This is a genomic window from Pseudomonas lactis (assembly GCF_001439845.1).
Taxonomy (GTDB): domain Bacteria; phylum Pseudomonadota; class Gammaproteobacteria; order Pseudomonadales; family Pseudomonadaceae; genus Aquipseudomonas; species Aquipseudomonas lactis.
In genome coordinates this window covers 112427-225502 of the sequence record NZ_JYLO01000005.1, presented here as the reverse complement: position 1 = coordinate 225502, position 113076 = coordinate 112427, and the positions used below count along the sequence as shown (strand labels likewise).

General features: G+C 60.9%; 112 protein-coding genes (2 of these 112 only partly in view). 47 read left to right on the top strand and 65 right to left on the bottom strand.

Annotation, left to right across the window (positions count from 1 at the left end; genetic code table 11):
- On the top strand, positions 1-81 hold the final stretch of the coding sequence (locus tag TX24_RS09985) for a 16S rRNA (uracil(1498)-N(3))-methyltransferase (RefSeq protein ID WP_044271891.1). It extends 639 nt beyond the left edge of the window; 81 of the gene's 720 nt are visible here — the last part of the coding sequence; its start codon lies beyond the left edge, outside the window; the stop codon is at positions 79-81.
- Between the two features lie 75 nt (positions 82-156).
- Here TX24_RS09985 and TX24_RS09980 read toward each other — a convergent pair whose 3' ends face one another.
- Genes TX24_RS09980 through TX24_RS09970 form a run of 3 tightly spaced genes read right to left on the bottom strand, consistent with a single transcriptional unit; the run spans position 157 to position 2687 of the window.
- Entirely contained in the window at positions 157-1059 is a 903-nt protein-coding gene (locus tag TX24_RS09980; protein WP_057710255.1) for a transporter substrate-binding domain-containing protein, read from the bottom strand.
- Between the two features lie 25 nt (positions 1060-1084).
- Positions 1085-1435 (bottom strand): RidA family protein, encoded by a 351-nt coding sequence (locus TX24_RS09975; RefSeq protein WP_044271895.1) that lies wholly within the window; start codon positions 1433-1435, stop codon positions 1085-1087.
- 10 nt (positions 1436-1445) lie between these two features.
- Positions 1446-2687, bottom strand: coding sequence for a D-amino acid dehydrogenase (locus TX24_RS09970; RefSeq protein WP_047711977.1), 1242 nt, complete (start codon positions 2685-2687; stop codon positions 1446-1448).
- Positions 2688-2794: 107 nt separating this feature from the next.
- Between TX24_RS09970 and TX24_RS09965 the strand changes: the two genes are divergently transcribed.
- Positions 2795-3697, top strand: a complete 903-nt coding sequence (locus TX24_RS09965) for a LysR family transcriptional regulator (protein ID WP_044272113.1) — start codon at positions 2795-2797, stop codon at positions 3695-3697.
- A gap of 31 nt (positions 3698-3728) precedes the next feature.
- Here the strand turns inward: TX24_RS09965 and trhA are convergent, their stop codons facing one another.
- Positions 3729-4346 (bottom strand): PAQR family membrane homeostasis protein TrhA, encoded by a 618-nt coding sequence (trhA, locus tag TX24_RS09960; RefSeq protein ID WP_003195019.1) that lies wholly within the window; start codon positions 4344-4346, stop codon positions 3729-3731.
- A gap of 145 nt (positions 4347-4491) precedes the next feature.
- Between trhA and TX24_RS09955 the strand changes: the two genes are divergently transcribed.
- Complete coding sequence (locus TX24_RS09955; RefSeq protein ID WP_032894764.1) at positions 4492-5406, top strand: LysR family transcriptional regulator; 915 nt, start codon at positions 4492-4494, stop codon at positions 5404-5406.
- Between the two features lie 430 nt (positions 5407-5836).
- On the opposite strand, the gene madM is transcribed toward TX24_RS09955, so the two are convergent.
- The 19 genes from madM to pilG form a co-directional block, all read right to left on the bottom strand.
- Entirely contained in the window at positions 5837-6601 is a 765-nt protein-coding gene (gene madM / locus TX24_RS09950; RefSeq protein WP_032897715.1) for a malonate transporter subunit MadM, read from the bottom strand.
- Positions 6602-6606: 5 nt separating this feature from the next.
- Positions 6607-6999, bottom strand: a complete 393-nt coding sequence (gene madL, locus TX24_RS09945; protein ID WP_057710254.1) for a malonate transporter subunit MadL — start codon at positions 6997-6999, stop codon at positions 6607-6609.
- 67 nt (positions 7000-7066) lie between these two features.
- Positions 7067-7966, bottom strand: a complete 900-nt coding sequence (mdcH, locus tag TX24_RS09940; RefSeq protein ID WP_047711978.1) for a malonate decarboxylase subunit epsilon — start codon at positions 7964-7966, stop codon at positions 7067-7069.
- Positions 7963-8559, bottom strand: a complete 597-nt coding sequence (locus TX24_RS09935; RefSeq protein WP_057710253.1) for a malonate decarboxylase holo-ACP synthase — start codon at positions 8557-8559, stop codon at positions 7963-7965. Before TX24_RS09935 ends, mdcH begins: the two co-directional genes overlap by 4 nt.
- Positions 8553-9323: a biotin-independent malonate decarboxylase subunit gamma gene (mdcE, locus tag TX24_RS09930; protein ID WP_047711980.1), complete on the bottom strand. Its 771-nt coding sequence runs from the start codon at positions 9321-9323 to the stop codon at positions 8553-8555. Before mdcE ends, TX24_RS09935 begins: the two co-directional genes overlap by 7 nt.
- Positions 9320-10162, bottom strand: coding sequence for a biotin-independent malonate decarboxylase subunit beta (locus TX24_RS09925; protein ID WP_047711981.1), 843 nt, complete (start codon positions 10160-10162; stop codon positions 9320-9322). The genes mdcE and TX24_RS09925 overlap by 4 nt, the downstream gene beginning before the upstream one ends.
- Positions 10155-10454: a malonate decarboxylase subunit delta gene (locus tag TX24_RS09920; protein WP_014720312.1), complete on the bottom strand. Its 300-nt coding sequence runs from the start codon at positions 10452-10454 to the stop codon at positions 10155-10157. Before TX24_RS09920 ends, TX24_RS09925 begins: the two co-directional genes overlap by 8 nt.
- On the bottom strand, positions 10454-11287 hold the full coding sequence (locus TX24_RS09915; RefSeq protein WP_047711982.1) for a triphosphoribosyl-dephospho-CoA synthase: 834 nt from the start codon (positions 11285-11287) through the stop codon (positions 10454-10456). The genes TX24_RS09920 and TX24_RS09915 overlap by 1 nt, the downstream gene beginning before the upstream one ends.
- Positions 11288-12958: a malonate decarboxylase subunit alpha gene (gene mdcA / locus TX24_RS09910; RefSeq protein WP_057710252.1), complete on the bottom strand. Its 1671-nt coding sequence runs from the start codon at positions 12956-12958 to the stop codon at positions 11288-11290. It abuts the gene before it with no gap.
- Between the two features lie 83 nt (positions 12959-13041).
- Positions 13042-13770 carry a hypothetical protein gene (locus TX24_RS09905; RefSeq protein WP_125970807.1) on the bottom strand — a complete coding sequence of 243 codons (729 nt, stop codon included), beginning with the start codon at positions 13768-13770 and terminating at the stop codon, positions 13042-13044.
- Between the two features lie 738 nt (positions 13771-14508).
- Positions 14509-14748 carry a DUF6124 family protein gene (locus TX24_RS09900; RefSeq protein WP_003195043.1) on the bottom strand — a complete coding sequence of 80 codons (240 nt, stop codon included), beginning with the start codon at positions 14746-14748 and terminating at the stop codon, positions 14509-14511.
- A gap of 331 nt (positions 14749-15079) precedes the next feature.
- Entirely contained in the window at positions 15080-15499 is a 420-nt protein-coding gene (locus TX24_RS09895; RefSeq protein ID WP_047711985.1) for a hypothetical protein, read from the bottom strand.
- On the bottom strand, positions 15477-15860 hold the full coding sequence (locus TX24_RS30635; protein ID WP_082628796.1) for a polymorphic toxin type 44 domain-containing protein: 384 nt from the start codon (positions 15858-15860) through the stop codon (positions 15477-15479). Before TX24_RS30635 ends, TX24_RS09895 begins: the two co-directional genes overlap by 23 nt.
- A gap of 290 nt (positions 15861-16150) precedes the next feature.
- A complete protein-coding gene (locus tag TX24_RS09890; protein ID WP_003195048.1) occupies positions 16151-16606 on the bottom strand; it encodes a chemotaxis protein CheW in 456 nt (151 codons plus the stop codon).
- A complete protein-coding gene (locus TX24_RS09885; protein ID WP_057710250.1) occupies positions 16599-22415 on the bottom strand; it encodes an Hpt domain-containing protein in 5817 nt (1938 codons plus the stop codon). The genes TX24_RS09890 and TX24_RS09885 overlap by 8 nt, the downstream gene beginning before the upstream one ends.
- A 175-nt stretch (positions 22416-22590) precedes the next feature.
- Positions 22591-24642 (bottom strand): methyl-accepting chemotaxis protein, encoded by a 2052-nt coding sequence (locus TX24_RS09880; RefSeq protein WP_003195053.1) that lies wholly within the window; start codon positions 24640-24642, stop codon positions 22591-22593.
- Positions 24639-25163, bottom strand: a complete 525-nt coding sequence (locus TX24_RS09875; protein ID WP_034133982.1) for a chemotaxis protein CheW — start codon at positions 25161-25163, stop codon at positions 24639-24641. Before TX24_RS09875 ends, TX24_RS09880 begins: the two co-directional genes overlap by 4 nt.
- An 11-nt stretch (positions 25164-25174) precedes the next feature.
- Positions 25175-25540 carry a twitching motility response regulator PilH gene (gene pilH / locus TX24_RS09870; protein ID WP_003195057.1) on the bottom strand — a complete coding sequence of 122 codons (366 nt, stop codon included), beginning with the start codon at positions 25538-25540 and terminating at the stop codon, positions 25175-25177.
- A gap of 46 nt (positions 25541-25586) precedes the next feature.
- Positions 25587-25994, bottom strand: a complete 408-nt coding sequence (gene pilG / locus TX24_RS09865) for a twitching motility response regulator PilG (protein ID WP_014720321.1) — start codon at positions 25992-25994, stop codon at positions 25587-25589.
- A gap of 239 nt (positions 25995-26233) precedes the next feature.
- Here pilG and gshB point away from each other — a divergent pair, with 239 nt between their 5' ends.
- The 7 genes from gshB to TX24_RS09830 all read left to right on the top strand — a co-directional run bounded on the left by gshB (position 26234) and on the right by TX24_RS09830 (position 32311).
- On the top strand, positions 26234-27187 hold the full coding sequence (gshB, locus tag TX24_RS09860; RefSeq protein WP_003195061.1) for a glutathione synthase: 954 nt from the start codon (positions 26234-26236) through the stop codon (positions 27185-27187).
- Positions 27188-27264: 77 nt separating this feature from the next.
- Positions 27265-28170, top strand: a complete 906-nt coding sequence (locus TX24_RS09855) for an energy transducer TonB (RefSeq protein WP_047711988.1) — start codon at positions 27265-27267, stop codon at positions 28168-28170.
- Positions 28171-28352: 182 nt separating this feature from the next.
- Positions 28353-28922, top strand: coding sequence for a YqgE/AlgH family protein (locus tag TX24_RS09850; RefSeq protein WP_003195065.1), 570 nt, complete (start codon positions 28353-28355; stop codon positions 28920-28922).
- The gene (gene ruvX / locus TX24_RS09845; protein WP_003195067.1) at positions 28922-29359 is read left to right on the top strand and encodes a Holliday junction resolvase RuvX; all 438 of its coding nucleotides are present in this window, start codon (positions 28922-28924) and stop codon (positions 29357-29359) included. The genes TX24_RS09850 and ruvX overlap by 1 nt, the downstream gene beginning before the upstream one ends.
- Positions 29360-29507: 148 nt before the next feature.
- Positions 29508-30014 carry a bifunctional pyr operon transcriptional regulator/uracil phosphoribosyltransferase PyrR gene (gene pyrR / locus TX24_RS09840; protein ID WP_003195069.1) on the top strand — a complete coding sequence of 169 codons (507 nt, stop codon included), beginning with the start codon at positions 29508-29510 and terminating at the stop codon, positions 30012-30014.
- 24 nt (positions 30015-30038) lie between these two features.
- On the top strand, positions 30039-31043 hold the full coding sequence (locus TX24_RS09835) for an aspartate carbamoyltransferase catalytic subunit (protein ID WP_014720325.1): 1005 nt from the start codon (positions 30039-30041) through the stop codon (positions 31041-31043).
- Positions 31040-32311, top strand: a complete 1272-nt coding sequence (locus TX24_RS09830) for a dihydroorotase (RefSeq protein WP_034128939.1) — start codon at positions 31040-31042, stop codon at positions 32309-32311. Before TX24_RS09835 ends, TX24_RS09830 begins: the two co-directional genes overlap by 4 nt.
- Before the next feature lie 125 nt (positions 32312-32436).
- On the opposite strand, the gene TX24_RS09825 is transcribed toward TX24_RS09830, so the two are convergent.
- Entirely contained in the window at positions 32437-32865 is a 429-nt protein-coding gene (locus TX24_RS09825) for an NINE protein (RefSeq protein WP_003195076.1), read from the bottom strand.
- Between the two features lie 249 nt (positions 32866-33114).
- Between TX24_RS09825 and TX24_RS09820 the strand changes: the two genes are divergently transcribed.
- Positions 33115-33753, top strand: a complete 639-nt coding sequence (locus tag TX24_RS09820; RefSeq protein WP_057710249.1) for a C40 family peptidase — start codon at positions 33115-33117, stop codon at positions 33751-33753.
- A 148-nt stretch (positions 33754-33901) separates the two neighbouring features.
- Here TX24_RS09820 and TX24_RS09815 read toward each other — a convergent pair whose 3' ends face one another.
- On the bottom strand, positions 33902-34936 hold the full coding sequence (locus TX24_RS09815; RefSeq protein ID WP_057710248.1) for a type IV pilus twitching motility protein PilT: 1035 nt from the start codon (positions 34934-34936) through the stop codon (positions 33902-33904).
- Between the two features lie 57 nt (positions 34937-34993).
- Between TX24_RS09815 and TX24_RS09810 the strand changes: the two genes are divergently transcribed.
- The 10 genes from TX24_RS09810 (at position 34994) to TX24_RS09765 (ending at position 42321) form a co-directional block, all read left to right on the top strand.
- Positions 34994-35680, top strand: coding sequence for a YggS family pyridoxal phosphate-dependent enzyme (locus TX24_RS09810; protein ID WP_003195083.1), 687 nt, complete (start codon positions 34994-34996; stop codon positions 35678-35680).
- A 33-nt stretch (positions 35681-35713) separates the two neighbouring features.
- Entirely contained in the window at positions 35714-36532 is an 819-nt protein-coding gene (gene proC, locus TX24_RS09805) for a pyrroline-5-carboxylate reductase (RefSeq protein ID WP_003195085.1), read from the top strand.
- A gap of 25 nt (positions 36533-36557) precedes the next feature.
- Positions 36558-37145, top strand: coding sequence for a YggT family protein (locus TX24_RS09800; protein WP_057710247.1), 588 nt, complete (start codon positions 36558-36560; stop codon positions 37143-37145).
- Between the two features lie 239 nt (positions 37146-37384).
- Positions 37385-38524 carry a homoserine O-succinyltransferase MetX gene (gene metX / locus TX24_RS09795; RefSeq protein ID WP_057710246.1) on the top strand — a complete coding sequence of 380 codons (1140 nt, stop codon included), beginning with the start codon at positions 37385-37387 and terminating at the stop codon, positions 38522-38524.
- A 7-nt stretch (positions 38525-38531) separates the two neighbouring features.
- Positions 38532-39152, top strand: coding sequence for a methionine biosynthesis protein MetW (gene metW, locus TX24_RS09790; RefSeq protein ID WP_003195091.1), 621 nt, complete (start codon positions 38532-38534; stop codon positions 39150-39152).
- Between the two features lie 21 nt (positions 39153-39173).
- Positions 39174-39608: a DUF4426 domain-containing protein gene (locus TX24_RS09785; protein WP_003195093.1), complete on the top strand. Its 435-nt coding sequence runs from the start codon at positions 39174-39176 to the stop codon at positions 39606-39608.
- Positions 39605-40201: an RdgB/HAM1 family non-canonical purine NTP pyrophosphatase gene (gene rdgB / locus TX24_RS09780; RefSeq protein ID WP_003195095.1), complete on the top strand. Its 597-nt coding sequence runs from the start codon at positions 39605-39607 to the stop codon at positions 40199-40201. Before TX24_RS09785 ends, rdgB begins: the two co-directional genes overlap by 4 nt.
- Positions 40198-41400 (top strand): radical SAM family heme chaperone HemW, encoded by a 1203-nt coding sequence (gene hemW, locus TX24_RS09775; protein WP_057710245.1) that lies wholly within the window; start codon positions 40198-40200, stop codon positions 41398-41400. The genes rdgB and hemW overlap by 4 nt, the downstream gene beginning before the upstream one ends.
- Before the next feature lie 19 nt (positions 41401-41419).
- Positions 41420-41743 (top strand): DUF3392 domain-containing protein, encoded by a 324-nt coding sequence (locus TX24_RS09770; protein ID WP_003195099.1) that lies wholly within the window; start codon positions 41420-41422, stop codon positions 41741-41743.
- A gap of 29 nt (positions 41744-41772) precedes the next feature.
- Positions 41773-42321: an RNA 2'-phosphotransferase gene (locus TX24_RS09765; protein ID WP_057710244.1), complete on the top strand. Its 549-nt coding sequence runs from the start codon at positions 41773-41775 to the stop codon at positions 42319-42321.
- Here TX24_RS09765 and TX24_RS09760 read toward each other — a convergent pair.
- The 5 genes from TX24_RS09760 to TX24_RS09740 form a co-directional block, all read right to left on the bottom strand.
- Positions 42314-43126, bottom strand: a complete 813-nt coding sequence (locus TX24_RS09760; protein WP_057710243.1) for a hypothetical protein — start codon at positions 43124-43126, stop codon at positions 42314-42316. The two genes, TX24_RS09765 and TX24_RS09760, sit on opposite strands and share 8 nt — an antisense overlap.
- 79 nt (positions 43127-43205) lie before the next feature.
- On the bottom strand, positions 43206-43931 hold the full coding sequence (trmB, locus tag TX24_RS09755) for a tRNA (guanosine(46)-N7)-methyltransferase TrmB (protein ID WP_057710242.1): 726 nt from the start codon (positions 43929-43931) through the stop codon (positions 43206-43208).
- 9 nt (positions 43932-43940) lie between these two features.
- Entirely contained in the window at positions 43941-44735 is a 795-nt protein-coding gene (locus TX24_RS09750) for a thiazole synthase (protein WP_003195103.1), read from the bottom strand.
- Positions 44736-44789: 54 nt separating this feature from the next.
- On the bottom strand, positions 44790-44990 hold the full coding sequence (gene thiS, locus TX24_RS09745) for a sulfur carrier protein ThiS (RefSeq protein WP_032901150.1): 201 nt from the start codon (positions 44988-44990) through the stop codon (positions 44790-44792).
- A gap of 79 nt (positions 44991-45069) precedes the next feature.
- The gene (locus TX24_RS09740) at positions 45070-45444 is read right to left on the bottom strand and encodes a DUF423 domain-containing protein (protein WP_003195108.1); all 375 of its coding nucleotides are present in this window, start codon (positions 45442-45444) and stop codon (positions 45070-45072) included.
- A 74-nt stretch (positions 45445-45518) separates the two neighbouring features.
- Between TX24_RS09740 and mtgA the strand changes: the two genes are divergently transcribed.
- Positions 45519-46241, top strand: coding sequence for a monofunctional biosynthetic peptidoglycan transglycosylase (gene mtgA / locus TX24_RS09735; RefSeq protein ID WP_003195110.1), 723 nt, complete (start codon positions 45519-45521; stop codon positions 46239-46241).
- 188 nt (positions 46242-46429) lie between these two features.
- Here the strand turns inward: mtgA and rpoH are convergent, their stop codons facing one another.
- From rpoH to ftsY, 4 genes are all read right to left on the bottom strand, one after another.
- Positions 46430-47284 carry an RNA polymerase sigma factor RpoH gene (gene rpoH, locus TX24_RS09730; protein ID WP_003176698.1) on the bottom strand — a complete coding sequence of 285 codons (855 nt, stop codon included), beginning with the start codon at positions 47282-47284 and terminating at the stop codon, positions 46430-46432.
- Between the two features lie 130 nt (positions 47285-47414).
- Positions 47415-48437, bottom strand: coding sequence for a permease-like cell division protein FtsX (gene ftsX, locus TX24_RS09725; protein ID WP_003195111.1), 1023 nt, complete (start codon positions 48435-48437; stop codon positions 47415-47417).
- Positions 48434-49105, bottom strand: a complete 672-nt coding sequence (gene ftsE, locus TX24_RS09720) for a cell division ATP-binding protein FtsE (protein ID WP_003195112.1) — start codon at positions 49103-49105, stop codon at positions 48434-48436. The genes ftsX and ftsE overlap by 4 nt, the downstream gene beginning before the upstream one ends.
- The gene (gene ftsY / locus TX24_RS09715) at positions 49102-50502 is read right to left on the bottom strand and encodes a signal recognition particle-docking protein FtsY (protein WP_057710241.1); all 1401 of its coding nucleotides are present in this window, start codon (positions 50500-50502) and stop codon (positions 49102-49104) included. Before ftsY ends, ftsE begins: the two co-directional genes overlap by 4 nt.
- Before the next feature lie 232 nt (positions 50503-50734).
- On the opposite strand from ftsY, the gene TX24_RS09710 reads away from it, so the two are divergent.
- From TX24_RS09710 to TX24_RS09695, 4 genes are all read left to right on the top strand, one after another.
- A complete protein-coding gene (locus TX24_RS09710) occupies positions 50735-52090 on the top strand; it encodes a M16 family metallopeptidase (RefSeq protein WP_003195117.1) in 1356 nt (451 codons plus the stop codon).
- The gene (locus tag TX24_RS09705; RefSeq protein WP_057710240.1) at positions 52083-53573 is read left to right on the top strand and encodes a M16 family metallopeptidase; all 1491 of its coding nucleotides are present in this window, start codon (positions 52083-52085) and stop codon (positions 53571-53573) included. The genes TX24_RS09710 and TX24_RS09705 overlap by 8 nt, the downstream gene beginning before the upstream one ends.
- Positions 53573-54178 carry a 16S rRNA (guanine(966)-N(2))-methyltransferase RsmD gene (rsmD, locus tag TX24_RS09700; protein ID WP_044269606.1) on the top strand — a complete coding sequence of 202 codons (606 nt, stop codon included), beginning with the start codon at positions 53573-53575 and terminating at the stop codon, positions 54176-54178. Before TX24_RS09705 ends, rsmD begins: the two co-directional genes overlap by 1 nt.
- Before the next feature lie 112 nt (positions 54179-54290).
- Positions 54291-55289 carry a hydrolase gene (locus TX24_RS09695; RefSeq protein WP_003195122.1) on the top strand — a complete coding sequence of 333 codons (999 nt, stop codon included), beginning with the start codon at positions 54291-54293 and terminating at the stop codon, positions 55287-55289.
- A gap of 116 nt (positions 55290-55405) precedes the next feature.
- On the opposite strand, the gene TX24_RS09690 is transcribed toward TX24_RS09695, so the two are convergent.
- A complete protein-coding gene (locus tag TX24_RS09690; RefSeq protein WP_057710239.1) occupies positions 55406-56260 on the bottom strand; it encodes a sulfurtransferase in 855 nt (284 codons plus the stop codon).
- 33 nt (positions 56261-56293) lie between these two features.
- A complete protein-coding gene (locus TX24_RS09685; protein WP_034133994.1) occupies positions 56294-56965 on the bottom strand; it encodes a TetR/AcrR family transcriptional regulator in 672 nt (223 codons plus the stop codon).
- Positions 56966-57110: 145 nt separating this feature from the next.
- Here TX24_RS09685 and TX24_RS09680 point away from each other — a divergent pair, with 145 nt between their 5' ends.
- The 5 genes from TX24_RS09680 (at position 57111) to TX24_RS09660 (ending at position 61699) form a co-directional block, all read left to right on the top strand.
- A complete protein-coding gene (locus TX24_RS09680) occupies positions 57111-58538 on the top strand; it encodes a coniferyl aldehyde dehydrogenase (RefSeq protein ID WP_057710238.1) in 1428 nt (475 codons plus the stop codon).
- A gap of 29 nt (positions 58539-58567) precedes the next feature.
- Positions 58568-59113 carry a hypothetical protein gene (locus TX24_RS09675; protein ID WP_003195131.1) on the top strand — a complete coding sequence of 182 codons (546 nt, stop codon included), beginning with the start codon at positions 58568-58570 and terminating at the stop codon, positions 59111-59113.
- Positions 59114-59166: 53 nt separating this feature from the next.
- The gene (locus TX24_RS09670) at positions 59167-60762 is read left to right on the top strand and encodes a GMC family oxidoreductase (RefSeq protein ID WP_003195134.1); all 1596 of its coding nucleotides are present in this window, start codon (positions 59167-59169) and stop codon (positions 60760-60762) included.
- Positions 60763-60865: 103 nt separating this feature from the next.
- Positions 60866-61345: a pantetheine-phosphate adenylyltransferase gene (coaD, locus tag TX24_RS09665; protein ID WP_003195136.1), complete on the top strand. Its 480-nt coding sequence runs from the start codon at positions 60866-60868 to the stop codon at positions 61343-61345.
- A 102-nt stretch (positions 61346-61447) separates the two neighbouring features.
- Positions 61448-61699 carry a YfhL family 4Fe-4S dicluster ferredoxin gene (locus TX24_RS09660; protein ID WP_003195146.1) on the top strand — a complete coding sequence of 84 codons (252 nt, stop codon included), beginning with the start codon at positions 61448-61450 and terminating at the stop codon, positions 61697-61699.
- Between the two features lie 122 nt (positions 61700-61821).
- Here TX24_RS09660 and mutM read toward each other — a convergent pair whose 3' ends face one another.
- The gene (gene mutM, locus TX24_RS09655) at positions 61822-62634 is read right to left on the bottom strand and encodes a bifunctional DNA-formamidopyrimidine glycosylase/DNA-(apurinic or apyrimidinic site) lyase (RefSeq protein WP_014720348.1); all 813 of its coding nucleotides are present in this window, start codon (positions 62632-62634) and stop codon (positions 61822-61824) included.
- 21 nt (positions 62635-62655) lie between these two features.
- Positions 62656-63468 (bottom strand): HDOD domain-containing protein, encoded by an 813-nt coding sequence (locus TX24_RS09650; RefSeq protein WP_169855750.1) that lies wholly within the window; start codon positions 63466-63468, stop codon positions 62656-62658.
- Between the two features lie 277 nt (positions 63469-63745).
- Between TX24_RS09650 and TX24_RS09645 the strand changes: the two genes are divergently transcribed.
- The 5 genes from TX24_RS09645 (at position 63746) to ilvD (ending at position 70660) form a co-directional block, all read left to right on the top strand.
- Positions 63746-64942: a class I SAM-dependent rRNA methyltransferase gene (locus tag TX24_RS09645; protein WP_003195152.1), complete on the top strand. Its 1197-nt coding sequence runs from the start codon at positions 63746-63748 to the stop codon at positions 64940-64942.
- Between the two features lie 399 nt (positions 64943-65341).
- Entirely contained in the window at positions 65342-66418 is a 1077-nt protein-coding gene (locus TX24_RS30625) for a SagB family peptide dehydrogenase (RefSeq protein WP_003195155.1), read from the top strand.
- Positions 66419-66423: 5 nt separating this feature from the next.
- Positions 66424-67389, top strand: a complete 966-nt coding sequence (locus tag TX24_RS09640; protein WP_057710316.1) for a diiron oxygenase — start codon at positions 66424-66426, stop codon at positions 67387-67389.
- A complete protein-coding gene (locus tag TX24_RS09635; RefSeq protein WP_003195157.1) occupies positions 67382-68590 on the top strand; it encodes an MFS transporter in 1209 nt (402 codons plus the stop codon). Before TX24_RS09640 ends, TX24_RS09635 begins: the two co-directional genes overlap by 8 nt.
- A gap of 228 nt (positions 68591-68818) precedes the next feature.
- On the top strand, positions 68819-70660 hold the full coding sequence (gene ilvD / locus TX24_RS09630) for a dihydroxy-acid dehydratase (RefSeq protein WP_003195159.1): 1842 nt from the start codon (positions 68819-68821) through the stop codon (positions 70658-70660).
- A 186-nt stretch (positions 70661-70846) separates the two neighbouring features.
- Here ilvD and TX24_RS09625 read toward each other — a convergent pair whose 3' ends face one another.
- The 4 genes from TX24_RS09625 to TX24_RS09610 all read right to left on the bottom strand — a co-directional run bounded on the left by TX24_RS09625 (position 70847) and on the right by TX24_RS09610 (position 76171).
- Entirely contained in the window at positions 70847-73288 is a 2442-nt protein-coding gene (locus TX24_RS09625) for a TonB-dependent siderophore receptor (protein WP_057710236.1), read from the bottom strand.
- A 130-nt stretch (positions 73289-73418) separates the two neighbouring features.
- Positions 73419-74366 (bottom strand): FecR family protein, encoded by a 948-nt coding sequence (locus TX24_RS09620; protein ID WP_057710235.1) that lies wholly within the window; start codon positions 74364-74366, stop codon positions 73419-73421.
- Positions 74363-74896: an RNA polymerase sigma factor gene (locus TX24_RS09615; RefSeq protein WP_057702093.1), complete on the bottom strand. Its 534-nt coding sequence runs from the start codon at positions 74894-74896 to the stop codon at positions 74363-74365. The genes TX24_RS09620 and TX24_RS09615 overlap by 4 nt, the downstream gene beginning before the upstream one ends.
- 213 nt (positions 74897-75109) lie before the next feature.
- Positions 75110-76171 (bottom strand): HAD family hydrolase, encoded by a 1062-nt coding sequence (locus TX24_RS09610; RefSeq protein ID WP_057710234.1) that lies wholly within the window; start codon positions 76169-76171, stop codon positions 75110-75112.
- Positions 76172-76413: 242 nt separating this feature from the next.
- On the opposite strand from TX24_RS09610, the gene TX24_RS09605 reads away from it, so the two are divergent.
- A complete protein-coding gene (locus TX24_RS09605) occupies positions 76414-77805 on the top strand; it encodes an L-cystine transporter (RefSeq protein WP_003195164.1) in 1392 nt (463 codons plus the stop codon).
- 85 nt (positions 77806-77890) lie between these two features.
- On the opposite strand, the gene TX24_RS09600 is transcribed toward TX24_RS09605, so the two are convergent.
- The gene (locus TX24_RS09600; RefSeq protein WP_003195166.1) at positions 77891-78403 is read right to left on the bottom strand and encodes a dihydrofolate reductase; all 513 of its coding nucleotides are present in this window, start codon (positions 78401-78403) and stop codon (positions 77891-77893) included.
- Positions 78404-78472: 69 nt separating this feature from the next.
- Here TX24_RS09600 and TX24_RS09595 point away from each other — a divergent pair, with 69 nt between their 5' ends.
- Both TX24_RS09595 and TX24_RS09590 read left to right on the top strand, forming a co-directional pair.
- The gene (locus TX24_RS09595) at positions 78473-79852 is read left to right on the top strand and encodes a DUF2868 domain-containing protein (protein WP_034133998.1); all 1380 of its coding nucleotides are present in this window, start codon (positions 78473-78475) and stop codon (positions 79850-79852) included.
- Positions 79845-81224, top strand: a complete 1380-nt coding sequence (locus TX24_RS09590) for a DUF3482 domain-containing protein (protein WP_057710233.1) — start codon at positions 79845-79847, stop codon at positions 81222-81224. Before TX24_RS09595 ends, TX24_RS09590 begins: the two co-directional genes overlap by 8 nt.
- A gap of 45 nt (positions 81225-81269) precedes the next feature.
- Here TX24_RS09590 and TX24_RS09585 read toward each other — a convergent pair whose 3' ends face one another.
- The 8 genes from TX24_RS09585 to TX24_RS09550 all read right to left on the bottom strand — a co-directional run bounded on the left by TX24_RS09585 (position 81270) and on the right by TX24_RS09550 (position 90938).
- A complete protein-coding gene (locus TX24_RS09585; protein ID WP_003195172.1) occupies positions 81270-81845 on the bottom strand; it encodes a hypothetical protein in 576 nt (191 codons plus the stop codon).
- Positions 81846-81936: 91 nt separating this feature from the next.
- Positions 81937-82491: a phosphonate degradation HD-domain oxygenase gene (locus TX24_RS09580; RefSeq protein ID WP_003195174.1), complete on the bottom strand. Its 555-nt coding sequence runs from the start codon at positions 82489-82491 to the stop codon at positions 81937-81939.
- Positions 82488-83618, bottom strand: a complete 1131-nt coding sequence (locus TX24_RS09575; RefSeq protein ID WP_057710232.1) for a TIGR03364 family FAD-dependent oxidoreductase — start codon at positions 83616-83618, stop codon at positions 82488-82490. Before TX24_RS09575 ends, TX24_RS09580 begins: the two co-directional genes overlap by 4 nt.
- 123 nt (positions 83619-83741) lie before the next feature.
- Positions 83742-84755, bottom strand: a complete 1014-nt coding sequence (locus tag TX24_RS09570) for a putative 2-aminoethylphosphonate ABC transporter substrate-binding protein (protein ID WP_003195177.1) — start codon at positions 84753-84755, stop codon at positions 83742-83744.
- A gap of 23 nt (positions 84756-84778) precedes the next feature.
- Positions 84779-86491, bottom strand: a complete 1713-nt coding sequence (locus TX24_RS09565) for a putative 2-aminoethylphosphonate ABC transporter permease subunit (protein ID WP_057710231.1) — start codon at positions 86489-86491, stop codon at positions 84779-84781.
- A gap of 1 nt (position 86492) precedes the next feature.
- Entirely contained in the window at positions 86493-87557 is a 1065-nt protein-coding gene (locus TX24_RS09560) for a putative 2-aminoethylphosphonate ABC transporter ATP-binding protein (protein WP_003195180.1), read from the bottom strand.
- A 212-nt stretch (positions 87558-87769) separates the two neighbouring features.
- On the bottom strand, positions 87770-88633 hold the full coding sequence (locus TX24_RS09555) for a LysR family transcriptional regulator (RefSeq protein WP_044269645.1): 864 nt from the start codon (positions 88631-88633) through the stop codon (positions 87770-87772).
- A gap of 16 nt (positions 88634-88649) precedes the next feature.
- Entirely contained in the window at positions 88650-90938 is a 2289-nt protein-coding gene (locus TX24_RS09550) for a heavy metal translocating P-type ATPase (protein ID WP_057710230.1), read from the bottom strand.
- Between the two features lie 85 nt (positions 90939-91023).
- Here TX24_RS09550 and cadR point away from each other — a divergent pair, with 85 nt between their 5' ends.
- The gene (cadR, locus tag TX24_RS09545; protein WP_003195185.1) at positions 91024-91464 is read left to right on the top strand and encodes a Cd(II)/Pb(II)-responsive transcriptional regulator; all 441 of its coding nucleotides are present in this window, start codon (positions 91024-91026) and stop codon (positions 91462-91464) included.
- A gap of 130 nt (positions 91465-91594) precedes the next feature.
- Here the strand turns inward: cadR and TX24_RS09540 are convergent, their stop codons facing one another.
- Both TX24_RS09540 and lgt read right to left on the bottom strand, forming a co-directional pair.
- Positions 91595-92428: a thymidylate synthase gene (locus tag TX24_RS09540; RefSeq protein ID WP_014720362.1), complete on the bottom strand. Its 834-nt coding sequence runs from the start codon at positions 92426-92428 to the stop codon at positions 91595-91597.
- A gap of 51 nt (positions 92429-92479) precedes the next feature.
- Entirely contained in the window at positions 92480-93292 is an 813-nt protein-coding gene (lgt, locus tag TX24_RS09535; RefSeq protein WP_057710229.1) for a prolipoprotein diacylglyceryl transferase, read from the bottom strand.
- 216 nt (positions 93293-93508) lie between these two features.
- Here lgt and TX24_RS09530 point away from each other — a divergent pair, with 216 nt between their 5' ends.
- Positions 93509-94255 (top strand): NRDE family protein, encoded by a 747-nt coding sequence (locus TX24_RS09530; RefSeq protein WP_057710228.1) that lies wholly within the window; start codon positions 93509-93511, stop codon positions 94253-94255.
- Between the two features lie 230 nt (positions 94256-94485).
- On the opposite strand, the gene ptsP is transcribed toward TX24_RS09530, so the two are convergent.
- Complete coding sequence (gene ptsP, locus TX24_RS09525) at positions 94486-96765, bottom strand: phosphoenolpyruvate--protein phosphotransferase (RefSeq protein ID WP_003195193.1); 2280 nt, start codon at positions 96763-96765, stop codon at positions 94486-94488.
- Between the two features lie 22 nt (positions 96766-96787).
- Positions 96788-97267 (bottom strand): RNA pyrophosphohydrolase, encoded by a 480-nt coding sequence (locus tag TX24_RS09520; protein ID WP_003176750.1) that lies wholly within the window; start codon positions 97265-97267, stop codon positions 96788-96790.
- A 143-nt stretch (positions 97268-97410) separates the two neighbouring features.
- Here TX24_RS09520 and TX24_RS09515 point away from each other — a divergent pair, with 143 nt between their 5' ends.
- Positions 97411-98067 (top strand): histidinol-phosphatase, encoded by a 657-nt coding sequence (locus TX24_RS09515; protein WP_057710227.1) that lies wholly within the window; start codon positions 97411-97413, stop codon positions 98065-98067.
- A gap of 105 nt (positions 98068-98172) precedes the next feature.
- On the opposite strand, the gene TX24_RS09510 is transcribed toward TX24_RS09515, so the two are convergent.
- Together TX24_RS09510 and ilvA are read right to left on the bottom strand one after the other, a co-directional pair.
- Positions 98173-98586, bottom strand: coding sequence for a DUF2269 family protein (locus tag TX24_RS09510; RefSeq protein WP_034134006.1), 414 nt, complete (start codon positions 98584-98586; stop codon positions 98173-98175).
- 40 nt (positions 98587-98626) lie between these two features.
- A complete protein-coding gene (gene ilvA / locus TX24_RS09505; protein WP_003195199.1) occupies positions 98627-100141 on the bottom strand; it encodes a threonine ammonia-lyase, biosynthetic in 1515 nt (504 codons plus the stop codon).
- Between the two features lie 138 nt (positions 100142-100279).
- On the opposite strand from ilvA, the gene rpiA reads away from it, so the two are divergent.
- Entirely contained in the window at positions 100280-100951 is a 672-nt protein-coding gene (gene rpiA / locus TX24_RS09500) for a ribose-5-phosphate isomerase RpiA (RefSeq protein ID WP_003195201.1), read from the top strand.
- A gap of 333 nt (positions 100952-101284) precedes the next feature.
- The gene (locus tag TX24_RS09495) at positions 101285-103231 is read left to right on the top strand and encodes an autotransporter domain-containing protein (protein WP_057710226.1); all 1947 of its coding nucleotides are present in this window, start codon (positions 101285-101287) and stop codon (positions 103229-103231) included.
- On the opposite strand, the gene TX24_RS09490 is transcribed toward TX24_RS09495, so the two are convergent.
- From TX24_RS09490 to TX24_RS09475, 4 genes are all read right to left on the bottom strand, one after another.
- Positions 103232-104140, bottom strand: a complete 909-nt coding sequence (locus TX24_RS09490) for an SdiA-regulated domain-containing protein (RefSeq protein WP_057710225.1) — start codon at positions 104138-104140, stop codon at positions 103232-103234.
- A 121-nt stretch (positions 104141-104261) separates the two neighbouring features.
- Positions 104262-105185 (bottom strand): SdiA-regulated domain-containing protein, encoded by a 924-nt coding sequence (locus TX24_RS09485; RefSeq protein WP_003195207.1) that lies wholly within the window; start codon positions 105183-105185, stop codon positions 104262-104264.
- A gap of 247 nt (positions 105186-105432) precedes the next feature.
- The gene (locus TX24_RS09480) at positions 105433-106098 is read right to left on the bottom strand and encodes a fumarylacetoacetate hydrolase family protein (RefSeq protein WP_034134009.1); all 666 of its coding nucleotides are present in this window, start codon (positions 106096-106098) and stop codon (positions 105433-105435) included.
- Between the two features lie 22 nt (positions 106099-106120).
- Positions 106121-107515 (bottom strand): FAD-binding oxidoreductase, encoded by a 1395-nt coding sequence (locus TX24_RS09475; RefSeq protein ID WP_057710224.1) that lies wholly within the window; start codon positions 107513-107515, stop codon positions 106121-106123.
- A gap of 205 nt (positions 107516-107720) precedes the next feature.
- On the opposite strand from TX24_RS09475, the gene serA reads away from it, so the two are divergent.
- Entirely contained in the window at positions 107721-108950 is a 1230-nt protein-coding gene (gene serA, locus TX24_RS09470; RefSeq protein WP_003195214.1) for a phosphoglycerate dehydrogenase, read from the top strand.
- A gap of 135 nt (positions 108951-109085) precedes the next feature.
- Here the strand turns inward: serA and TX24_RS09465 are convergent, their stop codons facing one another.
- Positions 109086-109526: a DUF4399 domain-containing protein gene (locus tag TX24_RS09465; RefSeq protein ID WP_003195216.1), complete on the bottom strand. Its 441-nt coding sequence runs from the start codon at positions 109524-109526 to the stop codon at positions 109086-109088.
- Between the two features lie 134 nt (positions 109527-109660).
- Here TX24_RS09465 and TX24_RS09460 point away from each other — a divergent pair, with 134 nt between their 5' ends.
- Positions 109661-110134 carry a transporter substrate-binding domain-containing protein gene (locus TX24_RS09460; protein WP_057710223.1) on the top strand — a complete coding sequence of 158 codons (474 nt, stop codon included), beginning with the start codon at positions 109661-109663 and terminating at the stop codon, positions 110132-110134.
- Between the two features lie 109 nt (positions 110135-110243).
- Here TX24_RS09460 and TX24_RS09455 read toward each other — a convergent pair whose 3' ends face one another.
- Entirely contained in the window at positions 110244-110726 is a 483-nt protein-coding gene (locus TX24_RS09455; protein ID WP_057710222.1) for a 2-thiouracil desulfurase family protein, read from the bottom strand.
- Positions 110727-110728: 2 nt separating this feature from the next.
- The gene (locus TX24_RS09450) at positions 110729-111361 is read right to left on the bottom strand and encodes a 2OG-Fe(II) oxygenase (RefSeq protein ID WP_057710221.1); all 633 of its coding nucleotides are present in this window, start codon (positions 111359-111361) and stop codon (positions 110729-110731) included.
- 131 nt (positions 111362-111492) lie between these two features.
- Here TX24_RS09450 and TX24_RS09445 point away from each other — a divergent pair, with 131 nt between their 5' ends.
- Positions 111493-112245: a DUF2059 domain-containing protein gene (locus TX24_RS09445; RefSeq protein WP_003195224.1), complete on the top strand. Its 753-nt coding sequence runs from the start codon at positions 111493-111495 to the stop codon at positions 112243-112245.
- An 86-nt stretch (positions 112246-112331) separates the two neighbouring features.
- On the opposite strand, the gene bipL is transcribed toward TX24_RS09445, so the two are convergent.
- On the bottom strand, positions 112332-113076 hold the 3' portion of the coding sequence (bipL, locus tag TX24_RS09440; protein WP_057710315.1) for a phospholipase BipL. The gene runs 197 nt beyond the window's last position; the window shows 745 of its 942 coding nt (coding positions 198-942); its start codon lies beyond the right edge, outside the window; the stop codon is at positions 112332-112334.

Below are 113076 nucleotides of genomic sequence, written 5' to 3'. Positions count from 1 at the left end.
CTCGGCCCGCGGGTGTTGCGTACCGAGACCGCGCCCGTCGTCGCATTATCCGTCGCCCAACAACTCTGGGGCGACTTCTAACCTCACCCTGTAAACCCAAATCAACTGTGGGAGCTGGCCTGCCTGCTCCCACCGTTTTATCGGGTTACCCCAGGCTTACTCCACTGGGTCACTCACTGGCTTAGCGATGATCGCCTTCAACTCGCTGGTCATCGGGAACTCCAGGTTCAAGCCCTTGGGCGGAATCGGCTGCTCGAACCAGCGTTGGTAAATCCCGTTGATCTCTCCCGAGCGGTACAGATCGCCCAGGGTTTGGTTGACCACCGCCAGAAACTGCGGGTCATCCTTGCGCACCATGCAGCTGTAGATTTCCCGTGATTGCTCCTCGCCCACCACCACCCAATGATGCGGGTCCTTGGCCTTGGCGCGCTCGCCGTAGAGCAATGCATCGTCCATATAGAACGCTACGGCCCGGCCAGTCTCGAGCATCTTGAACGCTTCGCCATGGTCCTTGGCACTGATCACGAACATATTGGCTTTGTGTTCAGCGTTATAACTTTTGAGGAAGCGCTCATTGGTGGTGCCGGCGGTGGTCACCACATTCTTGCCCGCAAGGTCGGCAAAGCCTTTGATCCCGCTGTCCTTGGCCGTCAGCAACTGGCCCTTTACGTAGATAAACCCGTAGGAGAACGCCACCTGCTTCTGCCGTTCAGCCGTCACGCCGGTGGAGCCGCACTCCAAATCCACAGTGCCGTTCTGCACCAGTGGGATCCGGGTTTGGGACGTCACCAGGTTGTACTTCACCTTGAGGTCGCCCACTGCGGTTTTCTGCTGGATACGCTCGACAATCTTGTTTGCCAGATCCACCGAGTAACCCATCGGCTTGCCACTGCTATCCCCCACGTAGGAAAACGGCACCGACGCATCGCGATAGCCCAGGGTGATGGACTTGGCGCTGGCGATCTTGCTCAACGCGCCCTCCAGCGGCGCTTCGGTTGCATGGGCCTGTGCGCTCAACAAAAGCCCCAGCGCGCAGCCGGTCAACAGGATCTTTTTCATTGTTATTCTCCGTTGGTCTTTGAGGTTATTTACGTACTGCTATCACGCTGATTTCCACCAGCACATTCGGTCGTGCCAGTTCTGCCTGCAGGGTGGTGCGCGTGGGCGCCATGCCTGGCGAGAGCCATGCGGACCAGACTTCATTCATCGGCGCAAAACCGGTACCGATGTCCTTCAGGTAAATCGTCGCGTTGAGTAAATGGTCCTTATCACTGCCCGCCTCGGCCAGCAGCGTGTCGATCCTGGCCAGCACTTCGCGGGTCTGGGTGGCCACATCCAGGCCGTCGCCGGGGACCTGGCCCGAAAGAAACACCAGGTCCTTGAACGTCACGGCACCGCTGAGTCGTTCGTTGCTATTAATTCGGGTGATGGTCATGGCTGCATCCTCAAGCGGCGCGGGGCGTCAGGCCCTGCATATCAATGGAAGGGGTGCGCTGGTCGATCAACTCGGCCAATAGTTGGCCGCTGCCGCAGGCCAGGGTAAAGCCAAGGGCACCGTGGCCCAGGTTCAGCCACAGGTTGCGATAGCGGCTGGCACCAATCAGCGGCACGCCCGTTGGCGTGGCCGGGCGCATGCCAGCCCATTCGAGCGCGTGTGCGTAGTCAGCTGCATGGGGAAATGTCTCTACTGCCTGGCGCTTCATCAACGCCAGACGCGAAGGCTCAAGGCCGGCATCGAATCCCACAATATCCACCATGGCCGCGACCCGAAGTTGCTCACCGAGACGTGCGTAGACGATCTTGCGGTCGTAGTCGGTGATGCTCACGTTCGGCGCCTGGTGTTGCGGGCCAATCGGCACGCTCAGGCTGTAGCCCTTGAGCGGATATACGGGCAGTGACAGCCCCGGCAGTGCCAACTCAGCGCTGCGATAACCGGCCGCGAGCACCAACTGCTCGACCGGCATTACCTCGTCACCCAGTTCGATGGCCTGTACCGCACCGCCAGCATGGCGCAACCCGGTGACCTTGCGCCCGAGCAAGAACCGGCAACGCCCCGACGCGTCAAGACGGGCCGCCAACTGCCGGCAAAAAGCGTGGCAATCCCCCACCTCCTCATTCGGCGTATAGATGCCACCGACAAAGCCACCGTCCGCCAATGCGGGCTCCAGGCGAGCGCACTCAACAGACGACAACACCTGTTGCTGCAGGAAATTTGTGACCTTGGCGCGCGCATGTTCAAAGGTGCTGGCGCTGCGAAACATCACCAGCTTGCCGTTGCGCCGCCAGTCGAAGCCGCCCAGGCGATCATCCTCGCGCCACTGCTGTAACGTGCTCTGACTCAGGGTAGCCAGGCGCAGAAGATGGGCACCGTTACGCGTGTTGACCGAACCTCGGCAAGCGCCGATAAAGGCCGCCATCCAGCGCCATTGCTGTGGGTCGAGGCGGGGTCGCAACTTCAAGGGCGAGTCACCCCGCAGCAACCACCCGATTGCCTGCAAGGGCACGCCCGCGTCGGCCAGCGGCGCAACATAACGATAAGACAGTTGCCCACCGTTGGCGAAACTGGTTTCGCTGCCCAAGGTGCCACGGGCATCGATCAGTGTGACCTCATGGCCAGCCCGCACCAACGCATAAGCGCTGGCCAAGCCGATAACCCCACCGCCGATGATGCAAACCTGCCTGGCCATCCCAGCCCCCAACCGTTGATTAAGAGCGCTCAGCGTAGAGCCAGGTGACAGGTCACCGACAATGAATAAAGATGGCTCACCTATAAACAAAGGTTATGGGACTCGCCATGCGCTTGCGTCATATCGAAATCTTCCAGGCCATCCGTCAGACCGGCTCCATCAGTGCCGCCGCGCAGTTGCTGCACGTCTCGCAACCGGCGGTGACCAAAGTGCTGCAGCACGCCGAGCTGCAGTTGGGCTTTGCGTTATTCCTGCGGGTACGGGGTAAATTGCAACCCACCCCGGAAGCCCTGGCGCTGGAACGCGAAGTCGAGAAAGTCAGCGCAAGCCTGCAAGGCGTGCGGCGCCTGGCGAAAAGTTTGCGCCGCGAACCGGGACAAAGCATTCGCATCGGCGCAATCCCGGCGCTGGCGCTGGCGCTGCTACCGCCGGCGGTCCTGGAATGGAAGCGCGATTACCCGGACATTGCCTGTGAACTGTCCAGTGACCATAGCCACGAGCTGGTGCAAAAGCTGTTGATGCGCGAGATCGACCTGGCGCTGACGCTCAACTTTTCCGGGCATCCGGGGCTTACCACTCAAGTACTGGCCAACGGCGTGCTGGTGGCATTGGCGTCCAAAGGCTATTGGCCGGACGCCGAACAGCATCAGCCCCTGCCGTTGGCCGAACTGGCCGGTGCGCCCTTGATCGGCCTCTCCAGCGCTGACCCGCTGGCCGCCAAGCTGGAGAGTTATCTGGAAAGCGTCGACCCGCCACCAAGAGTGACGATCTCGGTGCAGACCTACTCACTGGCCCGCGCCATGGTCGAATCCGGCGCGGGCCTGACCGTGATCGATCCGTTCACAGCATTGGGTGCTTCAACGGCCACCACCCATATCCGAACGCTCACCCCGCCGCTGCCGATTACCCTCTACGCGCTGACCCGTGCCAACGAACCTCCACCGCATATGCTGGCCAAGTTGCTAGAGATTTTTGGTAGCCGCGCCCAGGTGTTACTGGAACGCCTTTAAGTGTGGGAGCCGGGCTTGCCCCCTCCCACAATCAGAGCACGTAATGCATGATCGCCACGAAATGCAGCAGGCTGCCGCCAATCACAAACAAATGCCAGATGCCATGGGAATGGCGCAAGCGATCCTCCAGGGCAAAAAAGATAATGCCTACGGTGTACAGCACCCCACCGGACGCCAACCAGATAAAACCGGCCGTGCCCAGCGCCGCCATCAGTGGCTTGACCGCCACCAGGACGATCCAGCCCATCACGGCGTAGATCACGATGGACAGAATCCGCGCCTCCGAGCGCGGCTTGATCTCCTGCAGGATGCCGATCACCGCCAGCCCCCACACAATCCCGAACAGCGTCCAGCCCCACGGCCCGCGCAGGGTCACCAGGCAGAATGGTGTGTAGCTGCCGGCGATCAACAGGTAAATGGAAAAGTGATCTACCTTCTGCATGATCGCTTTTCGCCGGCCCCGCACGCTGTGGTACACCGTTGACGCGCTGTACAGCACCATCAGGGTAAAGCCATAAATCGCCACGCTGACGATCTTCCAGGGGCTGCCGTCCAGGCTCGCCACCACCAACATCCACACGGCGCCAATACAGGCCGCGACTGCACCGAGCAAATGGCTCCAGGCGTTGAATCGTTCCCCGTGGTACATCTGTCACTGACCTCCCGTCACCCTCAAGAACAGGCGGACAAGCGTCCAGCCTTGCGCATCAGAGTGCAAGCGGCACATGACGTTCCGGCGACGACGGCGGCGTTTACGGGCACAATCGAGCGCAATCGAACAAGAGCCCACGGCCATGCTGATCGACGAAGAATTCACCCTCAAGAAACTGGAGATCTTCCTGGCGTTCATGCGCACCGGCAACCTGGCCCGCGCCGCCGCCGAGTTGCAAACCAGCAATGTCAGCGTGCACCGCGCCATCCACTCCCTGGAAAATGCCCTGCGCTGCCCGCTGTTCAAACACGAAGGGCGCAACCTCACCCCGCTGGAAAGCGCCTACGTGCTCGAAGAGCGTGCGCAGAAACTGGTGGCTGATGTGGTCGACAGCGTGCGCCTGACCCGCGAAGCCGCTGGGTTCTCGGCCGAACGTTTCAAGCTCGGCTCGCTGTATTCGCTCACGGTCAAGACCGTGCCGCAATTGATCATGGGCCTGAAAATCCGGCGCAGCGAACTCAATATCGACCTGATCCTGGGCTCCAACTTCGACCTGCTCTACAAGCTCAAGAACATGGAAGTGGACGCGATCCTCATCTCCCTCGACGAACACGCCCACGACCCCGACTGTGAGCAGATCGCGCTGTTCAGCGATGACATCTTCCTCGCCACCCCGGCCGACTCGCCCCTGGACCGCAATCAGGAAATCGACCTGGCCGACGTGCGCGATGCCACCTTCATCACCCTCACCCAGGGCTTCGCCACGCATCAGGACGGCAACCGAGTGTTCCATCAGGCAGGGTTCGAACCGAAGGTGGCGATGCAGGTGAACGATATCTTCACCTTGCTGAGCATGGTCAGTTCAGGGGTGGGTTATGCGCTGCTGCCCGGGCGGATCGCGGCGGTGTATGAGAACCGCGTGAAGCTGATACCGCTGCAGCCCAGGTATCGGTTGCAGCAGCAGATCGGTGTGGTGTTTTTGAAAGCCAAAGAGCGCGATCCGAACTTGCTGGCGTTGTTGGCGGAGTGTCGGATGTATGCCAATCGCCAGGTTTGAGGCCGCCATCGCACAACTTCGGCACGACGCTAAACCTGTGGCGAGGGAGCTTGCTCCCGTGACGATTAGACAGCCGACGCCAATCTACCAGACACCCCACGATCCAACTGTGGGAGCTGGCTTGCCTGCGAAGACGGCCTAACAGTCAACACAGCTGGATTGTGTACATATCCATTCCTGCGGTAACGGCTACTTAGGGTTCCGCCCTGACGGCGGCTCACTTTTGAACAGCGCAAAAGTAAGCAAAACGCTCTTGCCCCACCACTCGGCACCTCGCTTGGGCTCGGTGTGCCCGTAATTCGTCAGTGATTTGGGGGGCCGCCTAAGATCAAGAGCAGATCAAGATCAAGAGCGGCTCGCTTCGCATCGTGGTTACCGTTGAGCGCTACAGAGTTGTGTAGATACCTATGCTGCGATGAGGCCCGACCTGTCAGCCCACCAACCCACGCATCAGCAAAAACAACAACGACGGCCCCAGCAAGCACCCCAGCGCCGTATAGAACGCCGCCGTCAAACACCCATAAGGCACCAGCTTCGGATCAGTCGCCGCCAAGCCGCCCGCCACGCCGCTGGAGGTGCCCATCAAGCCACCGAAGATCACCGCGCTACGTGGATTGTTCAGCCCGATCAGCGGCGCCACGAACGGCGTCATCACCATCACCAGAATGGCCTTGATCAACCCTGCGGCAATGGACAGCGCCATCACCTCGGAGCTGGCCCCAATCGCCGCGCCGGTCACCGGGCCGACGATATAGGTCACGGCCCCGGCGCCGATGGTGGTGAGGCTCACCGCATCGGTGTACCCGAACGCCATCGCCACCCCTACCCCGGCAACGAACGACGAGCCCACACCGACAAACAGCGCCAACACACCCACGAAGCCCGCACGTTTGAGCTCATCGACACTCACGCCAAACGCCGTGGCGACAATGGCAAAGTCCCGCAGCATCGCACCACCGAGCAGGCCGATGCCCGACAACAGCGGAATATCCACCACGCCCTTGGAACCACCGGTAAACGCACCGCCCACATACGACAGCGCCAACCCCAGCAGAATGGCAATGGCCGAACCATGCAGGCGGCCCTTGGTGAAGGTATCGGAGATCCAATAGGACACCCACATGGTCAGGCCGATCACGGCAAAACCACTGATCAAGCCGTAGCCGGTGATCACTTTCATCATCGATTCGTACATGGCGATCACCCGGCTTCTTTGGTGGGAACAGGAGCAACCGGCTCGCGGTTACCGATACGCACCAGCACGGGCACCAGGGCAAAGCCGAGCACCACGGCGAGGGTCCCGGCCAGAATCGCCATCGGCCCACCGCTGATGGCGCCATACACGTTTTGCTGGGCAGCCATCGCCACCACAATCGGGATATACACCGCCGCCCAGAAACTCACGCCTTGCTCTGACTTGACAGTAAACAGGCCGCGTTTGCTCAGGTAGCTGCCCAGGCCGATCAACAGCAGCATGGCGATACCCACCCCGCCGACGTTGGCCGGGATACCCAGCAGCTTGCCCAGCAGTTCACCTACAAACAGCCCTGCCAACGTGCAGAACGCCAAAAAAGCCACACCGTAGATAATCATGGTTGTTGTCCTCAAAGTGCTCGTTCGAAATTGTTGTTTTTGTGCTTCGAAAGCCTTGGGTATTGCGTTATCGGTGGCGGCGTTCCTCCTCTTGCAGCAGAGCCTGCAAGGTGTCCAGGCGGGCGCCTTCGCAGGCGATCACCGTGCCTTGTTCAAAAACACGGCGTGACAGACCGGTGAGCACCGCACCCGGAGGCAGTTCGATTTGCAGGCGCACACCGCGCTCGTAGGCGCTTTGCACCGTGCCGCGCCAATCGACGACGCGGCACATATTGAAGGCCAGGTCGTCACGCAGGTGTTCGGGGTTGTGGATAGGTCGCGCGCGGGTGCTGCTCAGGTAGGTGATACGCGGCGCCTTGAGCGGGACGAAGGCTTGCAACAGTGCCTGGGCGGGTTGCTCCAGCAACGGGCAATGGGACGGCACGCTGACGGCCAGGCGCTTGGCGACGCCGTTGCCTTTGATGCGCTCGGCAACCCGCTTCATCGCCTCGTTGCTGCCGGCGATGACGGTCTGGTTGTCGGCATTGATATTGGCCAGGTACACCGGCATTTGTGGGCTGTGGATATCCGCCAGCAAGGCCTCGACGCTGGACAGATCAGGGCCGATCAGCGCGGTCATGCCATAGCCCTGTGGATAAGCCTGCTGCATCAGTTCGCCACGCAGGCTGACCAGTTTTATCGCATCAGCGAAGTCCAAGGAGCCGGCGATCACCGCGGCTGGGTAGGCGCCAATGGACAGGCCCGCCACATAATCCGGCGTGCACGCCAATCGTCGGGCATGGGCCACGCCGGCGATCAACAGGCACAGTTGCACAGCCCGCGTCGATTCCAGCGCCTGCGCCGAGTCGAGCAGACGAACGTCTTCACCCAGGGCATCACTGGCCTCTTGCACAATGTCGGCCGGCAACCCCTGGAGCATGCCGCTGCGTTGGGCCCCCTGCCCCGGAAACACCAGAAGGCTGCTCATGCCACGGCCTGCCAAGGGTCGAGCACAAGGTGCGCACCGCTGACGGTCTTGAGCAGTACACGGCGTGACGGGCCGGCCCATTCGCGCAAGGCGACGGCGCCGAAAGGGGTTTGCAGTTGCAGGTCGACGGCGCAGGGCGCGGTGCCCAGGATTGCCAACAACGCTTTCGCCTCGCTACGAGCCAAAGGATTGGGCGTGCACAGAATCAAATCCAGGTCACTGTTGGCATGCAGCGCTTCAATGCCACTGGCCAATTCAAACCCGGCACTGCCACTGACGCCCCAGTCTTGCTGCGCCAGCACCGGGCGCAGTTGATCGAGGGCCCGCAGCGCCGGTAAATCCCTTGGTGAGGGCACGTCTCGCAAAGCTTGCGGCGCCACCCGCCGTTGCACTGCCGCAATGGGCAACTGGGCGGCAAAACGCTGCTCACGCAAACGCCCACGCACACCGACCGCCACGTGGCCCGGCTCGGCGATGGCGCGCCGCACCACCACCGGATGCCCGGCACGGATCGCATCCCGCGCCCAGGCCGGGGCATCGGCAGGCAGATGCGCCAGGGTCATGCCCCAGAGCAAGTCGTGGGCGTTCACCATTGCTCCCGCAACAGCTGGCGCACGTGGCTGGAGGCAGCCCGGTTGGTCGCGCCGAGGCGTGAGCTCAAGTCGGTACTGCCGATATCCTTGACCGCCTGCACCAGGCAATCGCTGACCCGCGCCACGTCATCCGCCGTGGGTTGTTCAATCTGGGTGACTGTCAGCGTCTCCCACAGCAAACCCAGGCTGGCATAGCTGTCGATGTCATAGGCCATCGGCGGCACGCTGGCGGCCAGGGCTTCCAATTCTTCCACGCTGCGCAAGGTCACCCGTGCCGCCGAGGCTTTGCCCATGGCATGCACCATCACGCCAGGATCGCGCAGGGCGATCAGGCGATTGGCCTGGTAGCCGTGGGCCAGGAACGCGCCAGACATGGCCTTGCCCACCAGCAGGGCGATCACCGGGTGACCGGCAAGCCGGGCGCGAGCGTAGCTGTCAGCAGCGGCGGCCAGGGCCTGATGAATGCCCAGGGCTTCTTCGCGGCGGCCATAGGCTTGGCTGGGTACGTCGACGATAGCGATGATGGGCCGCTTGTCACCCCGGACGATGGCTTCGTCCACCGCCTTGGCCAAGCCCCAGCCTTCCAGCAGGCCGACTTCACCATTACGGGCACGGGGGAAGCGGTTATGCGGGTCGGGAACCACGGCGATATAGCGCACCGCCTGTTCACCCAATACTCCGTCCGCCACTTTCAATGAGCCCGGCAAACCCTCAACGGGCGTTGCGTTGGTGCTCAATGCGTTGAACCACTGCAAGCCTCTCATGAGCGTTCTCCCTGATACAGCGCGCGAACCGCGCCGGGCTCGATCTGCGCCGTGGCGTCCAGTTCGGCCAGGCGCGCCAGGTAGAAATCAGCGCGCCGGCTGCGAGGTTGTGCGGGCACACCTTGCTGCAACAGTGCGCTGACGGTCTGCTGGATCTGCGCCACATCGTCCGCCACATAACGGTCGGCCAATCCACTGTTGAAGCGTTGCTCGCCACCGGTAAAGCTCCAGATAAAAGGCCGGTCGCGGGAGTCGTACTCCTCCAGGCCCGCCTCCTGTTCGATCACCTGCGGGCCATTCAAGCCCAGGCGTGCTTCGCGAGTGACCACCAGGTAACTGCACAAGCCAGCCGCGATGGACATGCCCCCAAAGCAACCGACACTGCCGGCCACCACGCCGATCACCGGCTGGTACTGGCGCAGGTCGACAATCGCCGCGTGAATATCGGCAATGGCGGCCAAGCCGAGGTTGGCTTCCTGCAAACGTACGCCGCCCGTTTCCAGCAGTAGCACCGCGCAGGTGGGGATGCCGTTGCGGTTGTCTTCGGCGGCCAGTTCCAAGGCGCCCGCGATTTTTGCGCCGCCGACTTCACCCAGGCTGCCGCCCTGGAAGTTGCCTTCAATCGCGGCAATCACCACAGGCTTGGCGCCGATGCTGCCCTTGGCGATGACCACACCGTCATCGGCTTGGGGCACTACGCCTTGGCGGCTGAGCCACGGCGACATGACCCGCTGGAACGGGTCGATCAGTTCGCGGAAGGTGCCCGCATCCAACAGCACCTTGGCGCGCTGCCGAGCACCGAGTTCGACAAAGCTGTGTTTGGCGAGTAAGTCAGTCATGGCCGATCTCCTCGAAACCTTGCTCCAGGCGCAAGCGCACTACGCCGGGCGTGGCACCGAAGTCGTGGATATCAATGTTCAGGGCCGGCGGCGTCTGCTCCTGGAAGATGCGTTCGAACAGGTGCTGCCAGCGTTGCTGCGCGCCATTGACTGAGGTTTGCACCTGAATGGTCAGGGTGCCGGGCGTGCCCGGCTCCAGCAGCACTTCCAGGTCGCCCGAGCCGACGCAACCCACCAGCGCACGGCCTTTGGGGGGCTGCCCGGCGGGGAATTCAAAGGACAAGGTTTCCATCACAACGCTCCGTCGAGGCGGTCGATAAACAGGCAGGCGGCCAACAGGTCGGCGGCGCCACCGGGGGAGGCATTCAAGGCCAGCAGTTGCAGGTCCAGCTCATGCAATTGGCGGCGCCCCGCGAGGGTTGCGCTGCCACCGGCGTCGAGCACGGCCTGGGCGCCCTGTTGCATGGCGGCCAAGCCTTGGGTACCGGCGCGGTAGAGTACGCAGGTGTCTGCCAAGTCCGTCATGATCGCCAGCAAGGCATCCAGACGGGCGTTCTGTTCACCGGCATTTTCGCGGCGGCTTTTGTGCAGCTGCGGCAGGCCGCGTTGGATTACCGAGGGGAAGCCGAGCTGCGCTTCTTCACGGGCACCGCGTGCACCATAACGCTGGGCAACCTGGGCGCCATGGCTCATGGGCTGCGGTGCGTAACGGTCGTTGAGCAGGGCCAGTTTGGCGGCGGTCAGGGTTACGGCACGGGGTTCCAAGGCCGCCGCAGCGGTGAGCAACCCCAGCGCCCAGATCGCACCGCGATGGGTGTTCACGCCCTGGGTGGTGGCGAGCATGGCCTGCTCGCCTTCCCGGCCAATACGCCCGAGCGCTTCGCGCAACGGCAGGCCGACTTCGCCGATGTCGAGCGCAGCCTCGGCCATTTCCTTGAACATCGGCCACAGTGACAGCGCCGAAGCGTGCATCAGCCCCAGGTGCAAATCGCTGTGGGCACCATTGCCACGCCGGTCCACCAGCGCAGGCTTGGGCGACAGGTCGGCTTCATCGATCAGCGCATCGACGGCCATATCCGCGAGGCGATCGGCGAGGCTGAGTTCATGCAGTTTGAGCGCGCGCATTTACCAGCTCCTGAACTTGGCGGGCGGGTTGTACAGGCCACCGGACCAGTCCACCAGGTCGGCTACGCTCTTGGCGGCCAACAACTCGCGGGTGGCGTCGGTGCGGCGAATACCCAAGTCTTCGGGCAAGGCAATCAAGCCTTCGCGACGCATGCGCGCAGTGTCCTTGGGGTTGTGGCGCATGCCGATGGCGGTCACCCCGGCGACGGCGGCGATCATCGCCTGGCGTTCTTCCAGGGAGCGCGCCTTGTACAGGTAGGCGATGCCTTCTTCGGTGAGCAAATGGGTGACGTCGTCACCGTAGATCATGATCGGTGCCAGGGGCATGCCGCTTTTGCGCGCCACTTCCACCGCGTCCAGGGTGTCGACAAAGGTCGGTTTGCCGCCCTCCTGGAAGGTCTCGACCATCTGCACCACCAGTTTTTTGCCGCGTTCAAGCAGGGCTTCTGGCGCATCGTCGTGGCGCATATCCAACCAGGCTGGGGTGCCATGGCGGCGGCCGCGTGGGTCGTGGCCCATGTTCGGCGCGCCACCAAAACCGGCGAGGCGGCCACGGGTCACGGTGCTGGAATGCCCGTCGCCATCCACTTGCAGGGTGGCGCCGATAAACAGGTCCACGGCGTACTGGCCGGCGAGTTGACAGAACATGCGGTTGGAGCGCATCGAACCATCGCGGCCGGTGAAGAACACATCCGGGCGAGCGGCGATGTAGTTTTCCATGCCCAGTTCGGTGCCGAAGCAATGCACACTCTCCACCCAACCGCTTTCAATCGCCGGGATCAATGTGGGGTGCGGGTTGAGGGTCCAGTTGCGGCAGATCTTGCCTTTCAGACCCAGGGATTCGCCGTAGGTGGGCAGGATCAATTCGATGGCGGCGGTGTTGAAGCCGATGCCATGGTTGAGCGACTGCACATTGTGTTTTTCGTAGATGCCACGGATCGCCATCATCGCCATCAGCACATGCACCGGCTTGATATGGCGTGGGTCGCGGGTGAACAGCGGTTCGATGTAGAACGGCTTGTCGGCCACCACTACGAAATCCACCCAGCTTGCGGGGATGTCGACACGGGGCAAGTCGGTGACGTCATCCACCAACTGGTTGACCTGCACAATGACGATGCCATCGCTGAAGGCAGCAGGCTCGATCAACGCCGGGGTGTCTTCGGTGCTGGCGCCGGTGTAGATGTTGCCGGCGCGGTCAGCCATGAAGCCGGCAGAGAGCACCACGTTGGGGATCAAGTCCACCACCAGCCGTGCGTAGAGTTCGATGTAGGTGTGGATCGCGCCGATTTCCAGCAGGCCGTCTTCCAGCAACTGGCTGATGCGCAGGGATTGGGTGCCGGCGAAAGAGAAATCCAGCTTGCGGGCGATGCCCTTTTCAAACAGGTCCAGGTGCTCGGCACGGCCGACGCTGGGCATGATCATGTGCAAATCGTGGAGCTTGGCCGGGTCGGCCTTGGCCAGGGAGCGCGAGAGGAAATCGGCCTGCTTCTGGTTGTTGCCCTCCAGCACCACGCGGTCGCCGGGGAGGATCAAGGCTTCAAGGGCCTCGACGATCTTGTCACTGGGCAACACTGCCCCGTCTGCGTATTTTTTGACCAGCCCGAGCCGCCGCTGCTTCTCGTCGCGCCGCCGCGTCCAGCGCGAGTCGGGGGTGATGGTTGTTGTCATGGTCGCTCCACGGGGTTTGCTGTCGTGGGCTGTACCTTAGGAGCGAATGTGGAGAGGCATCAATCAAGCTTGGTGCTGGATCGTTACGGCTGGAGTAACGGTGCAGCGCCACGCCTGCGGTAATACAGCGATGTGCTCAATATCGAGCAAGCCACCAGACTATTTAACGTCAGTATCCAACCCGGTGCCTTGGACCATACCGAGGCAAGCGTCCCTACATAGAGCACCAACAGCACAACAAGTATGAGAAATAGACCCAGTCCGACCGACTCTCCCCATTTAGCGAATTTGTTACGGCACTCAAGCAGCACAATGCTCAAAAAGGTGAACAAGAAGGTAATAAGCATGATTCCAAGCGCATGATCAGTTGCCACTATGCGGCCAGAGAGCTTCGAAATAAGGAAAAGAAAAATCATGGACAGAGAGGACAGCCCCAACCAGACAAAGGCGTAATCAAGAATGTTGAACAACGCCCGTTTGAACTTCAACGCCTCGACCGCATTCGGCTCCGCCACGAGTGCAACAGCCAGCAGACCGGACCCCAGCCCTCCAAGGGTCATGATGATGAAGTTGTTTAAAACGTTAATTGTGTCTTCGGGAACACCGATCAACTGGATAAGCAGTAGGATAATCACTGCACCTACAGTGGAAATCATGGCCCCCCATAGCGCACCACGCCCCTCAGCCAATGACCTGACTGCGGACGCTGTTGCGGTCACTGTCAGGACCCATAAGATCAAAGCGCCGGTAACCATGTTGTAGAGAAATGAAAAACTGTTGCCTACTGCGCCAAGAAATTCCATCACGCCCACATCACTCCATCCCTAAAACTGATTCCTGCTTATCGGCCGTAGCACATAAAGCTTGATGTGGGAGCTGGCTTGCCTGCGATGGCGGACTGTCAGTCAACATCTCAGTAGCTGACCTACCGCCATCGCAGCATAGGTATCTACACAATTTTGGTGCGACGCTGAACCTGTGGCGAGGGAGCTTGCTCCCGTGACAGCCTGACAGCCGGCGCTGATCTATCTGACGCACCGCAATCCAACTGTGGGAGCGGGCTTGCTCGCGAAGGCGGCCTGACAGGCGACACAGTTGGACCGTGTACATATCCATTGCTGCGGTAACGGCGACTTAGGGTTCCGCTCTGACAGCGGGTCACTTTTGGAAAAGAGCCCCAAAAGTAACCAAAAGGGCTCTTGCCCCACCACTCGGCACCTCGCCTAGGCTCGGTGTACCCGTAATCCGCCAGTGATTTGGGGGGCCGCCGCCACGCGCCATCCATGGCGCGGGGCGGCTAAACCGGCATCCCTGCCGGTTTACCCCCCAAATCCCTGTCGAATTCCGGCCAGCGTGGTTTAACGGGGCGCCTAAGATCAAAAGCAGATCAAGAGCGACTCGCTTCGCATCGTGGTTACCGTCTGCTGTTACAACCCACAAAGTTGTGTAGATACCTATGGCCGCAGGCAAGCCAGCTCCCACATGGGTCGGTGGTGTTGGTTAGATAGCGGTCCCAAAGAGGGAATGATCAGTCCCTTTTTGGGACCGTTTCAAGTTGCTGGCGATGGGCTGATTTGCTCCAGCGCTCTATCGACCAACAACTGACCCAGCTCGGCCATTTGCTGAATTCCCAGCATGATGGCGCGCTGGGAAGTGTCCAAGTCGAAGGCCAGGTTGCAGGTGAGCGCATTGAGCGAGGACAGGGTTTCGCTGGCATTGACCAGCAGGGTTTCGGTGTCTTGGTGGGGGTTTACGGTGAAGAGCGGTGGATTGGGCGTAGGTTTGACCATGATTTACAGCTCCGATATGTGATGGAGGCTGCCCTCTCTCCGCTTGCACGCGAATGAAGGTGGCAGCTGTACGCAGGTGTGCAAGACCGGGCATATCGGACCCCGGCAGACTCCGAAGAATCTCCCACGCACAGCCGCCATAACGAGTACAGCAGGCATAAAAAACGCCCGTCGAATGGCTATGGGCGTTGGTGCGCCGACATGTAACCGGACTTGCACGTCCGTGTCACCGTTTTTTGCGATGACGGAGCGAAGACTAGGCGCGATGATCAATCACAACAAGTTCATGCACAGCCCGACATCTTGCAGGAAAAATCTGAACGCTAGCTCCTCACAACACCATCATCACCCTGACCTTCCCCAGGCCCTCCAGCGCATAACTGTGGTACTCATACACTTCTCCCTGAATAACCAGATGCAGGGCACCCCCCTCATTATTGACTTGAACATCCGGCTCTTTTGTTTTGAGAAAAGGAGGTGCAGACACTAATGCGCTGAGTATTTCCTGATCACTTCCCAAATCCTTATGCACGTAGTACCTGTAGGAAAACCCCACCGTCGCGCCACCTTGGCCATCTCGCGCACCATAGATCGACATACCGTTGCCCAGGGAATGCTTCAACACCACTTCATCCAGGTCCGGTGTTCCGGGCGACAGGACCCAACTGCCGCCGATATAGAGCAGGCAGATCACAAGCAGGCAATTACGCAGAACAGGTATGAGGCGCTTAGTGGCCTTGCGAAATGGCATATTCGATACCTCTTCTTATCCAATATTGATCCCGTGGGTCGTCACCAAAAGGCTCACCGCCCCACCATGATCCAAAATCCGGACGAGTCGTTCTGGCGACGGTTTGAGCCACACCGGCGGCTCGCAGCAACACATTTTCGGGAATGCCCAGCACCGTGCCTGTGGCACCGTAATTGAAGTTACCAAAAGCTTCGTACTGACGCCCCTGCTTCTTGTAGTTCCAAGGGCCGGCCGCACGGACCTGGGAGTAAAACCAGGAATAGGCGAATGCCGAGCCGGGCTTGAGATGAATGCGCTTGCAGTTGGATATCGCCATGTTTTCAAGAATTGAAAGACCGGGCGGCATTAACGGTACGGCCATTTGCGAGCCCTTGCTGGCAGTGAGGAGTGCAGAAACTAGCCACTCCACTGCGACCTGAAAACCCGCCTATTCCCAATTCAGAACTCGCCTACAGCAACTCCGCCCTATTCCGACATATCGCCGATTATTTGCAAGCTCTGCGTGGATTGATTGAGACATGAAGATGAGCGCTGCTCAGCGTGGGAGCTGGCTTGCCTGCGATAGCGGTAGGTCAGCTACTGAGATGTTGACTGACAGGCCGCTATCGCAGGCAAGCCAGCTCCCACAGTAGATCTTCATAGGGCTCAGGATCAGGCCAGGCCGGACTCCACCAACAACGCTTCAAGCCCCATCAAATCCGGCACCTTCGCCACCTGCTCGCCCACTTGCACCGCCGCCAGTTCCAGCGGGCACAGGGGCACGTCCACGTAGCTCAATTCGCTATCGAGCTTGTACGAGCGCGGAATGCCCTGGATCACCAGGGCAATGAATTTCAACGTCGGTCGCCCGCCCAGTGCGTTCAACACCACGATGCGTGAGCGTTCACCCGTCATGCTGGCTTCTCCGCAGGCCGCTTCAAAGCTGATCAACGGAATCTGCCGATCGCGCCACGTAACCTGCCGCAGGTACCACGGCGGTGCATCGCTGGCCGGCTCGCCGCGCTGGAAGTCGATCAGCTCGGCCACGGCAACGTTGGGCAGCACCAGGTGGCGGTCGGCCAGGGGCAGCAGCAGGCCGGTGAGTTGGCTGGTGCGGTGCTCAAGCATGGGACTTGCTCCAGTAGGCAATGCTTTCCAGCAGCACCGACTCTTGGTACGGCTTGCCGAGGTAGTCGTTGACGCCAATGGCCATGGCGCGGTCGCGGTGTTTCTGGCCGGTGCGTGAGGTGATCATGATGATCGGCAAGCGCATCAGGCGTGGGTCGTTGCGTATCTGAATGGCTACTTCGAAGCCGTCCATGCGCGGCATTTCGATGTCGAGCAGCATCAAGTCCGGGGTGTGTTCTTCCAGGATGGCAAGGGCGTCGATCCCGTCCTTGGCGGTGAGCACGTTCATGCCGTTGCGCTCCAGCAGGCGGCTGGTGACTTTGCGTACGGTGACCGAGTCGTCCACCACCAGTACCAGCAGCGGGCGTTTTTTCAGCGGGTCGTTGAGGATCAGCGGCGCATCCACCACCTGGGCCGGCAAGGCCGGTTGCCGGGCGCGGATGTGCGCCAGCAGGTCGATGATCAGCACCACATGGCCGTCGCCCAGGATGGTCGCGCCGGTCACGCCCTGCACCCCGGAGAATTGCGGCCCCAGGCCCTTGACCACAATCTCACGGGTACCGGCCATGGCATCCACATGCACCGCCACGCGGCGCTCATTGCAGTGCACCAGCAGCACCGGCACCGGCTGGTATTGGCCCAGCAGTTTCGGGCGGCTGGCGGTGTGCAGCAGGTCGCCTAAGTAGAACAACTCGTAGCGCTGGCCGGCGTATTCATAGTGCGGCGGGTCTTGCTGGTAGTGCCCGGCCAATTCGTGGGGCAGCACGCGCACCAGGCCTTCGATGGTGTTGAGAGGGATCGCGTATTGGTCGTCCGCGCAGTGCACCATCAGCGCACGATTGACCGACACGGTAAACGGCAGGCGAATGCGAAAATGCACGCCCATGCCCGGCGTCGAGTCGATCACCATGGAGCCGCCGAGCTGGCGCACTTCTTCATGCACCACGTCCATGCCCACGCCGCGCCCGGAAATCTGGGTGATTTTTTCGGCGGTGGAAAAGCCCGGCTGCAGGATGAACTGCAACACGTCACGGTCGCTCATCTCTTGATGGGGCGCGAGCAAGCCGCGCTTGATTGCCTTGCGCCGCACCGCTTCAAGGGGCACACCCGCGCCGTCGTCGCGCATGTCGAAGACGATGTCGCCGCCTTCGTGGGTCAGGTCCAGGGTGATGCGGCCCTTCTCCGCTTTGCCCGCCGCCAGCCGCACTTCGCGCGACTCCAGGCCGTGGTCGACGGCGTTGCGCAGCATATGCTCCAAGGGTGCCGCCATGCGCTCCAGCACATTGCGGTCCATCTCGCCTTCGGCATTGCCGACGATGAACTCCACGTCTTTGCCTAATTCGCCCGCCACTTGCCGCACGATGCGCTTGAGGCGTGGCAACATGCGCTCGAAAGGCACCATGCGCGTGCGCATCAGGCCTTCCTGCAATTCGGTGTTGATGCGCGCCTGTTGCTGCAGCAGGTTGTGGGCATCCTGGTTGCGGCGCTCAAGGGTGTCCTTGAGGTCGAGCAGGTCGGAGGCGGATTCGGACAGCGCACGGGCCAGCTGTTGCAGCTGCGAATGGCGGTCCATTTCCAGCGGGTCGAATTCTTCGTAGCCCAGGCGTTCGGCCTCGGCTTGCTGGCGGCTCAGGAGGCGGCCCTGGGTTTCGCTGTCGAGCCGGCGCAGCTGGTCGCGCATGCGCTCGATGGTGGTTTCCATCTCATTCAAGGCAATGCGCGCATCCTTGACTTGCTGCTCGATACGCCCACGGAAGATCGAGGTTTCGCCGGCGAGGTTGACCAGGTCATCGAGCAAGTCAGCAGAGATTTTCACCATGTCGGCAGCCGGATCGGCGACCGCTTCGGCCTTGCCCGCCGGCAGTGCCACGGGTGTAACCGGCTCATCACTGGGGTGCACCAGGCTCTTGATGCGCTCGATCAGTTTATCCACCGAGCCCACCGGCAACCCCTCGGCCACGGCGTCGATCATTTGCGCCAGGCGGTCATGGCAGCCTTGCAGCAGAGCGAACAACTCAGGGGTCGGCGCGAGCAAACCGGCGGACAGTCCTTCGTAGAGAAATTCCAGCTCATGGGCCAGATCGCCGATCGGCCCGATCTCGACCATGCGTGCGCCGCCCTTGAGGGTGTGCAGGTCACGCAGCAGGGTTTCCACTTCCTGGCGATTGCCCGGCTCGGCCTGCCAGCGCACTAACGCGCTGCCTGAACTGTCGAGGATATCGGCGGCTTCTTCGAGGAAGATATCCAGCAATTCCGGGTCGGCACCCGAGGCTGGCGTCACAGCGGCCGGCGCTGCCGGGCTGCTGGCCTGGCGCAATTCCCGTAGCCTTTCGACCAGTTCGGCGCCGTCACTCAAGGGTTGCTGCTGTTGCAGCTCGTCCAACTGTTGGGCCAAGCGCTCATGGCTGGCCATCAGTGCCTGGGACAGCTCCACGGAATAGCTGTAGCGGCGGTCCACCAGCCCCTCATAAACGCATTCGAGCTCATGGGCCAAGTCGCCCACCGGGTCGATTTCGGCCATGCGCGCACCGCCCTTGAGGGTGTGCAGGTCCCGCTGCAACGAGGACAAGGGCGCGGCGTTTTCGGGTTCCAGCAGCCAGCGCTTGAGCGACTGGCCGGCGCTGTCGAGGATGTCTACGGCCTCTTCAAGGAAGATCTCGACAATCTCGTCGTCCATCGCCGTTGCGTGATCCAGCTGCGCAGTGGCCGCGCCCAACTCGGAAATACTCAGGGCGCGGCTGCCGTCGCTTTTGATCAGCCCTGTGGCGGACGGGTCCAGTGCTTCATCGAGCAACTCGCGCAATGCCTGCAGCCGTGCGGGCGCGGGGCTGATTTCCTGGCCGGCGGCCAACTGGTCGAGCATATTGATCAGCGCGTCGTGGGCCTGTTCGGCCTCCTGGAAGAAGCGGGCGCTGACCGCCAGGCTGCTTTCTTCCACCGCGCCATAGAGGTCGAGCAAGGCTTCGCACAACGCGTCGATAGGGTGCAGGTCGGCAAGGTGCGCGCCCTCGCCCAGGGTGGTCAGCTCGTCCAGCAACGCCGTGAGTTCCTGACGGTCGCCGGGGTGTTGCTGCCAGCGACGCAGCAGGCTTTCGGCGTCGAGCAGGATGTCCATGCCCTGGGCCAGAAAGTTGGTGATCAAGTGCGGGTCACGCTTGACGCGCAGGCCGGTCGTGGGCGCGTCGAGCAAGGCGGCGAGTTGATGGTCCAGCAGGCGTTGGGTGCGGCTGATCAGGTCGGCGGCGCCGTTGATCGGCGCCAGGGGATGGGTGTTCAGGTCTCGCAGGCCGCGCTGGAACAGACCTTGTGCTTCAAGTAGCAACGCCACTTCGTCCTTGCCCAGCGGCAGGCGGTGGGCCTTGTATTCACGGGTGAGGTGATCCAGCGGGCGCGCCAGTTCGGCGATGGGCAATACGCCGGCCATGTAGGCGCTGCCCTTGAGGGTGTGCAAGGCGCGTTGCAGTTCATCGCTGACCTGCAGCGGCATCTGCTCGGCGGCCTGTTGCAGGAAGTACTCGAGGCTGTCCAGATGGCCTTGGGCTTCGTTGCGGAAGATCTCCAGCAGCATCGGGTCATGGGGCTCGGTGGCCGACGTGACGGCGCCACTGGCCAGGGCATGGGCTCGGGCGGCCAAGGCATCGACCTCATCGCGCTGGCGTTGGTCGTCGCTGGCAAAATCGGCGATCAGCTCCGGCAGCAGGGCCACGGCCTCATCCAATACCTGCTGCACCTCAGGGCCGAGGGCTACGCTGCGTTCCAGCACGCGATTAAGCAGGTTCTCCACGGCCCAGGCCAGCTCGGCCAGCACCAGGGCGCGCACCATGCGGCCGCTGCCCTTGAGGGTATGGAAGGCGCGGCGCATTTCGCCCTGGGCGGTTTTGTCCGCGCTGTCGGGCAGGTAGCGATGCAGCACGTCGAGGACTTCATCGGTTTCTTCCAGGAAGACTTCGCGCAGTTCATCGTCAATCGGTTCTTCACCGGCCGGCGGCGGCAACAAGCTGCCGGGACGCTGCAAGGCCGGAGGGTTGAGACGTGAGGTTGGGCTCGCCAGCGCATCGAATTGCGACTGGCTGGGTGCGGCCTCGGACAGTGCCCCCTCGGGCGCGGCCAGGGCCTGGCGCCAGGGTTTTTCCGCCGGCAGGTAGCCCAGTGCATTCAAGCCCTGGGTGGCCAGTTCCAGCACTTTTTCGCCCGCCGCGTCAGGGTCTTGAAGCATGCGTTCGAGGTAGTACTCCAGGCTGCTGACCACCTCGGCGAAATGCCCCAGCTGTGCCGCCGAAGGCGCGGCGTCATTGACCATCAACTGCTCATCGACGTAGTCGGTGCAACCGCGCATCAAACTCGCCGCGCGCGGCAAAGGAATCATCGCCAGGGCACCGCGTACCTGGCTCAACAGCTCGGGCAAGGACTCCAGGCGCTGACGGTCCCAGTCGGCCTCGATGCAGTCGATCACCAGCTCCTTGGCTTGGCGCAGGCACTGGCACGACTCGCGAATCACCAGCTGGTGAATCTGGGTCAGGTCGGTGGTGGGCAAGCGGCTGTCTTCACGGCTTTGCGGCTCGACGGTGCCGATCATCCCGGCCAGCGTCGCTTCGACATACAGCAACGCGCCGGCCACATCCATCAACACCGCGTCATTGGGTTCGCGCTGCCCCTGGACCAGGCTCAACACCACGGCGAGTTGGTCGATGATCACTTTGCGCGGCTGGCCGAAACCCAGCACCGCGAGGGTATCGGCGATCTGGCGTAACGGCGCCAGCAAGGGGTCGAGGTCCTGGGTGTGCTGGCGATCACTGCGCACGAACAGATCCAGGCGTTCCTTAACCCGCACCAGCTCCTCACACAACGCCCCGAGTACCGAGCCCATGGCATTGCGATCCGGCCCAGCCAGCCGCGCACGTTCAGCATCGACCACGGCGCTGTCGGGCAAGGCTTCGTCCAAGCCGTAGCGTTCCTTCAGGCTTTGCATGCGCGGCGTCGGCCGGGTGACTTTGGCGACGTAGAACAACAGGCTCTTGAGCAACTCATCCGGCGCCGGCTGGTTGATGCCATTGACGCCTTGAACCAGCAAGCGCTTGAGCTGTTTATCGCTGGCCTTGAGCAGGCTGCGCAGCGCCGGGCTGTTGGCGACCACGCCGGTGAGCATGCCTTCGACCAGCGCCGAGGTGACCTGCCACAACGGCAACAGCGGCGCGCCCTGGCACAGCGCTTCGAGGCGTGCGAACACCCGGGCCATGTCTTCCAGGTTGCTGGGGCCGTGGTCTTCACGCAGCAACCCGGCAAGGGCTTGTTGCAGCAGGTGGCGCCATTGGCGCAACTGTTCATGCAGATCCGGCGTTGCCCGTTGGGCCAGGGCTTGCTCAGGCAACGGCTCGATCAATAGTAGTTGCGGGCTGAACAGGCTGGTTTCCGATAGCAGGCTTTCACCACGGGCACTGCGCAAGTCGTTGAGCAGCGGCAGCACCACCAGCGGCAAGTCGCGGCGGGCACTGTGCACGCGGTCGAGGTACAGCGGCAGTTGGCCGAGGGCTTGTTGCAGCAGGCGGATACTTTCATCGCGCTGGCCGACGTGCCCGGCCTGGAGCGCCAGGGCCAGTTCCTCGATCTCTTCGGCCAACAGCGCCGCGCCGTAGAACTCGACCATTTGCAGCGCGCCATGCACCTGGTGGATACCGGCCAGGCATTCGTTGAGGGCGTCGTCGTCATGGGTTTCAACGTACGCGTCCAGGGCCGACCGGGCCTGCTTCAGGGTTTCGGCAATATCGCCCTTGACCCATTCGAGGGCCACGTAGTCGTGCCGATCAACCATAACTGCTCCGCTTAGAATTCATGAGTTGCTGGTATCGCACAAACAATGGAGATCCAATGTGGGAGCTGGCTTGCCTGCGATAGCGGTGGGTCAGCACTATATCTGTATCTGACAGACCGCTATCGCAGGCAAGCCAGCTCCCACAGTTGGACTGTGGTGTTGTTCAGGTCGTATTTCAATCGTCCACCTGCTTGGGCGGCGGCAAGGTGAAACCCGACACCGACCTGCGCAACTGGCTGGCCATCTTCGCCAGGTTACCAATGCTTTCGGCGGTGGCGGTGGAACCCGACGAAGTCTGGGTGGTGATCTGCTGGATCACGTTCATGGTCAGGGAAATCTGCCCCGCCGATGAGGTCTGTTGCTGCGCCGCGTTGTAAATGCTCTGGATCAGCGCCGCCAGGGTTTTGGACACGCCTTCGATCTCTTCCAGTGCCACCCCGGCGTCCTGGGCCAGGCGCGCGCCGCGCACCACTTCGGTGGTGGTCTGTTCCATGGAGATCACCGCTTCGTTGGTGTCGGCCTGGATGGTGCGTACCAGGGTTTCGATCTGCCGGGTGGCCGCCGAGGAGCGTTCGGCCAGCCGTTGCACTTCATCGGCCACCACCGCAAAGCCGCGCCCGGCGTCACCGGCCATGCTGGCCTGGATCGCGGCGTTGAGGGCGAGGATGTTGGTCTGGTCGGCGATGTCGTCGATCAGGCTGATGATGTCGCCAATTTCCTGGGACGACTCGCCCAGGCGCTTGATGCGCTTGGCGGTGTCCTGGATCTGTTCGCGAATGTTGTCCATGCCGTGGATGGTGTTGTGCACCACCTCGTTGCCTTTGTTGGCGATCTCCACCGAACGCTCAGCCACCGCCGAGGATTCGGCCGCGTTGGCCGATACCTGATCGATGGACTGCGCCATCTGGTTGATGGCGGTAGACGCTTCGGCAATCTGCTGGGCCTGATGCTCCGACGCCTGGGCCAGGTGCATCGCGGTAGCCTGGGTGTCCTGTACCGCGCCCGCGACCTGCCCGGCCGTGAGGTTGATGGTGGCGACCAGGTCGCGCAGTTGGTCCACGGAATAGTTGATGGAGTCTGCGATGGTGCCGGTAAAGTCTTCGGTGACCGAGGCGGTGACGGTAAGGTCGCCGTCGGCCAGGTCTTCGATTTCATCCAGCAGGCGCATGATCGCGTTCTGGTTGCGCTCGTTCTTCTGCGCGGTTTCATGCAGTTGGCGGTTGGTCTCGCGCACCATGACCAGGCCGATCAGGATGATCGAGGCCAGCGCCAGCAAGCCCAGCACGTAACCGCCGATGGTGTCTAAACTGCGCCCGCTGGCGAGGTTTTCAAAACCGGTGGCCAGGTGCGAAGCTTCATCGAGCAGGGTTTGCGACAAGTTGAAAATATTGCTCGCCGAGGCGCGCACCTGGAACAACTGCGGCGAAGTCTCGAGAATTTCATCCACGGAGCCGGAGACAAATTCGAACAGCTCGGCAATGTCCGCCAGCCGCGCCCGGGCGTCCGGGTCTTCGACCTGGGTGATACGCAACCCCGGGTTGCCGTTGAGCATGCCATTGAGCACCGCGCCAAAACGGTTGGCATCGCGACCGAAGGCATCGGCGGCCTGCACGGCGGTTTCATCCCCCGCCAGCACCGTGTTGACCGCCCCCAGGATACGTTCGGCCAGCAGCGACTGGCGTTGGGCCAAGGCCACCTGGCTGGCCGGGGCGCCGCGTTGCAGCAGGCTATCCACGACCTTTTCCGACTCGATCTGCAGTTGCGGCACGGTTTCGGCCAGGGTCGCCGCCACCTGGTGCAACGACAACACGGTCTGCTCGCTGGCGAGAATAGCGTCGGTGTTTTTCAGCAGCGCCTCCCAGTCGGTCTGCACTGCCCGCATTTCGGCGCGTACCGCACTGGGCGCCGCCGGCAAACCGGTTTGCGGGTCACCTTTTTTCAGGTAGCCCCAGCGCTGGGCAAAATCGTTGCGCGCATCGCCCAGCAGCTTGAACGCCGCCGCTTTGCCGGCAGCGGCCTCGGTGGCGTTTTTGGCAATGCGCTGGGACAGCACGCGCAGCTCACCGGCGTGGCCGATGTACTGTTTATCGTAGGTGGACTGGGTGTTGAGGTACGCGAAGTTGGCGAACAGCAACATGATGAACACGATCAAGGCGATAAACAGCACGATGATCTGCGAACGGCTGCGCGAAGCGGCCTGGGGTTTGGGCGTGGTAGCGGTGCTCATGCGGCAACATCCATGAAGCCAGGGGCCTGGGCCAGGGCGAAGGGGCTGAAGACTTGCCACGGCGGGTCGCCGTCGAACTGGCCCTGAATAAACGGCGCGCTCGAGGCGGTGCTCGCCACCCAGGCGTCCAATGGGAAATGCTGCATGCCTACCACCTCATCTACCAGCAGCCCGACAAACAGGTCGTTGAACTCCACCACCAGCACCCGCCGTTGCTTGCGCGCCTTGGACAACTCAAGGCCAAGGAACCCGCCCAGGTCCATCACCGGCAGCAAGCGCCCGCGCAAGTTGGCCACGCCCTTGACCCAAGGCTTGACCCCCGGCATCAAGGTGCAGCGCGGCTCATGCAACACCTCGGCGACTTCGCCCATGGGCGCCACGTAGGCGTTTGGCCCTATGCGAAAGGCGATACCGCTCCAGCGTTGCAGGCGCGTTTCCTGGGACGGCAGGTCCGCGGCCAGCAAGCGGCAGCGGCGGTCGATGTCCAGCAGCAGCTCAAAAGCGGTTTGCGACTCGGTCATGATCGCAAGCCTTAGCCGGCCAGCACCTTGTTCAGGGTGGCGATCAGGGTTTCTTCATCCACCGGCTTGGTGAGGTAGTCCTTGGCGCCCTGGCGTTTGCCCCAGACTTTGTCGGTGTCCTGATCCTTGGTGGTGATGATGATCACGGGGATATCGCTGGTTTCGGGCGACTTGGACAATTGGCGTGTGGCCTGGAAGCCGTTGAGGCCCGGCATCACGATGTCCATCAGCACCGCGTCGGGCTTTTCCTGGCGGGCCAGGGCCACGCCATTCCCTCCGTTCTCGGCTTTCAGGACTTGGTGGCCGTGCTTTTCCAGCATGCCGGTGAGTTTGTACATTTCAGTCGGCGAATCGTCGACGATCAGAATACGTGCCATGGTTTTCCCCGCTACATTGGTCGGCGCCAGCCCTCGTGAGGCGGCGTCAGTGTGCTTGTTCTACTGCGGCGAACCCAGGCACATAAGCCTTGATCGCCCCCAGCAGTTCTTCCTTGCTGAAAGGCTTGGTCAAAAATTGATCGACACCCACAATGCGTCCCTTGGCCTTGTCGAACAGGCCATCCTTGGAGGACAGCATGATCACCGGGATCGACTTGAACGCCGGGTTGTTCTTCACCAGGGCGCAGGTCTGGTAGCCATCCAGGCGCGGCATCATGATGTCGACAAAGATAATGTGCGGGTGATGATCGACAATACGGGCCAGGGCGTCGAAACCGTCGATCGCCGTGATGACCTCGCACCCCATGTTCTTCAACAGCGTCTCGGCGGTGCGGCGGATCGTTTTCGAATCGTCGATCACCATCACCTTCAAGGCGTTGGAATGCTGTTCCATATCTGCTCTACCATCGCCACAGCGAATCGGTTTTCGGTGTGTACTGCCTGACGTTGCACAGGATGAACGCCGCAAGCCTTGGAATTCAAGGGCTGCTGCGCCGTGCCAGCCTTTTTAGCACAGTCTCCTGGCGCAATCTATCGAGGCACCCGCCCAGTGGTTTTTCCTTGACCCACAACAGCCGCAGCGCCACTCTGACGCCACTTTTATGCGCCCCAATTTGCTAGAGGAAATCCCCCATGAGCGTTCGCGTCGGCATTGTCATGGACCCTATCGCCAGCATTTCCTATAAAAAGGACAGTTCGCTGGCCATGCTCCTGGCCGCCCAGGCCCGCGGCTGGACCTTGTTCTATATGGAGCAGCGCGACCTTTACCAGGGTGACGGCGAAGCCCGCGCACGCATGCGCCCGCTGCAGGTGTTCGCCAACCCTGAGAAGTGGTTCGAGCTTTCTGACGAAATCGACAGCCCGCTGAGCGACCTCGACGTGATCCTGATGCGCAAGGATCCGCCGTTCGACATGGAGTTTGTGTACTCCACCTACTTGCTGGAGCAGGCAGAACGTGCGGGCGTGTTGATCGTCAACAAACCGCAGAGCCTGCGCGACTGCAATGAAAAGCTGTTTGCCACCCTGTTCCCGCAGTGCACGCCACCGACCGTGGTCAGCCGCCGCGCCGATGTACTGCGTGAATTCGCCGCCAAGCATGGCGACGTGATCCTCAAGCCGCTGGACGGCATGGGCGGCACCTCGATCTTCCGTCACCGCGCCGGCGACCCGAACCTGTCGGTGATCCTCGAAACCCTGACCGCCCTGGGCACCCAGCAGATCATGGGCCAGGCCTACCTGCCGGCGATCAAGGACGGTGACAAGCGTATCCTGATGATCGACGGCGAGCCGGTGGATTACTGCCTGGCGCGTATCCCGGCAGCCGGCGAGACCCGTGGCAACCTGGCCGCCGGTGGTCGCGGTGAAGCGCGGCCGTTGTCGGACAAGGACCGCTGGATCGCCGCTCAAGTCGGCCCGACCCTGCGGGAAAAAGGCCTGCTGTTTGTCGGACTCGACGTAATTGGTGAGAACCTCACTGAAATCAACGTCACCAGCCCCACCTGTATTCGCGAGATCGACAATGCATTTGGCACGAATATCGGCGAAATGCTGATGGCCGCCATTGAGCGCAAGCTAAAAGCCAAGTGACATAGAACAGCCGGACACACACCAACATTGCGTTATCATGCGCCATCTGTGAAACGCGCGATGTTGGTTTTCTTGTCATGACACTCCCGTCCGATCTGCCCCCCGAATTCACCCATAGCGGCGTGCGCCCGGCTGATCGTCTCGGTTTTACCCTGTTTCTCGCTGCGCTGATTCACCTCGCCCTGCTCCTGGGCGTGGGGTTCACCCTGGTGGAACCCAAGCAGATCACCAAAACCCTGGAAATCACCCTCGCCACGTTCAAGAGCGAAAAGAAGCCCGAAAAGGCTGACTTTCTCGCCCAGGACAACCAGCAAGGCAGCGGCACCCTCGACAAGAAAGCCGTGCCCAAGACCACCGAAGTGGCGCCCTTCCACGACAACCAGGTCAAGAAGGTCACCCCGCCGCCGGCGCCCAAGCCCGAGGTCAAGCAGGCCGCGCCCAAGGCTGCGGTAACCACCGTCGCGCCCAAGCCGCAAAAAGCCCCGACCCAGCGCGAAAAAGCCAAGACCGAACCCAAGCCCGAACCGGTGAAACCTGCGCCGACGTTCGACAGCTCGACGCTGTCCGACGAAATTTCCAGCCTGGAAGCCGAACTGGCCCATGAGCAACAGCTGTATGCCAAGCGCCCGCGCATCTACCGCCTGAACGCGGCCTCGACCATGCGCGACAAAGGTGCCTGGTATAAGGACGAGTGGCGCAAGAAGGTCGAACGTATCGGTAACCTCAATTACCCGGACGAGGCGCGGCGCCAGCAGATTTATGGCAATTTGCGCCTGCTGGTGTCGATCAACCGTGACGGCTCGCTGTATGAAGTGCAGGTGCTGGAGTCCTCCGGCCAGCCGCTGCTGGACCAGGCCGCGCAACGTATCGTGCGTCTGGCCGCGCCCTTTGCGCCGTTCAGCGGCGACTTGAACGACGTGGACCGCCTGGAAATCATACGCACCTGGCGGTTTGCCAAGGGCGACCGGTTGTCCAGCAACTGATCGCGCCCGCACTACAGATCGTTCCCACGCTCCGCGTGGGAATGCCGCCACGGACGCTCTGCGTCTGCCCTTGGGACGCGGAGCGCCCCGGGATGCGTTCCCACGCGGAGCGTGGGAACGATCAGCGATCAGGCTCGCGCCCGCACTTGTCAGTTCGCCCCTCCAACGCCACACTAGCGGACATGAAAAACGTCAGCCCGACCTACCTCAAGCACCAATTCCTGATCGCCATGCCCCATATGGCCGACCCGAACTTTGCGCAGACCTTGACCTACATCGTCGAGCACACGGCCAATGGTGCCATGGGGCTGGTGGTCAACCGCCCGCAGGAGCTGAACCTGGCGGATATCCTTGAGCAACTGCGCCCGGAAATCGACCCGCCGGCAAGCTGCCTGCACGTGCCGATCTACATCGGCGGGCCGGTGCAGACCGATCGCGGTTTTGTGCTGCACCCCACCGGGCCGAAGTTCCAGGCCACGGTAGACCTTGAAGGCGTGTCACTCTCCACGTCCCAGGACGTGTTGTTTGCCATCGCCGACGGCGTCGGCCCTGAGCAAAGTGTGATCACCCTGGGCTACGCCGGTTGGGAAGCCGGGCAACTGGAGGCCGAACTGGCCAGCAATGCCTGGCTGACCTGCCCGTTCGACGCTGACATCCTGTTCAACACCGCCAGCGAACTGCGCCTGGAAGCGGCCGCGGCCAAGCTGCGGGTCAACCTCAGCCTGCTGACCAGCCAGGCGGGGCACGCCTGATGGCTTTGCGTCTGATCCTCGGTTTTGACTACGGCACCAAACAGATCGGCGTAGCGGTTGGCCAGGTCATCACCGGCCAGGCCCGTGAGCTGTGCACCCTCAAGGCCCAGAACGGCGTGCCGGACTGGAACCAGGTCGAAGCCCTGATTAAAGAGTGGAAGCCTGACGCAGTGGTGGTCGGCCTGCCCCTGAACATGGATGGCACCCCGAGCGACATGTGCCTGCGCGCCGAGAAATTCGCGCGCCGCCTCAATGGCCGCTACAACCTGCCCTTCTATACCCACGACGAACGCCTTACCACCTTTGAAGCCAAGGGTGAGCGCCGTGACCGTGGCGGGCAAAAAGGCAGTTACCGCGACAACCCGGTGGACGCCATCGCCGCCGCCTTGCTGTTGCAGGGCTGGCTGGATGAAAACACCGCTTTATTTGAATCCTGACGGACGCGGCTTGCTGCTATGCCGTTTTTGTAGGAGCGAGCTTGCTCGCGAAGAACTCACAGGCACCGCGCACTTCCAGGTTTTCACGCGTTATCGTTGACGTTTTTCGCGAGCAAGCTCGCTCCTACACACTTAACAAGGAGCCACCATGAGCTTGCCGAACCCTGCCGAACTGATCAGCCAGATGGCGATACGCCTCAAGGCGCACCTGGAACACCGTGCCATCAGCGAACCGCGTTTTATCGGCATACGCACCGGTGGCGTGTGGGTGGCCCAGGCATTGCTGGAAGAACTGGGTAGCGATTCGCCCCTGGGCACCTTGGACGTGTCCTTCTACCGCGACGATTTCAGCCAGAACGGCCTGCATCCACAAGTGCGCCCATCGGCCCTGCCCTTCGAGATCGAAGGCCAGCACCTGGTATTGATCGACGACGTGCTGATGAGCGGCCGTACCATCCGCGCCGCCATGAACGAGCTGTTCGACTATGGCCGCCCGGCCAGCGTGACCCTGGTGTGCCTGTTGGACCTGGACGCTGGCGAGCTGCCGATCAGCCCGGACGTCGTAGGCGCGACCCTGTCGCTTGCCCCCCAGCAACGGGTAAAATTGTCCGGTCCCACGCCGCTCGAACTCGAACTGCAAGACCTTGCCCTTTAAACCGCCTTGTAAAGAGTCCCCGCGATGACGCCTCTAGATGCCAAGCGCCCGCTGCAGCTCAATGCTCAGGGCCAGTTGCAACACTTCTTGTCCCTCGACGGTTTGCCCCGCGAACTGCTCACCGAAATCCTCGACACCGCCGACTCATTCCTGGAAGTCGGTGGCCGAGCAGTGAAGAAAGTCCCGTTGTTGCGCGGTAAAACTATCTGCAACGTGTTCTTCGAGAACTCCACCCGCACCCGCACCACCTTTGAACTGGCGGCCCAGCGGCTGTCGGCCGATGTGATCACGCTGAACGTGTCCACCTCGTCGGCGAGCAAGGGCGAAACCCTCCTCGATACCCTGCGCAACCTGGAGGCCATGGCAGCCGACATGTTCGTGGTACGCCACGGCGACTCCGGCGCTGCGCACTTCATTGCTGAGCATGTGTGCCCGAACGTGGCGATCATCAATGGCGGCGACGGCCGCCACGCGCACCCGACCCAGGGCATGCTCGACATGCTCACCATTCGTCGGCACAAGGGCAGCTTTGAAAACCTCTCGGTGGCCATCGTCGGCGACATCCTGCATTCGCGGGTAGCACGTTCGAACATGCTGGCCCTCAAAGCCCTGGGTTGCCCGGATATCCGCGTGATTGCGCCCAAGACCTTGTTGCCCATCGGCATCGAACAGTATGGCGTGAAGGTCTACACCGACATGGCCGAGGGCCTCAAGGATGTGGACGTGGTGATCATGCTGCGCCTGCAACGCGAGCGCATGGCCGGGGGCTTATTGCCCAGCGAAGGTGAGTTCTACCGCCTGTTCGGCCTGACCACCGCACGCCTGGCCAAGGCCAAGCCGGATGCCATCGTGATGCACCCGGGGCCGATCAACCGTGGCGTAGAAATTGAGTCGGCGGTGGCCGACGGCCCACAGTCGGTGATTCTCAACCAAGTGACCTACGGCATCGCGGTGCGTATGGCCGTGCTGTCCATGGCCATGAGCGGGCAAACCGCGCAACGTCAATTCGAGCAGGAGCAGGCCCAGTGAAGCTCAGCATTCTCGGCGCCCGAGTCATCGACCCGGCCAGCGGCCTGGACCAAGTTACCGATCTACACCTGGACGCCGGCAAGATCGTCGCCATCGGCGCCGCCCCCGCCGGCTTCAACGCCGGCCAGAGCATTGACGCCAAGGGCCTGGTGGCCGCACCTGGGCTGGTGGACTTGAATGTCGCCCTGCGCGAGCCGGGCTACAGCCGCAAAGGCAATATCGCCAGCGAAACCCAGGCCGCCGCAGCCGGTGGTGTGACCAGCCTGTGTTGCCCGCCCAACACCAAGCCGGTGCTGGACACGTCGGCCGTGACCGAACTGATCCTCGACCGCGCCCGCGAAGCCGGCAATTGCAAAGTGTTTCCCATTGGCGCCTTGAGCAAGGGCCTGGATGGCGAACAACTTGCCGAATTGATCGCCCTGCGTGACGCCGGTTGCGTAGCCTTCGGCAATGGCCTGGAAAGCTTTCGCAGCACACGCACCTTGTGCCGCGCCCTGGAATACGCGGCCACGTTCGACTTGACGGTGATCTTCCATTCCCAGGACCGCGACTTGGCCGAAGGTGGCCTGGCCCATGAAGGCGCAGTGGCCAGCTTCCTCGGCCTGCCGGGCATTCCGGAAACCGCAGAAACCGTGGCTCTCGCCCGCGACCTGTTGCTGGTAGAACAAAGCGGCGTGCGTGCGCATTTCAGCCAGTTGACCAGCGCCCGGGGCGTGGCTTTGATCGCCCAGGCCCAGGCCCGTGGCTTACGGGTAACCGCGGATGTCGCCCTGTACCAACTGATCCTGACGGATGAGGCGCTGATCGACTTCTCCAGCCTGTACCACGTACAGCCCCCGCTGCGCACCAAGGCAGACCGTGACGGTTTGCGTGCGGCGGTGAAGTCGGGTGTGGTGTCGGCGATTTCCAGCCACCACCAACCTCACGAGCGAGATGCCAAGCTGGCACCGTTTGGCGCGACCGAGCCGGGCATCAGCAGCGTGGAGTTGTTGCTGCCATTGGCGATGACGCTGGTAGAAGACGGCTTGCTGGACCTGCCGACACTGCTGGCACGCCTGAGCGCCGGCCCGGCCGAGGCCCTGCGCTTGCCAGCGGGCCAGTTGGCGGTGGGCTCACCGGCGGACCTGGTGCTGTTCGACCTGGCAAGCTCGACGGTGGCTGGTGAGCGCTGGTTGTCCAAGGGCGAAAACTGCCCGTTCATCGGCCACAGCCTGCCGGCGACGGTGCGGTATACCTTGATGGATGGGCGGATCAGCTACCAGGCTTGACGCGCAAGCTCGTTCCCACGCTCTGCGTGGGAACGCATCCTGTGACGCTCTGCGTCAGCACTCCAAAGGTGGACGCGGAGCATCCTGGGCTGCATTTCCACGCGGAGCGTGGGAACGATTAGTGCTCAACGGCCGCTATTGCGCTCGGCATTGCGGATCGAAATCTGCGTGTTCAACGTCCAGAAGTCATACAGCACTCCGACCAGGAACAAACCGCCGGTCAGCAGGTAGATCAGGCCGGTGATCCATTTGCCCTGATACATGCGGTGCACACCAAACACCCCCAGGAACGCCAACAGAATCCAGGCCACGTTGTATTCAATCGGCCCAGCGGTAAACCGCAGGTCGGCCTCACGGTCCATGGCCGGGATCAGGAACAAGTCGATCAGCCAGCCAATACCCAGCAAGCCGAAAGTGAAAAACCAGATCGTACCGGTCACCGGCTTGCCGTAATAGAAGCGATGAGCCCCGGTAAAACCGAAAATCCACAGCAGGTAACCAATCGCCTTACTGTGGGTGTCGTGCTGCTGACCAACCTGTTGATAGGTGTTCATGAAGGACCTCTTTTGCGTCGATAGATAAATTTTTTCATTTTCTTTGTGACTTTTTTACGGGCGCCCGACGTACGGTAAATGGTATCTTCCTGCCCTCAAAGCCTTGTGCCACCTGCCTTGTGTAGGACAATTGCGGCGAATCGTCGCGTTTTTCCTGAGTTTGACCCCAAGGTTCAGTCGACAAACGGCCTGAGAACAGCACAAAAAGCTGTTATAAAGTTGCGCGCAAACCCATAAGAGCCACGCCTAATGCGACCATTTTTCAAGACATGGCTAACCATTTGCCTATTAATGCCACTGGCCGCCCACGCCACCAATCGTGAGCAACGACTTCCGAACGTTAACGGTTTCACGCCTAAAGTCCATAGCACGCCCAGCACTGCCAAATCAGCAAAGCCAACCGTCAGCCGCCCGACCCAACTGAGCAAGGTCAACGGCAAAGCGCTTTCCACCCAACTGGCAGTGAACACCAAGCAAAGCAGCAACGTGCTGAGCCGTGCCGTCAACGTGCTCGGTACACCTTATCGTTGGGGCGGTAGCAGCCCAAGTAAAGGGTTCGACTGCAGCGGGCTGGTGAAATATGCATTTAACGATGTGAAAGCGGTGGACCTGCCACGCACTTCCAACGCCATGGCGGCCGGCCATGGGTTGAAGGTTGACCGCAAGGACCTCAAACCGGGCGACCTGTTGTTCTTCAAGCTCAAGAGCCGCCAGGTCAACCACGTTGCCATCTACCTGGGCAACGACCGTTTTATCCACGCACCGCGCCGTGGCAAGTCGGTGAGCATCGACACGCTGAAAAAGCCGTTCTGGGACAAGAACTACGTAATTGCCAAGCGGGTACTGCCTAAAGAGCAGAACAGCAACCTGCGGATCGTGCAGCGCTAAGCCAGGCGTCACTGAAGCTCCCCATTTGAAATGCAATCAAATGTGGGAGCTGGCTTGCCTGCGATGACGGTGTGTCAGTTGGCAGAGAGAGTGCCTGACAGCCCGCTATCGCAGGCAAGCCAGCTCCCACATTGTGTGTCTGTGCGTTTTAGATATCTGCCGGCACCCTCGCCTTCTCCCGCGCCTCTTCCCGGCTGACCAGCCCTGCGCCGACCAACGCCTTCAAACTCATATCCAGGGTCTTCATCCCCAACGCCCCACCTGTCTGGATCGCCGAAACCATCTGCGCCACCTTGTCTTCGCGAATCAAGTTACGAATCGCCGGGGTGCCCAGCATGATTTCATGGGCGGCCACGCGCCCACCGCCCACTTTCTTCACCAGCACCTGGGACACCACCGCCTGCAACGACTCCGACAGCATCGAGCGGACCATCGCCTTCTCCCCGGCCGGGAAGACGTCCACCAGCCTGTCTACCGTCTTTGCCGCCGACGAGGTGTGCAGGGTGCCAAACACCAGGTGCCCGGTCTCTGCCGCCGTCAGCGCCAGGCGGATGGTTTCAAGGTCGCGCAGTTCACCCACCAGGATCACATCCGGGTCTTCGCGCAGGGCGGAACGCAGGGCCTGCGAGAAACAGTGGGTATCGCGATGCACCTGGCGCTGGTTGACCAGGGCCATTTTCGGCCTGTGGATAAACTCGATGGGGTCTTCCAGCGTGAGGATATGCTGGCGACGGTGTCGGTTGAGGTCGTCAATCATCGCCGCCAGGGTCGTGGACTTGCCCGAGCCGGTGGGCCCGGTCACCAGCACCAGCCCGCGAGGGAAGCGGGCGATACGCTGGAACACCTCGCCCAACCTCAGGTCTTCCAGGCTCTGGACCTCAGCCGGAATAGCCCGAAACACCGCACCCACGCCGCGATCCTGGCGGAACACGTTCGCCCGGAACCGGGCGACGCCTGGCAACTCGAAGGCAAAATCCGTTTCAAGAGATGTTTCGAAATCCTTTTGTTGATGTTTATTCAGCAAAGGGCTCAATAAGTCGACCACTTGGGTAGCGCTCAGCGCCGGCCCATCCAGGGGCCAAACCTCGCCATCAATGCGCAGCATGGGTGCCAGGCCGGCTGACAGATGCAGGTCTGAGGCGCCTCGGCTTACGCTGGCCGTCAGCAATTGCGTGATATCCATAGGGCTTTCCATTTCCAGTAGAATGCCGCGGACTCCATATCCACGGGCGCATCTTGAATGTCGACGATAGCAGACAACATCGGCCTGGTTAGCCAGCGCATCCGCGCCGCAGCCGACGCCGTGCAACGTGACGCAAGCAGCATCCACCTGCTGGCCGTGAGCAAGACCAAACCGGCGCAGGCAGTGCGCGAAGCCTATGCCGCCGGGCTGCGCGACTTTGGTGAAAACTACCTGCAGGAAGCCCTGGGCAAACAGGCGGAATTAACCGACCTGCCCTTGAGTTGGCACTTCATCGGCCCCATTCAATCGAACAAGACTCGTGCCATCGCCGAGCACTTCGCTTGGGTGCACTCCGTGGACCGCCTGAAAATCGCACAACGCCTGTCCGAACAACGCCCGGCCGACCTGCCGCCGCTCAATATCTGCATCCAGGTCAATGTCAGTGGCGAAGCCAGCAAGTCCGGCTGCACGCCCGCCGACCTGCCGGCCCTGGCCACAGCGATCAGCGCCCTGCCGCGCTTGAAGCTGCGGGGCTTGATGGCGATTCCCGAGCCGACGCAAGACCGGGCGGAGCAGGATGCGGCGTTCGCCACGGTGCGCGACTTGCAAGCCAGCTTGAACCTGGCGCTGGACACACTTTCCATGGGCATGAGCCACGACCTTGAGTCGGCCATTGCCCAAGGCGCCACCTGGGTGCGGATCGGTACCGCCCTGTTTGGCGCCCGCGACTACGGCCAGCCGTGAAATGGCTGACATCCCTCGAAATAAGGACCTGTCATGAGCAACACGCGTATTGCCTTTATCGGCGCCGGTAACATGGCGGCCAGCCTGATCGGTGGCCTGCGGGCCAAGGGCCTGGACGCCGAGCAGATCCGCGCCAGCGACCCCGGTGCCGAAACCCGCGAGCGCGTCAGCGCCGAACACGGTATCCAGACCTTCGCCGATAACGCCGAGGCCATCCACGGCGTCGATGTGATCGTGCTGGCGGTCAAGCCCCAGGCCATGAAGGCCGTGTGCGAGAGCCTGAGCCCGAGCCTGCAACCCCATCAACTGGTGGTGTCGATTGCCGCTGGCATCACCTGCGCCAGCATGACCAACTGGCTCGGTGCCCAGCCCATTGTGCGCTGCATGCCCAACACCCCGGCGCTGCTGCGCCAGGGCGTCAGCGGTTTGTATGCCACTGGCGAAGTCACCGCGCAGCAACGTGACCAGGCCCAGGAACTGCTGTCTGCGGTGGGCATCGCCGTGTGGCTGGAGCAGGAACAGCAACTGGATGCGGTCACCGCCGTCTCCGGCAGCGGCCCGGCTTACTTCTTCCTGTTGATCGAGGCCATGACGGCCGCCGGCGTCAAGCTGGGCCTGCCCCACGACGTGGCCGAGCAACTGGCGGAACAAACCGCCCTGGGCGCCGCCAAGATGGCGGTCGGCAGCGAGGTGGATGCCGCCGAACTGCGCCGTCGCGTCACCTCGCCAGGTGGTACCACACAAGCGGCTATTGAGTCGTTCCAGGCCGGGGGCTTTGAAGCCCTGGTGGAAACAGCACTGGGTGCCGCCGCACATCGTTCAGCCGAGATGGCTGAGCAACTGGGCAAATAGTCGTCCCTTACCAAGGTAATCAAACATGCTCGGAATCAATGACGCTGCCATTTTCATCATCCAGACCCTGGGCAGCCTGTACCTGCTGATCGTACTGATGCGCTTTATCCTGCAACTGGTGCGTGCGAACTTCTACAACCCGCTGTGCCAGTTCGTGGTGAAGGCCACCCAACCGCTGCTCAAGCCGCTGCGCCGGGTGATCCCGAGCCTGTTCGGCCTGGACATGTCGTCGCTGGTGCTGGCGCTGTTGCTGCAGATTTTGCTGTTCGTGGTGATCCTGATGCTCAATGGATACCAGGCCTTCACCGTGCTGCTGTTGCCATGGGGCCTGATCGGGATTTTCTCGCTGTTCCTGAAGATCATTTTCTGGTCGATGATCATCAGCGTGATCCTGTCCTGGGTCGCACCGGGTAGCCGTAGCCCGGGTGCCGAGCTGGTCTATCAGATCACCGAGCCGGTGCTGGCGCCGTTCCGTCGTCTGATCCCCAACCTGGGCGGCCTGGATATTTCGCCGATCTTTGCGTTTATCGCGATTCAACTGCTGCAGAGCTGGGTGATTCCACGCCTGGCCTACTTTGCCTACATGCCAAAAGAGTTGTTTGGCCTGATCTGAATGCCGTAGCCCCTATGGGGGCTGGCTTGCCTGCGATAGCATGGCTTGTGCTGATCGTTCCCACGCTCTGCGTGGGAATGCAGCCCGTGACGCTCCGCGTCACCAGGGCAGGACGCAGAGCGTCCCAAGAGGCATTCCCACGCGGAGCGTGGGAACGATCACGCTAACCCCCGACCATTGCTTGCCGCTAGGGTCCCCGCTCTTTAGACTTACGCCTCATTTAAACGAGAGCAGGGTCGATGCCAGCTGCCTTCCCCCCCGATTCTGTTGGACTGGTCGTGCCACAAGTGGCGCATTTCAGCGAACCCCTGGCCCTGGCCTGCGGCCGTTCGTTGCCAGCCTACGACCTGATCTACGAAACCTATGGCCAACTGAACGCCACGGCGAGCAACGCCGTGCTGATCTGCCATGCCTTGTCCGGCCATCATCACGCCGCCGGTTTCCATAGCGTTGACGACCGCAAGCCCGGCTGGTGGGACAGTTGTATCGGCCCCGGCAAGCCCATCGACACCCATAAGTTCTTTGTGGTCAGCCTGAACAACCTCGGCGGCTGCAACGGCTCCACCGGCCCCAGCAGCCTCAACCCGGAAACCGGCAAACCGTTCGGCGCCGACTTCCCGGTGCTGACCGTGGAAGACTGGGTGCACAGCCAGGCACGCCTGGCCGACCTGCTGGGCATCAGCCAGTGGGCCGCCGTGATTGGCGGCAGCCTGGGCGGCATGCAGGCCCTGCAATGGACCATTACTTACCCGGACCGCGTGCGTCATTGCCTGGCCATCGCCTCGGCGCCCAAGTTGTCGGCGCAGAACATCGCCTTCAACGAAGTGGCGCGCCAGGCGATCCTCACCGACCCCGACTTCCACGGTGGTTCGTTCCAGGAAGCGGGCGTGATCCCCAAGCGTGGCTTGATGCTGGCGCGGATGGTCGGCCACATCACCTACCTGTCCGACGATTCCATGGGCGAGAAATTCGGCCGTGGCCTCAAGAGCGAGAAACTCAACTACGACTTCCACAGCGTCGAGTTCCAAGTGGAGAGCTACCTGCGTTACCAGGGCGAGGAATTCTCAGGGCGCTTTGACGCCAACACCTACCTGCTGATGACCAAGGCCCTGGACTACTTCGACCCGGCCGCCAACCACGATGACGACCTGGCAAAAACCTTCGAGCACGCCACGGCCAAGTTCTGCGTGATGTCGTTCACCACTGACTGGCGCTTTTCGCCGGCACGCTCCCGTGAGCTGGTGGATGCCCTGATGGCCGCCAAGAAAGACGTCTGCTACCTGGAGATCGATGCACCGCAAGGCCACGACGCCTTCCTGATTCCGATCCCACGTTACCTGCATGCGTTCAGTAACTACATGAACCGCATTACTTTGTGAGAACGCCATGAGAGCCGACCTGGAAATCATCCAAGACTGGATCCCCGCCGGCAGCCGCGTGCTCGACCTGGGCTGCGGCGACGGCGAACTGCTGAGCTGGCTGCGCGACCACAAGCAAGTCACCGGCTACGGCCTGGAAAACGACCCGGACAACATCGCCCAGTGCGTGGCCAAGGGCATCAACGTGATCGAGCAGGACCTGGACAAGGGCCTGGGCAACTTTGCCAGCAACAGCTTCGATATCGTGGTGATGACCCAGGCCCTGCAAGCGGTGCACTACCCGGACCGCATCCTCGACGAAATGCTGCGCGTTGGCCGCCAATGCATCATCACTTTCCCCAACTTTGGCCACTGGCGCTGCCGCTGGTACCTGGCCACCAAGGGGCGCATGCCGGTCTCCGACTTCCTGCCCTACACCTGGTACAACACGCCGAACATCCACTTTTGCACCTTCGAAGACTTCGAAGCCCTGTGTGGCGAGCGTGAAGCCAAGGTGATCAACCGCCTTGCCGTCGATCAACAGCACCGCCACGGCTGGGCGAGTAAGCTATGGCCCAACCTGTTGGGCGAAATTGGTATTTACCGGGTCAGCAGTCCTGGCCTGACCGACCACAAAGTTGCCGTCTAATCATCTTCAAGAGGGACGTTCATGAGTCGTTTGGCTATTTTTCTATTGACCGCATGCCTGGGCGCCAGCGCCATGGCCGCCGACACTATCGACGCTAATCGCAAAAAAGACTTCGGCGATATCACCGTTCATTACAACACCTTCACTTCAAGCTTCCTGCCCGCTGAGACCGCCCAAAAAGTCGGTGTGGTGCGCAGCAAGGAGAAGGGTTTGATTAACGTGACCGTGATCAAGGGCGTAAGCCCGGTGGCCGCGCAAGTCACTGGAACGGTCAAGGACTTGGGCGGCAAGAGCGAGATCCTGACGTTCAAGCAGATCGAAGAGAAAAGCGGCATCAGCTACCTCGCGCCCTACTCGGTGACCCAGCGGGAATACAAGACGTTTACCATCAACGTTGAAACCGGCGGCAAGGCCCACGGCTTCCAATTCAACCAAGAACTGTTCCCGGCCGAATGATGAACCTTACCCAACTCGTACTCGCCAGCCACAACGCCGGCAAACTCAAAGAACTGCAAGCCATGCTCGGTGAGTCTGTGCACCTGCGTTCGATTGGCGAGTTCAGCCAGGTCGAACCGGAAGAGACCGGCCTGTCGTTCGTCGAGAATGCCATCCTCAAGGCCCGCAACGCCGCACGTATCTCTGGCCTGCCAGCCCTGGCAGATGATTCGGGCCTGGCCGTGGATTTCCTCGGCGGCGCGCCTGGCATCTACTCGGCCCGTTACGCCGACGGCAAAGGTGATGCGGCTAATAACGCCAAGCTGCTCGACGCCCTCAAGGACGTGCCGGAGGCCGAGCGCGGCGCGCAGTTCGTCTGCGTGCTGGCGTTGGTGCGGCACGCCGATGACCCGTTGCCGATCCTGTGTGAAGGCCTGTGGCACGGCCGCATCCTGCAGGCGGCCAGCGGTGAGCATGGCTTTGGCTATGACCCGCTGTTCTGGGTGCCGGAGCGTAATGTCTCCAGCGCCGAACTGAGCCCGGCCGACAAAAACCAAATCAGCCACCGCGCCCGCGCCATGGCGTTGCTGCGCCAGCGCCTAGGTTTGAAATGACCCAGAACACCTCTGCGCAGCCGCTGATCCACGGCGGCGCGCAAACACCCCGGGCGGCGCTGCCCCACCTGCCGCCCCTGGCGCTGTACATCCATATTCCGTGGTGCGTGCGCAAATGCCCGTATTGCGACTTCAACTCCCACACCGCCAGTAAGGTGCTGCCGGAAGAAGAGTATGTGGACGCCTTGCTGGCGGACCTGGACCAAGACCTGCACGCCGTTTATGGCCGTGAACTGAGTTCGATTTTCTTCGGCGGCGGCACGCCCAGCCTGTTCAGCGCTGCTGCACTGGGCCGCCTGCTCAAAGGCGTTGAAGCGCGCATCCCGTTTGCCGACGATATCGAGATCACCCTGGAAGCCAACCCCGGGACGTTCGAACAAGAGAAGTTCGTGGCGTACCGCAAGCTGGGGATCAATCGCCTGTCCATCGGCATCCAGAGCTTCCAGCAAGAGAAGCTTGAAGCCCTGGGCCGCATTCACAATGGTGACGAAGCCGTACGCGCCGCCGGTATGGCGCGCCAGGCCGGGTTCGATAACTTCAACCTGGACTTGATGCACGGTTTGCCCAACCAGTCCCTCGACGACGCCTTGGGCGACTTGCGCCAGGCTATTGCGCTCAAGCCGACGCACCTGTCCTGGTACCAACTGACCCTGGAGCCCAACACCGTGTTCTGGAACCAGCCACCCGTGCTGCCGGAAGACGACACGCTGTGGGATATCCAGGAAGCCGGCCAGGCACTGCTCGCCGAACACGGTTACGCACAATATGAAGTCTCGGCCTACGCCCAACCGGGGCGGCCGGCGCGGCATAACCTCAATTACTGGAGCTTTGGCGACTTTATCGGCATCGGCGCCGGCGCCCACGGCAAGCTCAGCCACCCGGACGGGCGCATCATCCGCACCTGGAAAACCCGTGCACCGAAGGACTACCTCAACCCGGCCAAAAGCTTCCAGGCCGGCGCGAAAGAACTGACCAACGACGAACTGCCGTTCGAGTTCCTGATGAACGCGCTGCGCCTCACCGACGGGGTTGATGCCAAGCTCTACGCCGAGCGCACCGGCCTTGATCTGGCGAGCCTCGACGAAGGCCGCCGCGACGCAGAACAAAGTGGATTAATGCAGGTCGAACCGTCACGCCTGGCGGCCACCGACCGCGGGCAACTCTTTCTCAATGACCTGTTGCAGAAGTTTTTGAGCTGATAGCTCTTAAGGAAATCGAATGGATCTGGTACTCGACCTGCTCGCCACCGTATCCCGCTGGAGCCGTAGCAACCTGTCGGAAATCTCGTTGGCCCTTGTAGGCTGTTTGCTGGTGCTGTTCGGCGCTGACATCAAGGGCTGGGTCGAAGCGCGCCTGGGCAGCATCGCCGGCGCCTTGCGCGTACCCTTGATGGCCCTGCTGTGCCTGATCGGCAGCGGCGCGGCGTTGATCTACGCCACGCCGTGGATTGTGCGGGGGTTGAGCCAGTTCAATAACTACAGCCTGGCGCCGGTGTTGATCGTGGTGCTGGTGTTGATTGGCGTGGTAGCAGACCGCCGCTGATTTCATCCAGATGAAGGCAAGGACATCTCATGAGCAAAAAGCTTCTGGACGACACTAGCAAATTTCTCAGCTATGTACTGCGCCATGAGCCTCAGGCAATTGGCCTTTCATTGGATTCAGAAGGCTGGGCAGGCATTGCAGAGCTGATTGAGGCGGCCAGCCGCGACGGGCGCAGCCTTAGCCGAGAACTGCTGGAGCAGGTGGTGCACACAAACGAGAAGAAGCGCTTTTCGTTCTCCGAGGACGGTCAACACATCCGCGCCGTGCAGGGTCACTCCAACCAAGGCGTCCAGCTGCAACTCGATGAAAGACAACCACCAGCCGTCCTGTACCACGGCACCGCAACGCGCTTCATCGAGTCAATCAACCAAAAGGGGCTGATTCCCGGGTCACGACATCATGTGCATCTCAGTGAACAGCTTGAGACGGCCAGGGAAGTTGGGCAGCGCTATGGGAAAGTGGTTATTCTGAAGATCAACACTTCGAAGATGCTGGCCCAGGGTTTCAAGTTTTATCAGGCGCAGAATGGGGTTTGGCTGACGGAGCAGGTTCCTGCCCAGTTCCTCGAAGCTATTTAGAGACCTGACTGCCAAATGCTTTTTCGTAATACTCTTTAAGTGTCATCGGGTCTTTGCAACCCAGCGCCAGCGCCTGATTCAGGTAGGTCAAATTCACGCTGTCGGGCTCACCTTTGTCGTTCATACGAGTCGCCGCCAAGATGTAGTAGGCATCCGCCCGGTACTGATCATAGGTCAGCATCCGCGCGCTGGCGCGTGCTTGCATGTTGCCCAAGGTTCTTTCTTCCTTGATCTCAGCTAGCCGATCACCTTCGAAACAAAGCGAACGATTGGTGTACAGCGGATAATAGTCATGGTTGGGATCAACGTTCAGAAGCATCTGCTTGAGCGCTTCCAGGTACTTTACGTGCCCAGGATCAAGCAGATTTAGACGCATGTACGCCATATCACATTGATAGTAATACCCCACGCCGGCGGCTAACAAACCTTGATCCATTGCCTTGTGCATCGGCTCACACACCTGTTTGCGTTCTTCCTTGGACATGCCGAACCGGCTTTGGATATTGGCCAGCATATAGGTCGCAACAACATGCCCGCCCTCCGAGGCCATTTTCAGATCATCTTGGAACGCAGTCATGACACCCTGAACCTCTTTGAGTTTTTCGGGCAACGTGGCTTTATCCAGCTTGCCGCTGGCCTCCAGCTTGACGTTCTCATCGAACATCAGCTTGAGTTGTTCCGCCTTCTTCTGAGCACGCTCAAAGTAGTCGTCACTGGAAGTCACTGCCAAAGAGGATGTGCTGGCCGCGAAGGCTGTCGCAGACAGCAGGCTGAGCAACAGTAGACTGGAAAGGAGGGTTTTCAAGCGCTTGTATTCCTTTACAAGTAAAAAGCGAAGCGGCAGTGGAACGCAGCGATTCCACCGCCGTGATTAGCAACGCGAGTTAAGCCAGCTTCTCGAACTTCAAATCCCACACCCCATGCCCCAACCGCTCGCCACGGCGTTCGAACTTGGTGATCGGCCGCTCGGCCGGGCGTGGCACGCATTTGCCGTCTTCGGCCAGGTTGCGGTAGCCAGGGGCGACGTTCATCACTTCCAGCATGTATTCCGCGTACGGTTCCCAGTCGGTGGCCATGTGCAGGATGCCGCCCACTTTCAGCTTGCTGCGTACCAGCTCCGCGAAGGAGGCCTGGACGATGCGGCGCTTGTGGTGACGGGCCTTGTGCCATGGGTCGGGGAAGAACAGCATCAGGCGGTCGAGGCTGTTGTCAGCGATGCAGCAGTTGAGCACTTCAATCGCGTCGCAGTCGTAGACCCGCAGGTTTTTCAGGCCTTGGGTCAGCACACCGTTGAGCAGTGCGCCGACGCCTGGGCGGTGGACTTCCACACCGATGAAATCCTGCTCCGGCGCGGCTGCGGCCATTTCCAGCAGGGAATGGCCCATGCCGAAACCGATTTCCAGGGAGCGTGGGGCCGAACGGCCAAACACTTGGTCGTAGTCCACCGGCGCGTCGGCCAGAGGCAACACGAACAGCGGCGTGCCCTGCTCCAGGCCCTTTTGCTGGCCTTCGGTCATGCGGCCGGCGCGCATCACAAAACTCTTGATGCGGCGGTGCTTGGACTCGTCGCCCTCTTCCACGGTGTTCGGCGTTTCGTTTGATTCAGTCATCAATAGCTCTTACTTGATCAGACCATCCAGCGGCGAAGAGGCGCTGGCATAGAGTTTTTTCGGCATGCGCCCGGCGAGGTAGGCCAGGCGGCCCGCGACGATGGCGTGGTTCATGGCTTGGGCCATCATGATTGGTTGCTGGGCATGGGCAATGGCCGAGTTCATCAGCACCGCGTCGCAGCCCAGTTCCATGGCGATGGTTGCGTCGGAGGCAGTGCCCACGCCCGCATCCACCAGCACCGGGATCTTGGCTTCTTCAAGGATGATCTGCAGGTTGTACGGGTTGCAGATGCCCAGGCCGGAACCGATCAGACCGGCCAGCGGCATCACGGCGATGCAGCCGATTTCTGCCAGTTGGCGCGCGATGATCGGGTCATCGCTGGTGTAGACCATCACGTCGAAACCTTCCTTGACCAGGGTTTCGGCGGCCTTGAGGGTTTCGATCACATTGGGGAACAGGGTTTTCTGGTCGGCCAGCACTTCCAGCTTCACCAGGTTGTGGCCGTCGAGCAGCTCACGGGCCAGGCGGCAGGTGCGCACGGCTTCGATGGCGTCGTAGCAGCCAGCGGTGTTTGGCAGAAAGGTGTAGCGCTGCGGCGACAGCACTTCGAGCAGGTTCGGCTCGCCCTCGATCTGGCCGAGGTTGGTGCGGCGCACGGCGAAGGTGACGATCTCGGCACCCGAGGCTTCGATGGCCAGGCGGGTTTCTTCCATGTCGCGGTACTTGCCGGTGCCGACCAGCAGACGGGACTGGTAGGTACGACCGGCCAGGACGAAAGGCTTGTCGCTACGAACGATGCTCATGGGAAATCCTCTGGTTGGATGAGGTTCTGCAGAATGCGTTACGGCCGTGGCAGGCTAGCCGCCGCCGATGGCGTGGACCACTTCGACCTGGTCACCTTCGGTGAGCGCAGTCTCGGCGTGCTGGCTACGCGGGACGATATCCAGGTTGAGCTCCACTGCGACGCGACGCCCGGTCAGGTCCAGACGGGTCAGCAGGGCCGCAACGGTTTCGCCATCGGGAAGTTCAAAGGGTTCGCCGTTCAACTGAATGCGCATGCCACGGGCCGCCATCGTTTTTAGGGGCCCGCATTCTAGCGCGATTGGAACCTGAAGGTCAGCTCCAAGCGTCAAGCGGTCAAAGCTGCAAGCGCCACGCCGCCAGGCCCAGGAAGAACCAGCCAAGCAGGAACGCCAGCCCGCCAAACGGCGTGATGATTCCCAGTTTACTGATGCCGGTCATCGTCAGCACATACAGGCTGCCCGAGAACAGCAGGATGCCGACGGTGAACGAAATTCCCGCCCAGGTGACCAGCCGGCCCGGAATATGCGCCACCAGCAAGGCCACGCCGAACAATGCCAGGGCATGCACCAACTGGTAGGTCACGCCGGTATGGAAGATCGCCAGGTAGTCGGCGCTCAGGCGGTTTTTCAGGCCGTGGGCGGCGAACGCGCCCAGCGCAACGCCAGTAAAGCCGAAAAAGGCAGCCAGCATCAGAAAGCTACGCAGCATGGGGAACTCCAGTCAGACTCATCGGGCAGGGTCTGTATAATGGCCCGCTCAACGGGTTCGGCCAAGCCATCTCTATGCTGCGTGTCCTCTTCAAACGCTTTCTCAACGTCGTGAAATGGTTTGCCATCGGCAGTGTGTTGCTGGTGCTGCTGTTTCGTGTGGTGCCGCCGCCGTTCACTGCGCTGATGGTGGAGCGCAAGGTTGAGTCCTGGATAGATGGCGAACCCATTGACCTGCAACGCAGCTGGGTGCCGTGGGATGAAATCTCCGATGACCTGAAAGTGGCGGTGATGGCCGGTGAAGACCAACGCTTCCCACAACACTGGGGTTTTGATTTCGGCGCGATCCAGGCCGCGATCCTGCACAACGAACGTGGCGGCTCGATTCGCGGCGCCAGCACCCTGAGCCAGCAGGTGTCGAAAAACCTGTTCCTGTGGGCCGGGCGCAGCTATTTGCGCAAAGGCCTGGAGGCGTGGTTTACCGGCTTGATCGAAGTGTTGTGGCCCAAGCAGCGGATTCTTGAGGTGTACCTCAACAGCGTGGAATGGGATGAAGGTGTGTTTGGCGCAGAGGCCGCGGCGCGGCACCATTTTGGCGTGAATGCCAAAGCGCTTTCGCGGCAGCAGGCCAGCTACCTGGCGGCGGTGCTGCCTAATCCGCGGGTGTGGAGTGCCAGCCATCCGACGGCCTATGTGGCACGCAGAGCGGCATGGATTCGTCAGCAGATGAGCCAGTTGGGTGGGGATGGTTACCTAATGGAGCTGAACACTACCCGCAAAGCCCCCTGGTCCGACTGACACAATACGGGACCTGTGGGAGCTGGCTTGCCTGCGATAGCGGTGGGTCAGTAACCCATGTTTTAACTGACACGGCCTCATCGCAGGCAAGCCAGCTCCCACATTAAACCGAGTTGGGCTTGAGACTTTTCGAACACATACAAAAATGCCCCGATCTTTCGACCGGGGCATTTTTTGTTCGCTGCGTTTTAGGCGGCGATCGACAACTTCAGCTTGTTCATTGCGCTTTTCTCAAGCTGACGAATCCGCTCGGCCGACACGTTGTACTTCTGCGCCAGGTCGTGCAGCGTGGCTTTTTCTTCTGCCAGCCAGCGCTGGTAGAGAATGTCACGGCTGCGGTCGTCCAGCACTTCCAGCGCTTCGTGCAGGTTGTGGTTGGAGTTGTCGCTCCAGTCGGCGTCTTCGAGTTGACGCGCCGGGTCGTACCGGTGGTCTTCCAGGTAGTTGGCCGGCGATTGGAAGGCGCTGTCGTCATCCGCTTCGGCGGCTGGGTCGAAGGCCATGTCATGGCCGGTCAGGCGGCTTTCCATCTCGCGCACTTCACGCGGCTCCACGCCGAGGCTTTCGGCCACGCGGTGGACTTCTTCGTTGTTCAGCCACGCCAGGCGTTTTTTCTGGCTGCGCAGGTTGAAGAACAGCTTGCGCTGGGCCTTGGTGGTGGCCACTTTCACGATGCGCCAGTTGCGCAGGATGAACTCGTGGATTTCCGCCTTGATCCAGTGCACGGCAAACGACACCAGGCGCACACCCATTTCAGGGTTGAAACGCTTCACAGCCTTCATCAGGCCGACGTTGCCTTCCTGAATCAGGTCGGCCTGGGCCAGACCGTAGCCGCTATAGCTACGGGCGATATGTACGACAAAACGCAGGTGGGCGAGCACCATCTGCCGAGCCGCCCCCAAATCCTGCTCATAGTAGAGACTCTCGGCCAGTTCACGCTCCTGCTCGGGCGTCAGCAATGGAATGCTGTTGACCGTGTGCACATAAGCCTCCAGGTTCGCACCTGGGACCAAGGCATAAGCAGGTTGCAAAGAAGTGGTCATACGAAAAAACCTCCGACTCACATAACTCGTGCAGTTCAGCACTGCGAAAATTGACCTGGGAACCGTAGGACAAGTTCCCTAAACCGCTGATACGGTCAATACAAACGAAACCACATTAATCTGGCATTAACTACTTCGGCGCCAGCTCACGTAAATGCCGTGCCACCGCAATCCACGCACCGATATACCCCAACAAGACCGCGCCAAGCAAGAGACTCAGACCATCGGCTACCGGCACACCCGCCAACGCGAAATCACTGCCGTAGAGCCCGGCCAAGCCGACAACCGCGTCGTTCAACCAATCCAGGCCAAACGCCAGTACGCCCCAGGACAAGATCCCCGCACCCAGGCCATACAACGCGCCCATGTAGAGGAAAGGCCGACGCACATAGCTGTCTGTGCCGCCCACCAGTTTAATCACTTCTATCTCGGTGCGACGATTTTCAATATGAAGACGAATGGTATTACCTATCACCAAAAGTAATGCAGACACTAATAACACCGTCAGGCCGAACACAAAGCGGTCACCCAGCTTGAGGATCGCGGCCAGGCGCTCTACCCAGACTAGATCAAGTTGCGCCTGTTGCACCTTCGGCATCTCTGCGAGTTTTTGTCGCAGGGCTTCCAGCGCCGGCTTGTCGACCTCGTTCGGCGTTACCAGCACCACGCCCGGTAGCGGGTTCTGCGGCAGCTCCTTGAGCGCCTCGCCCAGGCCCGATTGCTGCTGGAACTCTTCAAGGGCCTGGTCGCGGCTGATGTACTCAGCCTCGGCAACCCCCGGGATGTTCTTGATGTCATCGCGCAGCGCTTCGCCTTCCTTGCTGCTGGTGTCCAGGTTCAGGTACAGCGAAATCTGCGCCGCCCGCTGCCAGGAGCCGCCCAGGCGCTCCACATTATTAAGCAACAGCGACAAGCCCATCGGCAGGCTCAAGGCCACGGCCATGACCAGGCAGGTGAAAAAGCTGCCGATCGGCTGCTTGCCCAGGCGACGCAGGCTGTCCAGCAGGCTGGCGCGGTGGCTTTCGATCCAGGCGTGCACCAGGGTGCCGAAGTCCGGGCCGTCGTCTTCGTCGTGTTTTTTCTTTTTCGGTTGCGGGTCGGCCGGCTTCGGAGCCACCCGTTCGGATACTTTAGGGCTGCGCGTAGCACTCATACGCCAGCCTCCCCATCGCCGATCAGGCGGCCGCGTTGCAGGGTGAGCATGCGATGGCGCATGCGGGCAATCAGGGCCAGGTCGTGGCTGGCGATCAAGACGCTGGTGCCCAGGCGGTTGATGTCTTCGAACACCCCCATAATCTCGGCCGCCAGGCGCGGGTCGAGGTTACCGGTGGGCTCGTCCGCCAGCAGCAAAGCCGGGCGATGGACGATGGCGCGGGCGATACCGACACGCTGTTGCTGGCCGGTGGACAGGTCGCCGGGGAAGAGGTCGGTCTTGTCCGACAAGGCCACGCGTTCCAGGGCCGAGTCCACGCGTTTGACGATCTCGGCCTTGGACAGCCCGAGGATCTGCAACGGCAGGGCCACGTTGTTGAACACCGTGCGGTCGAACAGCAACTGGTGGTTCTGGAACACCACGCCGATCTGGCGGCGCAGGAATGGAATTTGCGCATTGCTGATAGTGGCCAGGTCCTGGCCCGCCAGCAGCAACTTGCCGGTAGTCGGGCGTTCCATGGCCAGCAGCAGGCGCAACAGCGTACTTTTGCCTGCGCCCGAATGGCCGGTGACAAACAAGAATTCGCCGCGACGCACTCGAAAGCTCAGCTCATGCAAGCCCACATGCCCGTTGGCATAGCGTTTACCGACCTGTTCGAATCGAATCATGAACGCTCCCGCTCGGCAAACAGTGCCTGTACAAAGGGTTCGGCTTCAAAGGTGCGCAGGTCGTCGATGCCTTCACCGACGCCGATATAACGAATCGGCAACCCGAACTGTTTGGCCAGGGCGAAAATCACACCGCCCTTGGCCGTGCCGTCGAGCTTAGTCAATGCCAAGCCGGTCAGCTGCACCGTCTGGTTGAATTGCTTGGCCTGGCTGATGGCGTTCTGGCCGGTACCGGCGTCGAGCACCAGCAGGACTTCATGGGGTGCATCGGCGTCGAGCTTGCCGATCACGCGGCGCACTTTCTTCAGCTCTTCCATCAAATTGTCTTTGGTGTGCAGGCGGCCGGCTGTATCAGCGATCAGCACATCGATGTTGCGCGCCTTGGCGGCTTGCACAGCATCGAAGATCACCGAAGCAGAGTCGGCACCGGTGTGCTGGGCGATCACCGGGATCTTGTTGCGCTCACCCCACACCTGCAACTGCTCGACGGCCGCGGCACGGAAGGTGTCACCGGCGGCGAGCATGACTTTCTTGCCTTCACCCTGCAGCTTCTTGGCCAGCTTGCCGATGGTGGTGGTCTTGCCAGCGCCGTTTACGCCTACCACGAGGATGACGAAAGGCTTTTTCGGCGTGATCACCAGCGGCGCCTCAACCGGCTTGAGCATGGCGGCCAGCTCAGCCTGCAGGGATTTGTACAGCGCATCGGCGTCGGTCAACTGCTTGCGCGCGACCTTCTGCGTCAGGCTCTGGATAATCACGGCGGTGGCTTCGACGCCCACGTCGGCGGTGAGCAGGCGGGTCTCGATGTCTTCCAGCAACTCGTCATCAATGACTTTCTTGCCCAGAAACAGGCTGGCCATGCCTTCGCCAATACTGGCGCTGGTCTTGCTCAGGCCCTGCTTGAGGCGGGCAAAGAATCCGGTTTTGCTGGTTTCGGTTACGGCAGCGGCGGGTTCTGGCTCGATAACGGCAGGTGCAGCGACAACCGGTGCAGGCACTTCGACGACGGGCGGTACTTCAGCCACAACCTCTACCGGCGCCGGCTCAGCCACTGCCGGAATCGGCGGCACGACGTGCTCGGCCTGAACATCCTCCACCAACGCCACGGGCTCTTCGGCCACGGGCAGCTCCAACCAGGGCTTGTGCTCGGGCTCAGGCTCAGGCTCCGGCGCGGCCTCGGCGACCGGCTGCAACACCGGCTCAGCCATCGGCAACACCACCGGAACTGGCGTCTCGGCAACCGGTTCGGCTTCTACTACGGGTTCAGGGGTCGGTTCGGCCTGAACCTGTGGCTGTTCGACGACGGTTTCCTGCGGCTTTTTGCGCAGCCATCCGAACAGGCCTTTCTTCTCGCCAGCCGCAGCTGGGGTCTTCTTGTCGTCGTTGGAACCAAACATGGAGACGGCTATCTCAAGGTAGCGACGCGCCACAGGGCGCGCCGGTAAATAAAATTCGATGCGTAACAGACTGTTTTTTAGCCAGCTCGTTCATGCGCAACATTTTGTAAGGCCTAAATAGGGCCTTCACAAGACAGCCGCAGTGGCCGTCCTTAAGTCGGACCAGTATCCTAGCACCTCCTCGCCCGCCGACGCTAAGACCAAGCGGGCAGCCCAACAGGTTTAAAAACGAATGAATGCTCTAGCCCGCCGCGCCGCAGGCCTGCTGTTCAGCACAGTTTGTCTGCCTCTCTCAGCTTTGGCTGCCGATCCACAACCCACCCATGAATTCACCCTCGATAACGGCCTCAAGGTGGTCGTGCGCGAAGATCATCGTGCGCCGGTGGTGGTTTCCCAGGTCTGGTACAAGGTTGGCTCAAGCTACGAAACCCCGGGCCAGACCGGTTTGTCCCACGCCCTGGAACACATGATGTTCAAAGGCAGCGCCAAGGTTGGCCCCGGCGAAGCCTCGCTGATCCTGCGCGACCTGGGCGCCGAAGAAAATGCGTTCACCAGCGACGACTACACCGCGTACTACCAGGTATTGGCCCGTGACCGCCTGGGCGTGGCCTTTGAGCTGGAAGCCGACCGCATGGCCAGCCTGCGCCTGCCGGCCGACGAGTTCAGCCGTGAAATCGAGGTAATCAAGGAAGAACGCCGCCTGCGCACCGACGATAACCCCATGTCCAAGGCGTTCGAGCGCTTCAAGGCCATGGCGTTCCCGGCCAGTGGCTACCACACGCCGACCATTGGCTGGATGGCCGACCTGGACCGCATGAAGGTCGAGGAACTGCGCCACTGGTACCAATCCTGGTACGTGCCGAACAACGCCACCCTGGTGGTGGTCGGCGACGTGACCCCGGACGAGGTGAAAAACCTCGCCCAACGTTACTTCGGGCCGATCCCCAAGCGTGACGTGCCGCCGGCAAAAATCCCGATGGAATTGGCCGAGCCCGGCGAGCGCCTGCTGACCCTGCACGTGCAGACCCAACTGCCGAGCGTGTTCCTGGGCTTCAACGTGCCCGGCCTGGCCACCGCCGAAGACAAACGCTCGGTACAGGCCCTGCGCCTGATCTCGGCCCTGCTGGACGGCGGCTACAGTGCACGGATCTCCGAGCAACTGGAACGCGGTGAGGAGCTGGTGTCCGCCGCTTCCACCAACTACGACGCCTACACCCGTGGCGACAGCCTGTTCACCCTCTCGGCCACGCCGAACCAGCAGAAGAAGAAAACCGTCGCCCAAGCCGAAGCCGGCCTGTGGCGCCTGCTCGATGAGCTGAAGGCCAAGCCGCCGACCGCCGAAGAGCTGGAGCGCATCCGCGCCCAAGTGATTGCCGGCCTGGTGTACCAGCGTGATTCCATCACCAGCCAGGCCACGGCCATTGGCTCCCTGGAAACCGTCGGCCTGTCCTGGAAACTCATGGACACCGAGCTTGCCGACCTGCAAAGCGTGACCCCGGAAGACATCCAGAAGGCTGCACGCACCTATTTCACCCGCGAACGTCTGAGCGTCGCCCATGTTTTGCCTGAGGAGACCGCTCATGAGTGATCGCAAAAACAGCCGCCTGATCCTGCCCGGCCTGATCGCCGTCACCCTGATGGCGGCCAGCGCCGTTTACTTCTTGCGCCCCAGCGAGTCGGTCGCCAGCCAGGCCCTGGACAAGGCTCAAACGGCCAGCACCCTGCAATCCCTGGCGGAACTGGATGGCAAGGCACCGACCAACCGCAAGCTCGACGTACAAACCTGGACCACCGCCGAAGGCGCCAAGGTGCTGTTCGTCGAAGCCCATGAACTGCCGATGTTCGACATGCGCCTGCTGTTCGCCGCCGGCAGCAGCCAGGATGGCGACGTGCCAGGCCTGGCGCTGATGACCAACGCCATGCTCAACGAAGGCGTGCCGGGCAAGGATGTCAGCCAGATCGCCAGCGGGTTCGAAGGCCTGGGGGCCGACTTTGGCAACGGCGCCTACCGCGACATGGCGCTGGTGACCCTGCGTAGCCTGAGCGACAGCGCCAAGCGTGACGCAGCCCTGTCACTGTTCAACCAGGTGATCGGCCAGCCGACATTCCCGGCAGACTCGCTGGCACGCATCAAGAACCAGATCCTGGCCGGTTTCGAGTACCAGAAGCAGAACCCCGGCAAACTGGCGAGCATCGAGCTGTTCAAGCGCCTGTACGGCGACCACCCTTACGCCCACCCGAGCGAAGGTACCCCCGAGAGCGTGCCGAAGATTACCCTGGCGCAGTTGCAGGCGTTCCACGCCAAGGCCTATGCGGCGGGTAACGCGGTGATTGCAGTGGTGGGCGACCTGACCCGCGCCGAAGCTGAAGCCATGACGGCCAAGGTGTCCGCGTCGCTGCCCAAAGGCCCGGCTATGGCCAAGATCGCCCAGCCGACCGAGCCAAAAGCCGGCCTGAGCCGTATCGAGTTCCCGTCCAAGCAAACCCACCTGCTGTTTGCGCAGTTGGGCATCGACCGTGCCGACCCGGACTACGCAGCCTTGTCCCTGGGCAACCAGATCCTCGGCGGCGGCGGCTTCGGCACCCGTTTGATGAGCGAAGTGCGGGAGAAACGCGGCCTGACCTACGGCGTGTACTCCGGTTTCTCACCAATGCAGGTGCGCGGCCCGTTCATGATCAACCTGCAGACCCGCGCCGAAATGAGCGGTGGTACCTTGCGCCTGGTGGAGGACGTGCTGGCTGACTACCTCAAGACCGGCCCGACGCAAAAGGAACTGGATGACGCCAAGCGCGAGCTGGCCGGCAGCTTCCCGCTGTCCACCGCAAGCAATGCCGATATCGTCGGGCAGTTGGGCGCCATGGGTTTCTACAACCTGCCGCTGAGCTCTCTGGAAGATTTCATGAAACAATCCCAGGCCCTGACCGTCGATCAGGTCAAGGCTGCAATGAATAAACACTTGAGCGCCGACAAGATGGTCATCGTGACCGCCGGCCCGACGATTGCGCAAAAGCCACTACCGCCCCCCACTGATAAACCTGCCGAGCAGCCGCTCGGGGTTCCGGAGCATTAATGGCCAGTTCATCTCGCCCGAAAAAACCTGTCCACAACGTGCATAACGGTGTGGGCCAACTGCGCATCATTGGCGGTGAATGGGGCAGCCGCAAGCTGAGCTTCCCCGACGTCGTGGGCCTGCGCCCGACGCCCGACCGCGTGCGTGAAACCCTGTTCAACTGGCTCGCACCGTACATTGGCGGGGCCAAGGTGCTGGACCCGTTCGCTGGCAGCGGCGCGCTGTTCCTGGAGGCGCTGTCCCGTGGCGCGGCCCAGGGCCAGGCGCTGGACGCCAGCAACGTGGCGGTATCCAGCCTCAAGGAGCACCTGGGCACGCTGCGTTGCACCACCGGCCAGGTGCAGACGGCGGACGCGCTGCGCTATCTGGAAACCCAGGCGGCGACTGAATACGACGTAGTGTTCCTCGACCCACCGTTCAACCAGAACCTGCTGCCGGCCGTCTGCACCCTGCTGGAAGAACGCCAGTGGCTGGCAGCGGATGCCTGGATCTACACTGAGAGCGAGACCGCGCCCTCCACGCTCGGCCTGCCAAGTGGCTGGCGCCTGCACCGGGAGCAGAAGTCCGGGCGGGTGTATTACGCGTTGTGGCATCGCGCCCTGTAGGAGCGAGCTTGCTCGCGAAGGTCAAACAGGCGACACGGGCTGTCTGACAGCGCCGCGTTATCGTTAACGTTTTCCGCGAGCAAGCTCGCTCCTACACGGCAGCGGGTAATTCATGATTCCATCTACAGACCGCTTCAAACCCGCCTTCGGCCTCGGCAACCCCCACTTGCAGACACTGTGGGGGCCGCTGTGGCGGCCGACCACCCATATCGAACGCCAACGCGAGCGCCTGTGGCTGGAGGATGGCGACTTCCTTGATCTTGACTGGCACGGGCCGCATGACGTGCAAGCACCCTTGGTGCTGGTGCTGCATGGGCTGACCGGCTCGTCCAATTCGCCCTATGTGGCCGGCCTGCAAAAAGTCCTCGCCGCCCAAGGCTGGGCCAGCGCTGCGTTGAACTGGCGCGGCTGCTCGGGCGAGCCCAACCTGCTGGCTCGCAGTTATCACTCCGGCGCCAGCGAAGACCTGGCGGCAGCGATTGCTCATCTGCGCGCCAAGCGGCCGTTGGCGCCCGTGTATGCGGTGGGTTATTCCCTGGGCGGCAATGTGTTGCTCAAGCATTTGGGCGAAACCGGCAAGGCCTCGGGCTTGCAGGGCGCGGCGGCGGTGTCGGTGCCGTTTCGCCTGGATCAATGCGCCGATCGCATCGGCCTGGGGTTCTCGCGGGTGTATCAGAAGCACTTCATGCGCGAGATGCTGGCGTATATCCGCGTCAAGCAACGCCAGTTCTTGCAGGATGGACGTGAGGACGGGCTGAAAACCCTGGAGGCCCTTGGCTCCCTGGAAAAGATGCGCACGTTCTGGGACTTCGACGGGCGGGTAACCGCGCCGCTGCATGGTTTCATCAGTGCTGAAGACTATTATCGCCGCGCATCGAGCCGCTATTACCTGGGCGATATCCGTACGCCTACGTTGATTATCCAGGCGGCCGATGACCCGTTTGTATTTGCGCACAGCTTGCCTGACGCCAGTGAGCTGTCGGCCTGCACCGAGTTCGAGTTGCTGGCCAAGGGCGGGCATGTGGGGTTTGTGGAGGGTTCGCTGAAGCGCCCTGGTTACTATCTGGAGCGCCGGATCCCGCAGTGGCTTCAGGCCCAATACGGTCAATAGTGTGGGAGCTGGCTTGCCTGCGATAGCGGTGGGCCAGCCAACGTTGAGGTGGCTGACACTCCGCTATCGCAGGCAAGCCAGCTCCCACATTTTAAGCACGTGTTCACACCGATCGTTCAGTCGCCCGTTGCTATTTCCCGAGCAGGATCAGTAATCCACTCACTCCACGACCCCGCATACAACTTACCCAACGGGTACCCCGCCAGGCTCAACGCAAACAGGTTATGGCACGCCGTCACCCCGGACCCGCAATACGCCACCAATTCCTGCGCCGGGCGCCCTTGCAACTGCGCGGCAAAGCGCTGCTTGAGCTGCTCGGCTGGCAGGAAGCGACCATCGCTGCCCAGGTTTTCACTGAACGCAGCGCACTGCGCGCCAGGGATATGCCCGGCAATCGGATCGATGGGCTCTACTTCGCCACGAAAGCGCGGCTGGGCGCGGGCGTCGATCAAGGTCAGGTCGGGTTGGCCCAGGCGTTTTTGCAAGTGTTCGGCATCCAGCAATAGCCGAGGATCCGGCATACCGGCGAAGGTACCCGGCTCAATCACAGGCGCGTCCAGGCTCAGGGGGAAACCGGCGGCATGCCAGGCCTTGAGGCCACCATCGAGAATAAACACGCCATCACGCTTGCCCAGCCAGGCCAGCAGCCACCAGGCACGGGCGGCGTAGGCACCGGGGCCGTCGTCATACAGCACCACATCGGTGTCGGCACTGATGCCCCACGCCCGCAGTTGCCTGGCGAACGTGTCCGCCGCCGGCAAAGGATGACGACCGGTCACGCCCTTGGTCACCGGGCCGCTCAGGTGGCGCTCAAGGTCAGCGTATTGCGCGCCCTCGATATGCCCTTCGGCGTAACTGCACAAGCCGTAGTCCGGGTCTTCCAGGGCAAAGCGGCAATCCAGGATCACCCACCCGCTCGACTGTTGGCGCTCGGCCAATTGCTGGGGGCTGATCAGTTGGGCAAGCGGCATGACTGACTCCTGTGAATACAAAGGGGAAAGGTCTTACTTCACTTCTTCCAGTGCCTGATTCAACGGCACGTAAAACTCTTTGAACAAGGCGTCCACCGCGTCTTTGGCCTGCGGCGTGACAAACCCCGCCTCCAGCACCAGCACCTGATACACCCCGCGCTTGATCGCCTCGGCGCTCAGGTGTGTGGATTTTTCATTGGTGGTGCACAAAAAGCGCACCCACGAGGTGAGGATAATCCAGGCATTGAGGGTCAGGGCTTCGGTTTGCACCGGGTCCATATTGAGAATGCCGGCGTCGACAAAGCCTTGGTAGATGGCGCCGCCCTGGATCAGGCAACGCTGGGAAAAACGCCTGTAGCATGTAGCCAGTTCCGGGTCGCTCTCCAGCAGGTGTTCGAGGTCGCGGTGCAGGAAGCGATAACGCCACATGCCGGCCAATACGGCTTGCAGGTAAAAGCGTTTGTCTTCCACCAGCATCCCCCGCCCTTGGGGTGGGCGCAGGAAACTGTCTACCAGCGCTTCATATTCGCGGAACAGCACGGCAATGATCGCCTGCTTGTTAGGGAAGTGGTAGTACAGGTTGCCCGGGGAAATTTCCATGTGGGCGGCAATGTGGTTGGTACTGATACTGCGCTCGCCCTGCTGGTTAAAAAGCTCCAGGCTGGTTTGCACAATGCGCTCGCTGGTCTTTACTCGTGGTGCCATAGGGGATCAGCTTCTATACACGGGATGGGGCATCTTACGGCCTAACCCGGCCAGGATAAATCTGGATGTTACTGCAATGTTGTTTGACAATTTAGAGCAATGACTCTAAAAATCCAGGCAGACCAATAACAATCGGTGCCGCGCCATGCCTGCCAACGTTGCCTACCTGCAAGATTCCCAGGCACTGGATCAACTCCAGGACCTGTTCGACGCTCAACGCCGCGCCTATGCCGCCAACCCGATGCCGCCGGCCGGACAGCGCCAGCAATGGCTCAAGGCCCTGCGGGATCTACTGAGCGACGAACGCCAGGCGCTGATCGATGCGATCAGCCAGGATTTTAGCCATCGCAGCGCCGACGAAACCCTGTTTGCCGAATTGATGCCCAGCCTGCATGGCATTCACTACGCGAGCAAACACCTCAAGGGCTGGATGAAACCTTCCCGCCGCGCTGTAGGCATTGCCTTCCAGCCCGCCTCAGCCAAAGTCATTTACCAGCCACTGGGCGTCGTCGGCGTCATCGTGCCGTGGAACTACCCGCTGTTCCTGGCCATCGGCCCGTTGGTGGGGGCGTTGGCTGCCGGCAATCGGGTAATGCTCAAGCTCAGCGAGTCCACGCCGGCCACCGGCGAGCTGCTCAAGGCGTTGCTGGCCAAGATCTTCCCCGAGGACCTGGTGTGCGTCGTGCTGGGCGAAGCTGACGTGGGCATGGCGTTTTCCAAGTTGCGCTTCGATCACCTGCTGTTCACCGGTGCTACCAGCATAGGCAAGCACGTGATGCGTGCGGCGGCCGAAAACCTCACGCCGGTGACCCTGGAGTTGGGCGGCAAATCGCCGGCGATCGTTTCGGCCGACGTGCCGCTCAAGGACGCCGCCGAACGCATCGCCTTCGGCAAAGCTTTGAATGCCGGGCAAACCTGCGTGGCACCGGATTATGTGCTGGTACCAGAAGATCGCGTGGAGGGCTTTGTCGAGGCCTATTCCAAAGCCGTGCGCGGGTTTTATCCGACGCTGGTCGACAACCCGGACTACACCGCCATCATCAACGAACGCCAACTGGCCCGGCTCAATGCCTACGCCAAGGACGCCACCGACAAAGGTGCCACCCTGATCCCGCTGTACGAGCAAGGCCAGGCGCGGCGAATGGCCCACAGCCTGCTATTGAATGTCAGTGACGACATGACCGTGATGCAGGACGAAATTTTCGGCCCGCTCCTGCCCATCGTGCCGTATCGCGTCCTTGACCAAGCCTTTGCCTACATCAACCAGCGCCCTCGCCCACTGGCCTTGTATTACTTCGGCTACAACAAAGGCGAACAAGCGCGGGTGCTCCACGAAACCCATTCCGGTGGTGTATGCCTGAACGACACCTTGCTGCACGTCGCCCAGGACGATATGCCGTTCGGTGGCATCGGCCCGTCGGGCATGGGCCATTACCACGGTCACGAAGGTTTCCTGACGTTCAGCAAGGCCAAGGGTGTGCTGGTCAAACAGCGCCTGAACGCGGCGAAGTTGATCTACCCGCCCTATGGCAAGTCGATCCAGAAGCTGATCCAGAAGCTGTTTATCCGCTGATAACCGCCACCTTCGGGACAATAAAAACAATGAACCCCAGCCTGACTGATTCACCCGCGCTGTCACGGCGCAGCGTCTTGAAAATCGGCCTGTGTGCCAGCGCCTTCCTCGCCACCGCCGGGCTGGGCGCCAGCCTCAGCGGTTGCTCCAGCAGTACGCCGGCCAGCGGCTTTGCGATGTTGCGCACCAGCGACTTGCCGTTCTTGCGGGCGGTGATCCCGGTGCTGCTGGAAGGCGTGGCCAGCGCCGAGCACGTGTTTGCCGGTATTGAGGACACCCTGAAAAAACTCGATTACAGCCTGCAGCACTTGTCGCCCGAGATGTTCAAGCTCACCCAGCAATTATTCGACGTGCTGGCGATGGGCATCACCCGCGGCCCGCTGACCGGTATCTGGGGCAGTTGGGAAAATGCCAGCAGCGAACAGATCCGCAATTTCCTGCACCGCTGGGAAAACAGCTACCTGAACCTGCTGCGCATGGGCCAGGGCTCACTGCTCAAGCTGGTGATCATGGCCTGGTACTTCCGGCCCGAGTCCTGGGCCCATTGCGGCTACCCCGGCCCGCCGAAGATCTAGCCTGGGCAATCCTCCAAGATTGCATCTTCCTACAAAAATAAGAGTGCACACCTATGCCCGTACCCGATCTGTTCCGCGACGGCCTGGCCCGTGGCTGGAAAACCCACAATGGCGCCGCCCTGGATAACGACCTGACCCTGGAAGCGGATGTCGCCATCATCGGCAGCGGCGCCGGGGGCGGTACCACCGCCGAAATCCTCAGCGCTGCCGGCTACAAAGTGTTGCTGATCGAAGAAGGTCCGCTCAAGACCAGCAGCGACTTCAAGCTGCTGGAAGACGAAGCCTACGCCAGCCTTTACCAGGAAGGCATCGGGCGGATGAGCAAGGACGGCGCTATCACCATCCTGCAGGGCCGGGCGGTGGGCGGTACCACCTTGATCAACTGGACCTCCAGCTTTCGCACCCCTGACGCTACCCTCTCGCATTGGGCCAGCGAATATGCGGTCAAAGGCCACAGCAGCGCCGAAATGGCGCCCTGGTTCGAAAAAATGGAACAGCGCCTGGGCATCGCGCCGTGGGCGCTGCCGCCGAATGCCAATAACGATGTGATCCGCAAAGGCTGCGAAAAGCTCGGCTACAGCTGGCATGTGATCCCGCGCAATGTGCGCGGCTGCTTCAATCTGGGGTATTGCGGCATGGGCTGCCCGGTCAACGCCAAGCAGTCGATGCTGGTGACCACCATCCCGTCCACCCTGGAAAAGGGCGGCGAGCTGCTTTACCTGGCCCGCGCCGAACGGCTCATCTACAGCGGCGACACCATCAGCAGCCTCGAATGCGTGGCCATGGACGAACGCTGCGTAGCGCCCACAGGGCGCAAGATCAGCGTGAGAGCCAAGCACTATGTACTAGCGGGCGGCGGCATCAACAGCCCGGCCCTGCTGATGCGCTCGGACGCACCCGACCCGCACTCGCGGTTGGGCAAGCGCACCTTCCTGCACCTGGTCAATTTCTCCGCCGGGCTGTTCGACGAGGTGATCAACCCCTTCTACGGTGCGCCGCAATCCATCTACTCCGACCATTTCCAATGGCAGGACGGCACTACCGGCAAAATGTCCTACAAACTGGAAGCACCGCCCCTGCATCCAGGCCTGGCGAGCACCCTGTTCGGTGGCTACGGCAAGCAGAACGCCTTGGACATGAACCAACTACCCCACACCCACGCCATGCTCGCCCTGCTGCGCGACGGTTTTCACCCCGACAGCCCGGGCGGCACCGTAGAGTTGCGCGGTGATGGCACGCCAGTGCTCGACTATCAGGTCTCCCCCTACGCCTGGGACGGCCTGCGCCGGGCCTTCCACAGCATGGCCGAGATTCAGTTCGCGGCGGGGGCCAAATCGGTCAAGCCCCTGCATCACGACGCGCGCTTTGTGAACAACTTGGCCGAAGCGCGCAGCGTGATCGACGGTTTGAATCTGGAACTGCATCGCACCACCCTGGGCAGCGCCCACGTGATGGGCGGTTGCGCCATGGGTGAAGAGCCAAAAAATGCCGTGGCCGACAGCCTGGGTCGCCATCATCAGTTGCGTAACCTGTCGATCCACGATGGCTCGCTGTTCCCCACCAGCATTGGCGCCAACCCGCAATTGTCGGTGTACGGATTGACCGCGCAACTGGCGAGCGCATTGGCCGAACGTCTGAAAACGGCATGAAAAAACAGGGTATTCACGGCATCTATCTACATAAGTCGACTTGGCCCACCGGTAATGCTGCGATACCATCCGGTTCCCCAACGGACTCCGCCAGGACGACGCGATGAACCGAGTGTTGTACCCAGGTACCTTCGACCCGATTACCAAAGGCCATGGCGATCTGGTCGAACGCGCCTCTCGCCTGTTCGACCATGTGATCATCGCGGTCGCGGCCAGCCCCAAGAAAAACCCGTTGTTTCCCCTGGAACAACGTGTGGAGCTGGCGCAAGAGGTCACCAAGCACCTGCCGAATGTGGAAGTAGTGGGCTTTTCGACATTGCTGGCGCATTTCGCCAAGGAGCAGAACGCCAATGTGTTCCTGCGTGGCCTGCGTGCGGTGTCGGACTTCGAATACGAATTCCAGCTAGCCAACATGAACCGCCAATTGGCACCGGACGTGGAAAGCCTGTTCCTCACGCCGTCGGAGCGTTATTCGTTCATTTCCTCGACGTTGGTGCGTGAAATCGCCGCTTTGGGCGGAGATATCACCAAGTTCGTGCACCCAGCCGTGGCCGATGCGCTGACGCTACGCTTCAAGAAGTAAGGCTGCCCGGTCGGTGCCTGCTCGCACTGCGGGCGCCAATGCGGCACAATTGCGCGCATTAGTTTTCAGATGCCTTGGCAGAGTGCCCTGGCAGGAGTTTCCATGTCCCTGATCATCACCGACGATTGCATCAACTGCGACGTCTGCGAACCCGAGTGCCCGAACGCCGCCATTTCCCAGGGCGAAGAGATCTATGTGATCGACCCTAACCTGTGCACCCAGTGCGTCGGCCACTACGACGAACCGCAGTGCCAGCAGGTATGCCCGGTGGATTGCATCCCGCTGGATGAGGCACACCCTGAGACTGAAGAGCAGTTGATGGAGAAGTACCGCAAGATTACCGGTAAGGCCTAAGCCTCTTCATTGCCCGTAAGGGCCTCATCGCAGGCAAGCCAGCTCCCACATTGGATAGGTGAATACCTTCAACTGTGGGAGCTGGCTTGCCTGCGATAACGATATCAGCCCTCACACAGCCATCAGCTCTGACACCGAGGGCAAAACACACTCGCCCGCTGCCCCAGCACCACATTGCGTAGCTCAGTGCCGCAAACCTTGCACGCCTCGCCACCACGGCCATACACGAACAATTCCTGCTGGAAATACCCCGGCTGCCCATCGCCGCCGATAAAGTCCCGCAACGTGGTACCGCCCCGCTCAATGGCAGCGGCCAGTACCCGCTTGATCTCAATCGCCAGCTTCAAATAACGCCCGCGTGAAATCCCGCCAGCGGCGCGCCGCGGGTCAATCCCCGCTGCAAACAGCGCCTCTGTCGCATAGATATTACCCACACCCACCACCACCGCGTTGTCCATGATGAACGGCTTCACCGCCATCGACTTGCCGCGAGACAACTGGAACAAGCGCTCACCGTCAAACAGGTCAGTCAACGGCTCCGGCCCCAGCCGCATCAGCAACTCATGGTTGTGCGGGTCGTGGCTCCAGAGCATCGCACCGAAGCGCCGCGGGTCGGTGTAGCGCAGGGCCATACCCGATTCCAGCTCGATATCCACGTGTTCATGCTTGGCCGCCGGCATGCCGACTTCCACTAGGCGCAAGTTGCCCGACATGCCCAGGTGGCTGATCAAGGTGCCCACTTCAGCATTGATCAACAGGTATTTGGCCCGGCGCTCCACCAGCACGATGCGCTGCCCCGACAGGCGCACATCCAGGTCTTCCGGAATCGGCCAGCGCAGGCGCCGCTCACGCACCACCACGCGGCTGACGCGCTGGCCTTCCAGGTGCGGGGCGATCCCGCGGCGGGTGGTTTCGACTTCTGGTAACTCGGGCATGTGTACCTCTTGAATAACGGGTCAGTGCGCGCCCAGTTCGCGGATCGACAACTTCAGGCTCTCGAAGTCGTAGTCCGACAGGCCCACGTAATCCAGCACCAGATGGCCGATGGCATTCCACTCATGATCCACCGGCTGGTTGCCCAGTACGCGATAGGACGAACAGATATGCTCGGCCATCTTCAAAATGGCCAGCAGGTTCTTGAGCTGCGGGTTGCGCGACGACTCATCGCTGAAAATCGCCAGGGCGTTGTGGTGATTGGCGATGGCGTCGGTGACATGCTCCGGCAGGCGCCAAGACTTGGCGGTGTAGTAGCCGACTACCGCATGGTTGGTGTGGAACGCTTTGTTTTCGGTGTCAACCACGCGGCAATCCGGGCCGGCATTGGCGTAGGCCTCTTCCAGCACCGCCATGTAATTGGGGAAGCGCTTGAGCATCAGCGGCACGCCACAATCATGAAACAGGCCCAAGGCATAGGCTTCGTCCACGGCCTGGGAACCGGTGCGCTTGGCCAGGGTGAGGCAGGTCATGGCCACATCCTGGGCGGTGTCCCAGAAACGGTTGAGGGTGACGATGGTGTCGTCGCACATCTCGCCCTTGATCGACTGCGCGTTGATCAGATTGATGATCGAACGGCTGCCCAGCAGGTTCACCGCACGCTGGATCGAAGCGATTTTATTGCTCAGGCCGTAATACGGCGAATTGACAATCTTGAGCAGCGCACCGGACAAGCCCGGGTCCTGGGAGATCAACCGCGCAATCACTTCCAGGTCCGGGTCGGGCATGTACTGCTCCATCTGCAAATCCACCATGATTTGCGGTTGAGGCGGCACGCTGATGCCTTGCAGGGCCTGTTGGATCTGCTCGGGGGAAAGCTCTTGGGACATAAGTACACACTCTGGGCTAGGCGCGAATTCTACCCCTTATGCCGACATGGCCGACACCCAAAAAGCCAAGTGAAACCCGATCGAATGTGGGAGCTGGCTTGCCTGCGATAGCATCACCACCGTACGTCTGATACACCGCGCCGCCCGCATCGCAGGCAAGCCAGCTCCCACATGAAAGAGTGCGCAAAGGGTATACTCCCGCTCTTTTTTCCGGAGCGACGTCATGTCCCTGCCAAGCCTGCGTCTCAAAGCCAACGCCGATCGTCGTTTGCGCAACGGCCACCTGTGGGTCTACAGCAACGAAATCGACGTGGCCGCCACCCCACTCCACGGCTTCCAGGCAGGCGACCAGGCTATCCTGGAAGCAGCCGGCGGCAAGACCCTGGGCATCGTGGCCATGAGCCCGAACAACCTGATCTGCGCCCGCCTGCTGTCGCGCGACATCAAGTTGCCGCTGGACAAGTCGCTGCTGGTGCACCGCCTCAACGTGGCCCTGTCCCTGCGTGACCGCCTGTTCGACAAGCCGTTCTACCGCCTGGTCTACGGTGATTCCGACCTGTTGCCGGGCCTGGTGGTCGACCGTTTCGGCGACATCTTGGTAGTACAGATCGCTTCAGCGACCATGGAAGCGCATAAAGAAGACGTGATCGCCGCACTGACCCAAGTGCTCAAGCCCAGCGGCATCCTGTTCAAGAACGACTCCGCCGCGCGTGACGCCGAAGGCCTCAACCGCTACGTCGAAACCGTATTCGGCCTGGTGCCGGAGTGGGTGGCGCTGGAAGAAAACGGCGTGAAATTCGAAGCCCCGGTGATCCAGGGCCAGAAAACCGGCTGGTTCTACGACCACCGCATGAACCGCGCCCGCCTGGCCCCGTATGCCAAGGGCAAGCGTGTACTGGACCTGTACAGCTACATCGGCGGCTGGGGCGTGCAAGCGGCGGCCTTTGGCGCCAGTGAAGTGTTCTGCGTCGACGCCTCCGCCTTCGCCCTCGACGGCGTAGAACGCAACGCCGCGCTGAACGGCTTTGCCGAGAAAATGACCTGCATCGAAGGCGACGTGTTCGAAGCCTTGAAGGAACTGAAAGCCAGCGAAGAACGCTTCGACGTGATCGTCGCCGACCCACCGGCCTTCATCAAACGCAAAAAAGACATGAAAAACGGCGAAGGCGCCTACCGCCGCCTCAACGAGCAAGCCATGCGCCTGCTCAGCAAGGACGGCATCCTCGTCAGCGCTTCATGCTCCATGCACCTGCCGGAAGATGACCTGCAAAACATCCTGCTGACCAGCGCCCGCCACCTGGACCGCAACATCCAGATGCTCGAACGCGGCGGCCAAGGCCCGGACCACCCGGTGCACCCGGCGATTGCCGAGACGCGGTATATCAAGAGCATTACGTGCCGGTTGTTGCCTAATAGCTGATTAACATCTGAATGGGGGATCCAAAATGGATCTCCCATGATTTCATTACATCTAAGCCATTCCGCCCGACCGTATTTTACCGACTGCCTATTAAGCATAGAATAACTACCCCACGCCACTTCGTAGTACCAATCCGACAAAAAAACTCGAACATTCCTACGCGTTTTTTTCTTGAAATTTCATCATTAAATCCTATTATTCAATTGTCACCGATGACGGCGACACTTTAATTAAATATAAAGTTGAAAATAAGGAGATCCAAAATGAAAAATATCAAACTGGAAACTTCCCACATCGCCAACTTGGCTTTCTTGGTAGCACTGAAAGCCCGCTAAGCAACTAAAACGCTGGGGAGTGCCGGCTACCCAGCGTTTTTCCGCTCCGCACGGAGGCAGTGCAATGCAGATAAACCCTTATATATTTATACTCCCAAAAACACCTACAGCGATAGTTTGGAACTATAAAAATCACAAACAATACGAGCTCAATCTAGAATACTCAGTACGACTCACCAAACTGATAAACGATCCAAAAATCTTCGACAATTCAAACCCAATAGACACTCAGCTATTAGAAGCCGAAATTTTGACAGACACACCTTCTCCGCCAATTAATTGGGGCTGGGATGAGTTATCAAAAATTTTCCATATTGGCACCAAAAACATACCTTGCGATCAAATGCCCGAAAACGCAGACGAATGGGCGAGCATCTACCTAGACCATTGTACAAAAACATTATCAACACCTCCCCCTCCAGACCGAATACACAAACACAAAGCTGACACTCCATTAATTCGCTTGCCAGCACCTATCAACCTGTCAGAGAACTCACTTCAAAGTGCATTGCTCACCCGAAAAACCTGCCGTTCATTCACAGGCGAATCCGTTGCCCTGCAAACCATAAGTACAATTCTTTACTTGTGCTTAGGACACTTAAACGAAAGAGCAAACAATGTTGATGAAAGTATTGCGAAAGGACTCGAAGCCCGAAGGAGCAGCCCTTCCGGTGGGGGATTAAACGCGTGTGAAGGTTTCCTTTACGCTAAAAATATAGATGGGTTGAAGCCCGGCATTTACGCTTATAACGCATCCGAGCACACTCTAAGTACCGTCAATACGCAACTGAAAACGGCATTGGGGCAAGTGCTTTCAGGACAGCACTTCATTAACGAACTCCCGGCAGGTCTCTTCATCACTTGTCGATTTGACAAACTCTGGTGGAAATACGAGCACTCACGAGCTTATCGAATGGCTTATGTCGAAGCGGGTCATATTTCACAAACCTACCAACTGGTCGCGACAGCGATGGGACTGAGCACTTGGTTAACGGGCGCACTTACAGACAATCAGGTTGAATCCTTATTAGGATTTGAAGAAAACAATCCTGAACAAGTCTTATTTTTTGTCGGGTGCGGTAAAAGCGACGGACAAGTGATATGCAGGGAACTAAAATCGCTGCTAAACAACCGAGGGTAGGAATTATGGTTGAGCCGCTCATCGACTCTAATCTGTGGAAAGCCAGCTTCACTCTTGGAGACTGGAACACCCGCGCATCAGTAAGAACCAGTGATTACCAATACAAGTTACCTCCAGATTTAGAGAAACAGCTGGAGTCAAGAGATTGGTTTCCTCCCGCCCTACTTCCCTATCTTAAACATCCGGAAGTCAAATTAGCCGACAAAGCCATCACTAAGCGTCTCTGCGCCAATCACTTAGTAAACTTCCTAAACTACACAACACTACTTGAACACCAGATCGTTAATCGCTCCGTAGAACTAATAATTCATGACGAGCTTGAATTTACGATACCTTCTCGTATGAAAATAGCGGCACTGCAGCTTTACACTGACGAAGGTTATCACGCGCTATTCTCCTATCAGCTTGCCGAACAAGTCAGTAAATTTTATGATATGGCAACTCAATCAACTATCCACAGACGAATAACAAAACTCAATCAGCTAATCCATACCACCCCGAATAAGCAGAAGTCGATCACGTGGCTTCTAATTGGTTTCGTATCGGAAACCATCATTGCAAAAGATCTACGTGATGTTTATCAAAAAAACTTGGTCTGCTGCGTTCAGGAGATGCTCAAAGATCACCTCGCTGACGAGGCCCGACACAGTCGATATTTTAGCGAAGTCTTTCATTATTTGTGGATTCAGATGAGTGACGAGCAACGAATTTTATCTGCCAAACAGCTCTTAGATATTATCCTTATTTTCTTTGAGACGGATAAAAAATGGCTCGAATTGAGTTTACGAAGCGTGCAATTAAGTGAGACCACTGTCGATCAAGTTGTGACCATGATGGCTGACCCGCACGCCCATATTCTTCGCGCTCGCGAAGGTGCCAGCACCACATTTCAAGCATTGAAAAAAGCAGGTTTTTTTAAACGAACTGATATTCGCCAGCTGTTCTCAAATGTGGGGCTTATAGATGAATAAGACACGTACCGCTAACGGTAACAAAAAAAGACAAAGGTCGGCGATCGTGCTATTAATGACCATGGTGTTACTTGGTGTTTTCCCTCTAGATGTCTTACTCCCTTCTTTCCCCGCACTGGCTGAACACTTTCAAAATAAACCTTCGGATATTGCGTTCTCTATTAGCCTTTTTGCTATCGGTATCTCCCTATCACAACTTTTAATCGGACCACTCTCAGATATCGTAGGGCGCAAGGGGTTGTTGATTAGCGGGATGGTTGTATCCATTGCAGGTGCCACCGGTTGCGTATTCTCTACCGAATATATGTGGTTTCTGATATTTAGAATGGTCCAAGCCATCGGTTGCGGCTGCTTCGTGCTGTCACAGGCGTTGGTTCAGGATATGTTTGAAGGTAAAGAAAGGGACCAGTTGAGAATTCTGATGATCACGGCGAGTGGCATTTTTATTTCAATATCTCCGCTACTTGGTAGTGTACTGCAACAGCTTTTTGACTGGCCTGGCAGCTTTTTTCTTTTTATCGTATTGGCCCTTGGCGTTTTGTCAATCGCGTATTTTTTACTAGACAATCATCATGTAAACTCTCATCCAAAAGAAGATATTTTCTGCGCTTATCAACGGGTACTCAGCAACCGCAGTTTCGTCGGTTACTGGCTAATTGCAGCAATTGCTTTCGCCTGCCACTTTTCATTCATCGTCATATCACCGCTCATCTTCATGGATCAGTTGCAGCTATCCACTTATGAATTCTCACTAGCCTTGCTACTTTACGGCGCGGCGTATATTGCTGGCGGCATCGTAGCTCGCATACTCGCTAATAGGCTGGCGCCCAAGGTTCAAATCGTGCTCGGTTTGGCCCTGATTTTTTGTTCTGGGCTATTGATGCTCTTTTTTTCAAGCACTTTTGAGCTTTCAACGATGACAGTATTAATCCCAATGATCGTCTGCACCACCGGAACTACCATTTGTCGGCCCATCGCTACCTCTAAAGCTATGGACGTGTTTCCGGAAAATGCAGGCACCGCGGCGTCGGCTGGGAACACTTTAATTTTTATACTGGGTGGATTGATTAGCGCATTGATCAACATGAGTACAGATAACCCGCAGATGACCCTGGCATTAGCTTTTTTGCTGCTGAGTACAGCGGCCCTCGTGTTGAATTCGTTGATTTCACGTCGCCTGGAATTGCTGAACGTCGGTTGAACCCGCCAATACACATACGCCCATTCCCTCCAGCCGCCAGCGGTGTAGAATCGGCCCTATTCATCGCCAGTCATCCCCCGGCGGGTTTATGAGCTCGAGGCCCAAGCAAGCGGCGATCCCGCGATGCGAGTGGCAACTACCGGACACACGGCCATTTTCTGAGTGTTCCAGTCGTCAATTAGAAGCTCACTCCCCTTTAGTACTTGATTAGCCGCCCGGAGTGCTCCAATGCCTGATTACCGCTCGAAAACATCCACCCACGGCCGCAACATGGCCGGTGCGCGCGCGCTGTGGCGTGCCACGGGGATGAAAGATGACGACTTCAAGAAGCCGATCATCGCGATTGCCAACTCGTTCACCCAGTTCGTGCCGGGCCATGTTCACCTCAAGGACCTGGGCCAACTGGTCGCCCGCGAGATCGAACGCGCCGGTGGCGTGGCAAAAGAATTCAATACCATTGCCGTGGACGACGGCATCGCCATGGGCCATGACGGCATGCTGTATTCGCTGCCGAGCCGCGAGATCATCGCCGACTCCGTGGAATACATGGTCAACGCCCACTGCGCCGACGCCATTGTGTGCATCTCCAACTGCGACAAGATCACCCCCGGCATGTTGATGGCTGCCTTGCGCCTGAACATCCCGGTGATCTTCGTCTCCGGCGGCCCGATGGAAGCCGGCAAGACCAAGCTCGCCTCCCACGGCCTCGACCTGGTTGACGCCATGGTGATCGCCGCCGATTCCAGCGCTTCTGACGAGAAGGTTGCGGAATACGAGCGAAGCGCCTGCCCGACCTGCGGTTCGTGCTCCGGCATGTTCACCGCCAACTCGATGAACTGCCTGGTCGAAGCCTTGGGCCTGGCCTTGCCGGGCAACGGTTCCACACTGGCCACTCACAGCGACCGCGAGCAGTTGTTCCTGCAGGCCGGCCGCACCATCGTCGAGCTGTGCAAGCGCTACTACGGCGAGAACGATGAGTCGGTGTTGCCGCGCAATATCGCCAACTTCAAGGCGTTCGAAAACGCCATGACCCTGGACATCGCCATGGGCGGTTCCACCAACACCATCCTGCACCTGCTGGCCGCCGCCCAGGAAGCCGAGATCGATTTCGACCTGCGCGACATCGACCGCCTGTCCCGTCACGTGCCGCAACTGTGCAAGGTCGCGCCGAATATCCAGAAGTACCACATGGAAGATGTGCACCGCGCCGGCGGGATCTTCTCGATCCTCGGCTCCCTAGCCCGTGGCGGCCTGCTGCACACCGATCTGCCGACCGTGCACAGCAAATCCATCGCCGAAGGCATCGCCAAATGGGACATCACCCAGACTGACGACGAAGCCGTGCACACCTTCTTCAAGGCCGGCCCGGCCGGTATTCCGACCCAGACCGCGTTCAGCCAGTCGACCCGTTGGGACACCCTGGACGACGACCGTGAAAACGGCTGCATCCGCAGTGTCGAGCACGCCTACTCGCAAGAAGGCGGCCTGGCCGTGCTGTACGGCAACATCGCCCTCGACGGCTGTGTGGTCAAAACGGCGGGTGTGGATGAATCCATCCACGTTTTCGAAGGCCGCGCCAAGATCTACGAAAGCCAGGACAGCTCGGTACGCGGCATCCTCGCGGACGAAGTCAAGGAAGGCGACATCGTGATCATCCGCTACGAAGGCCCCAAAGGTGGCCCGGGTATGCAGGAGATGCTTTACCCCACGTCCTACCTGAAATCCAAAGGCCTGGGCAAAGCCTGCGCCCTGCTGACCGACGGCCGTTTCTCCGGCGGCACGTCGGGCCTGTCCATCGGACACGCTTCCCCGGAAGCCGCTGCCGGCGGCGCGATTGGCCTGGTGCAGGATGGCGACAAGGTGCTGATCGACATTCCAAACCGCTCGATCAACCTGTTGATCAGCGATGAAGAACTGGCGGCACGCCGGGTTGAGCAGGACAAGAAAGGCTGGAAGCCGGTAGAAAAGCGTCCGCGCAAAGTCACCACCGCGTTGAAGGCCTACGCCCTGCTGGCCACCAGCGCCGACAAGGGTGCGGTACGCAACAAAGCCATGCTCGACGGCCTGTAAGCCCCGCGCGTAAAAATGCCCCGCCAGGTGCGGGGCATTTTTTTGCCTGGCCAAAGCCTCCACAACACCGAGGATCAACTGTGGGAGCTGGCTTGCCTGCGATAGCTATGGGCCTGCCGGTGAGTTCTTGTTTGGCACACCGCCATCGCGGGCGAGCCAGCCCCCACATTGGATATAGGTAATTTCTTAGAACTGTGGGGTGTAGGTCATGGTGAACATCACATTGCGTGGGTCGCCGTAGTAGTTGCTGCCCCAGTTCGCGTTGTAGGCCGGGATGTAATACTTCTTGTCGAACATGTTGTTCAGGTTTGCCGCCACGGTGAATTCCTGGTTGATCTTGTAGGCCACCCGCGAATCCCACAGTGCATTGCCCGGCACGCTGAACGTACGGTCATAGGCTTCGGTGCTGCTTTGCGCGGACACACCGGCACCCACGCTCCAATGCTGCCAATCGCCCGGCAACTGGTAATCACCCCAGACCTTGAGCAAGTGCTTGGGGGTCCAGGTGCTGAAAATCTTGCCTTCGTAGGTGTCGTCCTTGAGAAATTCAGTGGTGTTGTAGGTGTAGCTGGAGGCCAGCTGCAGGCCTGGCAGCACCTCACCACTGAGTGTGGCTTCAAAGCCTTGGCTGCGGACCTTGCCAGAGGCGACCGAGCAGTACCAACCATTGCAGTTCATTGGCCCTTGCAGGTCCTGCACGCTACGGTTTTCCTGATCGTAACGGAAGATCGCAAACGAGGTATTGAGGCGCCCGTCAGCCAGCTCTCCCTTGATGCCCAACTCGTAGTTTTTGCCCTCGATAGGCTTGAGCAGGGAGCCGGAGGTGGTCAGGTTGGTTTGCGGCTCAAAGGCATCGGCATAGCTGGCGTACGCCGACCACTGCTCGTTGAGCGCATAGACCAGGCCGGCGTAGGGCGTAACCTTGCCATTGGACTGGGTGGTATTGTCTTGCGGGGCACCATATGTGCCTTTGAAACCACTTTGGCCAATGTAGGAATAGTCATACCAACTGGTACGCGCACCGACGATCAACGTCAGCGGGTCCAGGACTTTCACACGCCAGGTGCCATAGATGCCTTTCTGGCGAATGTCATACCAGCTCTTCGAGGCGGCACCCTCCTGGAACAATTGGTATTTGTCGCGCTGTGGGCGGTTGTGGTCGATGTTGAAGATATCCGCGCCGGGATTTGAAGCCCGTGCCCAAAGGTCGTCGGTGGTGAGCTTGGAATAGTTGGCGCCCAGCACCACTTCCTGCTGGAAGCCCAGCCCCTCAAACTTGCCGTTTACATACACATCCGCGCCGCGGCTCTTGGTATTGAAGTCGGTGATCCAATCCACATAGGGCACAGTGCCACCGCCGACGGGTACCGTGTCCCACGTCGCCTGGTAGGTTGCGTCGTTGTGCTCATCCATGGCTACCAGTGCGGCTTTCACTTTCCAGTTATCGTTGAAGCGGTGCTCGATGTCGGCAAACACCTGAGTCTGATTGTTGACGCTGCGGTTCCAACTGGCGCCGACAAATGTCGAACGCGGCAGACCGATATCACTGCCGTCGGCATAACGGGGCAACGACATGAAGTTGGGGCGCGAATGGCCCTTCTGGTTACTGATGCCCAGGCCGACGGTGGTGTCGGGAGTGAAATCGTAGTCGACGGCGCCATAAACCGTCTGGTTCCAGCCGCCCGCATAGTCGACGAAGGAGTCGGTGGTGTCGTAATCCGCCACGAAGCGGCCGCGCAAGGTGCCTTCGGCGTTCAGCGGGCCACCGACATCGACCTGAGTGCCGTAGTGGTCCCATGAGCCAGCCTTGGCGGTAATGGTCGCCGTCGGCGCTTGCTGCCCGCGCTTGCGCACCAGGTTCATGGTGCCGCCGGGGCTATTGGCACCTTGCAGCAAGGCGGCCGGGCCGCGCAGCGTCTCGACGCGGTCGTAAATGGCCATGTTTTCGGTGAGATAGCTGCCCAAGGTGTAAGTGTTACGTGGAATTCCCACACCGTCGTATTGCAGGGTGCCAACCTCGAAACCGCGGGAGAAGATGAACATTCCGGAGCCGGGAGACTTGGTCGCTGTCAGGCCGGGCGTGCGCTTGACCACTTCAGAGAGCTTGGTGGTGTTCTGATCATCCATCTGCTTGCGGGTCATGACGCTGACCGACTGCGGGATGTCCTTGAGTTTTTGTTCGCCCTTGCCCAGGGTCACGGCCCCCGTGGTGTACGAGCCCGTGCCTTCGGTGGTGACGCCCAGGCGTTCGGCCGTGATGGTGGTGGCGCCCACTTCCAGGGCATTGCCTGCTACCACACGTTTTTCCAGGGTGACGGTATCGGCATTGATAAACGCCGCGCTCAGCCCCGTGCCGCCGAGCAGTTGCGCCAAGGCTTCACGCTGCCCCAGGTTGCCCTTCACACCCGGCGATATCACCCCCTGGGTCAACTCCCCATTCACTAGCACCTGAACCCGCGTCACCGCCGAGAACGCCGCCAGCGCAGCGTCCAGGCCCTGCCCGGCAATATCGAAGCGGTAGGTCTGGGCCTGGTTGGCCTCCGCGGCCTGCAGGTACGACGGCGCGATACAGCTGGCCAAGGAAATGGCCAAGGCCAGCAAGGGCCGTGTGGCGAATCGGTGTGCCATGAATGGTGCTCCCCGGTACAAAAAGTCTGTGATCGGCGCCGCACTACTTGAGAGTGCTTACTATTTACGCCTCAGTGATCAAGGACGATGGCTTACGGGGAAACCCTGAAAATATTTTGAGAAATTGCCGTCAGGACGCATTGCCTTCACGCAACACCAGCAAATACGGGGTGTAATGCTCGGCACGCAGGTTGAGGGTGTATTCCAGCGCCTTGAGCACGGCATCGGGTTTGTCGATTTCGAACACGCCGGACACTACCCGATTGCGCAACGCATCACCGAGCACCAGCGTCTTGCCGGGCCAGTAGCGGTTCAGCTCAGAGACCACCACCGACAAAGGTTGCTGACGGAACACCAGTTGCCGCTGACGCCAGGCAAAGCCGCTGGCCTGGTCGAAACCGTGGACGTCGGCAAGGTGCTGGCCCTGATACTCCACGGCCCGCCCCGGTTCCAGATAGACCGGTGTGCCGCTCCCTGCACTGACCTCAACCTTGCCCTGCGCTACCTGCACACGCGTCTGGTCATCACGTCGCGTCACACTGAACTGGGTGCCGACCACTTTCACCCAGCCGTCGCCCGACTGCACCACGAAGGGCCGCGCGGGGTCCTTGGTCACATCGAAGAAACCTTCACCACGCAGCAAACGGATCTGCCGCTCACCCCCACTCATGCGGATTTGCACCGCACTGTCGGTGTTGAGTTGAAGGTGGGAACCATCGGCCAGTTCGATGCTGCGCGACTCGCCAGTGGCGGTGGCGTAGTCGGCGCGCAAGCGGTCAAGCCAGGGAGTGCTTTGCACGGTCAGGCCCACGGCCAGCAACACGGCAGCCGCATACGCCCAGCGCCGCAGCGGTGTACGCCAGGTGGCCTGCTCGGCACGGCGAATGACGCGCGCCGGCTCACGCAGGCCGCCAAGCATCGCCTGCACTTCCTGCCAGGCATCATCCTGCGCCTGGCCCTGCCCGAGCCACGCAGCAAAGGCGTCCATTTCAGCCGGGGTCAAGTCCTCGGCGTGCAGGCGGAAATACCAGCCGGACGCCTCTTCGAACAACACATCAGCAGTAGGCAGGGCAGTCATGACCGACGTCCTTGTGCATCGCAGGCTAGGCGCGTCTTGATGTACCCACGGCATTCAATCAAGGCGCGACGCAATTGGTATTCCACACTGCGCGGGCTGATCGACAGGCGTTCGCCAATCTCGCGGTAGGAAAGCTCGTCGACATGATAGAGCAGGAAGATCTGCCGAGTCGCCTCGGGCAGGCCCAGGATCGCATCCTGCATCAGTCGCTCCTGCTGATAGGCGGCCAGTTGTTCGTCGGCTCCGGGGTTGCTGCAGGGCAGTTCTTCGCTCGGTGCGCCGGCATCCAGGCGCTCGCGGCGGATAGCCTGGCGCTGGTGGTCGCGCACCAGGTTGCTGGCAATGGTGAAGAGGAACGCGGGTAGGTTATCGATCTTCTCGCCGGACTCCAGGCGCGCCAGGCGCAGGAAGGATTCCTGGGTCAGGTCGGCAGCCACCTGGGCGCTGCCGGTGCGGCGCGTGACGAAGGCTTCGAGGGCTTTCTTCTGCTCCGCGAACAGGCGCGCGATCTGCGTATTCCAGGAGGACACAGCACTACCTTGAGAAGAACGGACGGTTCAGGGAGTGCGCACGCTAGCAAAGAATGAGATTAGTTCGCAATTGATATCTATTTTGCCTTTGAGTCGGCGGTGTTCTTAAGACCGCCTTCGCGGGCAAGCCCGCTCCCACAGTTGACCGCATTTCAGGTTGAAACTCGGTCGAATGTGGGAGCGGGCTTGCTCGCGAAGGCAGGTGACTCGGTCTTATTGGATATCTTCCGGCTTGACGATCACCCAGTTCTTGTCCGCCGTCACCGGCAACCCTTCCTTGGCTTGAGCCGCCGCGTGCTTGGCGATCATGCCGTTGAGCTGGGTCATGTATTTGTCTTTGCGGTTGATCCACAAGTGGATGCCACCCTTGGAAACGTCCACATCGTGGAACAGCATGTAACCGTCGCTGGTGGGTGTATCACCGCCGACGATCACCGGTTTTTTCCACTCGTCGATATAGGTGAGGATCGCCGCGTGCTTGCCGGCCATCCAGGTCGCCGGGGTCCACAGGTAAGGGGTCAGTTCCAGGCCGAGGTTGCTCTTCTCGTCATACTTGCCGGCAGTGATCTGTTTGCGTGCGGTGGTCAGCTCGCCGGTCTTGCGGTCCTTGAGCATCGTGGTCACGCCGATGACGTTCTCGGGTTTGACGTTGTAGCCGTACTTCGGATCAGCCGCGACCATGCGCACCAGCTCCTCGGACGCGGCGGTCATCACATAGACCTCGATGCCGTTTTCCATCAGCTTGTTGTACAGCTCGGCCTGGCCGGTGAAGACTTTCGGCGGCTGTACCTCGGATTTTTTCACCACGTCGCCTTCGAAATAGCTGACCGGCACGGGCTTGCCGGAGGCCATCAGCTCGTCGACCTGCACTTTGAGTTCCTTGAGGGTGAAGCCGGAAAAAATCTGCGCAACCCAGGGGTAGCAGACCATGTCGTCGACTTCGCACAGACGATAATAGTAGCTGAACAGACTTTCCTTATGATCGGCGGTGTCTTTGAAGGGGATAAGCTTGAGCGAAGGGTCCATGGTTTCGCGGGTGATCAGGCCCTTGTTTTCCATGAACGGCAGCAGCGACTCTTCAAGGTCGTAACGGTAGCTGGTGTTGTCCATGTCGAACACCGCGTAGTTACCCTTGTTGGCGTTGGCGGCGATCATTTCGTTGAGCTGTCTGGCGGCAGGTGCCGGCCAGTGTTTCAACTCGGTGGCGGCAAACGCCTGGCTGGCAAGCCCGAGGCAAAAGGCGGCGGATACCAATAGTTTCGGCGCGAGCTTCATAGGCGTTGTCTCCCTCAAGTGAAAGACATCGACGCTAACAAATCCGTATGACAGTTATCGCCCGAGCACGACCCAGGACGTCGTGATCACGCCAAGGGCATACGCCTGAGCGTCAAACCCTTATTCCAAAAACGACAGTTACCATTCCATATCGGTATTAAATCAATATATTTCAAGCTGTTAGGCTTCCCGGTTCGCAATCGCAGGCTCACGCGATTGGCTGCCTTCTCAACGGAGCTTCAATGAATCTGCCCCTGATTCTCAATTTATTGGTGTTCGTGGCCCTGTTGTTGGGCCTGGCACAAACCCGCCGTACCAACTGGAGCCTGGCCAAGAAGGTGCTGTTCGCCCTGGTGCTGGGCGTGCTGTTCGGCGCGGCGTTGCACACGATCTATGGCGACGGCAACCCGGTGCTCAAAGCCTCCATCGGCTGGTTTGACCTGGTGGGCAACGGCTATGTGCAACTGCTGCAAATGATCGTGATCCCGCTGGTGTTCGCCTCGATCCTCAGTGCCGTGGCGCGCCTGCATAACGCCTCGTCCCTGGGCAAGATCAGCTTCCTGACCATCGGCACGCTGCTGTTCACCACGGCCATCGCGGCGCTGATCGGCATCGGCCTGACCAACCTGTTCGGCCTCACCGCCGAAGGGCTGGTGGCCGGCACCCAGGAAATGGCGCGCCTGCAAGTGATCCAGAGTGATTACGCAGGCAAGGTTGCCGACCTGAATATCCCGCAGTTGCTGCTGTCGTTCGTACCGGCCAACCCGTTCGCCGACCTGGCCCGGGCCAAGCCGACGTCGATCATCAGCGTGGTGATTTTCGCCGCGTTCCTTGGGGTTGCCGCGCTGCAACTGCTCAAGGACGACGTGGAAAAAGGCCAGAAAGTCCTTAACGCCATCGACACCCTGCAAGCCTGGGTGATGCGCCTGGTGCGCCTGGTAATGAAGCTGACCCCTTATGGTGTGCTGGCGCTGATGACCAAGGTGGTCGCCGGTTCCAACCTGCAAGACATCATCAAGCTCGGCAGTTTCGTCGTGGTGTCGTACCTGGCCCTGGGCCTGATGTTCGTGGTGCACGGCCTGCTGCTGTCCCTGGCCGGGATCAACCCGCTGCGCTTCTTCCGCAAGGTGTGGCCGGTGCTGACCTTCGCCTTCACCAGCCGCTCCAGCGCTGCGAGTATTCCGCTGAGCATTGAAGCGCAGACCCGTCGCCTGGGCATTCCGCAATCCATCGCCGGTTTCGCCGCCTCGTTTGGCGCGACCATCGGCCAGAACGGTTGCGCCGGTCTTTACCCTGCCATGTTGGCGGTGATGGTCGCGCCGACCGTGGGCATCAACCCGCTGGACCCGCTGTGGATCGCGACCCTGGTGGCGATTGTGACCTTGAGTTCGGCGGGCGTTGCCGGCGTCGGCGGCGGTGCGACCTTTGCCGCGCTGATCGTGCTGCCGGCCATGGGCTTGCCGGTGTCACTGGTGGCGCTGTTGATTTCCGTGGAGCCGCTGATCGACATGGGCCGTACGGCGTTGAACGTGAATGGTTCGATGACGGCCGGGGCGATTACCAGCCAGATCATGGGGCAGACGGATAAAGCGCTGTTGAATGCCGATGAGCATGCCGAGTTAGCGCAGGTCTGATAGACCGCCATCGCAGGCAAGCCAGCTCCCACATTTGAATGTATCCACACATCAAACTGTGGGAGCTGGCTTGCCTGCGATGCTTTTAGGCTTTTTCCCACACCTCGAAGTTATAGGCCGGCTTATCACCTTCAGCCGGATTCTCGACATTCGACACCAGCTTCCACTGGTTCCTATCAAACTCTGGAAACCACGCATCCCCTTCCGGGCTCAGCGCCACGCGGGTCAGGTACAAGCGATCGGCCTGTTCCAGCCCCTGCGCATACAACTGCGCGCCGCCGATCAGCATCAGCTCGTCCACGCCTTGCGCCTTGGCCCACTCCTCAGCCCGCTCTACCGCCGCGTCCAGTGAAGGAAAAACTTGCGCACCTTCCAGCACAAGATCGGTCTGACGGCTGACCACCAGGTTCAAGCGCCCCGGCAGCGGTCGGCCCAGGGAATCCCAGGTCTTGCGCCCCATGATGATCGGCTTGCCGAGCGTGGTGGCCTTGAAATATTTGAAATCCCCCGGCAAATGCCAGGGCATGCTGTTGTCGACGCCGATCACACGGTTTTCACCGAGGGCTGCGATCAGGCTTAAAGGGAGAGTTTTTTTCATGGCGACGAGAATACCAGAGCGGCGAGCCAGCGGTTATGCTCCAACCTCATCAACACGACAGGACGGCGCGTGACTGCACTGAACCCGCTGCACAGACTTTGGCTGACAGAAACCGTGCGCTTGCGCGAAGAACACGCCGGCCCCCTGGAAGACCTGGAAGCCAACCGCCTGGCCCGCACCGCCGGGGGCGACCTGCCCACGCGCATCCAGCAGCGTGCGCTGCACCTGGCCGAGCGCGATGGTTTGGCCGCCGCGCTCAGCCGCTGGCTGCAAGGCGCACGCCTGGCGCTGGTGTTACTGGCGGTGGTCGCCGTCATCAGCGGCGCCGGTTTGGCGTTCGCGGCGCTGGGCAATGGCTTGGCCCCGGTGAATGTGTTCTGGGCCTTGGGTAGCCTGCTCGGCCTGAACCTGATCTTGCTGATCAGTTGGGCCCTGGGCCTGCTGTTTGCCGGTGAACACAGCGCCAGCCTTGGCCGGCTGTGGTTGTGGCTCAGCGAGAAACTGGCGCGTGACGCCAAGGCCGCGCAACTGGCCCCGGCGCTGTTGCTGTTGCTGCAACGGCAAAAACTCAATCGCTGGGCGGTGGGTGTGCTGGTCAACAGCTTGTGGTTGCTGGCCTTGCTCAGCGCCCTGGTGATCCTGCTGACCCTGCTCGCCACCCGCCGCTACGGGTTTGTGTGGGAAACCACCATTCTCGGCGCCGATACCTTTGTCGCCGTGACCCAGGCCCTCGGCACACTCCCGGCTCTGCTGGGTTTCAATGTGCCCACCGTGGAGATGATCCGCGCCAGCGGCGACTCCGCGCTGAATATCGAAAGCGCCCGCCAAGCCTGGGCCGCCTGGCTGGTGGGCGTGTTGCTGGTCTACGGCCTGTTGCCGCGGTTGATCCTCGCCCTGCTGTGCCTGTGGCGATGGAAACGCGGGCGCGCAGCGTTGCGCCTGGACCTCAACCTGCCCGGCTACGCCCAACTGCGCGAACGCCTGATGCCCAGCAGCGAGCGCCTGGGGGTCAACGATGTGGCGCCCGATCACCTGCACCCGATCAGCGGCGGCGCAAGTGAGCTGGAGAGTGATGGCGCCTTGCTAGTCGCCATCGAACTCGACGACCAACACCCGTGGCCCCCCAAACTGCCTGCCAACGTCAAGAACGCCGGCATCCTCGACAGCCGCGAATCACGCAACAAACTGCTGGAGCAACTCAGCCGTTTCCCACCCGCGCGCCTGGCCATCGCCTGTGACCCGCGCCGCTCGCCCGACCGTGGCAGCCTGGCGCTGATCGCCGAGCTGGCACGCAGCGCCAGCGACACCCGCGTATGGCTGCTGCAGGCACCACCGGGCCAGGCGCTGGACGCCGAGCGCCTGGGCGACTGGCATGCCGCGCTGCAACAGCTTGAGCTGTCGTTTGCCGATTGCGCGCCGTTAAGCTGGCTGGAGACCGGTCATGACTAAACCGCTGAAACTCGCCGTGGTCGGCCACACCAACGTGGGCAAGACCTCACTGCTGCGCACCCTCACCCGCGATGTCGGCTTTGGCGAAGTGTCCCATCGCCCCAGTACCACGCGGCACGTGGAAGGTGCGCGCCTATCGGTAGATGGCGAAGCCTTGCTGGAGCTGTACGACACGCCCGGCCTGGAAGACGCCATCGCCCTGCTCGATTACCTGGAACGCCTCGACCGCCCCGGTGAACGCCTGGATGGCCCTGCGCGGCTGGCGCGTTTCCTGGAAGGCAGCGAGGCACGCCAGCGTTTCGAACAGGAAGCCAAGGTGCTGCGCCAATTGCTGGCCTCGGATGCTGGCCTGTACGTGATCGATGCCCGCGAGCCGGTGCTGGCCAAGTACCGCGACGAGCTGCAAGTGCTGGCCAGTTGTGGCAAACCGTTGTTGCCGGTGCTCAACTTTGTCAGCAGCAGCGACCACCGCGAACCGGACTGGCGCGAAGCCCTGGCCCGCCTCGGCCTACATGCGCTGGTGCGTTTCGACAGCGTGGCACCGCCCGAAGACGGCGAACGTCGGCTGTATGAAAGCCTGGCCCTGCTGCTGGAAAACGCCCGCCCCCAGCTGGAACGCCTGATCCTCGATCAAGAAGCCCAGCGCCAGGCTCGCCAGCAAAGCGCGGCACGGCTGATCGCCGAGTTGCTGATCGACTGCGCCGCCTGCCGCCGCAGCGTCACCACCGAGGATGAGTCCCAGGCCATCAGTGATTTACGCAAGGCCGTGCGCCAGCGCGAACAAAAGTGCGTCGAAGCCCTGCTCAAACTGTTCGGCTTCCGCCCACAGGATGCCGCCGCCAGCGACTTGCCGTTGCTGGACGGGCGCTGGGGCGACGACCTGTTCAACCCCGAAACTCTCAAGCAACTGGGCGTGCGCGTGGGTGGCGGGATCGCCGCCGGTGCGGCCGCCGGTGCGGGCGTGGATCTGCTGGTCGGTGGCCTGACACTGGGCGCTGCTGCCCTGGCCGGCGCGATTGCCGGCGGTGCGCTGCAAACCGCACGCAGCTATGGCAGCCGCCTGATGGGCAAGATCAAGGGCCAACGCGAACTCACCGTCGATGATAGCGTGCTGCGCCTGCTCGCCCTGCGCCAACGCCAACTGCTCAAGGCCCTGAACCTGCGCGGCCATGCGGCGATGCACAGCATCAAGGTCGATACGCCCCAGGACAAAACCTGGCGCGAAGGCAAGCTGCCGGACGCCTTGCACAAGGCCCGCGCCTATCCGCAATGGTCGTCCCTCAACCCCCACGCCAAACTGAGCCAGGCCGAGCGTCAGGAGCAGGTCGAGGCATTGTCGGTGCAACTGAATGAACCGGGGCTCATGCCTTGAATGCTCAGTAAGCAGCGTCAAACGGCGTGGTCTTTTGCTTACTGATCAATGTGCCTGAATATCCACAACCTTGGCATCGAAGGGCTCAGGTGTGTGCCAATTGAACTTCAAATAAAGCTCAGCCAATTGCTGGACCAAGTGCTTATCAACTTCATCAATGACGCCATCGCAGTTGATGTCGGCGTGAATGTTCCACTCAAGTTCACCGTTGTTATCAAAATCATAGGCGGCGCTCCAAGACACCTGAGCGTCCGAACTCAGCAGCCCTGGGCCTTTGTGTAAGTGCAGGCGCACGGTGTCGGGGGTGCCGTCTTTATAGAAGTCTTCGGAAAAGATCTTCATGTAAAGCCGGCTACTGGCGCCGCGATTCACCCAGTTGATCTTCAAATAGGCATTGGCAAATTGATCCAGCAACGCTTGATCAAGACTGCTTTCCTGACCGTCATTGGTAACGTCTCCCCTGCTGTAATCGACCTTTGCGTCTGAGGTGAGGTCATAGGCTACGGCCTCATTGAGCAACTCGTCCTGATTGCAGGGCGTACCTTGGTAGAACTGAAGACGCACCGTATTCGCCCGGCCATCTCCCGTTTGATCCTGTGCAACTACCTTCAAATAGCGCATCTGCGTTGCTCCCTTGGCTAAGAAGCAAGCACCTTAGTGCGGGGGCTATCGAGGCTCCAGGCGGCGTATCTGCGATGTGTGTAAGGCCCGTCTACGCGGCCAGTAGTCGGGCGGCCATGGCTTTGAGCAGTTGCAGATCCAACACCGGCACCTGCGTTTGCTTGGCCTGCTCGTCCCAGTGGCGCATACGCAAACTCACGGCATATAGCGAGTCCTGTTCAAAAGCCCTGGCCTCTTCGGCGCTCATCACGCCGCCCTGATAACCCAGGGTGCGACGGCTGGCTTGGCTCAAGCGGGCGAAATAGTCCGGTTGGCTGAAGGTCAGGTAACGCTTGGCCTGCACGTGGTATTCCACCAATTTGGCCAAGCGTTCGCTGAAGCCTGCGCGGCGCAGGTAATCGGCGCCCAGCCGCTCGTGGCTGACCACACCATAACCGCCCATGTTCGCGCAGCCCTGGCCGCAGAGGTGGCCGATGTCGTGGAAGAACGCCGCCAGCACCACCTCGTCGTCAAACCCTTCGGCCATGGCCAATTGTGCGGCCTGGGACATGTGCTCGATTTGCGACACCGGCTCGCCGATGTAGTCAGCCGTGCCATGCTGCTCGTACAAGCCAAACACCTGGGCAATCGCCTGTTCCGGGCTCATCGCGTCGTGCCCCACAGTGTGCTGATATTACGCTCGGCCATCGCCGGCCCCACGCTCATCCCTACGCCGGTGTGCATCAAGGCAGCGCTGACGCCGGGTGCCGCCTGCACAAACGAAAACGGCCCAGGCCCGCGCGAACCGTAGACACCCTGCCAACGCTCGACCACCTGGACCTTGCAACCCAGGGTCTGCTGCGCCAGTTCGATCAGCCAGTCATCCACCTGCTCGGCGTTGAAGGGCGACGGATCGCTGTCGTAATGGTGGGAATCACCGATGATCAACTCGCCATGGGGCGTTGGGCTGATCAACAGGTGAATGCCGTGCTCGTGCAGGTACGGCGTTTCCCGCAGGATCTGCGCCTGCACCGCGGCCGCTTCCGGCAGGTCGGCAAAGGCGCCGTAGTGCACGCAGCTCAAGCCGGTGAGCAAGGCATGTTGCAGGTTCAGGTTGAGCGCTGGCCGGGCGCGCAGCATTTGCAGGCGACAGGTTTGCGGGTTGAGCGCGGCGATGGCGTCGGCCAGCAGGGTCTGATAATCGTGGCCGGAGCAGACGATGATCTGCTCGCCGCGAAAGCGGCCCGCCGTGCTGTGCAACTGGCCCGGTTCAACCTCCCGCACCAGGGTGGAGAAGTGAAACTCCACGTTCAGCGCCTGGCTCAGATAATGGATCAGCGCCGGGATGGCCTCGCGGGAATACAGTTGCTGATCGTCCTTGCCATGCAGTGCGGCGCGGTGATGACGGAACTGGCCAGCGTACAGGTCGTTCATGGCAGCGCCTTGCAGCAGCTCGACGTTGTAGCCGTGCTCCCGCGCTCGCTCGGCGCAGAAGGCTTCGAGCAGATGCTCTTCGGCTTCGGTGCGGGCGAACAGGTAGGAGCCATTGCGCTTGAGCGCCAGGCCCGCCGCTTGCGCCCACTGGCCCCAGATTTCGCGGCTTTCCCGCGCCAGGTCCAGCATTGGCCCTGGTGGTTGACCGGTGACCAGTGCCTGGCCGAAGTTGCGCACTGAGGCGCCCAATGGCGTGGCGCTGCGCTCGAACACCTTGACCTTGAGGCCGCGCCTGGCGGCGGCATAGGCGTGGGAGAGGCCGAGAATGCCGGCGCCGACGACTAACAGATCACTACTCATACTGTCCTCTGGTTCCCGCGCTCCGCGTGGGAATTCATCCGGTGACGCTCCGCGTCACGACCTTTAAAAGCGGACGCGGAGCGTCCAGAGCGGCGTTACCACGCGGAGCGTGGGAACGATCGGTTACTGTTTTTCCGACTTGCCGTCATAACGCTTACGCCATTCGGCCAGGATGCTGTCACGGTTTTTGGAAGCCCAGACAAAGTCGTTCTTGATCAACCGTTGCTCATAGTCCGCTGGCAATTCGGTCTGCGGCTTGGCGATACCCGGTTGGGCGAGCACGGCGAAGTTGTCCTTGTACAGATCCATCGCCGCGGTGCTGGCGGAGAAGTCAGCGAGTTTTTTCGCTGCGTCAGCGTGGGCAGTGCCTTTGATCACGGCGGTGGCCTCGATGTCCCAGCCCAGGCCTTCTTTGGGCAGGATAATGTCCAGCGGCGCGCCCTGGCGTTTGAGCTGAACCGCCGGGTATTCGAAGGAGATACCGATCGGGAACTCACCGGAGGCCGCCAGCTTGCACGGCTTGGAGCCGGAGTGAACGTACTGGCCGATGTTCTGATGCAGGTCGTCCATGTACTGCCAGCCTTGCTTCTCGCCGAAGGTCTGGAGCCAGGCGCTGACATCCAGGAAGCCGGTGCCTGAAGACGCCGGGTTAGGCATCACGATCTTGCCCTTATATTCGGGCTTGGTCAGGTCCTGCCAGCTTATTGGTTTGGTGAGGCCCTGTTTCTCGGCTTCGACAGTGTTGAAGCAGATGGTGGCAGCCCACACGTCCATGCCGACCCAGGCCGGAGGATTGGCGGCGTCGCGGTAGTTTTTGCCGATCTTGTCCAAGTCCTTGGGCGCGTAGTTTTCCAGCATGCCTTGCTGATCGAGGATCGCCAGGCTGGAGGCGGCCAGGCCCCACACCACGTCAGCCTGGGGGCGGTCTTTCTCGGCCAGCAGTTTGGCGGTGATGATGCCGGTGGAGTCGCGCACCCACTTGATCTCGACGTCGGGGTTGGCCTGTTCGAAAGCTTTTTTGTAGGTCTTCAATTGCTCGGCTTCAAGGGCCGTGTACACCGTCAACTCGGTCTTGGCGAAAGCATTCAGGCTGAATGCCGTGAGGACTGCAGCGACCAGCGCCAGGGGCTTGAACATGGAGCACCTCCTTCAGGGATGTTTTATTGGCCGGGTGCGCGCTGGCGCCAGGCTTGGGAGCGGCGCAGCGCGCCACGTGAGGCCCACGCCAGCAGCAGCGAGACGCTGGCCGAGGTGAACAGGATCAGGGTCGACATGGCCGCCGCGCCGCCTACATTGCCGGCGTCGTCCATGTTCAGCACGGCGACGGCGGCGAGGATGGTGTCGGGGCTGTAGAGGAAGATCGCGGCAGACACGGTGGTCATCGCCGACACAAACAGGTAGCGCAGGATGTCCAGCAGCGCCGGCAGGCAGATCGGCACCGTGACGCGCAGATAATGGCGGTACAACGGTGCCTTGAGGGACAAGGCGGCGGCTTCGAACTCGGCGTCCAACTGGCGCAAGGCGGTGGTCGCGGTCATCTGCGCGGTGGTCAGGTAGTGGGCAATGGTGCACACCACCAGCAACGCCATGCTGCCGTACAACACATGCAGCGGGTTGCCGTTGAGGTTGAAGAAGAACACGTAGCCCAGCCCCAGGACCAGGCCCGGCACGGCCATCGGCACGAAGCTGAGCATGCGCAGCGCCAGGTTGAGGTTCTTCTGCCCCTTGGTCTTTTCCATCAGGTAGGCACCGGTGAAAATCAGCACGCTGCCGATCAACGCCGTGCACAACGCCATGGTGAGGCTGTTGCGATAGGCCAGCCAGCCGCCGCCAGCGGTGTCTTCGAACTGGTAGTGGTTGAGCGACAGCGACAGGTTGTACGGCCAGAATTTCACCAGCGAGGAGTACACCGCCATGCCGAACACCAGCAGCAACGCCGCGCAAATCAGCAGCACGATGGCCAGGTAGCACCCGTCGCGCAGCCGCGATGGCGCTGGCTGGAACACCTGGGCGCGGCCGCTCATCGCGTCGCCATGCCGACGGCGCAACCAGGCATCCACGCCAAAGCTGAACAGCGCCGGCAGCAGCAACACCATGCCGATCAACGCGCCGCGACCGAACTGTTGCTGGCCCACCACGGCCTTGTAGGCCTCCAGCGCCAGCACCTGGTAATCGCCGCCCACCACCACCGGTACCCCGAAGTCGGTAATGGTCAGGGTGAACACCAGGCAGAATGCGGCGAACACCGCCTGGCGCGTGGCCGGCCAGGTAATGCTGCGAAACGCCCGGGCCGGGCTGGCGCCCATGCTAGAAGCGGCGTCGAACAAACGCGCATCCGCCAGGGACAACGCCGACAGCAAAATCATCAAGGCATGGGGAAAGGTGTAGATCACCTCACCGAGCACAATGCCCCAGAAACCGTAGATATTCTCCGAGAACAAACCCCGCAGCAGGCCCTGGTTGCCGAACAGATAAACCAGGGCAATGCCCGGCAGCATCGACGGCGCCATCAATGGCAGCAAGGACAGGCCGCGCCAGATGGACTTGCCGGGGATCAGCGTGCGTTGCAGGGCATAGGCAAACAAGTAGGCCAGCGGCACGACGATGGCCGCCACACTGAGGGACACTTTCAGGCTATTGCCCAGCAACCAGTGGAAGTTGGCGCTGCTCAGCAGTTCGCGCGCGGCCACCAGGCCACCGCCCTGCCCGGCTTCGCCGCTGAAGCCGCGCCAGAAGATCGCCAACAGCGGCAACAGCACCGCCACCACCAACAGGCCCAGCCAGAGCCATTTGCCGCCGACCACAAAGAGGCGGTCGCCCCACTCGGCGCGGGACACCTGACGCGGTACCGGCAATGTCATCACAGCCCCCATCTCAGGCAAACACCTGCAGGCTGCGCGGCGGCAACGCCACCCAGATGTCCTGGGCGCCCAGGCGCGGCATGGCTTCCGGCGCCAGTTCAGCCAGCAACGGATGGCCCGGCAATTGTTCCAGCTCAAAGCTCATGCGGCAGCGGTTGCCGAGGAAGGTAATCTCGCGAACCTTGGCCGGGAACAGGTTTTCTTCATGCACCGGCGGGTTGACGCAAATGGCTTCCGGGCGGCAGAACAAGCGGCCGGACTGGGCGACACCCGCGTCCTCAGCCAGGCGCATGTTCAACCCACCCACCTGGGCATGGCTGGCGCTGTTACGGCTGAACGGCAACCAGTTGCCCTGGCCGACAAACTCCGCCACGAACGGCGTGGCCGGGCGGTCGTAGATTTCCTGGGGCGTGGCGTACTGCTCGACCTTGCCGTTGTTCATCACGGCAATGCGGTCGGCCATCAACATGGCTTCGTCCTGGTTGTGGGTCACCATCAAGGTGGTGATGCCCAGGCGCCGCTGCAGTTGGCGCAGTTCAGTGCACAGGTGCTCGCGCACCCGGGCATCGAGGGCCGACATCGGCTCATCCAACAGCAATAACGACGGCGCCGGCGCCAGTGCGCGGGCCAGGGCGACGCGCTGTTGCTGGCCGCCGGAGAGTTGGCCGGGGTACTTCTTTTCGCTGCCCACCAGGCCGACCAGTTCGAGCATCTGCGCGACACGCTTGCGCACTTCATCGCGGCCGCTGCCGGTGAGGCCATAGCCGATGTTCGCTTCAACGCTGAGGTTGGGAAACAACGCGTAGGACTGAAACAGGATGCCGTAGTCCCGCGCCTGGGGTGGCAGCAAGGACACGTCGCGCTCGCCCAGGTAAAGCTCACCGCTGTCCTGGCGCTCCAGGCCGGCGATGCAGCGCAGCAGTGTGGTCTTGCCGCAACCGGAAGGGCCCAGCAGGCACACCAGCTCGCCGGCGGCGACGTCCAGGGAGACGTTGTCCAGCGCGGTGAATGCGCCAAAGCGTTTCTGGATTGCGCGCACTTTCATCGGTGCGCCGGGTTGGGTCAGGGCTGTGTGCATGGTGGCACCTCATCGAACGGATGAAGGCCATGCTAGGGAGGCAATGCGTAGCTGGTGTGGCAGAAAGGCAAAAGGAGGTGATAGTGGTATTGGTGGATTTGTGTAGGACTCATGATCGTTCCCACGCTCTGCGTGGGAATGTCTCTAGTGACGCTCCGCGTCACGGACGCGGAGCGTCCTGGGCGGCGTTCCCACGCGGAGCGTGGGAACGATCAGAGGGGTGACATTTCCTGGGCCAGGCCAAGGAAAGCCGCCGGCAGGCGCGCACCTTTGCGCTCCTTGAGGCAATACAGATACTCCGGAATCTGCGGTGCATTCTCGATGGTCAGCACACGCAATTGCGGGTCATGGGGCACTTCCTGGCGGGCAATGATGCTGATGCCGATATTGCGCAGTACCGCCTCGCGAATCGACTCACGGCTGCCAATCTCCAGCAACGGCCCGTACCCCACGCCGGCGTTCTTCAACATCTCTTCCGTCAGCCGGCGGGTGGTGGAGCCCGCTTCACGCATCAGCAAGGTGTGCCCGATAAGCGCGCTCAACGGTACATGATCAAGCTTGGCCAACGGGTGATTGCGGTGCACCGCCAGCACCAGCGGGTCGGTGCCCAGCACGCGGCGGATCAGCCGGGCGTCTTCCAGCAATTGCGATGAGGCCGCGACATCGACGCGGTAATCGTCCAGCGCTTCAAGCACCTGCTGGGAGTTGCCAATTTCCACCGACACTTCCACCTGGGGCAGGCGCTCGCGAAAGGCTTTGACCAGATCGAGGATGTAATACGGCGCCGTTGCGGCAATCCTCAGCGCGCCCTGGACCTGGCCGTTGTTGCGCAGGAAAAACTCGATATCCGCTTCCTGCTGCAACAGCGCCTTGACCATCGGCAATAGCCGCGCGCCTTCGTCGCTGACGGTGAGGCGGCGGCCGCCACGGTAGAACAACTCGACGCCGTAGTGGCTTTCCAGGTTGCGAATCTGGGTGGTCACCGTGGGCTGGCTCAAGCCGAGTTTCTTCGCCGCCTGGGTAATGCTGCCCAGGCGGGCGACCATGAAAAACGCCTTTAACTCAGCACTCAGCACACCACCCTCTCATCCGCTATTTGCGCACCAGGCGCAGGCCATTGAACACCACCAGCAGGCTCACGCCCATGTCGGCGAAGACCGCCATCCACATGGTCGCCATGCCCATGAACGTGACGGCCAGGAAGATCGCCTTGATCACCAGCGCCAGGGCGATGTTCTGCTTGAGGATACTCGACGTTTGCCGCGACAACCGAATGAAAGCCGGAATCTTGCGCAAATCATCGTCCATCAGCGCCACGTCGGCGGTCTCGATCGCCGTGTCGGTGCCCGCCGCGGCCATGGCAAAGCCGATCTCGGCACGGGCCAGGGCCGGGGCGTCGTTGATACCGTCACCGACCATGCCCACCCGATGGCCCTGGCCGTAGAGGGTTTCGATGGCTTGCAGTTTGTCGGTGGGCAACAGGTCGCCCTGGGCCTGGTCGATGCCGACCTGGGCCGCAATGGCCTGGGCGGTGTGGGTGTTATCGCCGGTGAGCATCAGGGTCTTGATGCCCAGGTCGTGTAATTGCTGGATGGCTTCGCGGCTGCTCTCCTTGACCGTGTCGGCCACGGCAAACAGCGCCAGCGGGCCGGACTTGTCCAGCAGCAACACCACGGACTTGCCTTGCTTTTCCAGGGCGAAGAGTTTTTCTTCCAGGGCCTCGGAACACAGGCCGAGGTCTTCCACCAGGCGGTGGTTACCCAGGTGATAGGTCTGGCCGTTGATATCACCCCGCACACCACGCCCGGCCAAGGCTTCGAAGTTATCCACAGCGTGAGTCGACAGGTTTTTATCCACAGCCGCGTTGGCAATCGCCAGGGACACCGGGTGGTCAGAACGCGATGCCAAACTCGCGGCCAGGGCCGGCGCGCTGTCTTCGATATTCGGGAACAGCGGCAGGTAATCGGTTTGCACCGGTTTGCCATGGGTGATGGTGCCGGTCTTGTCGAGGGCCAGGTAGTCAAGCTTGTAGCCGCCCTCCAGGTACACGCCGCCTTTGATCAGGATGCCTTTGCGCGCCGCAGCTGCCAGGCCGCTGACAATGGTCACCGGGGTGGAGATCACCAAGGCACACGGGCAGGCTACCACCAGCAGCACGAGGGCGCGGTAGATCCAGTCAAACCACACACCCGCCATGAACAGCGGCGGAATCACCGCCACACCGAGGGCAAACAGGAAGACGGCCGGGGTGTAGACCTTGGAGAAACTGTCGACAAAGCGCTGGGTCGGTGCGCGTGCGCCTTGAGCCTGTTCCACCGCGTGGATGATCCGCGCCAGCGTGGAGTTGTTCGCCGCTGCGGTGACCTTGTACTCCAGGGAGCCGGCCTGGTTGATGGTGCCGGCAAACACCTTATCGCCCACGGTTTTCTCAATCGGCAGGCTTTCCCCGGTGATCGGCGCCTGGTCGATGGTGGACTGGCCGGCCGTGACCTCACCGTCGAGGCCGATGCGCTCACCGGGTCTTACTCGGACAATCGCGCCAAGATCGATGCTTTTGACCTCTTTTTCCAGCCAGGAACCGTCGGCCTGGCGCACCGTGGCCTGTTCCGGGGTCATCTGCATCAGGCCGCTGATGGCGTTGCGCGCCCGGTCCAGGGACTTGGCCTCAATCAACTCGGCCACGGTGAACAGGAACATCACCATCGCCGCTTCCGGCCACTGGCCAATCAGGATCGCGCCCGTCACCGCGATGCTCATCAAGGCATTGATATTGAGGTTGAAGTTCTTCAGGGCAATCCAGCCCTTCTTGTAGGTGGTAAGGCCGCCGCTGAGGATCGACACCAACGCCACCAGCGCGATTACCCAGGTGGGCGCCACGCCGGTGAAGTGCAACACCTCGGCCCCCAGGGCACCCACGCCCGACACCGCCAACGGCCACCAATGTTTCTTGGCGGGCGGCGCGGCGGCGGGGCTGCCTTCTTCGATAGGGTCGGCCTGCATGCCGATGGACTTGATTGCCTCGATGATCGGCGCCGTGTTCGGCAGGTCATGGGTGACGCCGAGGATGCGGTTGATCAGGTTGAATTCCAGTTGCTGCACGCCAGCGAGCTTGCCCAGCTTGTTCTGGATCAGCGTCTGCTCGGTAGGGCAGTCCATGGCTTCGATGCGGAAGGTGCTCAGGCGCGAGCCGGCGGTGGGCGCTTCACTCAAGGTCACGATGGCGGGCCCGGCAGCGCCGGAGCAGCAGGAGCCGGAATGGCCGTGGTTATCCACAGGCGTGAGTTTGGCGGGCCCATGGTCATGTTTATGATCATGGCCGTGATCGTGATCGTGATCGTGCTTGTGGTCGTGCTTGTGCGGGGTATGAATGGAGTGGCTCATCAGGTCGCGTCCGTAAAGGTGCCTGTTGCCAAGTAAAGACCCTGTAGCCACTATAGGGTCAAGCACCCATTTGGAGATTGCTGCGATGAAGATCGGCGAACTGGCCAAACTCACCGATTGCCCGGTGGAAACCATCCGTTATTACGAGAAGGAAAACCTGCTGCCGCCCCCGGCCCGCACCGATGGCAACTACCGCGTGTACACCCAGGCGCACACCGAGCGGCTGACCTTTATCCGCAACTGCCGCAGCCTGGACATGACCCTCGAAGAAATCCGCAGCCTGCTGGGGCTACGCGACAGCCCCCAGGACCAGTGCGAAAGCGTGAATGCGTTGATCGACGAGCATATCCATCATGTGAAAGCGCGGATCGACGGATTGTTGGCCTTGCAGGAACAACTGCTGGACCTGCGCCAACGTTGCGGCGGTGGGAACCAGTGCGGGATCTTGCAGCAGTTGGAGGTCAGCGGAGGGATTGCGGCCAGCGAGGCCGAGCCTTCGCATGTGGGCAGAAGCCACGGCCACTAACCCAAGTGAACACCGAACCCATGTGGGAGCTGGCTTGCCTGCGATAGCGGTGGACCAGCAACATTGATGTCGCCTGACACTCTGCCATCGCAGGCAAGCCAGCTCCCACAGTTTTTCACCGAATAAGGCTTTAGATAGCCACGTCAGCCTTGATGCTCGGGTCGGCGTCGTAGCCCACGATTTCGAAGTCTTCGAACTTATAGTCGTAGATCGACGCAGGCTTACGCTTGATCACCAGTTCCGGCAGTTTTTTCGGCGTACGCGCCAACTGGGTCTGGATCTGCTCCATGTGGTTGCTGTAGGCGTGGGTGTCGCCGGTAGTGACGATGATCTCGTGGGGGATCAGGTCGCACTGCTGGGCCAGCATGTGGGTCAGCAACGCCAGCGCGGCAGTGTTGTACGGCAGGCCCAGGAACACGTCGGAGCTGCGGATATACAGCTGCATCGACAGATGGCCGTCATGCACGAACGCCTGGTACAGCAAATGGCATGGCGGCAGGGCTTGCTTGCCGTTACGCGCGTTCTCCTGCGGGCTCTGGGTTTCGTCCGGCAGGTATTCGACGTTCCAGCCGTGGAACAGGATGCGACGGCTGTTGGGGTTGGTCTTGAGCGTGTGCACCATGTAGTCGATCTGGTTGATCGTGCCGCCGTCCTTGGTCGGCCAGGCGGTCCACTGCTCGCCGTACACCGGGCCCAGGTCGCCGTCTTCGGTGGCCCATTCGTCCCAGATCTTCACGCCATTTTCGTTGAGCCACTTGATGTTGGTGTTGCCGCTCAACATCCAGATCAGTTCGTTGGCGATGCTTTTGAAGTGCAGCTTCTTGGTGGTCAGCAGCGGGAAGCCGTCGGCCAGGTTATGCCGATACTGACGCGCAAACACAGCCTTGGTGCCGGTGCCCGTGCGGTCGCCCTTGGTCAGGCCATTGGTCACGACGTCCTGCAGCAGTTCGAGATATTGCTTCATGTTTTTACCCGTATCGTTGAAGCCAAGACCTCCTGGTCTCGGCATTCGAATTTAAAGCGCGGCGTTCTTCAGCGGCTGCGGGCGATTGTACGCCCACCACAGCATGCCCAGGCCCGCCAGGATCATCGGCAGGCTAAGCACCTGACCCATGGTCAGCCAGCCCCATGCCAGGTAGCCCAACTGCGCATCCGGTACCCGTACGAATTCGACGATGAAGCGGAAAATCCCGTAGAACAGCGCGAACATGCCCGACACGGCCATGGTTGGGCGCGGCTTGCGCGAGAAGATGTAGAGAATAAGGAACAGTGCCACACCTTCCAACGCAAACTGGTACAGCTGCGACGGGTGGCGCGGCAGTTGCGCCGGGTCGCTGAACGCCGGGAACACCATCGCCCACGGCACGTCGGTCGGCTTGCCCCACAGCTCGGCGTTGATAAAGTTACCAATGCGCCCGGCGCCCAGGCCAATCGGCACGAAGGGGGCGACGAAGTCCATCAGCTGGAAGAACGACTTGCCATTGCGCCGGCCAAACCACCAGGCGGCGATCATCACGCCGATAAACCCGCCGTGGAACGCCATGCCGCCCTTCCACACTTCGAAGATCAGGGTCGGGTTGGCGAGATACGCAGACAGATCGTAGAACAGCACGTACCCCAGGCGCCCGCCGACGATCACGCCCATCGACATCCAGAACACCATGTCGGAGAGCTTTTCCTTGGTCCAGGTCGGGTCGAAACGATTCAGGCGCCGGGAAGCCAGCAGCCAGGCACCGCCGATGCCGATCAGGTACATCAACCCGTACCAATGGATTTTCAGCGGACCGATGGCCAGGGCCACCGGGTCGATCTGCGGGTAAGGCAGCATTGCGACTCCTCGTTAAAACATTTAGTCATGACGCACCGGACCATGCCGATGTGCGATTAAGCCTGCGTTACAGCTGCGAGATCAAATTAAGAAGTTCACATACACACCAAACAGCCCGGCATGTTAACGGATCAGAGGTGCGCGGCCCAACTTCGAGACGATGGAACACCTGCGCGTCTGTGGGTAGAGTGGCAAAAACACAAAAGGGGTCACCCGATGTGCCTGATTGTTTTCGCCTGGCGACCGGGCCATGCCCAGCCACTGATCGTCGCGGCCAACCGCGATGAGTTCTACGCCCGCCCCAGCCTGCCGCTGGCCCAGTGGGCGGATGCGCCCCAGGTCTATGCCGGTCGCGATCAGGAGGCCGGGGGCACCTGGCTGGGGGTGAACGCGGATGGGCGCTTTGCCGCCTTGACCAACATCCGCGACCCGCACCAGCCACCGGCACGCAAGTCTCGTGGCGAGCTGGTCGCGCGGTTTCTCATTGGTTCGCTGCCGATTGATGATTATTTGGCCGATGTGAATGGCCGCTCGATTGAATATGCCGGGTTTAACCTGCTGGTGGGCACGCGGGATGAGCTGTGGCACTACAACGCCAATGACACCGAGCCGACGTTGCTGAAGGCTGGGGTGTACGGGTTATCCAATGCCGGGCTGGATACGCCCTGGCCGAAGTTGCTAAAGGCCAAGGCGGCGTTCAGCGCAGTGCTGGAGAACCCCGAGCCGGAGGCCCTATTGGAGATTCTGAGCGACCCGCAGACCGCGCCGTTTGCCGAGCTGCCGGACACCGGCGTAGGCCTGGCGACTGAAAGCCTGCTGTCGAGCGTGTTTATCGCCAGCCCCAGTTACGGGACACGGGCGAGCACGGCGCTGATTGTGAATGCCGATGGGACGCGGCGGATGCTGGAGCGCAGCTTTGGCCCGCACGGGGGGCGGCTGGGTGAGGTGGACCTGATGTTTTAGCGCTGCTTGGACCACCGCTATCGCAGGCAAGCCAGCTCCCACAGGTGAATGCATTCCACAGGTGGGAGCTGGCTTGCCTGCGATGAAGGCGCCTCGGTCTTTGATCGTTCCCACGCTCTGCGTGGAAACGCCTCTTGTGACGCTCTGCGTCACGCTCTAAAAGCCGACGCGGAGCGTCCAGGGCTGCCTTCCCACGCAGAGCGCGGGAACGATCTGCTAGAAGCTCGCTCCTACAGGGTTTTGGCCGAGGCCGGGTTGATCATCCGGGTCAACCCCAGGTTCTTCAACGCCAGTTGCAGCGAGCTGTGGATAACTTGCGGGTTGTCGATGGTCATCAACTCGGCGAGCAAATCCTTGGCCCTGCTCAACTCCACCTGGCGCAGCATCCACTTCACTTTCGGCAAGTTGGTGGCGTTCATCGACAGGCTGTCAAAACCCATCGCCATCAACAGCACCGCCGCCGCGGGGTCGCCGGCCATTTCGCCGCAGATACTCACCGGTTTGCCTTCGGCATGGGCGTCGCGCACCACGTGTTGCAGCGCTTGCAGCACCGCTGGGTGCAGGTAGTCGTAGAGGTCGGCCACCCGTGGGTTGTTACGGTCCACGGCCAGCAGGTACTGGGTCAGGTCGTTGGAGCCCACCGACAGGAAGTCCACCTGCCGCGCCAGTTCCTTGGCCTGGTACACCGCCGCCGGGATTTCGATCATCACCCCAATCGGCGGCATCGGCACATCGGCGCCTTCGTCGCGCACTTCGCCCCAGGCACGGTGGATCAGGTGCAGGGCTTCTTCCAGTTCATGGGTGCCGGAGATCATCGGCAGCAGGATGCGCAGGTTGTTCAAGCCCTCGCTGGCCTTGAGCATGGCGCGGGTCTGGACGAGGAAGATTTCGGGATGGTCGAGGGTAACGCGGATGCCACGCCAGCCAAGGAAGGGGTTGTCTTCCTTGATCGGGAAATAGGACAGTGACTTGTCGCCGCCAATATCCAGGCTGCGCATCGTCACCGGTAACGGGTGGAAGGCTTGCAGTTGCTCGCGATAAATCGCCAGCTGCTCCTTCTCGCTCGGGAAACGCTGGTTGATCATGAACGGCACTTCGGTGCGGTACAGCCCCACCCCTTCGGCACCGCGTTGCTGCGCACGGGCTACATCCGCCAGCAGGCCGGTGTTGACCAGCAGCGGTACGCGGTGGCCATCGGGGGTCACACACGGCAGCTCGCGCAACGAATCCAGGCCCTGGGCCAGTTGCTTCTCTTCTTCCACCACCTCGGCGTATTGCTTGCGCAGCACGTCGCTGGGGTTGGTGAACACCTCGCCGCGATGCCCGTCGACGATCATGTCGATGCCATCGACCTTGGAATACGGCAGGTCTACCAGGCCCATCACCGTCGGGATACCCATGGCCCGGGCCAGGATCGCCACGTGGGAGTTACCCGAACCCAATACCGACACCAGGCCCACCAGCTTGCCTTCAGGCACTTCGCCAAGCTGGGTGGCGGTCAATTCTTCACTGACTAAAATGGTGTTATCGGGGAAGACCATGTTGGTGCTGCGGTCTTCCTGCAAGTACGCCAACAGACGGCGACCCAGGTCGCGCACATCCGACGCCCGCTCGCGCAGGTAGGCGTCGTCCATCATTTCGAAACGGTTGACGTGATCGGTGACCACCTGGCGCAACGCGCCCTGGGCCCACTGGCCGGTCTTGATCACGGTCTTGACTTCGTTACCCAGGGACGCGTCGTCGAGCATCATCTGGTACACGTCGAACAGCGCACGCTCTTCGGGGCGCAGCTGGGTCGCCAGCTTGGTCGACAGGTTGCGCATGTCGGCGCGCACGCCTTCGAGGGCGGTCTTGAACAGTTTGATCTCGGCGTCGATGTCACTGACGCTCTTGTCCGGCACCACATCGAGGTCGGCGGGCGGCAGCATGACCACCGCGGTACCCACCGCAGCGCCTGGCGAACCCGGGACACCGACAAACTTGGCTTCCTGGATACCCTTGCCCTGGCGTCCCAGGCCGCGAATCGAGCCGGTCGCTTCGGCGTGGGCAATAACCCCGGCCAGTTGCGCGCTCATGGTCACCAGGAAGGCTTCTTCGCCTTCGTCGAACTGGCGACGCTCTTTTTGCTGGATGACCAACACGCCGACAACGCGGCGGTGGTGAATGATCGGTGCGCCAAGGAACGAGGCGTAGCGCTCTTCGCCGGTTTCGGCAAAGTAGCGATAACGCGGGTGATCGGCCGCGTTTTCGAGGTTCAGGGGTTCTTCACGCGTCCCCACCAGGCCCACCAGACCTTCATTGGGCGCCATGCTGACCTTGCCGATGGAGCGCTTGTTCAAGCCCTCCGTGGCCATCAGCACAAAACGGTTGGTCTCGGGGTCCAGCAGGTAAACCGAGCAGACCTGGCTGCCCATGGCTTCCTTGACGCGCAACACAATAATCCCCAACGCCGCCTTGAGATCCTTGGCGGAGTTAACTTCCTGGACGATCTTGCGCAGCGTATTGAGCATGGCTCGGGGTCGAACTCCGTCGTCAGTCGCGCGCTAAAAGGCGCGGGGCAAGCTCTTTGAGAGCGCGACGATAAACCTCGCGCTTGAATGTCACCACCTGGCCCAACGGATACCAATAGCTGACCCAGCGCCAGCCATCGAACTCCGGTTTACCGGTCAAATCCATCCGCACCCGCTGCTCGTTGGAGATCAGGCGCAAAAGAAACCATTTCTGCTTCTGGCCGATGCACAGCGGTTGGCTGTGGGTACGCACCAGGCGTTGCGGCAAACGATAGCGCAACCAGCCACGGGTACAGGCCAGAATTTGCACATCTTCGCGCTCAAGGCCGACTTCTTCGTTCAACTCACGGTACAAGGCGTCTTCAGGGGTTTCGTCGGGGTTGATTCCACCTTGAGGAAACTGCCAGGCATCTTGGTTGATTCGGCGAGCCCATAGCACCTGTCCGGCATCATTCGTCAGAATAATGCCGACATTAGGACGGAAACCATCGGGGTCGATCACGGCAACAACCTCGCAAACGCATATCGCCGCATTGTTCCACAAAGGTTGTTCCAGCGGCAACGAGGCTTCTTACCTTATGTGCACTCTTGTGAAAAGACCGTATTCTGGACGCCTTTTTACAGACTTTTCAGCGAGTAACTGCAATGCGCCTGGCCTTATTCGACTTGGACAATACCCTTCTGGGCGGTGACAGCGATCACGCCTGGGGCGATTACCTGTGTGAACGCGGTTTTCTCGACCCGGTGGCCTACAAGGCCCGCAACGATGAGTTCTACCAGGACTACCTGGCCGGCACGCTGGATAACGCCGCCTACTTGAACTTCTGCCTGGAAATCCTCGGCCGCACCGAGATGGCCCAGCTGGACGCGTGGCACAACGACTACATGCGCGACTGCATCGAGCCCATCATGCTCCCCAAGGCCGTCGAGCTGCTGGCCAAGCACCGCGCCGCCGGTGACAAGCTGGTGATCATCACCGCCACCAACCGCTTCGTCACCGCGCCGATTGCCGCACGCCTGGGCGTCGAGACCTTGATCGCCACCGAGTGCGAAATGGTGGACGGCCGCTATACCGGGCGCAGCACTGATGTGCCGTGCTTTCGCGAGGGCAAGGTGACGCGTTTGAACCGTTGGTTGGAAGAAACCGGTTATAGCCTGGAAGACAGCTACTTCTACAGCGATTCGATGAATGATTTGCCGTTGTTGGAGCAGGTGACTCACCCGGTGGCAGTGGATCCGGATCCGAATTTGCGCGCTGAGGCTGAAAAGCGTGGCTGGCCGGTGATTACGCTGCGCAGCTGAGAATGCTATCGCAGGCAAGCCAGCTCCCACATTTTGACCCTGTTCTCATGTTGGAACTCGGTCAAATGTGGGAGCTGGCTTGCCTGCGATAAAGGCGACGCGGTTTCAAACCGGCTTGGCGCCCATGAGCCCTGCAATCGCCACAAACCCCACCAGGCTGACCACCGCCAGCACCAGGGTGAAATTCAGGCTCCCGCCCTCGCCCTTGCGCAGCCGATTGAGCCGCGCCACCAGCCAGAACCAGGCCAGCGCCGCCACGGTGTAGAGGATGCTGGAGCCCAAGATCCAGGTTTGCCCCAATGGCCAGCCGAGCAGGTGCACCAGCCACCAGCCGGTGAACGGCATGCTCACCAGGCATATCCCCATCAGCAGCCATATAAATGCCCAGGGGCGTTGCACGGTCGCAGACGGGCCGGCGCTGCGTTTACGCCACGCCAATACAGCCAGGCCCAGGCCGCTGAGCAGCAGCAATACGGTGGCGGTGATGTGGATCACCTTGAGGGTGGTCAGCGTTTCCATGGTCTCTATTCCTTTTAGGCCGCTCAGTCAGCGTAGTCGCTCAACCGAGGAACAGCTGGTAAGCCGGGTTTTCGCTTTCATCCCAGTACGGGTAACCGATTTGCGCCAACGCGGCAGGCACCAGGTGGCGCTCGTCCGCCGGCACTTGCAAGCCCGCCACCACTCGGCCGTCAGCCGCGCCGTGGTTGCGGTAGTGGAACATCGAGATGTTCCAGCGCCCGCCGAGCTTGTGGAGAAAGTTGAACAACGCCCCCGGTCGCTCCGGAAATTCGAAGCGAAACACCAACTCGTCGCTGACTTTGGCCGCATGCCCACCGACCATATGGCGGATGTGCAACTTGGCCAGTTCGTTCTCGGTGAGGTCCAGCACCGGGAAACCCTGGCTGGTCAGGCTGGCCACCAACGCGCTGCGCGGGTCGTTCTCCGGGTGGGTCTGCACGCCGACGAAGATGTGCGCTTCGCTGCCGGAGTGGTAGCGGTAATTGAATTCGGTGATCTGGCGCTTGCCCACCGCTTCGCAGAAGGCCTTGAAGCTGCCCGGCCGCTCGGGGATGGTCACGGCGATGATGGCCTCACGACCTTCACCCAACTCGGCGCGCTCGGCCACATGGCGCAAACGGTCGAAGTTGACGTTAGCACCCGAGTCGATGGCGACAAAGCTCTGGCCGCTGACGCCACGGGTCTCGACGTACTTTTTGATCCCGGCCACACCCAGCGCACCGGCCGGTTCGGTGATGGAGCGGGTGTCATCGTAGATGTCCTTGATCGCCGCACAGATTTCATCGGTGCTGACGGTGATCACTTCGTCCACATAGTCTTTGCAGATGTCGAAGGTATGCTGGCCGATCTGCGCCACCGCCACGCCATCGGCGAAGATTCCCACAGTCGGCAAAACCACGCGCTCGCCCGCCGCCATGGCGGCTTGCAGGCAGTTGGAGTCGTCCGGCTCCACGCCGATGATCTTGATTTCCGGGCGCAGGTATTTCACATACGCCGCAATCCCGGCGATCAGGCCGCCGCCGCCCACCGGTACGAAAATCGCGTCCAGCGGCCCTGGGTGCTGGCGCAGGATCTCCATCGCCACGGTGCCCTGCCCGGCAATGGTATGCGGATCATCGTAGGGGTGGATGTACACGTAGCCTTTTTCGTCGACCAGCTTGAGCGAGTAGGCCAGGGCTTCCGGGAAGGAATCACCGTGCAACACCACTTTGCCACCACGGGAACGCACGCCTTCGACCTTGATCTCCGGGGTGGTTTTGGGCATCACGATGGTGGCTTTCACCCCCAGCACCTTGGCCGCCAGGGCCAGGCCCTGGGCATGGTTGCCGGCCGACGCGGTGACGACGCCGCGTGCACGTTCTTCGGCACTGAGCTGGGTCAGCTTGTTGTAGGCGCCGCGAATCTTGAACGAGAACACCGGCTGCAAGTCTTCGCGCTTGAGCCAAATTTTGTTACCCAGCCGCTCGGAGAGCTGGCGGGCAGTCTGCAAGGGGGTTTCCACGGCGATGTCGTAAACGCGCGAGGTGAGGATTTTTTTGACGTAGTGTTCAAGCATCGGCAGGCATCTACTTCACGGGTTGGGCAGGGCCAAGGAGTCTAACCCAGCGTTTGGCCGGGCGACCACACGAATCCCGAGGTTTTGTTGGGTTATACTCGCCGCCCTCGTTAATTCCCCGCCCGTTCCGGAGCCCGCATGACCCAGGATCAACTCAAACAGGCAGTGGCCCAGGCCGCTGTCGATTTAATCCTTCCTAAACTCGACGACAAGAGCATCGTCGGTGTCGGCACCGGTTCCACCGCCAACTGCTTTATCGACGCACTGGCCCAGCACAAGGGCGCGTTCGACGGCGCCGTGGCCAGTTCCGAAGCCACCGCTGCCCGCCTCAAGGGCCATGGCATTCCGGTGTACGAGCTCAACACCGTGAGCGACCTGGAGTTCTACGTCGACGGCGCCGATGAAAGCGACGAACACCTGAACCTGATCAAAGGCGGCGGCGCGGCCCTGACCCGCGAGAAGATTGTCGCGGCCGTGGCCAAGACCTTCATTTGCATCGCCGACGCGAGCAAGCTGGTCCCCGTGCTGGGCACGTTCCCACTGCCGGTGGAAGTCATCCCCATGGCCCGCAGCCACGTGGCCCGCGAGCTGGTGAAACTGGGCGGCGACCCGGTGTACCGCGAAGGCGTGTTGACCGATAACGGCAACATCATCCTCGACGTGTTCAATATGCAGATCACCAACCCGGTGGAACTGGAGACGCAGATCAACGCCATTGTGGGCGTGGTCACCAACGGCCTGTTCGCCGCGCGCCCGGCGGATGTATTGCTGCTGGGTACCCCGGAAGGCGTGAAAACCCTCAAAGCCTGACCCTGTGGGAGCCGGGCTTGCCCGCGATGCAGACGACTCGGTGTATCAATGGATACCGAGGCGATGCCATCGCAGGCAAGCCAGCTCCCACATGTGTTAGCGCTCGGCTCTAAAGCGATGTAACAAAAACGCTACTTTTCGCAGCACTCCTCGCCAAAACCGTGCGCTCTGTCACGGCATCCCCTGCCCCGCCTGGTATCCAATCCGTTACAAATTACAGCCACGCGACCCACGCGTTTAACAATGCGCCAATTTGCAGCCGCCCAGGGAATGAGGCGCGCATTGTGCAAAGGGTCTGGGCTTGAACGTCCCCCTCACCTCAAGGAAGACCTTGTGATAAAGCCTCTAGCCCTCGCCATCAGCGTTGCCGGTGCCCTGTTGCCCACCCATAGCCAGGCGTACGATTACGGCCAGCACGCCAACACCACCCTGGAAAAGCTGATCAACGATTACCCTGGCCGTTATCGCGGCACGGCCAATTTTGCCGGGGCAGCCGACTGGATGCAGAGCCAGATGGGCACGGCCTATAACATCAGCCGCCAGGATTTCACCTGGAACAACGGCAGCCGGGCTTCGCAAAACGTGGTGGCCTCTGCCGCTGGCACCAAGGCCCAGTACGTGGTGATTGGCGCGCATTTCGATACCTACTTCGGCCGCCCGACCCTACAAGGCCTGGATGACAACGGTTCCGGCGCCAGCGTGTTGACTGAGGTGGCGAAGAACCTCGGCGGCCTGTCACTGGAAAATGGCCTGCAAATCGTTGGCTTCGGCGCCGAAGAAGAAGGCCTGCGTGGCTCGCGGGCCTTTGTCGACTCACTCAGCGCCAGCCAGCGCGCCAACATGCTCGCGATGATCAACCTCGACAGCCTGATCACCGGTGACATGATGTATGCCCACGCCGGCCAGAACAGCACCGCCAACCCGGCCTTGGCCTCCTTGCGCGAGCACACCTTCCAGATCGCCAAGGAGTTGAACATCCCACTGTTCAGCAACCCCGGCCTCGACCCGCAGTACCCGAAGGGCACTGGCTGCTGCAGCGATGGTGAAGCGTTCGAACCGCTGAATATCCCGATCCTTTATATAGAGGCCACCAACTGGGAACTGGGCGACCTGGACGGCTACACCCAGACCGACAACCCGAAAATCCCCGGCGGCTCGACCTGGCACGACCCCACCGAAGACAACAAAGCCGTGCTGACCGATGCATTCGGCCAGGCGCGCATCGACCAGCGCCTGCGTGACTATTCACGCCTGCTCAGCCGCCTGGTGCTGGAACTGACCAACGCCGACCTGATGGCCTCGACCGCTTCCGGCGGTGCCGTTGCGCGCAATATGCAAGACAACCTGCAACGCCAGCATCAGGCCCTGGTACGCCTGCATGATCGCCGCTGGCTGACCCTGCAAGCGGCCAGCCGCGAGGTGGGCAGCTTTGATGGCGAGATCGGCGTGGATGGCGAATACAACCCGGACAGCGGCTTCGACAGCGCCCCCAACCCCGAAGCCCGGCGCCTGGGCCTGCATGCTCTCGGCGACTACCAACTGACTTCAAGCCTGAATATCGGCGCCAGCCTCAGCTACCTCAATGGGCGCGACAAACTGGAGCATCGCGGCAAGCTCGACAGCGACACCTGGCAGGCAGCCGTCTATGCACTGCTCAACGATGGTGGGCCAAGCTGGCTGGCCGGTGACCTGAGCGTGGGCCACACGCGCTTCGATTCCAAGCGCAACCTGGTCATCCAGGCCAATGGCGGGCCGATCCTGCTCAACCAGCAACTGACGGGCGACACCGACGCCCTGGCGCTGGGCGCACGGGTGCTGGGTGGCTATGACTTTGACTTTGGCGCGATCAAGAGCGGGCCGTTCGCCGGCCTGGACTACAGCCATTACCGTATCGACAAGCTCCACGAAAAGCAGAACCTGCGCACAGCCCTGGAGTACGAAGAGCAGTCTTTCGACTCCCTGGAAGCCAGCCTCGGCTGGCGCGTACGCGGCGCTGTTGCCCTGCCCTATGGTCTGAACCTGATGCCCTACGGCGACATCGCCTGGGTAAAGGAATTGGCCGATGGCCGCCTGGACGACTTGCAGCTTACCGCACGCGCCGATGGCCAGGCCCGCACCGCCAGGCTGGGCTCAGTGGATAAGAGCTTTGCTCGTGCACAACTCGGCAGCCAACTGGCGATCACCCCACAGTTGGGCGTGTTTGCCGAGGTCAATGGCCGCCTCGGGCATGCTGAAGGCAGCCAGACCGGTTATTCGCTGGGTGTGCAGTGGATGTTCTGATCAGGGTTTCTTGAACACGTAAAACAGGTTGGGCTCGCTGACCATGTACAGCGTGCCGTCGTCATCCATGGCGATCCCTTCGGCCTGGGGCACGCGCTTGCTCAGGCCATGGCGCCCTTTAAGCAACGACAGACTGCTTAGAGGGCGACCATCAATATCCAGCTCCAAGACCAGGAACGACTCATCCGACAGCGCCAACAGATGGCCGCTGCGCTCGTCGTATTGCAAGCTCGACAGGTCGCGCACAAACAGCCCGGCATCGCGCTTGGGGTTGTTGATCACATGCACCGAATAGGTTTTTTCCGGCTTGAAATGGGGAAACCCGTGCACCTCGTAGATCAGCATGGGGTCGCGTTCCTTGGCCACGAACAAGCGCTTGCCCACCGAATCGTAGGCCAACCCTTCAAAGCCCTTGTTGCCGCCGACGTGCACGCCCAGGGTCATTTGCTCCGCATCGGCGGCGTCGAGGAATGTGGTGTCTTCGTCCACATGCACTTTGATCAAGCGCTGCTGGCGCTCATCGCTGATGACGTAGATGTTGTCGCTGATAAATTCCACCGCTTCGGCATCGCCAAAGCCCACCAGGGGAATGCGCCGCAGGATCTTGCCCTCCAGCGACAACTCGACCAGTTCGGCGTTTTTATTGGTGACGGTAAACAGGCTTTTGCGCACGGGGTCGTAGGTCAGGGCCGAGACATCGTCGTCGAGCCCTTCGATCACCTGGCCTTCGAGGGTGACACGGTAGTCCGCCAGGCCAATGGCGCGCTCATCCGCAGGCTGGTACCACACCCGCCAGTTGAACCAGGCGCGTTCGAACAGACGGAACTGCTGTGCCACCAGCCCGGCAGCGACCAAGGCGAGCAATAGCAAGATAAAAACAGCAGGTTTGGGGCGGGCAAGTCGACGCATCGGGGCGGGCTCAGAGAAAAAACTGGCGAATAGATATCAAGGTCACCTGAATTTAAACTTAAACGCACCGGACTGTCTGGCGAATGACGTTTATAAAGAAAAGTCTGACGTAATCCGTCAGTTATTTCTGCTTTTCAAAGCGATAGAACAGGTTTGGCTCACTGACCATGTACAGGTTGCCGCTCTCGTCCATGGTCACGCCTTCGGCACGTGGGATCGTGTCTTTCAGGCCATTGAAGCCGCCAAGCAAGGTCATGAAGCTGACTTGCTCGCCCGTTTCATCCAGCTCCAGCAGCAGGTGGGAATCGGCCGACAGCACCAGCAAATGCCCGGTACGTGGGTCGATGGACAAAGCCGAGAGGTTACGCACATCCAGTTCGGTGCTGGCCAGTTTCTGCTTGTCGCCGGTCAGGGTGTTGCCATCGCTTTTCCAGGTGAACAAGGCCGGCGGGCGCTCTTCGCCCAGCACCAGTTGCTGGTTACGCTTGTCCCAGGTGACGGCTTCAAAGGCTTTGTTCTGGTCTTTGGACGGGCCCAGGTCATGGCTGGGGAAATCGGCTTTGTTCAGCGCGGTGGTGCTGGCGTCCACCTTGACCACGGTGAGGCTGTGATCGCGCTCATCGACCACGGCCATCAAGCCGTTTTCCATCACCGCCACGCCTTCCGGATTGTTCCAGCCGTTGAGCGGCATTTTGCGCAACACATCGCCTTGCAGGCTCAGCTCGACCAGGAAGGGGTTCTTGCCCATCACCGAAAACAGGGTTTTGGTCTGGGGGTTGTAAGACAGGTCTGATGCCTCGTCCTTCTCCATACCGGGCAGCAACTTGGCGTCGATCACCGCGTGATAGTCGGGCAGCCACACACTTTCGCGGCGCTCGGCCGAACTCTCGAAACGTTCCAGCACCCACAGCAGGCCGCGATCGTCCCAGTGCATGGCCCAGGCGATGCCATACAAAATGGCACCGGCCAAAAATACCCAGGAATACCAGCGCATGGACAAGCGTGAGCGGAGCGAGGTTTTCGAAGTGGGCAGAGGCACGACCATTGAGCGCTTTTCCGGAAAGTGAGCTGTAGGGGATAGCACAGGATTCAAGGACCCGCGCGCAAGAGCAGGGAATTATCCGGATGGCGTGTGAAAAAAATGCAAAAGCAAGGATTCAGGATGTAATGAAGAGCCAATGTGGGAGCGGGCTTGCTCGCGAATGCGGTGGTCCAGTCGTTGATGCATTGACTGACACTGCGCATTCGCGAGCAAGCCCGCTCCCACAGTTTGATCGCAGTTTGCCTGCTACTTAGCGCACAACGCTTTCGAAGCGATTCACACCCGCCAGCTCAAGCACCACTTCATCCCCCACATTCAACGGGCCAACGCCCGCCGGGGTGCCGGTCAGGATCACGTCGCCCGCTTGCAGGGAGAAGCAACCCGCCATGTACTGGATCATCGGCACAATCGGGTTGAGCATCTGCGCGCTGTTGCCGTCCTGGCGCACTTCGCCGTTGATGCTCAGGCGAATGCCGATATCGGCCATGTCCGCAAAGGTACTGCTGACCACGAAGGGCGCAATCACCGCTGCGCCATCGAACGACTTGGCAATTTCCCACGGCAGGCCCTTGGCTTTGAGCTCGGCCTGCTTGTCACGCAGGGTCAGGTCCAGGGCCGGGGCGAAGCCGGAGATGGCGTCCAGCACTTCTTCCCGGCTCGGCTTGGCGGACAAAGGCTTGCCGATCAACACGGCGATTTCCGCTTCGTAGTGCACCGAACCGCGTTCGGTCGGTATGGCAAAACCGCCTTCCAACGGCACCACGCAGCTGCCCGGCTTGATGAACAGCAGCGGCTCGGTGGGCACCGGGTTGTCCAGTTCCTTGGCGTGTTCGGCGTAGTTACGCCCGATGCACACCACTTTACCCACCGGGAAGTGGATGTTGGTGCCGTCGACATACTTGTGCTGGTAGCTCATGGAACGACTCCTTCAGGTGCGGTTAAACAGCGAAGATCTTGCCGGGGTTCATGATCCCGTTAGGGTCGAACACGGCTTTGACGGCCTTCATGTATTCGATTTCAACCGGTGAACGGCTGTAGGTCAGGTAATCGCGCTTGGTCATGCCCACGCCGTGCTCGGCGGAGATCGAGCCGTTGTACTTGGCGACGGTCTCGAATACCCACTTGTTCACGGTGGCGCACTTGGCGAAAAACTCATCCTTGCTCAGGTTTTCCGGCTTGAGGATGTTCAGGTGCAGGTTGCCGTCGCCGATATGGCCGAACCAGACAATTTCGAAGTCCGGGTAGTGTTCGCCGACGATCTCGTCAATTTCGCTCAGGAAGGCCGGCACTTTCGAAACGGTCACCGAGATGTCGTTCTTGTACGGCGTCCAGTGGGAAATGGTTTCGGAGATGTATTCACGCAGCTTCCACAGGTTGTGCAGCTGGGTTTCGCTCTGGCTCATCACGCCATCCAGCACCCAGCCCTGTTCCACACAATGTTCGAAGGTTTCCAGGGCGTGGTTGGCGACTTCTTCGGTGGTGGCTTCGAATTCCAGCAGGGCGTAGAACGGGCACTCGGTTTCGAACGGCGCCGGCACATCGCCACGGCCGAGGACTTTGGCCAGGGCCTTGTCGGAGAAGAACTCGAAGGCGGTCAGGTCCAGCTTGCTCTGGAAGGCGTGCAGCACCGGCATGATCGAATCGAAATCAGTCGTGCCGAGCACCATTGCGGTGAGGTTTTTTGGCGCACGGTCCAGGCGCATGGTGGCTTCGACCACAAAGCCCAAGGTGCCCTCGGCACCGATAAACAGCTGGCGCATGTCGTAGCCGGTGGCATTCTTGATCAGGTCGCGGTTCAGCTCCAGCACATCGCCTTTGCCAGTGACGACCTTCATGCCGGCCACCCAGTTGCGGGTCATACCATAGCGAATTACTTTGATCCCGCCGGCATTGGTGCCGATATTGCCGCCAATCTGGCTGGAACCGGACGAGGCGAAGTCCACCGGGTAATACAGGCCGTTTTCTTCAGCGACGTTCTGCAACTGCTTGGTGACCACACCCGGCTGGCACACGGCGGTGCGGTCGGTGAGGTTCACGTCGAGGATCTGGTTCATATAGTCGAACGACACCACCACTTCGCCATTGGCGGCCACGGCAGCCGCCGACAGGCCGGTGCGCCCACCCGATGGCACCAGCGCCACCTTGTGTTCATTGGCCCAGCGTACGATGGCCTGCACCTGCTCGGTGGTCTTGGGGAACACGATGGCGGTGGGTGCGGGGGCGAAGTGCTTGGTCCAATCCTTGCCGTAAGCCTCCAGGGAGTCGGCATCGGTCAGCACTTTGCCGGGCTCAACCAGGGTCTTTAGCTCATCAATCAGGGCAGGATGGGTCATCGACAGAACTCTCGAACAATTCATGGTCATCCTGAGAACGCTTCACGTCGCAGGAATAGGTGTTTAGCGGGGTGCGTATGCTAGCATACCGCCCCCGCAGGACAGACCCAAAGGGCGTTTCTGCGGTGACGGCTTTCCTGCCGTCCGGGTCAGCTTAAGCGATCCGATTCCCTGCCATTTTTCTCCGGGATACAGGTTTACGCAGATGAGCAAGACTTCTCTCGATAAGAGCAAGATCAAGTTCCTTCTTCTGGAAGGCGTCCACCCATCGGCTGTCGACGTTCTGAAAGCCGCCGGGTACACCAGCATTGAGTACATCACCAGTTCTCTGCCGGAAGCCCAGCTCAAGGAAAAGATCGCCGACGCGCACTTTATCGGCATTCGCTCCCGCACTCAGCTGACCGAAGAGATCTTCGACCACGCCAAGAAACTCGTGGCTGTCGGCTGTTTCTGCATCGGCACCAACCAGGTCGACCTCAATGCAGCGCGCGAGCGCGGCATCGCGGTGTTCAACGCACCGTACTCCAACACCCGTTCCGTTGCGGAGCTGGTGCTGGCCGAGGCCATCCTGCTGCTGCGCGGTATCCCTGAGAAGAACGCTTCCTGCCACCGTGGCGGCTGGATCAAGAGCGCGGCCAACTCCTTCGAAATCCGCGGCAAGAAGCTGGGTATCGTCGGTTACGGTTCGATCGGCACGCAATTGTCGGTATTGGCTGAAGGCCTGGGCATGCAGGTGTTCTTCTACGACACCCTGACCAAGCTGCCATTGGGCAACGCCACCCAAGTGGCCAGCCTGACCGAGCTGCTGGGCATGTCCGACATCGTCACCCTGCACGTTCCGGAAACGGCCGAGACTCAGTGGATGATCGGCGAGAAGGAAATCCGCGCCATCAAGAAAGGCGGGATCCTGATCAACGCCGCACGCGGCACCGTGGTCGAACTGGACGCCCTGGCCGACGCGATCAAGGACAAGCACCTGATCGGCGCTGCCATCGACGTGTTCCCGGTGGAGCCACGCTCCAACGATGACATCTTCGAAAGCCCGCTGCGTGGCCTGGACAACGTGATCCTGACCCCGCATATCGGCGGCTCCACCGCTGAAGCCCAAGCCAATATCGGCCTGGAAGTCTCGGAAAAGCTGGTCAAGTACAGCGACAACGGTACCTCGGTATCGTCGGTCAACTTCCCGGAAGTGGCCCTGCCAGCTCACCCGGGCAAGCACCGCCTGCTGCACATCCACCAGAACATCCCTGGCGTGATGATGGAGATCAACAAGGTCTTCGCGGAAAACGGCATCAACATCTCCGGTCAGTTCCTGCAGACCAACGAGAAGGTCGGCTACGTGGTGATCGACGTCGACGCCGAGTACTCGGACCTGGCGCAAGAGAAGCTGCAGCACATCAACGGCACGATTCGTAGCCGCGTGTTGTTCTAGTAGGAGCGAGCTTGCTCGCGAAGAACGTCAACGATGACGCGTTTAACCTGATTAAACGCGGCGCCCTTGGGATTTTCGCGAGCAAGCTCGCTCCTACCAATAAAAAACGGGAGCCCCGCAAAGGGCTCCCGTTTTTTATTTGACGTTAACAGTGATCACTTTCGATGCAACAGTGGGTTCGAACTGGCGATGCACGTTGTCGCCGGCCACCAGTTGCAGGGTGTGCTTGCCTGGCGTCAGGGTCAGCTCGGTTTCGGTTTGCGCCTTGCCGAAGTGAATCGAGGTAGGCGTGGCCGGGATCGCCTCGTTAGCGTTGAGCGCCCCCACTTCCTGGTCTACCAGCAGGTGGTGGTGACCGGCGTTAGGCACTTGCTTGTCGATCGGCTCCAGGTCCAGCTTCTTGACGCCGAATTTGACGGTGAAGGTTTTATCAACGGTGGCGCCATCTTTCGGCGAGACGATAAACACTTCCGCGCCTTCAGGTGCAGGTGTACGCGGAAGGTCTGCGGCGCTGGCCAACATCGAGGTACCCAGCAAAAGGCTGGCAATCGTTGCACGGGACAAAAGGGCTTTCATTCGCTTCTCCAGTTTTTCGGTGAAATCTGTAGGGTTATGACAACTTCGCGATAAATTGCGGTCCAAGGCACCCGACACCATAACAAAACGTTGCTGAACGGCGCCTCGCCTGTACGAATTCTTTAGGAGTGACCATGCGCTTTTCGCCTGGCCTGTTGCTGTTGCTTCCTCTTCTGAGCCCCTTGGCTCATGCCGAACTGATTGACGACGTTAACGATCGCGGTGAACTGCGCATCGCCCTGGAAGCCAACACCCCGCCGTACAATTTCAAAGAGGGCGACAAACTCGCCGGCTTTGAAGTGGAGCTGGGTGAACTGCTGGCCAAGGAGATGGAGGTGCGCTCCTCGTTTATTACCACCGATAACGCGGACCTGCTGTCCGGTGTGGAAACCGGCAAGTACGACGTGGCCATTAACCATATGTCTATGACTGCCGAGCTTGAGGATCGTTTCGATTTCAGTGAGCCTTACCACCAGAAGCCGGCATTGGCGATCCCGTTCCAGAAGGGCAACCCGGCGTTCAAGACCAGTTTGAACGGGGCGTTGAAGCGGGTTAAGGACGATGGCCGGTTGAAGGCGCTGGCGCAGAAATGGCTCAAGGTGCAATAAAATGTGGGAGCTGGCTTGCCTGCGATAGCGGTCTGTCAGTTACACATAAGGTGCTGATACACCGCTATCGCAGGCAAGCCAGCTCCCACACTTGATCTGTTTAAACTTCTTAAAGCTGCGTGAGGGCAATCGCCGCCTGTGGCAACTCCAACTCACTGAACACCTGCACACCATGGCGTTTGAGCAGCGCCGCCGTGACGCCTTCGCCACTGACCTTCACCCCACTGAAGGTGCCGTCATAGGTCAACAGGTTGCCGCAGGATGGGCTGTTGGCCTTGAGAATGGCGATGCGGATGTGATGGCGTTGCACCAGCGCCAAGGCCTGGCGGGCACCGTCGAGAAAGGCGCTGGTGAAGTCTTCGCCCTCGGCCGTCAGCACCTGGGCGCGGCCTTCCCACACGTCGATGCCCTGCCCGCCTGGGATTTCGGCCGATGACCGCGGTGTGGGCAAGCCGCCCGCCACTTCCGGGCAGATGGCAACCACGCGACCTTCAGCTTGCCACGCTGCCAGTTGGTCGAACGGGCCGCTGGCCCCGCCGTCATAACGCACTTTGTGCCCGAGCAGGCAGCGGCTGACCAGAATCTTTTCCATGTTTAAAACGGCTCGTTGCCCCGCCGGCGAAACCAGCCCGTCAAGGACAGGCGTTCACGCGTAGCGGGCAGGACTTCGTGGGGCACCTCGCCCGACAGGAATACCACCAGGCAACCCCCGGCAGGCACCACGTCATACTCGACGCCGCCCTTGAGGTACATGCGCAGTTGGCCGCCATGCTCGGGCAGCCAGGCGTCGTTCAAGTAAATCACCGCCGAGACCATGCGCCGGTCGTCGTCGCGAAAACGGTCTACATGCTTGAGGTAAAACGCCCCCGGCGGGTACATCGCAAAGTGGCTTTCGAAATCTTCCAGGCCCAGGAACAGGCTGCGATTCATCGCCAGGCGCAGGCCGTCCATCACGCCCATATAGGTGTCGCAGATAGGCGCGTCACCCTCCTCCAGCCACTGGATATGGTCACCGCGAATGCCTTCGCGAATCTCCTGGGCCGGCCCACGCCCTACCGCTGCGGGCGCCAATTCACCCTGCGCCGCACGTTTACGGCACTCAGCCGCCAGCTCCAGGGTCAGAGCCTGGGGCAGGAAGCCATTTTGCTGCGACCAGCCTTTTTCGGCCAGGTCGTCGACGATGCGTTGCAGCAGCGGGTGATCGAGGGGTATTTGCATGGCGCGCATAGTATCCATACGCCTGAAAATCCGACAGCGCCGTTGAGCGTCCGAATACACTTTAGTCAGGTGACTGATAGGACTTCTCGACAAATCCTACGCCCGACACGGACAATAGTGGCCGACTGACAGGAGTCCTTATGCGTCGTTTGTTTTTTTCTGTGTTGATGTTCTGCGTTTTGCCCGCCTGGGCAGACGGCCATGACCAGTTGTATAAGGTCGCCGGCTGGGCCGAACAACGTGCGCACTTCAATGACGCCCTCAGTGCCGCCCAGCAGCGCTACCGCAATAGCCTGCCGCCAGTGGTGTACCAGGCGCTGGTGGACAACAGCAATAAACGCTTTGCCGCCCAGGCCATGGACCAGCGTGCCGAGGCGCAACTGCGCAAGCACTTGCCCGACCCGAAACCTGCCCTGGCGTTTTTCCAATCGCCCCTGGGCCGCAAGATTGTCGCCGCCGAGTTGCTGGCCACGCGCCGCGACCAATTGGCGAAAAACGCCCAGGGCCTGCCCAAACTCGAAGCCGATGCCACCCGCAGCCTGATCATCGGCCACCTGGCCCAGGCCCTGCCTGCCCGCGAGGCCGGTGCCGAGGTCAGCCTGGCGATTGCGGGCGTGGCGGCCGACAGCTTGAGCCAGATGATCCCCGGCTTGCTAGGCGGTGGCCAGGCACAAGGCATGTTGAATGGCCAGCGCGAGCGGCTGATGCAGCAGATCGACAAGGATTTGAACAATACCTTGCTGTATGTCTATCGGGATTTGTCCGACCCGGAGCTGGAAGAGTTCGCCACCTTTGCCGAGTCGCCGGAGGGCAAGGCGTATTACCAGGCTGCCCTTGCCGCCATTCGCGCAGGGCTTGCCGTTGGCCAGAGCACCTCAAGCCTGACGCAGTAAACCCTGTGGGAGCTGGCTTGCCTGCGATTGCGATCTGTCAGTTACACCGCTATCGCAGGCAAGCCAGCTCCCACATTTGGATTGCGTTATTTCAGGTGGCTTGTGAGAAAACTGAAGTACTCATAGCGAATCTGCGGAATTTCATTGGCCAAGTGATGCCGACCCTGCTTGAGCATCAACACCTCAGGCTGATCGAACTTACCCCGCAACACCTGCATATTGTGCTGCCAGTCCACCGTCATATCTTCCTCACCCTGCACGATCACCGGGCGCCGGGGGCTGCGGGGTGCGGCTTCGATGCGTTTGATCCAGCGCGCCAGCGACCCCACCCAGGCGGTAGGCAGTTGGCGAGGCTGTAGCGGGTCGGCTTCCAGGAACGGCTTGAACGCCGGGTCGTTGGAGTTATCGCTGAAACGCCGGGCGATGCCTTTGACGAAGGGGCGCAGCAGGTAATAGCTGACCTGCGACCAACCCCAGGCACGCGGCCGCACCAACGGCGACAGCAGGAAGGTCTTGCCCTGGGCCGGGCTTTGGGCGCCGTGGTTGAGCAGGTGGTCCACCACGATGGCGCCGCCGGTGCTTTGCCCGAACAGGTGCCAGGGTTGCGGCAATTGCAAAGCCTTGGCCTCGACGAACAACGCCTGCACCACGCTCTGGTACACCGCAAAGTCATCGATGCTGGCGCGCACGCCGCTGGACAAGCCATGGCCCGGCAGGTCGCAGGCGATCACCACGAAGCCCTGGTCCAGCGCCCAATCCACCACATGGCGATACAGCCCCATGTGATCGTAGAAACCGTGAAACAGGAACATCGTCGCCACCGGCGCCGGC

Excerpts from the sequence above, each read along its gene's own strand:
- TX24_RS09980 (WP_057710255.1), bottom strand. The coding sequence starts at position 1,059 with ATGAAAAAGATCCTGTTGACCGGCTGCGCGCTGGGGCTTTTGTTGAGC.
- TX24_RS09975 (WP_044271895.1), bottom strand. The coding sequence starts at position 1,435 with ATGACCATCACCCGAATTAATAGCAACGAACGACTCAGCGGTGCCGTG.
- TX24_RS09970 (WP_047711977.1), bottom strand. The coding sequence starts at position 2,687 with ATGGCCAGGCAGGTTTGCATCATCGGCGGTGGGGTTATCGGCTTGGCC.
- TX24_RS09965 (WP_044272113.1), top strand. The coding sequence starts at position 2,795 with ATGCGCTTGCGTCATATCGAAATCTTCCAGGCCATCCGTCAGACCGGC.
- trhA (WP_003195019.1), bottom strand. The coding sequence starts at position 4,346 with ATGTACCACGGGGAACGATTCAACGCCTGGAGCCATTTGCTCGGTGCA.
- TX24_RS09955 (WP_032894764.1), top strand. The coding sequence starts at position 4,492 with ATGCTGATCGACGAAGAATTCACCCTCAAGAAACTGGAGATCTTCCTG.
- madM (WP_032897715.1), bottom strand. The coding sequence starts at position 6,601 with ATGTACGAATCGATGATGAAAGTGATCACCGGCTACGGCTTGATCAGT.
- madL (WP_057710254.1), bottom strand. The coding sequence starts at position 6,999 with ATGATTATCTACGGTGTGGCTTTTTTGGCGTTCTGCACGTTGGCAGGG.
- mdcH (WP_047711978.1), bottom strand. The coding sequence starts at position 7,966 with ATGAGCAGCCTTCTGGTGTTTCCGGGGCAGGGGGCCCAACGCAGCGGC.
- TX24_RS09935 (WP_057710253.1), bottom strand. The coding sequence starts at position 8,559 with ATGGTGAACGCCCACGACTTGCTCTGGGGCATGACCCTGGCGCATCTG.
- mdcE (WP_047711980.1), bottom strand. The coding sequence starts at position 9,323 with ATGAGAGGCTTGCAGTGGTTCAACGCATTGAGCACCAACGCAACGCCC.
- TX24_RS09925 (WP_047711981.1), bottom strand. The coding sequence starts at position 10,162 with ATGACTGACTTACTCGCCAAACACAGCTTTGTCGAACTCGGTGCTCGG.
- TX24_RS09920 (WP_014720312.1), bottom strand. The coding sequence starts at position 10,454 with ATGGAAACCTTGTCCTTTGAATTCCCCGCCGGGCAGCCCCCCAAAGGC.
- TX24_RS09915 (WP_047711982.1), bottom strand. The coding sequence starts at position 11,287 with ATGCGCGCGCTCAAACTGCATGAACTCAGCCTCGCCGATCGCCTCGCG.
- mdcA (WP_057710252.1), bottom strand. The coding sequence starts at position 12,958 with ATGACAACAACCATCACCCCCGACTCGCGCTGGACGCGGCGGCGCGAC.
- TX24_RS09900 (WP_003195043.1), bottom strand. The coding sequence starts at position 14,748 with ATGGTCAAACCTACGCCCAATCCACCGCTCTTCACCGTAAACCCCCAC.
- TX24_RS09895 (WP_047711985.1), bottom strand. The coding sequence starts at position 15,499 with ATGCCATTTCGCAAGGCCACTAAGCGCCTCATACCTGTTCTGCGTAAT.
- TX24_RS30635 (WP_082628796.1), bottom strand. The coding sequence starts at position 15,860 with ATGGCCGTACCGTTAATGCCGCCCGGTCTTTCAATTCTTGAAAACATG.
- TX24_RS09890 (WP_003195048.1), bottom strand. The coding sequence starts at position 16,606 with ATGCTTGAGCACCGCACCAGCCAACTCACCGGCCTGCTGCTGCCCCTG.
- TX24_RS09885 (WP_057710250.1), bottom strand. The coding sequence starts at position 22,415 with ATGGTTGATCGGCACGACTACGTGGCCCTCGAATGGGTCAAGGGCGAT.
- TX24_RS09880 (WP_003195053.1), bottom strand. The coding sequence starts at position 24,642 with ATGAGCACCGCTACCACGCCCAAACCCCAGGCCGCTTCGCGCAGCCGT.
- TX24_RS09875 (WP_034133982.1), bottom strand. The coding sequence starts at position 25,163 with ATGACCGAGTCGCAAACCGCTTTTGAGCTGCTGCTGGACATCGACCGC.
- pilH (WP_003195057.1), bottom strand. The coding sequence starts at position 25,540 with ATGGCACGTATTCTGATCGTCGACGATTCGCCGACTGAAATGTACAAA.
- pilG (WP_014720321.1), bottom strand. The coding sequence starts at position 25,994 with ATGGAACAGCATTCCAACGCCTTGAAGGTGATGGTGATCGACGATTCG.
- gshB (WP_003195061.1), top strand. The coding sequence starts at position 26,234 with ATGAGCGTTCGCGTCGGCATTGTCATGGACCCTATCGCCAGCATTTCC.
- TX24_RS09855 (WP_047711988.1), top strand. The coding sequence starts at position 27,265 with ATGACACTCCCGTCCGATCTGCCCCCCGAATTCACCCATAGCGGCGTG.
- TX24_RS09850 (WP_003195065.1), top strand. The coding sequence starts at position 28,353 with ATGAAAAACGTCAGCCCGACCTACCTCAAGCACCAATTCCTGATCGCC.
- ruvX (WP_003195067.1), top strand. The coding sequence starts at position 28,922 with ATGGCTTTGCGTCTGATCCTCGGTTTTGACTACGGCACCAAACAGATC.
- pyrR (WP_003195069.1), top strand. The coding sequence starts at position 29,508 with ATGAGCTTGCCGAACCCTGCCGAACTGATCAGCCAGATGGCGATACGC.
- TX24_RS09835 (WP_014720325.1), top strand. The coding sequence starts at position 30,039 with ATGACGCCTCTAGATGCCAAGCGCCCGCTGCAGCTCAATGCTCAGGGC.
- TX24_RS09825 (WP_003195076.1), bottom strand. The coding sequence starts at position 32,865 with ATGAACACCTATCAACAGGTTGGTCAGCAGCACGACACCCACAGTAAG.
- TX24_RS09820 (WP_057710249.1), top strand. The coding sequence starts at position 33,115 with ATGCGACCATTTTTCAAGACATGGCTAACCATTTGCCTATTAATGCCA.
- TX24_RS09815 (WP_057710248.1), bottom strand. The coding sequence starts at position 34,936 with ATGGATATCACGCAATTGCTGACGGCCAGCGTAAGCCGAGGCGCCTCA.
- TX24_RS09810 (WP_003195083.1), top strand. The coding sequence starts at position 34,994 with ATGTCGACGATAGCAGACAACATCGGCCTGGTTAGCCAGCGCATCCGC.
- proC (WP_003195085.1), top strand. The coding sequence starts at position 35,714 with ATGAGCAACACGCGTATTGCCTTTATCGGCGCCGGTAACATGGCGGCC.
- TX24_RS09800 (WP_057710247.1), top strand. The coding sequence starts at position 36,558 with ATGCTCGGAATCAATGACGCTGCCATTTTCATCATCCAGACCCTGGGC.
- metX (WP_057710246.1), top strand. The coding sequence starts at position 37,385 with ATGCCAGCTGCCTTCCCCCCCGATTCTGTTGGACTGGTCGTGCCACAA.
- metW (WP_003195091.1), top strand. The coding sequence starts at position 38,532 with ATGAGAGCCGACCTGGAAATCATCCAAGACTGGATCCCCGCCGGCAGC.
- TX24_RS09785 (WP_003195093.1), top strand. The coding sequence starts at position 39,174 with ATGAGTCGTTTGGCTATTTTTCTATTGACCGCATGCCTGGGCGCCAGC.
- rdgB (WP_003195095.1), top strand. The coding sequence starts at position 39,605 with ATGATGAACCTTACCCAACTCGTACTCGCCAGCCACAACGCCGGCAAA.
- hemW (WP_057710245.1), top strand. The coding sequence starts at position 40,198 with ATGACCCAGAACACCTCTGCGCAGCCGCTGATCCACGGCGGCGCGCAA.
- TX24_RS09770 (WP_003195099.1), top strand. The coding sequence starts at position 41,420 with ATGGATCTGGTACTCGACCTGCTCGCCACCGTATCCCGCTGGAGCCGT.
- TX24_RS09765 (WP_057710244.1), top strand. The coding sequence starts at position 41,773 with ATGAGCAAAAAGCTTCTGGACGACACTAGCAAATTTCTCAGCTATGTA.
- trmB (WP_057710242.1), bottom strand. The coding sequence starts at position 43,931 with ATGACTGAATCAAACGAAACGCCGAACACCGTGGAAGAGGGCGACGAG.
- TX24_RS09750 (WP_003195103.1), bottom strand. The coding sequence starts at position 44,735 with ATGAGCATCGTTCGTAGCGACAAGCCTTTCGTCCTGGCCGGTCGTACC.
- thiS (WP_032901150.1), bottom strand. The coding sequence starts at position 44,990 with ATGCGCATTCAGTTGAACGGCGAACCCTTTGAACTTCCCGATGGCGAA.
- TX24_RS09740 (WP_003195108.1), bottom strand. The coding sequence starts at position 45,444 with ATGCTGCGTAGCTTTCTGATGCTGGCTGCCTTTTTCGGCTTTACTGGC.
- mtgA (WP_003195110.1), top strand. The coding sequence starts at position 45,519 with ATGCTGCGTGTCCTCTTCAAACGCTTTCTCAACGTCGTGAAATGGTTT.
- rpoH (WP_003176698.1), bottom strand. The coding sequence starts at position 47,284 with ATGACCACTTCTTTGCAACCTGCTTATGCCTTGGTCCCAGGTGCGAAC.
- ftsX (WP_003195111.1), bottom strand. The coding sequence starts at position 48,437 with ATGAGTGCTACGCGCAGCCCTAAAGTATCCGAACGGGTGGCTCCGAAG.
- ftsE (WP_003195112.1), bottom strand. The coding sequence starts at position 49,105 with ATGATTCGATTCGAACAGGTCGGTAAACGCTATGCCAACGGGCATGTG.
- ftsY (WP_057710241.1), bottom strand. The coding sequence starts at position 50,502 with ATGTTTGGTTCCAACGACGACAAGAAGACCCCAGCTGCGGCTGGCGAG.
- TX24_RS09710 (WP_003195117.1), top strand. The coding sequence starts at position 50,735 with ATGAATGCTCTAGCCCGCCGCGCCGCAGGCCTGCTGTTCAGCACAGTT.
- TX24_RS09705 (WP_057710240.1), top strand. The coding sequence starts at position 52,083 with ATGAGTGATCGCAAAAACAGCCGCCTGATCCTGCCCGGCCTGATCGCC.
- rsmD (WP_044269606.1), top strand. The coding sequence starts at position 53,573 with ATGGCCAGTTCATCTCGCCCGAAAAAACCTGTCCACAACGTGCATAAC.
- TX24_RS09695 (WP_003195122.1), top strand. The coding sequence starts at position 54,291 with ATGATTCCATCTACAGACCGCTTCAAACCCGCCTTCGGCCTCGGCAAC.
- TX24_RS09690 (WP_057710239.1), bottom strand. The coding sequence starts at position 56,260 with ATGCCGCTTGCCCAACTGATCAGCCCCCAGCAATTGGCCGAGCGCCAA.
- TX24_RS09685 (WP_034133994.1), bottom strand. The coding sequence starts at position 56,965 with ATGGCACCACGAGTAAAGACCAGCGAGCGCATTGTGCAAACCAGCCTG.
- TX24_RS09680 (WP_057710238.1), top strand. The coding sequence starts at position 57,111 with ATGCCTGCCAACGTTGCCTACCTGCAAGATTCCCAGGCACTGGATCAA.
- TX24_RS09675 (WP_003195131.1), top strand. The coding sequence starts at position 58,568 with ATGAACCCCAGCCTGACTGATTCACCCGCGCTGTCACGGCGCAGCGTC.
- TX24_RS09670 (WP_003195134.1), top strand. The coding sequence starts at position 59,167 with ATGCCCGTACCCGATCTGTTCCGCGACGGCCTGGCCCGTGGCTGGAAA.
- coaD (WP_003195136.1), top strand. The coding sequence starts at position 60,866 with ATGAACCGAGTGTTGTACCCAGGTACCTTCGACCCGATTACCAAAGGC.
- TX24_RS09660 (WP_003195146.1), top strand. The coding sequence starts at position 61,448 with ATGTCCCTGATCATCACCGACGATTGCATCAACTGCGACGTCTGCGAA.
- mutM (WP_014720348.1), bottom strand. The coding sequence starts at position 62,634 with ATGCCCGAGTTACCAGAAGTCGAAACCACCCGCCGCGGGATCGCCCCG.
- TX24_RS09645 (WP_003195152.1), top strand. The coding sequence starts at position 63,746 with ATGTCCCTGCCAAGCCTGCGTCTCAAAGCCAACGCCGATCGTCGTTTG.
- TX24_RS30625 (WP_003195155.1), top strand. The coding sequence starts at position 65,342 with ATGCAGATAAACCCTTATATATTTATACTCCCAAAAACACCTACAGCG.
- TX24_RS09640 (WP_057710316.1), top strand. The coding sequence starts at position 66,424 with ATGGTTGAGCCGCTCATCGACTCTAATCTGTGGAAAGCCAGCTTCACT.
- TX24_RS09635 (WP_003195157.1), top strand. The coding sequence starts at position 67,382 with ATGAATAAGACACGTACCGCTAACGGTAACAAAAAAAGACAAAGGTCG.
- ilvD (WP_003195159.1), top strand. The coding sequence starts at position 68,819 with ATGCCTGATTACCGCTCGAAAACATCCACCCACGGCCGCAACATGGCC.
- TX24_RS09625 (WP_057710236.1), bottom strand. The coding sequence starts at position 73,288 with ATGGCACACCGATTCGCCACACGGCCCTTGCTGGCCTTGGCCATTTCC.
- TX24_RS09620 (WP_057710235.1), bottom strand. The coding sequence starts at position 74,366 with ATGACTGCCCTGCCTACTGCTGATGTGTTGTTCGAAGAGGCGTCCGGC.
- TX24_RS09610 (WP_057710234.1), bottom strand. The coding sequence starts at position 76,171 with ATGAAGCTCGCGCCGAAACTATTGGTATCCGCCGCCTTTTGCCTCGGG.
- TX24_RS09605 (WP_003195164.1), top strand. The coding sequence starts at position 76,414 with ATGAATCTGCCCCTGATTCTCAATTTATTGGTGTTCGTGGCCCTGTTG.
- TX24_RS09600 (WP_003195166.1), bottom strand. The coding sequence starts at position 78,403 with ATGAAAAAAACTCTCCCTTTAAGCCTGATCGCAGCCCTCGGTGAAAAC.
- TX24_RS09590 (WP_057710233.1), top strand. The coding sequence starts at position 79,845 with ATGACTAAACCGCTGAAACTCGCCGTGGTCGGCCACACCAACGTGGGC.
- TX24_RS09585 (WP_003195172.1), bottom strand. The coding sequence starts at position 81,845 with ATGCGCTATTTGAAGGTAGTTGCACAGGATCAAACGGGAGATGGCCGG.
- TX24_RS09580 (WP_003195174.1), bottom strand. The coding sequence starts at position 82,491 with ATGAGCCCGGAACAGGCGATTGCCCAGGTGTTTGGCTTGTACGAGCAG.
- TX24_RS09575 (WP_057710232.1), bottom strand. The coding sequence starts at position 83,618 with ATGAGTAGTGATCTGTTAGTCGTCGGCGCCGGCATTCTCGGCCTCTCC.
- TX24_RS09570 (WP_003195177.1), bottom strand. The coding sequence starts at position 84,755 with ATGTTCAAGCCCCTGGCGCTGGTCGCTGCAGTCCTCACGGCATTCAGC.
- TX24_RS09565 (WP_057710231.1), bottom strand. The coding sequence starts at position 86,491 with ATGGGGGCTGTGATGACATTGCCGGTACCGCGTCAGGTGTCCCGCGCC.
- TX24_RS09560 (WP_003195180.1), bottom strand. The coding sequence starts at position 87,557 with ATGCACACAGCCCTGACCCAACCCGGCGCACCGATGAAAGTGCGCGCA.
- TX24_RS09550 (WP_057710230.1), bottom strand. The coding sequence starts at position 90,938 with ATGAGCCACTCCATTCATACCCCGCACAAGCACGACCACAAGCACGAT.
- cadR (WP_003195185.1), top strand. The coding sequence starts at position 91,024 with ATGAAGATCGGCGAACTGGCCAAACTCACCGATTGCCCGGTGGAAACC.
- TX24_RS09540 (WP_014720362.1), bottom strand. The coding sequence starts at position 92,428 with ATGAAGCAATATCTCGAACTGCTGCAGGACGTCGTGACCAATGGCCTG.
- lgt (WP_057710229.1), bottom strand. The coding sequence starts at position 93,292 with ATGCTGCCTTACCCGCAGATCGACCCGGTGGCCCTGGCCATCGGTCCG.
- TX24_RS09530 (WP_057710228.1), top strand. The coding sequence starts at position 93,509 with ATGTGCCTGATTGTTTTCGCCTGGCGACCGGGCCATGCCCAGCCACTG.
- ptsP (WP_003195193.1), bottom strand. The coding sequence starts at position 96,765 with ATGCTCAATACGCTGCGCAAGATCGTCCAGGAAGTTAACTCCGCCAAG.
- TX24_RS09515 (WP_057710227.1), top strand. The coding sequence starts at position 97,411 with ATGCGCCTGGCCTTATTCGACTTGGACAATACCCTTCTGGGCGGTGAC.
- TX24_RS09510 (WP_034134006.1), bottom strand. The coding sequence starts at position 98,586 with ATGGAAACGCTGACCACCCTCAAGGTGATCCACATCACCGCCACCGTA.
- ilvA (WP_003195199.1), bottom strand. The coding sequence starts at position 100,141 with ATGCTTGAACACTACGTCAAAAAAATCCTCACCTCGCGCGTTTACGAC.
- rpiA (WP_003195201.1), top strand. The coding sequence starts at position 100,280 with ATGACCCAGGATCAACTCAAACAGGCAGTGGCCCAGGCCGCTGTCGAT.
- TX24_RS09490 (WP_057710225.1), bottom strand. The coding sequence starts at position 104,140 with ATGCGTCGACTTGCCCGCCCCAAACCTGCTGTTTTTATCTTGCTATTG.
- TX24_RS09485 (WP_003195207.1), bottom strand. The coding sequence starts at position 105,185 with ATGGTCGTGCCTCTGCCCACTTCGAAAACCTCGCTCCGCTCACGCTTG.
- TX24_RS09480 (WP_034134009.1), bottom strand. The coding sequence starts at position 106,098 with ATGAGCTACCAGCACAAGTATGTCGACGGCACCAACATCCACTTCCCG.
- TX24_RS09475 (WP_057710224.1), bottom strand. The coding sequence starts at position 107,515 with ATGACCCATCCTGCCCTGATTGATGAGCTAAAGACCCTGGTTGAGCCC.
- serA (WP_003195214.1), top strand. The coding sequence starts at position 107,721 with ATGAGCAAGACTTCTCTCGATAAGAGCAAGATCAAGTTCCTTCTTCTG.
- TX24_RS09465 (WP_003195216.1), bottom strand. The coding sequence starts at position 109,526 with ATGAAAGCCCTTTTGTCCCGTGCAACGATTGCCAGCCTTTTGCTGGGT.
- TX24_RS09460 (WP_057710223.1), top strand. The coding sequence starts at position 109,661 with ATGCGCTTTTCGCCTGGCCTGTTGCTGTTGCTTCCTCTTCTGAGCCCC.
- TX24_RS09455 (WP_057710222.1), bottom strand. The coding sequence starts at position 110,726 with ATGGAAAAGATTCTGGTCAGCCGCTGCCTGCTCGGGCACAAAGTGCGT.
- TX24_RS09450 (WP_057710221.1), bottom strand. The coding sequence starts at position 111,361 with ATGCGCGCCATGCAAATACCCCTCGATCACCCGCTGCTGCAACGCATC.
- TX24_RS09445 (WP_003195224.1), top strand. The coding sequence starts at position 111,493 with ATGCGTCGTTTGTTTTTTTCTGTGTTGATGTTCTGCGTTTTGCCCGCC.